114 protein-coding genes (1 of these 114 only partly in view) are annotated in these 112313 nt (G+C 65.0%); 45 read left to right on the top strand and 69 right to left on the bottom strand.

Annotated features, from left to right (window positions below):
* On the top strand, positions 1-636 hold the end of the coding sequence (locus ACW172_RS09305) for a tyrosine-type recombinase/integrase (protein WP_088582489.1). 654 nt of this gene lie to the left of the window's left edge; the window shows 636 of its 1290 coding nt (coding positions 655-1290); its start codon lies off the left edge, out of view; its stop codon occupies positions 634-636.
* A 69-nt stretch (positions 637-705) separates the two neighbouring features.
* Here the strand turns inward: ACW172_RS09305 and merA are convergent, their stop codons facing one another.
* From merA to ACW172_RS09290, 3 genes are all read right to left on the bottom strand, one after another.
* Positions 706-2136, bottom strand: coding sequence for a mercury(II) reductase (gene merA / locus ACW172_RS09300; protein WP_088582490.1), 1431 nt, complete (start codon positions 2134-2136; stop codon positions 706-708).
* Positions 2137-2323: 187 nt separating this feature from the next.
* Positions 2324-2632 carry a heavy-metal-associated domain-containing protein gene (locus ACW172_RS09295; RefSeq protein WP_492034765.1) on the bottom strand — a complete coding sequence of 103 codons (309 nt, stop codon included), beginning with the start codon at positions 2630-2632 and terminating at the stop codon, positions 2324-2326.
* Positions 2633-2654: 22 nt separating this feature from the next.
* A complete protein-coding gene (locus ACW172_RS09290) occupies positions 2655-3056 on the bottom strand; it encodes a mercuric transporter MerT family protein (RefSeq protein WP_205678540.1) in 402 nt (133 codons plus the stop codon).
* A gap of 81 nt (positions 3057-3137) precedes the next feature.
* Between ACW172_RS09290 and ACW172_RS09285 the strand changes: the two genes are divergently transcribed.
* The 5 genes from ACW172_RS09285 (at position 3138) to ACW172_RS09265 (ending at position 6536) form a co-directional block, all read left to right on the top strand.
* Positions 3138-3587, top strand: coding sequence for a MerR family transcriptional regulator (locus ACW172_RS09285; protein ID WP_088582493.1), 450 nt, complete (start codon positions 3138-3140; stop codon positions 3585-3587).
* A gap of 270 nt (positions 3588-3857) precedes the next feature.
* Complete coding sequence (gene merC, locus ACW172_RS09280; RefSeq protein ID WP_287928162.1) at positions 3858-4268, top strand: organomercurial transporter MerC; 411 nt, start codon at positions 3858-3860, stop codon at positions 4266-4268.
* 528 nt (positions 4269-4796) lie between these two features.
* Positions 4797-5387, top strand: a complete 591-nt coding sequence (locus ACW172_RS09275) for an AbiEi antitoxin N-terminal domain-containing protein (RefSeq protein WP_492034764.1) — start codon at positions 4797-4799, stop codon at positions 5385-5387.
* Positions 5300-5626, top strand: coding sequence for a type IV toxin-antitoxin system AbiEi family antitoxin domain-containing protein (locus tag ACW172_RS09270; RefSeq protein ID WP_492034763.1), 327 nt, complete (start codon positions 5300-5302; stop codon positions 5624-5626). The genes ACW172_RS09275 and ACW172_RS09270 overlap by 88 nt, the downstream gene beginning before the upstream one ends.
* 46 nt (positions 5627-5672) lie before the next feature.
* On the top strand, positions 5673-6536 hold the full coding sequence (locus ACW172_RS09265; protein WP_476070165.1) for a nucleotidyl transferase AbiEii/AbiGii toxin family protein: 864 nt from the start codon (positions 5673-5675) through the stop codon (positions 6534-6536).
* Between the two features lie 95 nt (positions 6537-6631).
* Here ACW172_RS09265 and ACW172_RS09260 read toward each other — a convergent pair whose 3' ends face one another.
* Together ACW172_RS09260 and ACW172_RS09255 are read right to left on the bottom strand one after the other, a co-directional pair.
* The gene (locus ACW172_RS09260) at positions 6632-8521 is read right to left on the bottom strand and encodes a UvrD-helicase domain-containing protein (RefSeq protein ID WP_314122443.1); all 1890 of its coding nucleotides are present in this window, start codon (positions 8519-8521) and stop codon (positions 6632-6634) included.
* Positions 8518-10509 carry an ATP-dependent nuclease gene (locus tag ACW172_RS09255; RefSeq protein WP_314122444.1) on the bottom strand — a complete coding sequence of 664 codons (1992 nt, stop codon included), beginning with the start codon at positions 10507-10509 and terminating at the stop codon, positions 8518-8520. Before ACW172_RS09255 ends, ACW172_RS09260 begins: the two co-directional genes overlap by 4 nt.
* 374 nt (positions 10510-10883) lie before the next feature.
* Between ACW172_RS09255 and ACW172_RS09250 the strand changes: the two genes are divergently transcribed.
* Positions 10884-11546 carry a hypothetical protein gene (locus tag ACW172_RS09250; protein ID WP_221205270.1) on the top strand — a complete coding sequence of 221 codons (663 nt, stop codon included), beginning with the start codon at positions 10884-10886 and terminating at the stop codon, positions 11544-11546.
* Positions 11547-11639: 93 nt separating this feature from the next.
* On the opposite strand, the gene ACW172_RS09245 is transcribed toward ACW172_RS09250, so the two are convergent.
* From ACW172_RS09245 to ACW172_RS09235, 3 genes are all read right to left on the bottom strand, one after another.
* A complete protein-coding gene (locus tag ACW172_RS09245) occupies positions 11640-12110 on the bottom strand; it encodes a hypothetical protein (protein ID WP_287928168.1) in 471 nt (156 codons plus the stop codon).
* Between the two features lie 247 nt (positions 12111-12357).
* Entirely contained in the window at positions 12358-12618 is a 261-nt protein-coding gene (locus ACW172_RS09240; protein ID WP_183197753.1) for a hypothetical protein, read from the bottom strand.
* A gap of 57 nt (positions 12619-12675) precedes the next feature.
* Positions 12676-12897, bottom strand: coding sequence for a DUF2188 domain-containing protein (locus ACW172_RS09235; RefSeq protein ID WP_183197751.1), 222 nt, complete (start codon positions 12895-12897; stop codon positions 12676-12678).
* Positions 12898-13019: 122 nt separating this feature from the next.
* On the opposite strand from ACW172_RS09235, the gene ACW172_RS09230 reads away from it, so the two are divergent.
* The 3 genes from ACW172_RS09230 (at position 13020) to ACW172_RS09220 (ending at position 15358) form a co-directional block, all read left to right on the top strand.
* Positions 13020-13331, top strand: a complete 312-nt coding sequence (locus tag ACW172_RS09230; RefSeq protein WP_314527349.1) for a helix-turn-helix domain-containing protein — start codon at positions 13020-13022, stop codon at positions 13329-13331.
* Positions 13328-14197 carry an ImmA/IrrE family metallo-endopeptidase gene (locus ACW172_RS09225; protein WP_287928169.1) on the top strand — a complete coding sequence of 290 codons (870 nt, stop codon included), beginning with the start codon at positions 13328-13330 and terminating at the stop codon, positions 14195-14197. Before ACW172_RS09230 ends, ACW172_RS09225 begins: the two co-directional genes overlap by 4 nt.
* A 294-nt stretch (positions 14198-14491) precedes the next feature.
* Positions 14492-15358 (top strand): hypothetical protein, encoded by an 867-nt coding sequence (locus ACW172_RS09220; protein WP_314527351.1) that lies wholly within the window; start codon positions 14492-14494, stop codon positions 15356-15358.
* A gap of 46 nt (positions 15359-15404) precedes the next feature.
* Here the strand turns inward: ACW172_RS09220 and ACW172_RS09215 are convergent, their stop codons facing one another.
* The 8 genes from ACW172_RS09215 to ACW172_RS09180 form a co-directional block, all read right to left on the bottom strand.
* On the bottom strand, positions 15405-16205 hold the full coding sequence (locus ACW172_RS09215) for a hypothetical protein (protein WP_287928172.1): 801 nt from the start codon (positions 16203-16205) through the stop codon (positions 15405-15407).
* A 107-nt stretch (positions 16206-16312) separates the two neighbouring features.
* On the bottom strand, positions 16313-17833 hold the full coding sequence (locus tag ACW172_RS09210) for an argonaute/piwi family protein (RefSeq protein ID WP_287928173.1): 1521 nt from the start codon (positions 17831-17833) through the stop codon (positions 16313-16315).
* Positions 17826-19352, bottom strand: coding sequence for a TIR domain-containing protein (locus tag ACW172_RS09205; protein WP_183197739.1), 1527 nt, complete (start codon positions 19350-19352; stop codon positions 17826-17828). The genes ACW172_RS09210 and ACW172_RS09205 overlap by 8 nt, the downstream gene beginning before the upstream one ends.
* Positions 19353-19372: 20 nt before the next feature.
* Positions 19373-20131, bottom strand: a complete 759-nt coding sequence (locus ACW172_RS09200; RefSeq protein ID WP_492034762.1) for a hypothetical protein — start codon at positions 20129-20131, stop codon at positions 19373-19375.
* On the bottom strand, positions 20122-21132 hold the full coding sequence (locus ACW172_RS09195) for a hypothetical protein (protein WP_492034761.1): 1011 nt from the start codon (positions 21130-21132) through the stop codon (positions 20122-20124). The genes ACW172_RS09200 and ACW172_RS09195 overlap by 10 nt, the downstream gene beginning before the upstream one ends.
* 115 nt (positions 21133-21247) lie before the next feature.
* Positions 21248-22771, bottom strand: coding sequence for a hypothetical protein (locus ACW172_RS09190; RefSeq protein ID WP_492034760.1), 1524 nt, complete (start codon positions 22769-22771; stop codon positions 21248-21250).
* Positions 22772-22882: 111 nt separating this feature from the next.
* Positions 22883-23314, bottom strand: coding sequence for a hypothetical protein (locus ACW172_RS09185; RefSeq protein WP_183197731.1), 432 nt, complete (start codon positions 23312-23314; stop codon positions 22883-22885).
* A gap of 177 nt (positions 23315-23491) precedes the next feature.
* Complete coding sequence (locus tag ACW172_RS09180) at positions 23492-23872, bottom strand: hypothetical protein (RefSeq protein WP_183197729.1); 381 nt, start codon at positions 23870-23872, stop codon at positions 23492-23494.
* 48 nt (positions 23873-23920) lie between these two features.
* Between ACW172_RS09180 and ACW172_RS09175 the strand changes: the two genes are divergently transcribed.
* Positions 23921-24187, top strand: a complete 267-nt coding sequence (locus tag ACW172_RS09175) for a DUF7662 domain-containing protein (protein WP_183197728.1) — start codon at positions 23921-23923, stop codon at positions 24185-24187.
* Here ACW172_RS09175 and ACW172_RS09170 read toward each other — a convergent pair.
* From ACW172_RS09170 to copM, 16 genes are all read right to left on the bottom strand, one after another.
* Entirely contained in the window at positions 24184-24588 is a 405-nt protein-coding gene (locus tag ACW172_RS09170) for a helix-turn-helix transcriptional regulator (protein WP_291537356.1), read from the bottom strand. The genes ACW172_RS09175 and ACW172_RS09170 overlap by 4 nt on opposite strands.
* The gene (locus ACW172_RS09165) at positions 24576-24782 is read right to left on the bottom strand and encodes a hypothetical protein (RefSeq protein ID WP_106489357.1); all 207 of its coding nucleotides are present in this window, start codon (positions 24780-24782) and stop codon (positions 24576-24578) included. Before ACW172_RS09165 ends, ACW172_RS09170 begins: the two co-directional genes overlap by 13 nt.
* Positions 24775-25056 carry a hypothetical protein gene (locus tag ACW172_RS09160; protein WP_183197724.1) on the bottom strand — a complete coding sequence of 94 codons (282 nt, stop codon included), beginning with the start codon at positions 25054-25056 and terminating at the stop codon, positions 24775-24777. The genes ACW172_RS09165 and ACW172_RS09160 overlap by 8 nt, the downstream gene beginning before the upstream one ends.
* Positions 25053-25643 (bottom strand): lytic transglycosylase domain-containing protein, encoded by a 591-nt coding sequence (locus tag ACW172_RS09155; RefSeq protein ID WP_492034759.1) that lies wholly within the window; start codon positions 25641-25643, stop codon positions 25053-25055. The genes ACW172_RS09160 and ACW172_RS09155 overlap by 4 nt, the downstream gene beginning before the upstream one ends.
* An 8-nt stretch (positions 25644-25651) precedes the next feature.
* Positions 25652-26167, bottom strand: a complete 516-nt coding sequence (locus tag ACW172_RS09150) for a S26 family signal peptidase (protein WP_183197720.1) — start codon at positions 26165-26167, stop codon at positions 25652-25654.
* Entirely contained in the window at positions 26164-27381 is a 1218-nt protein-coding gene (locus ACW172_RS09145; protein ID WP_183197718.1) for a TraB/TrbI/VirB10 family type IV secretion system protein, read from the bottom strand. The genes ACW172_RS09150 and ACW172_RS09145 overlap by 4 nt, the downstream gene beginning before the upstream one ends.
* Complete coding sequence (locus tag ACW172_RS09140) at positions 27378-28406, bottom strand: TrbG/VirB9 family P-type conjugative transfer protein (protein ID WP_246331810.1); 1029 nt, start codon at positions 28404-28406, stop codon at positions 27378-27380. Before ACW172_RS09140 ends, ACW172_RS09145 begins: the two co-directional genes overlap by 4 nt.
* Positions 28385-29068, bottom strand: a complete 684-nt coding sequence (trbF, locus tag ACW172_RS09135) for a conjugal transfer protein TrbF (RefSeq protein ID WP_183197717.1) — start codon at positions 29066-29068, stop codon at positions 28385-28387. The genes ACW172_RS09140 and trbF overlap by 22 nt, the downstream gene beginning before the upstream one ends.
* Before the next feature lie 2 nt (positions 29069-29070).
* Positions 29071-30480 (bottom strand): P-type conjugative transfer protein TrbL, encoded by a 1410-nt coding sequence (gene trbL / locus ACW172_RS09130; protein ID WP_183197716.1) that lies wholly within the window; start codon positions 30478-30480, stop codon positions 29071-29073.
* A gap of 11 nt (positions 30481-30491) precedes the next feature.
* Positions 30492-31241 (bottom strand): TrbJ/VirB5 family protein, encoded by a 750-nt coding sequence (locus ACW172_RS09125; protein ID WP_183197715.1) that lies wholly within the window; start codon positions 31239-31241, stop codon positions 30492-30494.
* Positions 31192-33615, bottom strand: coding sequence for a conjugal transfer protein TrbE (trbE, locus tag ACW172_RS09120; RefSeq protein ID WP_183197714.1), 2424 nt, complete (start codon positions 33613-33615; stop codon positions 31192-31194). The genes ACW172_RS09125 and trbE overlap by 50 nt, the downstream gene beginning before the upstream one ends.
* A gap of 7 nt (positions 33616-33622) precedes the next feature.
* Entirely contained in the window at positions 33623-33901 is a 279-nt protein-coding gene (locus tag ACW172_RS09115; RefSeq protein WP_035306146.1) for a VirB3 family type IV secretion system protein, read from the bottom strand.
* Positions 33901-34221 carry a TrbC/VirB2 family type IV secretion system protein gene (locus ACW172_RS09110; RefSeq protein WP_164952685.1) on the bottom strand — a complete coding sequence of 107 codons (321 nt, stop codon included), beginning with the start codon at positions 34219-34221 and terminating at the stop codon, positions 33901-33903. The genes ACW172_RS09115 and ACW172_RS09110 overlap by 1 nt, the downstream gene beginning before the upstream one ends.
* A 621-nt stretch (positions 34222-34842) precedes the next feature.
* Positions 34843-35511 carry an MBL fold metallo-hydrolase gene (locus tag ACW172_RS09105; protein ID WP_153921737.1) on the bottom strand — a complete coding sequence of 223 codons (669 nt, stop codon included), beginning with the start codon at positions 35509-35511 and terminating at the stop codon, positions 34843-34845.
* 11 nt (positions 35512-35522) lie between these two features.
* The gene (locus ACW172_RS09100; RefSeq protein ID WP_153921745.1) at positions 35523-36962 is read right to left on the bottom strand and encodes a YncE family protein; all 1440 of its coding nucleotides are present in this window, start codon (positions 36960-36962) and stop codon (positions 35523-35525) included.
* Positions 36963-36965: 3 nt separating this feature from the next.
* On the bottom strand, positions 36966-37352 hold the full coding sequence (gene copM, locus ACW172_RS09095; RefSeq protein WP_153921748.1) for a CopM family metallochaperone: 387 nt from the start codon (positions 37350-37352) through the stop codon (positions 36966-36968).
* A 130-nt stretch (positions 37353-37482) separates the two neighbouring features.
* Here copM and ACW172_RS09090 point away from each other — a divergent pair, with 130 nt between their 5' ends.
* The 13 genes from ACW172_RS09090 (at position 37483) to ACW172_RS09030 (ending at position 47552) form a co-directional block, all read left to right on the top strand.
* Positions 37483-38373, top strand: coding sequence for a LysR family transcriptional regulator (locus ACW172_RS09090; protein WP_183197712.1), 891 nt, complete (start codon positions 37483-37485; stop codon positions 38371-38373).
* A 148-nt stretch (positions 38374-38521) separates the two neighbouring features.
* A complete protein-coding gene (locus tag ACW172_RS09085) occupies positions 38522-38950 on the top strand; it encodes a nuclear transport factor 2 family protein (protein WP_183197711.1) in 429 nt (142 codons plus the stop codon).
* Between the two features lie 467 nt (positions 38951-39417).
* A complete protein-coding gene (locus ACW172_RS09080; RefSeq protein ID WP_221205267.1) occupies positions 39418-40587 on the top strand; it encodes a molybdopterin-dependent oxidoreductase in 1170 nt (389 codons plus the stop codon).
* Complete coding sequence (locus ACW172_RS09075) at positions 40584-41081, top strand: c-type cytochrome (RefSeq protein ID WP_183197708.1); 498 nt, start codon at positions 40584-40586, stop codon at positions 41079-41081. The genes ACW172_RS09080 and ACW172_RS09075 overlap by 4 nt, the downstream gene beginning before the upstream one ends.
* A 132-nt stretch (positions 41082-41213) precedes the next feature.
* On the top strand, positions 41214-41756 hold the full coding sequence (locus tag ACW172_RS09070; protein ID WP_183197706.1) for a hypothetical protein: 543 nt from the start codon (positions 41214-41216) through the stop codon (positions 41754-41756).
* 31 nt (positions 41757-41787) lie between these two features.
* Positions 41788-42969 (top strand): TDT family transporter, encoded by a 1182-nt coding sequence (locus tag ACW172_RS09065; RefSeq protein ID WP_183197705.1) that lies wholly within the window; start codon positions 41788-41790, stop codon positions 42967-42969.
* A gap of 31 nt (positions 42970-43000) precedes the next feature.
* A complete protein-coding gene (locus ACW172_RS09060; protein ID WP_291757088.1) occupies positions 43001-43624 on the top strand; it encodes a DsbA family protein in 624 nt (207 codons plus the stop codon).
* A gap of 8 nt (positions 43625-43632) precedes the next feature.
* On the top strand, positions 43633-44619 hold the full coding sequence (locus tag ACW172_RS09055; RefSeq protein ID WP_183197703.1) for a malate dehydrogenase: 987 nt from the start codon (positions 43633-43635) through the stop codon (positions 44617-44619).
* A 58-nt stretch (positions 44620-44677) separates the two neighbouring features.
* Positions 44678-45091, top strand: a complete 414-nt coding sequence (locus ACW172_RS09050; RefSeq protein ID WP_077354154.1) for an OsmC family protein — start codon at positions 44678-44680, stop codon at positions 45089-45091.
* Positions 45092-45575: 484 nt separating this feature from the next.
* The gene (locus tag ACW172_RS09045; protein WP_492034758.1) at positions 45576-45830 is read left to right on the top strand and encodes a hypothetical protein; all 255 of its coding nucleotides are present in this window, start codon (positions 45576-45578) and stop codon (positions 45828-45830) included.
* A complete protein-coding gene (locus ACW172_RS09040; RefSeq protein ID WP_183197701.1) occupies positions 45830-46726 on the top strand; it encodes a hypothetical protein in 897 nt (298 codons plus the stop codon). The genes ACW172_RS09045 and ACW172_RS09040 overlap by 1 nt, the downstream gene beginning before the upstream one ends.
* On the top strand, positions 46723-47121 hold the full coding sequence (locus ACW172_RS09035; RefSeq protein ID WP_183197700.1) for a hypothetical protein: 399 nt from the start codon (positions 46723-46725) through the stop codon (positions 47119-47121). Before ACW172_RS09040 ends, ACW172_RS09035 begins: the two co-directional genes overlap by 4 nt.
* A complete protein-coding gene (locus ACW172_RS09030; RefSeq protein WP_183197699.1) occupies positions 47118-47552 on the top strand; it encodes a hypothetical protein in 435 nt (144 codons plus the stop codon). Before ACW172_RS09035 ends, ACW172_RS09030 begins: the two co-directional genes overlap by 4 nt.
* Before the next feature lie 2 nt (positions 47553-47554).
* Here ACW172_RS09030 and ACW172_RS09025 read toward each other — a convergent pair whose 3' ends face one another.
* The 5 genes from ACW172_RS09025 to ACW172_RS09005 form a co-directional block, all read right to left on the bottom strand.
* Positions 47555-48130 (bottom strand): hypothetical protein, encoded by a 576-nt coding sequence (locus ACW172_RS09025; RefSeq protein WP_183197698.1) that lies wholly within the window; start codon positions 48128-48130, stop codon positions 47555-47557.
* A 139-nt stretch (positions 48131-48269) separates the two neighbouring features.
* On the bottom strand, positions 48270-49226 hold the full coding sequence (trbB, locus tag ACW172_RS09020) for a P-type conjugative transfer ATPase TrbB (RefSeq protein WP_183197696.1): 957 nt from the start codon (positions 49224-49226) through the stop codon (positions 48270-48272).
* Positions 49226-49663 (bottom strand): hypothetical protein, encoded by a 438-nt coding sequence (locus ACW172_RS09015; protein ID WP_183197694.1) that lies wholly within the window; start codon positions 49661-49663, stop codon positions 49226-49228. The genes trbB and ACW172_RS09015 overlap by 1 nt, the downstream gene beginning before the upstream one ends.
* Entirely contained in the window at positions 49656-51551 is a 1896-nt protein-coding gene (locus tag ACW172_RS09010; RefSeq protein ID WP_492034757.1) for a type IV secretory system conjugative DNA transfer family protein, read from the bottom strand. Before ACW172_RS09010 ends, ACW172_RS09015 begins: the two co-directional genes overlap by 8 nt.
* Positions 51529-52149, bottom strand: coding sequence for a hypothetical protein (locus ACW172_RS09005; protein WP_343773283.1), 621 nt, complete (start codon positions 52147-52149; stop codon positions 51529-51531). Before ACW172_RS09005 ends, ACW172_RS09010 begins: the two co-directional genes overlap by 23 nt.
* Before the next feature lie 232 nt (positions 52150-52381).
* Between ACW172_RS09005 and ACW172_RS09000 the strand changes: the two genes are divergently transcribed.
* Positions 52382-52867, top strand: coding sequence for a helix-turn-helix domain-containing protein (locus ACW172_RS09000; protein ID WP_492034756.1), 486 nt, complete (start codon positions 52382-52384; stop codon positions 52865-52867).
* Between the two features lie 54 nt (positions 52868-52921).
* Here the strand turns inward: ACW172_RS09000 and ACW172_RS08995 are convergent.
* Positions 52922-53679, bottom strand: a protein-coding gene (locus ACW172_RS08995; protein ID WP_492034755.1) for an IS5 family transposase whose coding sequence is annotated in 2 segments (ribosomal slippage) — positions 52922-53349 and positions 53349-53679 — 759 coding nt in all. Because the reading frame shifts where the segments join, the coding sequence is not laid out codon by codon here.
* 114 nt (positions 53680-53793) lie between these two features.
* Here ACW172_RS08995 and ACW172_RS08990 point away from each other — a divergent pair.
* From ACW172_RS08990 to ACW172_RS08975, 4 genes are all read left to right on the top strand, one after another.
* Entirely contained in the window at positions 53794-53916 is a 123-nt protein-coding gene (locus tag ACW172_RS08990) for a hypothetical protein (RefSeq protein WP_258522575.1), read from the top strand.
* Positions 53917-54307: 391 nt separating this feature from the next.
* Entirely contained in the window at positions 54308-54430 is a 123-nt protein-coding gene (locus ACW172_RS08985; protein WP_258522574.1) for a hypothetical protein, read from the top strand.
* A 99-nt stretch (positions 54431-54529) separates the two neighbouring features.
* Positions 54530-55174 carry a lasso peptide biosynthesis B2 protein gene (locus ACW172_RS08980; protein WP_492034754.1) on the top strand — a complete coding sequence of 215 codons (645 nt, stop codon included), beginning with the start codon at positions 54530-54532 and terminating at the stop codon, positions 55172-55174.
* Between the two features lie 2 nt (positions 55175-55176).
* On the top strand, positions 55177-56934 hold the full coding sequence (locus ACW172_RS08975; protein WP_492034753.1) for an asparagine synthase-related protein: 1758 nt from the start codon (positions 55177-55179) through the stop codon (positions 56932-56934).
* On the opposite strand, the gene ACW172_RS08970 is transcribed toward ACW172_RS08975, so the two are convergent.
* The 5 genes from ACW172_RS08970 to ACW172_RS08950 form a co-directional block, all read right to left on the bottom strand.
* Entirely contained in the window at positions 56864-59365 is a 2502-nt protein-coding gene (locus ACW172_RS08970) for a S9 family peptidase (protein ID WP_492034752.1), read from the bottom strand. The two genes, ACW172_RS08975 and ACW172_RS08970, sit on opposite strands and share 71 nt — an antisense overlap.
* A gap of 9 nt (positions 59366-59374) precedes the next feature.
* Positions 59375-62305, bottom strand: coding sequence for a TonB-dependent receptor domain-containing protein (locus ACW172_RS08965; protein WP_492034751.1), 2931 nt, complete (start codon positions 62303-62305; stop codon positions 59375-59377).
* 80 nt (positions 62306-62385) lie between these two features.
* Positions 62386-63363, bottom strand: a complete 978-nt coding sequence (locus ACW172_RS08960) for a FecR family protein (RefSeq protein WP_492034750.1) — start codon at positions 63361-63363, stop codon at positions 62386-62388.
* A gap of 15 nt (positions 63364-63378) precedes the next feature.
* Positions 63379-63891, bottom strand: coding sequence for an RNA polymerase sigma factor (locus ACW172_RS08955; protein ID WP_492034749.1), 513 nt, complete (start codon positions 63889-63891; stop codon positions 63379-63381).
* A 414-nt stretch (positions 63892-64305) separates the two neighbouring features.
* Positions 64306-65094, bottom strand: coding sequence for a DUF5677 domain-containing protein (locus ACW172_RS08950; protein ID WP_201098228.1), 789 nt, complete (start codon positions 65092-65094; stop codon positions 64306-64308).
* A 352-nt stretch (positions 65095-65446) separates the two neighbouring features.
* Between ACW172_RS08950 and ACW172_RS08945 the strand changes: the two genes are divergently transcribed.
* Positions 65447-66367: a HEPN domain-containing protein gene (locus ACW172_RS08945; protein WP_077354143.1), complete on the top strand. Its 921-nt coding sequence runs from the start codon at positions 65447-65449 to the stop codon at positions 66365-66367.
* A gap of 196 nt (positions 66368-66563) precedes the next feature.
* Positions 66564-68693, top strand: coding sequence for a CHAT domain-containing protein (locus tag ACW172_RS08940; RefSeq protein WP_492034748.1), 2130 nt, complete (start codon positions 66564-66566; stop codon positions 68691-68693).
* Between the two features lie 56 nt (positions 68694-68749).
* Here the strand turns inward: ACW172_RS08940 and ACW172_RS08935 are convergent, their stop codons facing one another.
* A complete protein-coding gene (locus ACW172_RS08935; RefSeq protein ID WP_492034747.1) occupies positions 68750-69985 on the bottom strand; it encodes a DUF3363 domain-containing protein in 1236 nt (411 codons plus the stop codon).
* A 331-nt stretch (positions 69986-70316) separates the two neighbouring features.
* Positions 70317-71234: a DUF2493 domain-containing protein gene (locus ACW172_RS08930; RefSeq protein ID WP_492034746.1), complete on the bottom strand. Its 918-nt coding sequence runs from the start codon at positions 71232-71234 to the stop codon at positions 70317-70319.
* A 500-nt stretch (positions 71235-71734) separates the two neighbouring features.
* Here ACW172_RS08930 and ACW172_RS08925 point away from each other — a divergent pair, with 500 nt between their 5' ends.
* The gene (locus ACW172_RS08925) at positions 71735-72109 is read left to right on the top strand and encodes a YkvA family protein (protein WP_183197690.1); all 375 of its coding nucleotides are present in this window, start codon (positions 71735-71737) and stop codon (positions 72107-72109) included.
* 174 nt (positions 72110-72283) lie between these two features.
* Here the strand turns inward: ACW172_RS08925 and ACW172_RS08920 are convergent, their stop codons facing one another.
* The 4 genes from ACW172_RS08920 to ACW172_RS08905 form a co-directional block, all read right to left on the bottom strand.
* Positions 72284-72427, bottom strand: a complete 144-nt coding sequence (locus tag ACW172_RS08920) for a hypothetical protein (protein ID WP_183197688.1) — start codon at positions 72425-72427, stop codon at positions 72284-72286.
* 198 nt (positions 72428-72625) lie between these two features.
* A complete protein-coding gene (locus tag ACW172_RS08915; protein ID WP_183197687.1) occupies positions 72626-73090 on the bottom strand; it encodes a GcrA family cell cycle regulator in 465 nt (154 codons plus the stop codon).
* A 119-nt stretch (positions 73091-73209) separates the two neighbouring features.
* The gene (locus ACW172_RS08910) at positions 73210-73638 is read right to left on the bottom strand and encodes a single-stranded DNA-binding protein (protein WP_183197685.1); all 429 of its coding nucleotides are present in this window, start codon (positions 73636-73638) and stop codon (positions 73210-73212) included.
* Positions 73639-73671: 33 nt separating this feature from the next.
* Positions 73672-74028, bottom strand: coding sequence for a single-stranded DNA-binding protein (locus tag ACW172_RS08905; protein WP_183197683.1), 357 nt, complete (start codon positions 74026-74028; stop codon positions 73672-73674).
* A gap of 201 nt (positions 74029-74229) precedes the next feature.
* Here ACW172_RS08905 and ACW172_RS08900 point away from each other — a divergent pair, with 201 nt between their 5' ends.
* Complete coding sequence (locus ACW172_RS08900) at positions 74230-74610, top strand: hypothetical protein (RefSeq protein WP_183197681.1); 381 nt, start codon at positions 74230-74232, stop codon at positions 74608-74610.
* Positions 74611-74617: 7 nt separating this feature from the next.
* Here the strand turns inward: ACW172_RS08900 and ACW172_RS08895 are convergent, their stop codons facing one another.
* The 5 genes from ACW172_RS08895 to radC form a co-directional block, all read right to left on the bottom strand.
* Positions 74618-74842, bottom strand: coding sequence for a hypothetical protein (locus tag ACW172_RS08895; RefSeq protein ID WP_183197679.1), 225 nt, complete (start codon positions 74840-74842; stop codon positions 74618-74620).
* A gap of 68 nt (positions 74843-74910) precedes the next feature.
* Entirely contained in the window at positions 74911-79173 is a 4263-nt protein-coding gene (locus tag ACW172_RS08890) for a strawberry notch-like NTP hydrolase domain-containing protein (protein ID WP_492034745.1), read from the bottom strand.
* Between the two features lie 167 nt (positions 79174-79340).
* A complete protein-coding gene (locus tag ACW172_RS08885) occupies positions 79341-81446 on the bottom strand; it encodes a ParB/RepB/Spo0J family partition protein (protein WP_183197676.1) in 2106 nt (701 codons plus the stop codon).
* A gap of 51 nt (positions 81447-81497) precedes the next feature.
* Complete coding sequence (locus tag ACW172_RS08880; RefSeq protein ID WP_183197674.1) at positions 81498-82403, bottom strand: toprim domain-containing protein; 906 nt, start codon at positions 82401-82403, stop codon at positions 81498-81500.
* Between the two features lie 7 nt (positions 82404-82410).
* A complete protein-coding gene (gene radC, locus ACW172_RS08875; protein WP_183197673.1) occupies positions 82411-83100 on the bottom strand; it encodes a RadC family protein in 690 nt (229 codons plus the stop codon).
* A gap of 107 nt (positions 83101-83207) precedes the next feature.
* On the opposite strand from radC, the gene ACW172_RS08870 reads away from it, so the two are divergent.
* The 5 genes from ACW172_RS08870 to ACW172_RS08850 all read left to right on the top strand — a co-directional run bounded on the left by ACW172_RS08870 (position 83208) and on the right by ACW172_RS08850 (position 86851).
* Positions 83208-83630 (top strand): nuclease, encoded by a 423-nt coding sequence (locus tag ACW172_RS08870; protein WP_444571804.1) that lies wholly within the window; start codon positions 83208-83210, stop codon positions 83628-83630.
* Between the two features lie 391 nt (positions 83631-84021).
* Positions 84022-84456: an SMEK domain-containing protein gene (locus ACW172_RS08865; RefSeq protein ID WP_492034744.1), complete on the top strand. Its 435-nt coding sequence runs from the start codon at positions 84022-84024 to the stop codon at positions 84454-84456.
* Positions 84456-85040, top strand: a complete 585-nt coding sequence (locus ACW172_RS08860; protein ID WP_492034743.1) for a hypothetical protein — start codon at positions 84456-84458, stop codon at positions 85038-85040. The genes ACW172_RS08865 and ACW172_RS08860 overlap by 1 nt, the downstream gene beginning before the upstream one ends.
* A gap of 384 nt (positions 85041-85424) precedes the next feature.
* Complete coding sequence (locus ACW172_RS08855; protein WP_183197669.1) at positions 85425-85793, top strand: PepSY domain-containing protein; 369 nt, start codon at positions 85425-85427, stop codon at positions 85791-85793.
* A gap of 269 nt (positions 85794-86062) precedes the next feature.
* Positions 86063-86851: a COG4705 family protein gene (locus tag ACW172_RS08850; RefSeq protein ID WP_292227051.1), complete on the top strand. Its 789-nt coding sequence runs from the start codon at positions 86063-86065 to the stop codon at positions 86849-86851.
* A 136-nt stretch (positions 86852-86987) separates the two neighbouring features.
* On the opposite strand, the gene ACW172_RS08845 is transcribed toward ACW172_RS08850, so the two are convergent.
* Both ACW172_RS08845 and ACW172_RS08840 read right to left on the bottom strand, forming a co-directional pair.
* The gene (locus ACW172_RS08845) at positions 86988-88379 is read right to left on the bottom strand and encodes a sensor histidine kinase (protein ID WP_492034742.1); all 1392 of its coding nucleotides are present in this window, start codon (positions 88377-88379) and stop codon (positions 86988-86990) included.
* A complete protein-coding gene (locus tag ACW172_RS08840) occupies positions 88357-89034 on the bottom strand; it encodes a winged helix-turn-helix domain-containing protein (RefSeq protein ID WP_183197663.1) in 678 nt (225 codons plus the stop codon). Before ACW172_RS08840 ends, ACW172_RS08845 begins: the two co-directional genes overlap by 23 nt.
* 347 nt (positions 89035-89381) lie before the next feature.
* Here ACW172_RS08840 and ACW172_RS08835 point away from each other — a divergent pair, with 347 nt between their 5' ends.
* Positions 89382-90002 (top strand): DedA family protein, encoded by a 621-nt coding sequence (locus ACW172_RS08835; protein WP_183197662.1) that lies wholly within the window; start codon positions 89382-89384, stop codon positions 90000-90002.
* Positions 90003-90349: 347 nt separating this feature from the next.
* Positions 90350-90973, top strand: coding sequence for a methyltransferase family protein (locus ACW172_RS08830; RefSeq protein WP_183197660.1), 624 nt, complete (start codon positions 90350-90352; stop codon positions 90971-90973).
* Between the two features lie 140 nt (positions 90974-91113).
* Here ACW172_RS08830 and ACW172_RS08825 read toward each other — a convergent pair whose 3' ends face one another.
* The 5 genes from ACW172_RS08825 to ACW172_RS08805 all read right to left on the bottom strand — a co-directional run bounded on the left by ACW172_RS08825 (position 91114) and on the right by ACW172_RS08805 (position 94580).
* Positions 91114-91623 carry an isoprenylcysteine carboxyl methyltransferase family protein gene (locus ACW172_RS08825; protein ID WP_419755900.1) on the bottom strand — a complete coding sequence of 170 codons (510 nt, stop codon included), beginning with the start codon at positions 91621-91623 and terminating at the stop codon, positions 91114-91116.
* Positions 91620-92672: a type III polyketide synthase gene (locus ACW172_RS08820; protein WP_492034741.1), complete on the bottom strand. Its 1053-nt coding sequence runs from the start codon at positions 92670-92672 to the stop codon at positions 91620-91622. Before ACW172_RS08820 ends, ACW172_RS08825 begins: the two co-directional genes overlap by 4 nt.
* A gap of 310 nt (positions 92673-92982) precedes the next feature.
* Complete coding sequence (locus tag ACW172_RS08815) at positions 92983-93177, bottom strand: DUF1289 domain-containing protein (RefSeq protein ID WP_135194134.1); 195 nt, start codon at positions 93175-93177, stop codon at positions 92983-92985.
* Between the two features lie 7 nt (positions 93178-93184).
* Positions 93185-94297 (bottom strand): nickel/cobalt efflux transporter, encoded by a 1113-nt coding sequence (locus ACW172_RS08810; protein WP_135194135.1) that lies wholly within the window; start codon positions 94295-94297, stop codon positions 93185-93187.
* A gap of 7 nt (positions 94298-94304) precedes the next feature.
* Positions 94305-94580, bottom strand: a complete 276-nt coding sequence (locus ACW172_RS08805; RefSeq protein ID WP_088582496.1) for a metal-sensing transcriptional repressor — start codon at positions 94578-94580, stop codon at positions 94305-94307.
* Between the two features lie 67 nt (positions 94581-94647).
* Between ACW172_RS08805 and ACW172_RS08800 the strand changes: the two genes are divergently transcribed.
* Positions 94648-95967: an MFS transporter gene (locus ACW172_RS08800; protein WP_492034740.1), complete on the top strand. Its 1320-nt coding sequence runs from the start codon at positions 94648-94650 to the stop codon at positions 95965-95967.
* Between the two features lie 31 nt (positions 95968-95998).
* Here the strand turns inward: ACW172_RS08800 and ACW172_RS08795 are convergent, their stop codons facing one another.
* The 8 genes from ACW172_RS08795 to ACW172_RS08760 form a co-directional block, all read right to left on the bottom strand.
* Complete coding sequence (locus ACW172_RS08795) at positions 95999-96715, bottom strand: transmembrane anchor protein (protein ID WP_135194137.1); 717 nt, start codon at positions 96713-96715, stop codon at positions 95999-96001.
* A 13-nt stretch (positions 96716-96728) separates the two neighbouring features.
* Positions 96729-97457: a HupE/UreJ family protein gene (locus tag ACW172_RS08790; protein ID WP_035308114.1), complete on the bottom strand. Its 729-nt coding sequence runs from the start codon at positions 97455-97457 to the stop codon at positions 96729-96731.
* Positions 97454-100642: an efflux RND transporter permease subunit gene (locus tag ACW172_RS08785; protein ID WP_135194138.1), complete on the bottom strand. Its 3189-nt coding sequence runs from the start codon at positions 100640-100642 to the stop codon at positions 97454-97456. The genes ACW172_RS08790 and ACW172_RS08785 overlap by 4 nt, the downstream gene beginning before the upstream one ends.
* A 14-nt stretch (positions 100643-100656) precedes the next feature.
* The gene (locus ACW172_RS08780; RefSeq protein WP_035308110.1) at positions 100657-101919 is read right to left on the bottom strand and encodes an efflux RND transporter periplasmic adaptor subunit; all 1263 of its coding nucleotides are present in this window, start codon (positions 101917-101919) and stop codon (positions 100657-100659) included.
* Complete coding sequence (locus ACW172_RS08775; RefSeq protein WP_184279850.1) at positions 101916-103232, bottom strand: TolC family protein; 1317 nt, start codon at positions 103230-103232, stop codon at positions 101916-101918. The genes ACW172_RS08780 and ACW172_RS08775 overlap by 4 nt, the downstream gene beginning before the upstream one ends.
* A 53-nt stretch (positions 103233-103285) precedes the next feature.
* Positions 103286-103732, bottom strand: coding sequence for a hypothetical protein (locus tag ACW172_RS08770; protein WP_088582500.1), 447 nt, complete (start codon positions 103730-103732; stop codon positions 103286-103288).
* A gap of 315 nt (positions 103733-104047) precedes the next feature.
* Positions 104048-105094 carry an acyltransferase family protein gene (locus ACW172_RS08765; protein ID WP_244304231.1) on the bottom strand — a complete coding sequence of 349 codons (1047 nt, stop codon included), beginning with the start codon at positions 105092-105094 and terminating at the stop codon, positions 104048-104050.
* A 957-nt stretch (positions 105095-106051) separates the two neighbouring features.
* Entirely contained in the window at positions 106052-106327 is a 276-nt protein-coding gene (locus ACW172_RS08760; RefSeq protein WP_088582502.1) for a metal-sensitive transcriptional regulator, read from the bottom strand.
* Positions 106328-106434: 107 nt separating this feature from the next.
* Here ACW172_RS08760 and ACW172_RS08755 point away from each other — a divergent pair, with 107 nt between their 5' ends.
* The 4 genes from ACW172_RS08755 (at position 106435) to ACW172_RS08740 (ending at position 112272) form a co-directional block, all read left to right on the top strand.
* A complete protein-coding gene (locus tag ACW172_RS08755; protein WP_135194146.1) occupies positions 106435-108783 on the top strand; it encodes a heavy metal translocating P-type ATPase in 2349 nt (782 codons plus the stop codon).
* 282 nt (positions 108784-109065) lie between these two features.
* A complete protein-coding gene (locus ACW172_RS08750) occupies positions 109066-109746 on the top strand; it encodes a DUF305 domain-containing protein (protein WP_052004990.1) in 681 nt (226 codons plus the stop codon).
* Between the two features lie 55 nt (positions 109747-109801).
* Positions 109802-110272: a DUF305 domain-containing protein gene (locus ACW172_RS08745; RefSeq protein WP_035308099.1), complete on the top strand. Its 471-nt coding sequence runs from the start codon at positions 109802-109804 to the stop codon at positions 110270-110272.
* Between the two features lie 137 nt (positions 110273-110409).
* Complete coding sequence (locus tag ACW172_RS08740) at positions 110410-112272, top strand: copper resistance system multicopper oxidase (protein ID WP_035308097.1); 1863 nt, start codon at positions 110410-110412, stop codon at positions 112270-112272.
* The last annotated feature ends 41 nt before the right edge of the window (positions 112273-112313 follow it).

Genomic DNA, 112313 nt, shown 5'->3' with positions numbered 1-112313 from the left:
GCCGGCCCGAACCCCTGCGCCAAGGTCGAACGAAAGCTCCGACCGGCGGTCGAACGCTTCCTGTCCGAGTCCCAGGCTCAGGATTTGATCGCCGCACTCGACGCCCTGGAGGCGGATGCGACGATCTCCGAACGGCAGGGCGCGGTCTATCGGCTTCTGCTTCTGACAGGCGCGCGCCGCAACGAGATCGCGGGCCTGCGGTGGACGGAGGTCGACTTTGACCGGCGCCGGCTCGTGCTACCGCCGAGCCGCACCAAGGCGGGCGGTCGCACGGGGGATCGTCGGATCTCGCTCAACGACATGGCCTTCGGAATCCTGCAGCGTCTCTACAAGACCCGCGGTCGAAGCCAGTTTGTCTTTCCGGCCACCAAGGGCGACAACGGATATGCGACCTCCGAGTCCAAGATCTGGCGCGACAAGGTGCTCCCGAAAGCCAAGCTGGAAGGCGTCCGCATCCACGACCTGCGCCACAGTTTCGCAAGCTTCGCCCTGGCGGACGGGGCCAGTCTCCCGATGATCGGCAAAGCGCTGGGACACGCCAACAGTCGCGCCACGGAACGGTATGCCCATCTGAGCGACGATCCGGTTCGGGCGCTTGCAGAGCGGATTGGTGAGCGATTCAGTCCCAAGACCTGAAGGAAACATTGGACGACTGGCTTCGCCAACCCGACAAGTGGCGAAGTGGAAAGCATCCGGTCGTGCCCCTCAACCGGCGCAGCAAGAGAGTTTGCTGACGTCCTTGTTGAACGTCAGCGCGGCCAGCTTCAGGCCCTCGACTGTCGTGAGGTAGGGGAAGATCGTGTCGCCCAACTGCTCCACTGTCATTCCGCACTTGATGGCCACCGCCGCCGTCTGGATGCTGTCCGCCCCTTCAGGCGCCAGAATGTGCGCGCCGAGGAGTCGCCGCGTGCCGCGATCAGCCACCAGCTTGATGAGCCCACGCGTGTCCCTGGCCGCGAGCGCGCGAGGAACGTGATGAAGGGTGATCATCGAGGTCTGCACATCGTGACCGGCCGCGCGGGCTGCGGCTTCCGTCAGTCCCACCGTCGCCACCTGCGGATCCGTGAAGACGACCGCCGGCATGGCGCGATTGTCGTAGACTTGGGTGTCGCCGTTCAGGGCGTTCCGGGCAGCCAGTCGCGCGCCGTAGGCGGCCATATAGACGAACTGATCCGTGCCGGTGACATCGCCTGCGGCATAGACGCCCGCGCGCGTCGTGCGCATCCGGTCGTCGATGAAGATGCCTCCCGTTGGCGAGATCTGGATCCCCATCTCGGGAAGCCCCAGCCCATCGGAGTTGGGAACCCGGCCCGTTGTGATCAGAACATGCTCAGCGGTGGTCACCCCGGGGCCACCGGACTGCGTGAAGCTGAGCGCCACGCCCTCGCCGGACGGGTCGATGGACCCGTAGACTGCCCCCGCCACGACTGTGACGCCCTCGTCCATGAGATAGCGTTGCAGCGCCTGGCTGATTTCGGGTTCCCCCTCAGGCAGTAGCCGGGAGCGGCAGGCGATGGTGACGTGGACGCCCGCCCGGCTGAACATCTGGGCCAGTTCCACCCCGATATAGCCGCCGCCGATCACCAGCATCGATCGGGGCAGGGCCTCCAGTTCGAGCGCGGTCGTGCTGGTCAGATAAGGCACGGATTCGATGCCGGGGATCGCTGGAACCCCCGGACGTGAACCGGTCGCGATGATCACCTTGTCCGCAGTCAGCCGGACGCCGCCGACCTCCACGCCGCCCTCGACGAGTCTCGCCGCGCCTTCGTGGTAGGTGATGGCGTCATAACCCTGCAGCACGTCCTCGTACTTTGCCTGGCGAAGGTCGTCGACCAGTCTGTCCTTCTGGCGAACCGTCCCCGACCAGTCAGCGATGGCAGCCGACGCCCGGACGCCGTCGAAGCGGCTCGCGGCCCGGGCCTGGTGCAGGGGTTCGACGGCGCGGATCAGAGCCTTGGACGGCACGCAACCGACGTTGACGCAAGTGCCGCCTATCGTTCCGTCTCCGACGAGCGCGACCCGAGCGCCCTGTTCCGCCGCCGTGATGGCGGCCGAGAACCCGGCCGACCCCGCCCCGACCACGACGAGATCGTAAGTCTTGGCGATATCCCGTGAGGGCGTGCAACAATCACTCATACGGTCCGGATCCTTCTAAATAGACTCTGCCGCGAACAAGGCGACGTCAAACCCGACGTTGCCCGGCTTGCGTCGGATAGCGGCGAGAGCTGGATGTCATCACGAGCGTCTGCTGACGCGGAGACTGGCCGCGCGAAAGTTGGTCGAATATCGGCCTCGAGGCGTCACAACCGGACGCCGGCAGCCTCTATCGGCGCGCCTGAACACGGGCAGGATAGCCGGCCCTGGTCGACGCGAGCGCCAAGGCGGCCGGCGTCACCCGAGCGTCATCGTAGCTCACCACCGCCACGGCCTGTCCAGTCCCGCCCGAGGTCACGGTGACGGTCACCGCTTCAACGCCGGGCAGGCGCGAGATGGTGCGACGGACGATGGGCGCGCACGTCACGCAGGACACATTGCTGACGTCGAGCCTCACCGTGCGTTCGGCGGCTTGGGCGGCATCGGCGGTCATGAGAGCCGCCGCGAAAACGAGGGCGGTGCGGATTGAAAGGCTCATGATCGAAGTCTCCGGGAAATAATCAGGCGCCGATCAGCAGCGGCGCGACATAGGGGAATGCAAGAGCGAGGGCGACAAGCAGGGTCGCCGTCCAGAGCGCGATCTTGACGAGGCGGGTCGAGGCTGGCCGGGTGCAGTTCACGTCTTCGTCGCAGGAGGCCTGCGGCTGACGGTAGACCCGGTAGAAGCCGAGGCTCACCAAGACCACGGCGGCGGCCACGAAATAAAGATGGTAGGGGGCCAGCGCCGTGACATTGCCGATCCACGCCCCGCTGATCCCGAGCGCGAACAAGGCCAAGGGCAATACGCAGCAGGAGGTCGCGCCGATCGCGGCGGCAAGTCCTCCGACAGCAAGCCACCCGCGAGCGTTGGGTTTGTCGGTAAGCGCCGGATGTCCGCCGAGTTCTTGCTTGCCGTCTGCCATTGACACTCCTCACGCCTTCACGGGTCGATACACACAAGGTAGGGTCTGTAGTCACTACAGATACAAGGGGTAAAACGCTTCATGGACAAATCGGCCCTGCGGGATACGGCCCCACAGCTTCCTATCGGCGAGTTGTCCCGGCGGACCGGGGTCAACATCGAAACCGTGCGCTATTACGAGAAGATCGGCCTGATGCCCGCGCCTGCTCGCAGCGAGGGTGGGCATCGCCTCTATGGCCGCGGCCATCTGCTCCGGCTGAATTTCGTGCGCCGGGCGCGGGAGCTTGGGTTCACGCTGAATGAAATAAGGGATTTGCTTGAACTGGCCGAGCAGCGCGATCTTCCGTGCGCGGAGGCACGCGTGGTCGCCGCCGCCCATCTGGGCGATGTCCGTTCAAAGCTGGCTGCCCTGAGGAAGATGGAAAAGGTGCTGGTCGATATGGTCGCTCGCTGCGCCGACGGGGCCACGCCGGATTGCCCGATCCTGGAGGCCCTGTTTGATTCCGAGGCCGCAACCCGGCCGGCGCCGTAACTAGGCCCCTGCCCGCCCGCAGCTTTCAGGTTCGGACCTTTGTATCCCGCCTCATCCAGGGTTCTGGCGGCTGATCTCTGGCGCTGTTCCATGACGGCGAGCCTCGCCTCGCCACGTCACGCAATCGACTCGGCGGATTTTGCAAAGACGAGAACGCTCTTGTATCTGTAGGGACTACAGACCCTACTCGGTTGTCCGAGAGGATCGACACCAGCGCGCTCAACACTTGCTGGGCTCAGATCGCCATATTCCAGCTCACCGAGGAAAAGCATGCCGGACCAAGAACCCATCACCCGCGCGGCTGACAAAGCGGGCGTAGTCGGCGCGATTGTTGCGGCTATGGGCTGCGCGGCGTGCTTTCCGGCACTCGGCAGCTTGGCCGCGGCTTTGGGTCTAGGGTTCTTGAGTCAGTATGAAGGGGTCTTCATCCGCTACCTGCTCCCTCTGTTCGCGGTCATCGCGTTGACGGCCAACGTAGCCGGCGGGATGCGTCATCGGCGATGGTCAAGAATGATCCTCGGCATGGTCGGACCTCTGCTGGTATTGGCGGCCGCCTTGCTGATGGCGAGCTTTGGCTGGCCGACGGCCTGGCTCCTTTACCCAGGTCTCGCATTGATGATCGCCGTGTCGATCGGGGATCTGGTGTCCCCGCCGAAAAGGAGTTTCGGCGGCGTGGCTTGACTTCCCTCTCCCCCGGTAAGACGAGCAGATGGCCTCTGGTCGCAGGATCACACCGCTGCCACCTCATCGTTTGCCACAACAAGATCGGTGGCCGAGGAGATTCAGCGCGCTGAGCCATCCCCGTGAATCTGCAGGATTTACAGACCCTATCTCCGTTCCGACGCGATGCGGCCGACATGGTTACGCGAGCTTAGACCCGGAGAATGGTGTGAGTGATCAAACCCTAGCAGTTTCCGTGGCGTTCTTTTTCCAAGGCTCCTGCCGAACCGAAGGCCACGTCGCTTGGCACGTGTTGGCTATTTGTCGGCCGACTGCGCTGGCATCTGAGCGACGATCCGGTTCGAGCGCCTGCAGAGCGGATTGGTGAGCGTTTCAGTCCCAAGACCTAAGCTCGGGGCGACGCGCCGGTATCAATCCCGCACCAGAGTTTGACTTTGAGCGCACTAAGACACTGATGGTGTTCCAATATGCCGAATGGCAAACCAATATGTTTGACAATCTTCATATTAGGACACTATAAGTGTTCAAATGCTAGGAAAGCTAAACAAGCTCGAACGTATCCTCCCGGAAGGCCTTCTGGTCGATTCCGGCTGGATGAACGAGAACGGCTATCCCAATTCTCTCCGTGCCAAATACGTCGCTTCGGGGCGACTGGAACGGACTGCGCGCCGGGTCTACCGCCGTCCGCGCGGAACCCTCGACTGGCCGACAGCCGTTCTCTCGCTCCAGGCCCTCCTCGACTATTCCATTGTGATCGGAGGCCGCACCGCGCTCGAGTTGCAGGGCTATGCCCACTACCTTCCTGCCGCCCGCAAGGAAGTTCATCTCTATGGCGACGAGACCCCGCCGACCTGGCTCGCCGACCTGCCGCTGGACGTAGAGTTCAAATATCATCCGTCGCAGAAGCTGTTCCGCAGCGCCCGATACTTCGAGGTCGCCCGGCTCGGCGAGGACTCCAGCGAGACCGGCCTCCTGGCGGACTGGGCCCGCGCCGCAGTGGTGGACACCCCCTGGGCCACTGGCAATGGCCCTTGCGCCAGTCGACGCCCGAGCGCGCCATCCTCGAACTTCTGGACGAACTCCCCGATCATGAGAGTTTCGACCAGGCGGACCAGTTGATGGGCGCCCTGGCCACCCTCAGCCCACGACGTCTCCAGCGTCTGCTCGAGGATTGCGTGAGCGTGAAGGTCAAACGCCTTTTCTTCTATTTCGCCGATCGGCACGGTCATGCGTGGCTTAAAGCCCTGGACCGTAACACCATCGATCTGGGCAGCGGCAACCGCGTGCTCGCCAAGAGCGGCAGACTGGACCCGACCTACAAGATCACCGTGCCGAGGTCGCTCGATGCCGGTCAGTGACGTCTACGCCCGGCAGGTCCGCCTCCTCGTCCGAACCCTCCCCCTCGTGTTCCAGGAACCCTGCTTCGCCCTGAAGGGCGGCACGGCGATCAATCTTTTCGTCCGCGATCTCCCACGGCTGTCGGTGGATATCGACCTGACCTATCTGCCGGTCGAGGATCGGGACACATCGCTCGCCGCAATCGACGCGGCCTTGAGGCGGATCGCCGACGCAATCGAACACGCCCTGCCGGGGTCTGTCGTCGTGCGCGGCAAGGGTGGAGCCCAGCCCGTGATCGACAAGCTGCTCGTCCGCGCGGACGGCGCGGTGATCAAGGTGGAGGTGACGCCGGTCCTGCGCGGCGTGGTGTTCGAGCCCGAGGTCCGTCCGGTTTCAGCGGCAGTGGAAGAGCGCTTCGGCTATGCGGAGGCCCGGATGGTTTCCCACGCGGATCTCTACGCCGGCAAGATCATGGCGGCGCTGGATCGCCAGCATCCCCGCGACCTGTTCGATGTCCGCGACCTTCTGGCCAACGAGGGGATCACGCCGGCACTGCGACAGGCGTTCGTGATCTATCTGACCAGCCACCACCGGCCCATGGCCGAGGTGCTCCGCGCCAATCCCAAGGATCTGGCCCAGGAGTTCGAACGCGGCTTCTATGGGATGACCGAAGACCCGGTGGACCTTGAGGACCTCATCGCGGCGCGCACCGCCCTGATCACTGCCGTCGTCGATGACATGCCCGAGGCCCACCGCGCATTCCTGATCGGGTTCAAGGCCGGCGCGCCTGACTGGGACCTCATCGGCCTGCCCGACGCCGCCGACCTCCCCGCCGTGCGTTGGAAGCAGTTGAACCTCGACCGCCTGGAGCCCGACCGACGCGCGGGCATGGTCGAACGGCTTCGACAGACTTGGCCGCAATCAGTCTGACAATACCGCCAGACCGCAGCATGCTCACAGACTCCGAGGTTCGGACGCTATGAGCAACTGACGCAAACGGTCGTTTAGGCGTCTGCGCGTCGGGTCTAGATGGCAATTTCCGGAACGCCAGCCTGCCCTAGGAGCGCGTAGAGTTCGGCTACCTTTGATCGTTGGCCACGTTGTTGGCAGAACGCAAAGATGGCCCGCTGCTTCGCTCGGGAGAGAGCGACGAAAAACGCGGCGAGGCCCTCTTTGTCGCCGGGTTTGTGCGCCCACCAAGCTTGGTCGTCGAGACCCATGAAGACGATCGTGTCGTACTCAAGCCCCTTGCTCTTGTGCACGGTCATCAAAGGTATCTGATCGAGACCTTCGAAGGCATCCAAGCACTCGGACCAGGTCGATACCCCGGTAGCCGATGCCATCAGGTGCTGCAGGAGCCCTTCAACGACGATCTCAAGAAGATTGCCTGCTCCATATTCAACATAGGTTCTTTGAACGGCCGCGGGGTCGAGGAAGGTCAACACGGCCTCTGCGATGTTAACCGCCGCCTCCGCCGAAGGCGCGGTTTCAGTCATGTCTTTCCTAAGCCCGGCCAGAAAACGGGACAGAGCGGCTTCAGCCCGGGCGTCCGCAGCATCGTCGCCGGGCGGGATCGCTCTCAGCGCCGAGACAGCGGCGGATAGATACTGCCAGGCCGCAGGCGAACGCTGGACCGATCCGAGCCTCAGCGCAGCGACGACGAGCCGGCAGAGGCTGTCTGACAGCAGGTCCTGAAGCGGGACTTTGCCGACCAGCGCGCTTTCGTTGCGAATACGCAAGCCGCTCGCGGCCATCGGCGCGCGGAGTTCGGTGTCCACCGCCTCCGCCTTCTGCTTGACGAGGATCGCATAGTCGCGTGGGCGACGTCCTCTCCGCGTCATGTCGCTAGCCAACCACGTCGCGAGATGGCGCGTTTCTTGAGCGCATGTCGGGCTGTTCCAAATCTGGGCCACGTCGCCATCGATAAGTTTGCCTGTCTTGGCCAAGACCTGTGGCGACGATGGGTCGAGGGCGCGTGCGACGACATGCTGGATGGCGACGAGATCCGGTGAAGAACGAAAGTTGAAGAGCAGGGGCACCCGTAGAGCGTGGAAGTCTGCTTCCAATCGGGCGAAGGCGTCTGGTCTCGCGCCGGCCCAGCCCATGATCCTTTGTTTGTCGTCTCCGACACCCGTGATGACGGCGCTGCTGCCCCTGAAGACCGAATAGAGGAAGTCATACTGAGCGAAGGTGGTGTCCTGAAACTCGTCGACGAAGATGAAGGGATAGGTCGCGCGGAGTGCGTTCGCGATCTGAGGATTTGATCTCAGAAGCAACTCGGCCATGCGGTTCAACGTGACGAAAGTCAGGTTGGATGGATCTCCCGCACCCCGTTGCTCTGACCACCACCGTGTCGTCGCAAACTCAGCCCCGGATCGCGGTTCCGGGTGGGGAACGAGCATGCGTCTGGCCCCCACAGTGCGACCCTCGAAACTCGAAGGACCGATCTCCTCGATTTCGGCCTTCCATGACTCCGGCGCCGCAAGCCGTGCTCGAGTGAGCCAATAGTTGGTCGATTTGTAATCCCAGAAGGCAATCTCATAGGGCTTCGTCGGGCGCCATTCTGCGGGAATTGCGGTGTGAAATCTGTCGACCAGGTTCTTGGTGAAGGCGTCGAACGTGATCGACGTGAACCGATCCGAAAACTCCGCAGGGCATCGCTGTTTGACGCGGTCCGCCAGATTGCCGGCGGCATCGCCCTTGAAGGAAATGGCCAGGATCTGGAAAGGCGGGCGGCACAGGCCTGTTTCCAGCAGATAGGTCGCCTTCTGAGCGAGGAACTCTGTCTTGCCCGCGCCAGGGCCTGCAACCACCGAGGTCGATCCCGGGTGGCGGAGCGCGGTCCACGCGGCGGGTTCGAGGGCATCGATTCCGCGCGGCCTCCAGTCGTCTGGCGCGGTGAACCGTAACGTCATGATGTTAGCGATACGGTCAGAGTCCCGGGCGCAGCCGGCGGTGGGGGATCGAGCTGGACCGCGACGGCGCCGAGCAAGGCCTTCAGTTCCTCGGGAGCCGCCGAAGCGAGGGCCGGACTGTCGAGACCGCTCAGAACCCGCACATGCGTGCTTGGCTTGCCTCGCCCCAGAAAGAGATAACGATACCAGCGCAACAGGCCGTCCTGGCTAGAGTCGTAGAGGGCGTGAATGCCGCCGTCGCCCAACACGGCGTCTCGCGGCTCCCCGGCCGGGGACGGTCCGGAACGCCCGGGCTCTGGCGCCGAATAGGCGGCCTGCAATGCCATCAGCATCGAATAATCCAAATCCAGCGGCTCACAGAAGAAGACGTTGAACCTTCGAAGAGATCGCGCCCACGTCTGAATGTCTGTCCAGTTGGCGGCGGCGAAGGTGTCGAAGGCCGCCAGATCGGCCGAAGAGCCCGCCGGGCTCGGGCTTTGGAAAAGTTGGTCAGGCCGAACGCCGTTGTCCATCAGCTGCGCGCAGGCGGTCTTGATGCGCCCCCAGCCCCCGCCCGCACGACCGTAATCCAGATCCAGAAGAGTCGCGTGCGGAATGTCCAGGTCGACAAGCAGCCGCCACAGGTGATTGACGTGGCGGCCCCCAAGGGGAACCACCGCCACGAAAGACCGATCGATGTCCAGGCCAAGGGCCTCGGCGAGGCGCGGGAGCACCACCTCTTCGGAGGCGCCTTCGCCGAGGATCACGAAACGGGCAAAATAGAGCTCGGGGTAGGTACGCACCGCCTCGCGAACGAACTTCGAAGCCTCGTCCGCGATCGGAGGCAATCGGATCCCCCTCACGCGGCAGGCGCGGGTCTTGGAGTCGAGGCGGAAATGACGGACTTGCTCGGGCTTCACCCGCGCCAGAATGCTTGGCGAATGGCTCGAGAGCATGGCTTGAGCCCGTGACCCTGCGGTCAGTTCCTGGATCTGTCGGACGATACGGGAGAGATAGAACGGCGCGAGGTTGTTTTCTGGCTCTTCGACGGCGATCAGGGTCAAGGCGGGAACGCTGATGCCGCCGGGCTGAAATCCATCAGGGCGGGGATCCGTCGCCAGGTTCGACTCTACGTCGAGCGTCGCCGCGGTCATGGCAAGGTGGAACAGAGATCGCTGGCCGTCGCTCAACTCATCGAGACCACGTTCGCGCCCTGCCTCGTCGGGGCGGAACAAAACCTCAGCCTTGCGGATGAATTGTTCGAACCGGAGATCGATAGGCCGAAACACTGGCGTGGTGTCCGTGCCTGCGGTGTGGACCTGCTGCCACCGTTTGGTGACTGCTGCGACCACGGCGTCTACGGCCGGCTCGCCGGAGAACGCGTTATTCAGGGCGGAGCCCGCCGAAGCGAACGTGGTCCGCGTGCCTTCCGACCAGTTGATCGCCCGCCACAACCGTCCACGCAAAAAGGCCGTCACCTGCGAGATCCCGTCCCGCGAGGCCGGTACATAAATGAGCTGGATTCTGGCTCTATCTTTGGGTTTCAGGTCCGAACACTCAGCGTCCGTAAAGGCGCCCATCGTCCGAACGGCGCGATAGGTGTGTTCGATCGCCCCATCGATGGAGCCGTCATCCGTCCAGACCGCCTCCATCCGCAAGCGGCATTTCATCCTTCCGCCGTCATCCGTCGCCATCTGAGAGAAGAACTCAGGAACGACGGACGCGTCCGCGAGCGGATCGTCGAGCTCCGGAAAGGCCAAAACCGCCTCTATGGTGAACCGGCGCTCGTTGGGCGGACTCACTTCCATAGCCGGGATATGGAAGTCTTGTCGCCGAAGCCGCCGCTGGTCCGGCGTAACGCCGAAGAGCCGCTGAAGCGCAAGCATAACAGCGGTCTTTCCCGCACCATTTACACCGACGAAGGCGGTCAAGCCTTGATCGAGAAGGATCGGGATAGGGTTTGGTCCGAAGCATCGGAAGCCGGAAATTTCGAGTCGTTCGATGTGCAAGACGCCACTCCCCTGGACGCGACACGCTGAGATGCCGCAACCTTTGCTTGCGGCCCGTTCTGGCCGCCCTTGCCAGGCTCGACAAGGGGTGATCCTGAGCCATTGGCCTGTGACGTGATGGCGTGGACGACCTCCACCCGACCAGCTTTTCTGGGTGCCCTCACCGGAACCACACGCCAAGCCACGTCGATCAACAAAAAGCCCGCCATCTCTGGCGGGCTTTCCGTATTCCATCGACGATGAGGGGAGGCTTTCGCCCGCGTGTCTCAAAGCCAGTGGCGAACAGATGGGGTTTTAGAGCGAAAGTGTCAACTCGAAAGTGAAAGTCCGTCACTCCGTCGACAACCCCGATCATTGCCGCCTACGTTAGCGTAATGCCTTTCACGCCGCAGGAAATAACTGATCTGCCGGACGTCATATCGGCACCCCGTTTTGCGACCTATCTGCAGGCCAAGCAGGGGCATGTCGACCAGGCGTTGGAACTTTACGCTTGGAATATGGAAGTCTCCGCAGCCTTTATGGTGCCGCTTCACCTGTGCGAGGTGGCCATCCGCAACGCGGCGGGGGACGCCATCGAGGCGGTACATGGCGCCAACTGGCCTTGGGTGAACGGTTTCATCAGGAGCCTCCCCGTTCCTAGGCGGCAGACAGACTACGATCCCCAGCGCAATCTTCGGACGGTCGCCGGGCGTCAGCCAACCGTGGGCAAGGTCGTCTCAGAGCTCAATTTCGCGTTCTGGGAAAAGGTGTTCACTCAGGGGCAGGACAGCCGGATCTGGGACGCGCATCTGCGCACCGTCCTTCCTGGAATCCCTGCGGGTCTGACCGTGGCGCAAGCGCGCGCGCAGATATTCCTCGACCTTGAGAGGATTCGGAAGTTCCGGAACCGGATCGCCCATCATGAGCCGATCTTCGCCCGCAACCTTCCGAACGATTATGCCTCGATCCGGGAACTGGTGGAGTACAGGCGGGCAGAGGCGGCGAACTGGCTGGGCAAGGTGGAGCGGGTCACCGGGCTTATCGCAATACGCCCCTAAACACGCGACACGACTGAAGGATTTGCCGTGCGGGACCCTCCTTGGGGTGCGCCGTTTCTTTAAGCCCGAAAGACCGGAATTACGCACAGGGAGTTATCGGACTGTACGCTTCACAACGACGGTTTGAGCGATGATGCGTCGGTTGATCTTGACCTTCCAGGCCAGTTGCTTCTCCGACAGGATACGCTTGCGTACTGTCTTTTTGAGGAAGGTGTATTCCTTCTCGCCGTAGAGATATCCCATGCGCATCGCATGTTCGATCAGATCGCTGTTCGCATTCGCCGTGGGATCTTTCGCGATCCGCTTCAACCCGTCGAACAGGTTGCCGGTGTCGATCTGGATGAAGCGGTTAATGCAGACATTGCCGACATAGGTCTCGCGGTCGGTCATCCGATTGCGGATGTAGCAATGTTCCTTGATGTCCTGGCCGCACGGACAGTGGTCCCACTCGTCGCTGATCTCCACCGCGACAAGCCCCCACTCTCGCCTCGCAACGTCGAAGTCCTGCGATAGCGACAGAGGCAGGATGTGAGCCCTGAGCCTCTCGAAGTTATGGCCGTCCATTTCGGCTTCTCCATTGGCGGGGCGGTATTCGGCTCCTGCGGCGACGCGTCGGATGCTGGGCCCGCGCCCCTACTTCGACCAATGTCCGAGCACCCACTCCCAGGCGTGACGATCGTAGTCCCAGCGCCAATGGGCGCGGACCCATTTGGTTTTCCCCAAGGGCCGGATCGTTCGCATGTTCTGCACACGATCGACGGGCTTGGGCGGCCGTGGCGGGCGGATTCTACGGAGCTTCATCATGGGGACCTCAGTTCAGAGTGTATTCGCGCCAGGGAATGGCGCTGACGGGGACGCGGGACAGGAAACGCGCGATGTCGGGCCGGCCGAAATAGGTCGCCGCGCCCCGGTGGTTCTGCGCCATCAGCACCACGGGCAGACCGGGAAAGGCGGGCTGGAAGCTGTGCGCCACCCGGGTGGCCTCCGCGTTGTTGTCGAGGATGTGCCGCTTCACCACGACGATGGCGAAGACGATGCCTTGTTCGCGAACGATGGCGCCTTCGAAGCGCATTGGGAGTACTCCTGATGAACGAAAGGCCGCGTCATGGATGACGCGGCCTTTCGAGGTTCAGCCTTTCGGCGGGTAGGGGTCGTTTCCGAAGCTGTCACGCTCGCGGATCTGACCGTTGCGACCGTGGATCAGCAGTTCGCTCTGCTGGTTTTGAGCGATTCCTCGTGCCTGAGAGATCGCTTCAGCCTGTGTCTGATGCACCGTGGTTGCGCGCGCATTGCCCGCACCACGAACGGCCCAGCCATTGGCGTGGGGGACGACATGTTGGTTCTTGCCCATTTCCTTCACCTCCTTTCTCGCTCTCGATGAACGCCTCGTATGATATAGTTTACGACGATACGCTTGTCAACACCGTCTTCCGGCGCGTATGATTTATCTGTACGGCGTTTCCGAGGGACCGAATGTCTTTGGCCACCAAGCTCAAGGACCTGCGGGTCAGACGCGGGCAATCACTCCAGCAGGTCGCTGACGGCGTCGGCGTGTCCAAGGCTCACATCTGGCAGCTTGAACGCGGCGACAGCACCAACCCGAGCCTGGACCTGCTCAGGGGGCTGGCGGACTATTACAAGGTGACTGTGGCGTTCCTGTCTGATGAGAGCGAACCTGCGGACAAGGCACCTGCCCTTCAGTTCTATCGAGAGTTTGACGGTAAGCTGGACGATAAGGCCTGGGCGGCCGTTCGCGCCATGGCTGAGGCCCTGAAGAAGCCGTGAGCGAGCTCCTCATGGATTTGGCGGACTGCGGCTCTCCCGAGCGGCTGATCCAGACCATCCTGAGGCATCACCCTGACTGGACGCCGCCCGTTCCGATCGAGGCGCTCGCGGCGGCCGTGAACATCCTCGAGATCAGGGATTTGGACACGACCTCTTTCGAAGGAGCCTTGCTGACCGACCTGGACAAGAGCCAGGGCATCATTCTGTGCAGGCCGGGCGTGCCAGGCGGCCGTCGACGGTTCACCATCGGCCATGAGCTCGGTCACTTTCTGATCCCCACCCACGTTGGGAATCAGAAGTGCACGCAGGCGCACCTCAGCGAGCGTGGATTCGCGACACCCGCGCAACGGCGCGAAGCCGAAGCCAACCGTTTCGCCGCGGGCATCCTCATGCCGAAGCCTTGGTTCGAACGCGACGCGGACCAACTTGGCCTTCCGGACGTCGGTCATGTCAGAAAGCTGGCGAGATCCTATGATGTCAGCCTGGAAGCGGCTGCGAACCGGTTCGTCGAGCTGACCTCGACACCGTGCGCCATCGTCTTTTCCTACGGTGGAGTGGTCCGTTACGCCCGTTCACACGTGAACTTCCCGCGGCTGGCCGTTGAATGGAAAAGTCGCCTGCCGTCAGATTGCGCCACCAAGGTTAAGCCGAACACTGGCGTTTCAGCGCCATCTGACTGGATCGAGATGGATGGGACGATCTGGCTTCAGCATGATTGGGGTCGTCCGGCGCCACGTGTTCTTGAACAGGTTCTGCGGCAGGCGAACGGGTACGCGGTGACCATGCTCCTGGTGGCCGACGGTCCGACAGACGACGAGGACGAAGAGGAAGACGACCTAGTCGCGCGATGGAGTCCAAGACTCTAGCTCGCGTGCTGAAGGCGTCAGAACACTCATTTTCGGTCAACCGTTGGACAAGGTGCCCATCCCATTTCTCGCATAGGCCGCCGCCAACTGAGAGGACGAGCCAAACGGCATGGTCTGGCGCAACTCCATCCTTCACCATCCCCTAGCAAACGGGGAGACGCTCGTCGTCCGTCCTCGCCATTGGGGTTGTCGGGGTCATCTGCCTGACGGCCGCCATCGGACATCGCGCTCTCTCATGCGGATCGCCTATGCCTTGGGTTAGGTTCGCGAAGCTGGAACGAACGGACCGGAACCATGGTCGAGCAGGAAGAGGCAGACCCTCGCGAGGCGCTGGCCGATGAAGGCCTGCTGTCGCCACAGGTCGAAACTTGGCGACATATCTACATCGACAACTACCGTGACTGGTTCGAGCTCGCGCGCGAGCTGAACCGGTATGCCGTGAGCCTATTCCAGGATCATCAGGACGCCGGCGACGGCGGGCCTGCAAATGCGGCGGCGCCGACCGCCGTCCGCGTCTACGGCCGTGCGCTGAACGCCTACACAGCGAGCATCATGCTTGCCGAGCGCGCCATGACGATAGAGGCCGTGGGAGCGGTGCGCCCCATTCACGAAGCCGGGTTCTGGCTCAGTCTTCTGGCGACCAATCCGGAGAAGGCGCTCGAGGAGCTGGACATCGATCACCACAAGCACGCGGTCGATCGGGAACAGCTCCGGGCGGCCTACCCAGGAAACGCCGAGCTCCATTCCGCGTCGGTGCAAAGAGAAGCGGCTCATGCCGCGCTGCTGGGCAAACGCCGGCCGATCTCCATGAAGGCGTTGGCGGCGAGCCTGCCCGGAGACCCCGGCTACCTCCAGTATCGTCTCGCGAGCGGCTTCTACGAAGCCCGTCGCGACGCGCGCGGGCTTAAGCTGACGGATTTCCGCATCCTACGGTTCGAGGACACGACCCCAAGCAGCTCGCATGCGGAAACGATGCTCACGTTCGAAACCTCAACGGGGCGAAGGGAGATGCAGCTCTCGATCGGGGTCATGCTCGACCTCGGCAAGGACGGCATTCATCTGCGCGGCCCCATGGCGCGGTGGCAAGTCATGGGCCACGCCTTGCAAGAGGCCCGCAGGCGTTTGGGTGAAGCTGGCGACCAAGAATCAGTGATGCCATGATGTGAGATGCCTGGCGCAGCGAAAGACATCTGGGCGTCGGGCGCGATCAGCCCATGGTGATGCTGGCCCGCTGATCCTGGAGGCGATCGAACGCGTTGCGGATCGCCAGGGAGAGATTGATGCGCAGGCGCGTCACCGCATTGTCGCGGCCATCGAGATAGTCTCGTTCAAGGCGGCGTAACTGGTCGGCGGCCCGCGCATCGCTGAAGACGTCGAGACTGTCGAGTTCCTCGTGAACCGCGACGATCTGCGCGGTCGAGCCCCGGCCGACGATGCGGAAGTCGGGGCTCGCGGGCAGTCCGCCGGAGACGGGCGAGAAGACCTTGATCGTTTCCCGCCCCTTGTTCTCCGTGGTGACGAAACTGTGGTCTGCGATGTCGATGATGAAATCGCCGGTCAGCGCCGTCGCAGGCTGATACAGGCCCGACCGGTTCCGGAGCCTTTCATGGAGCCAGTAGTCCTGATCCGTATCGATCGGTGCTTCGCCCGGCTCGTCGTCCCACGGCCTGTAGCCCGACTGCGGATTGAGCGGCGCGTGGATATAGGCCCCAAGGTTTGAGGGGAGCTTGCCGTAGCTCAAGTCGAACTGGTCCGCGAAGGCGGCGGCCAGCCGGCCGGCGACCAGGAGCTCGAGACCGCTGAGGTGGAGCGCTCCGATCAGCGCGGCGTGCGCCAGCCCGACGCCGTCGTAGACCCGCGCGCCCGCCTTGCCCGAAACGCTGTCCCGCGCTCTGGGCGCGAGTCCCTGATCGTGGAGCAGCGCGAAATTGCGCGGCGTAATATCCGCCGCCAACGCCACTTCGCGCGAGGTCAGTAAGTCCTGTGTCGATCTCGAAGGGCGCCCCATGTAAACTCTCACTCTCTGGAAGTTTTAACTTCCACGAAGTGGGTGTTTCCGTCAAGGGCTTGCTCCCACCCCACGTGCGAGGCCAGAGCTGCGGCTGTGCGCAGGGTTCAGATGTAGTGCTTAAAGGGCAAGGGCGGGAGGTTGGCGATTGGCGCGGCGGTCAGGATTTCGCCGACGTCGTCTGCAAACCTCAAGGTCACCGGCGTACCATCTCCGTAGATGCAGGCATTGAAGTTCAACTTGGTGAGACCGAGGACGTCTTGCATGACCTGGGTCAGATCCGCGTCGCCCTTGGTCACTTCGATGGACAGCGGGTTGGGCGCTTCGCGCCCGGGATAGGTCTGGAGATCGGGCACGAAGCCGATGGTCCACAAATAGCCCTTGCGCGGGCTGACCGTCAGAGCCGTTCCGCGCAGGACAGGGCTCCGTCCCTGACGGAAGAGTTTGATCTCGCGCGTCGTCTGAATCCGTACGCCGACGAGCCGTGTGTCAGGTCCCACGGCGCTGGAAAAGCCCCGCCATTCAGCCTCGTTGAAATGCTGCTTGGCGTGAATGAAGAGCTCCTTGGGTGGGCGGCCGTGCTTGGCGATGTAGGCCTCGACCACCAGGCCGGCGATCTCCTTCGCCTTCGCCTCATCGAGGTGAAACTCGGACGTCGTCAGGGAATACCAGGGCCCCACGGCGCCCTTGAACACGACGCCGTCTCCGGATCCGAGAAACATCTGGGCGCCGCAGCAGGCGTTCCCTGGCGATCCGGCGGTATCGGTCTTCTTGAAGACGAGACCGATGTAGCAGACGTCCTCTCTGACACCCGCTAACGCCCAGGGGCGCCCCCCGGCCTTGAAGAAGGCGGTCGTCGACAGGTTCCAGGCGATGTTGGCGGGATCCTGGAGCATCCGCGGCTTGCCGCCGAGCGCATTGACGCCCTCCGGATCGATCGTTGATTCCCGGACGATCTGAAGAACCACCTTCTGATCGAGCAGCCGCGCCTTGAGCTGGTTGTGGAAATCGACCTCGTACCGGTAGGGCTCGGCGGCGGCGTTGTCCTCTGCGAACATCGACGGCGCCTGCACAAAGTTCCTCGCCGTACGAGCAGAGAACCTCTGGCTGGTCCTGGTCCGTTCGGGCAAGGGGACGATCGACTTCGGCCGACAGAAACGGTGGACGTCGTCCGGTATCACGACAAACCAGACCGCCGGAACGCTGTCCTCCTCGCGGAGGAACTTGCGAATGGCCTGGTCGAAGAGATCGACGGTCTTGTACACGCGTTCGTGGCCGTCCGGGATCCGGACTGTGCTCGACAAGGCCGCCGCTGAAATCGAGATGGTCGCGACGGGGTTGGCGGGCCATTTGGTCTTGAAGGCTGCTTCGAAGCCCGGAAACGCCAGGTGATGCTGCTCCGCCTTTGCGGCCGGGATATATCCCGTGATCTGAGCCACCCACTTCTTGTACCGCGCGATCCCTTCGTCCGTGCCGATGACGCCGACTCTCATTTCAGCGGGTTTGGCCTCGTCGATCATGGGGCCGAAAAGGAACAGACCATCCTTAGGGTCGGGCAGCATCTGGCCGTGTCCGAACTGGAGTAGCGGCTCCGTCAGGATCTGCAGGCCCTGGATCGGATCAGTCATCTGCGGACTCCGCGAGGCCCGCGATCTCGAAGGCCTCGTCCGGTTCCACCGGCGCCTCCGGAGGCGTTTCGTCCTCATCGTCCGGGACCACGGCCCGGGATTTCACGGCGGGATCGGCGCAAGAGACCGGCGATTCAAACAGGACTGGCCGCGCATCCACGACCACCTCTGCGAAATCGCCCATCGGCAGCTTCAGATGGCCGTCCTCGTCACCGATCCAAGCCACGTAGGCCAGCATCAGGTCGCGCCATTGTCCGTTCCACCAGTTTCGGCAAAAACCGCGCCGGAGCTTGTGCATCTTCTCCACGCTGTCGAGCGGCGTCTTGCCGTCGTGCGAGAAGATGATGGCCGCCTTCATGACGAAATGGGGCGTGTCCGTCATGACGGGCTTGGCGATGAAGCCGAGGTGCCAATAAACCCCGCGTTTCTGACTACGGCCCACCATGGCCTTGCGCCTGCGTTTGCCGGTGTGATCGACAAAATAGGCGGTGTCCTTTTCGATCAGGTCCTTGGTGAAGAACCATGCGACCGAGTTGTCGGCCATCTCGAACGCGGACAATCCCTTGGCCGCCATGGCGTTGTTCCAGGATTGCCGCAGGAGATTGACGACCATGCGCCGGGCGTCCGCGCGTTTGACGCCGGGCATCGCCGCCGGCATCCCGGCCAACATGTCTTCCAGCGGCAAGGTGTAGCGACGCTCGATGACCTGTTCCGGCAGCGCGAGCTTCAGGTCCACTTCCGTGCCGAACGTCCCCACCAGCCTGAAGTATTTGAACCAGGGGAGACGGGTCTCGGACATGACGCTCGAGACCGCCGTCTCGGCGACGCCGAGCGAGAAGAGGGACACTTGGGGAGGCATCGCGGCAATTGGGAGCCAGTTCGAATAGAGCTGCTCGGGCTCGATCCGGGGCATTTGATCGGCGTCGGACCGTCGGAGGCACCAGGCTGCGACGTCAGCCGGAGCGATTGCGCCCTTCGGCACGCCGTCACGCTCAAGGACCTGAAAGACTCTCGCCAGGGCGGGAGCCCATCCGGCCTTGAAGTCGATGACGTTCTTGCGGGCGATATTGGCTTTGAAGTCGGAAAAGGGGACATCGTCGACCCTGACCGGCAGGAGGAAATTGGCGATCTTGTCGCTGCGCTCCACCGTGACGGCGAGGTGGATTTCGTCTTTCACGCCCTCCTTGTTCAAGGCGGCGGCGGAAACGACGAGGATGAATTTCGCCGTGTGATGGCGAATGGCCTCTTCGATGTCGTCCCAGAACAGCTCCCCGCCGATCAGCTTGGTGACATCCGACCAGACTTCATAGCCTGCGCTGGCGAGTTGAACGCCGAGCCATCGGACGAAATCGTTCTCCTCCGGATTGGCATGGCTGATAAAGACGAGGCGACGGCCGGGTCCGGAGTCCGTTTGAGGCGATGGCGAGGTCACGGATGATGGAATAACTCGGGAACCATAGCGTGATTTCCAATACTCTTCCTGTTTTGTTCCGCCGCGCTGTTTGTTGATCCGTCGCACGCTTCGCCGTCGCGATCTCGCTAGAGGTTGTAGACGGCCTTGAGCCGCGCGACGAGTCGCACCGCGTCAGGCGGCGTGAGTTTCAGCGCCTTCGGATCAAAGGTTTTGTCCGCCTCGACCGCTTCGACAAAGGCCCGCAGATCGGCGGCGATCCCGTCCGGGAGCGCCAGGGTCATCGTCGGCCCCAACAGCTGAAGGAGCTTGAACACATCGTTGCGATGCTTGGTGACATTTCGGCTATCGACCTGCTGGCCGTCCGCCCGGTCGCGCGCCAGGTTGTTGTAGGCGAACGCCTTGAAGGGAATGAGGGTCTGGATGTCGATGACAGGGACGCCGTCCATCTCTGTCGTTCCGTCCTTGAGCAAGGCGTAATAGGCGTCGTCGAGCAGCATGGCTGACAGGCTCTCGACCGTCCCGTCCAGCGGTATGGGCGTGAGGCGCGCGCCCTCCGGCACAGTGATGACATCGGGCAACCGCGAGAACAGCTCGATCATCGCCGGATAGATCTTGTCGGAGGGATGGGTGAACCGGAAGAAATCCCTCGCACCGTCGCTGCGTTCGCGGGTCTGGTAGCCGCCGACGTCGATGAAGGCCCAGAAGGATCGGACGAACTCCGGCTTCAGGGCCTCGAGACAGAGGACCAGGTCGAGGTCCTTGGTCGGTCGGAACGGCAGACCGGCGCCGGTCATATGGATTTCGGCCGCCGCGCCGCCGATCAATGTGTACTGATCTTCAAATCCAACGAAGGCCGCCTTGAACACATCAATGCCTACGACCATCCGAAGGGCTCCATGAGGGTGTCGACGGCCTGATCGAGGCGTTCGTCGTGACGGTCCTCCAGGCTGAGATACAGGGAGAGGCGATCCACGACCGGACCATGATGGCAAAGCAGACGGGGATCGTAGGACCAGGTTTCGATGCGGATGGCTTCCGGGTCCCGATCGTCGGCCGGCTGAAGGTCGTGCTGGTAGACCAGCCCCTTCCACTGACGTGCGGAGACCGCCCGGGTTTCATGAACGGGAGGACCGAGGAGGGTGTAATCCGACAAAGCGGATTCCCCGGCCAGCGGCAACGCACGGACCTCGGGAAACGGCCTGACCAGGCGACGGGCGCGGACGGGCGACTGAAGCAAATCACGGACTGCCCGCCAGAGGTCGTCGCCCTCCTGCTTGAAAGCGATGCGACGCTCCCGGCCGCGAACATCGATGCTGAGAATGCCGTGCCGCTGCAGTTCATCAACCACCCGCCCGGTGCTCATGGCGGAATATTGAAACCGCTCGGCCAGGGACTTGGGCGTCTGGCCATCGAGGTCCTCACGAAGCAACGAGGCCAGGACCACGACCTGGGCGGCCGGCGTCAACTGTTCCACGGCCGGCCGGACCTCGGACCGGAAATACTCGCGCAGATCGGCGCCGAGCTCGGGCAGGAACAGCTGATTGCCGGGAACGATGAAGTTGACGCCCTGCTGGATAAGACGCTGGCGGTTGGCCGAGCTCAGGGCGTCGGTCAGGAAGACAACCACGAACGCGTCCGATGTCGAGCGGGCGGTCTGGATATGTTTGGCGATCGTCGCCGGCGTTTCCGCGTCCTGGCCGGGCGTAGCGAGAATGAGCAGCTTTCGTCCGAATAGGCTCGTTTCGGCGAGACGATAGCGATCCGTCAGGAAGAACGGCAGGAGACCAACGTCGGCGTCTTCGAACGTCAATCGGATGTCGAACAGCTGCGTGACGTAGGCCGCCGCATCGTCGAAAAGACGGCCCAGGGTTCCAAAAGATGTCACGTTCGATAACATTGGACTGCACGATAACACTGGCAATGTTACCATTCAATCTAATGTTATTATTGTTGTCGTGGCGGCGTTTCAGGCACCGGTCCGCGCCTCCAATCCGCTAACGTCAGGCTCGGGGCTCCATTGGAAGAAGGTCCGCATCACGTTCGAGGTCTTCGCGCCTGAGCCGACGCCCCTCCAGGAGCAGCCAGTCGAGTCGTTCCCGGAGTTGATCGTCAGAAAAGCGGGGCGCCCAGGCGAGCGGCGTCAGTTCGATGAGCGCCTCCTCCTGGCCCATCCGGAACTCCCCCGTCAGGGTGGTCAGTTCGATGGTCAGGCTGATGCTCTGGGACCGATGCCGGTTGTAGTCGTCGATCAGCCCCAGATACTCAGAGTTCTCATCTGCGCGCGCTCGCGCAGCCGGGAGGTCGACGTCGTGTTTTCGGTTGGGCGCGATATCGGTCACGAGATCACGAAGATCGGAGACGCTCAGCGCATTCTCCGAATACGAGGCGTCGATCGATCGCAGGTCCGTCACGACCTGGCGGCAGTCCTGACAGATGTACACGACCCGATAGGATCGGAACGCCCCCATCCAGCTCTCGTCCCCGACGCGCCAGAACAAGGCCTGGGGATCGCGCTCGGCCGTGAAAACCATGTGACGATGCAGGCGTCCCGTCCATTTGCCCTTTCCCGAAAGTCGGAGCGCCTCGCTCCGATCGCGCCGGCAGACCTCGCACCGCCAGTCCGGGACGACCCGCCGCCAGGGTGTCTCGACGCCTTGGGAGGTCCTGAAGGCCGCGAGGTCTTCGAGGCTCGGTCTTCGCGAGCCGGTCCGCTTGAGACGGGGCGAAATTCCAAAGCCGTCGTGACGAACCGAGCGCTCCGAAACGATGCCGGGTATCCGATAAAGGCTTTCTGCGTCGTGGCCCTGCTGCGATGCGAGGCGGGGCACGATCGACGTCAGGACGTGTGGGCTCCAGAACTGCGGTGGATTGCCCTGGATGCGATGACCTCCCGCTTTCAGACGCCCCGCAAGGATGTCGAGAAAGGCGAGCCGGTCCGCGACGTCGCTCTCGACCTCGTTCCAGACGTCACGGACCGCCTCATCGTCGATCCCATGCATCCGGTTGGGCTTCACCTGGATGAAGCGCATGATCTCGCGGGGCGAGAAGCTGAAATAGCTGGGGATCAGGTCGCCGAGCCGGCCCTTGGCCTTCCCCTCGGCCGTATTGCAGTCGTTGCAGATCAGGGTGGTGAAGAACCGCATGGTGAGGTCCTTGCAGGCGTCGACGCCGCGCCGAAGGTCCCGGGCTTCCGGGGTCCGGTCCTCGGTGTTCACCAACGAGCCAACCATCTTTTTGGCGTGATCGCGCAGGTGGTCGTGATGCCATTCCAGCTGGCACAGAAGGACACCGTTATCGCTGACCCGCGCGATCTCGGGCTTGCGGCGCTGACAGGCCTTACAGACCCAGTCACGCCGGACCTCGGCCCAGTTGCTGTTCAGATTGAGCTTTTGCGCGCCCAGGCTGAGCATCAGGGCCTTGGTTTGCCGGCTCCAGGCGCCGTCTGCCTGGGGCAGCAGGGACTCAAGGTCCTCGTCGGAAACCGCTCTGAGGTCGGGCATGACGAGAGAGAAGGATGCGGCCATCGAGGAATCCGGATGTTCAGGACGAACTGCCTCGAGTGTGCGCCAGATTCGGACGTCCGCTCGCCTTCAACTCTGGGATTTCCAATTCCGAAGCTCGCGGGTCAGGCGTCGTCAAGCGCGTCCGGCCGGCGCGCCGCCTGACTCCGCCAAGGGCAGCTCCATCGCGTAGCACCAGTAGATCAACAGGGCCTCGGTCAGCGCCTTGTCATCCAGTCCCGAAGGAAAGGTCGTTCCTGCACGCTCGCCAGCGATTTCATTGACCTGGATCACTGAAAGCGCCTGCGTCAGGCGAGAGCCCAACACCCGGCCGGCCTCCGGCGAAACCCGTTTCCAGCGCTTGAGGCGCACGCGATCCTGGATCGCCGCGTCGGCTGCGGGCTCCGATGCCGGTGCATAGGCGACGTCGCGCCAAGGAGCGAAATACTGCGCCTCCGGCCAGAGCAACCGAGACTGGTCGCCCCAAGGGATGACGACCGGCCTGCTCGCTTCCGGCCGCGAAATCGCGTTTTCGCAGAACGTGCTCAGAAGCTCGAACTTGTCCATATCGGTCTCACCAGGCCCTGAAGGACGACGCCGTCATCGCTGTCTGAGGTTCGGCGCCGGAAGGTCGTTGAGCTCACAGATCAGGGCCCGACAGCGATCGAATATGATCGCTGCCAGGTTCGGCGGATAGACGTGCTCGCTCCCGTGGGCGATTTCGTTGCGAATATGGACGAGCAACTAGTGATCGTCGCCCCACTGACTTTTCTGCGGTGGCGACAGAATGTTCCGATCAACCGCATAGCCCAGGCGCCTTGCGAGGCCGGGCATCTTCTTGGCGTCAGCGCCCAGTCGGGTCTTCAGCGCGAACTCGAGACTGGCCAGGGCCTGGCCGGCGGCGACCACCATCAGTTCATAGTCGAGCCAGCCATAGATCAAGGCGTTCAACGCGCGCGCGTAGATCCTGACCACGACGTCCGGCGCGCCCGCAGGTAGCTCCAGATCGGCGACCATGTCGTAGTGGTCGCGGAAGCTCAACGGGCGCAGGCCGTCGACCGGGTCGTCCGTCATCACGATCCGGTATCGGGCGTCAGGCTCCAGGGCCTCCGCGTAGGTTTTCATTCGCGTCTGTCCCTTGGCAATGACGCCGCTGTCCGGTTTTGTGGGTCGATGGGCAAGTATGATCCGCTTCGGGACTATCTTCGCAAGCAGAAGACCGATGAACTCGAGCTCTCCTTCGCCGAAATGGAGCGCAAGATCGGTTATATGCTGCCCAAGAGCGCGAGCCTGCCGCAGTGGTGGGCGAACACGACCGACCCGGCAACAACCCACGTTCAACGCAAGGCCTGGGGCGACGCCGGCTTCGACGCCTTCCTGATCGCCGGCGCCGACCGCGTCCGTTTCAAGCGGGTCCAATCGACCCGGTCCGCCCGCTAGCCTCCGAAGTCGAACGCAGCCTGGTTCTCCGGAACACCAGATTTCCGTTTCCGACGGCTCCTGACGGGCTGATCCGAGCCTGTCGCAGCCTCAGGCGCCGGTGATTGACGAGGCTCTTCCAGGGTTCTCCTGACTGGCTGTTTAACCGGCTCAGGCGCTGCCACTATGGCCCGGGGCTCCGGCAGACGCCTCGGTGTCCTCGCCCGTCGCCACGCCAGAAGCTCGCTCTGCCACCATCCGACCCGGTTTTGCGAGACCTGGACGCAGGCCGGGAAATCTCCGGTCTTCTGCATGCGCCAGACCGTTGTCCGGCTCAGACCGCAGATCACCTTCACCTGCGACCAGGGGAGAATCCGGTCTTCCAAATCGTCGAACGGAGGCGGCTCGCTCACACTGTCCATGACACCGCCTCGTCCGCCCGGCGCTCCAGAACCTCGGCGAGCAAGCGAGCGTCCCGCGCCGCATCGACCGGATCTCGAACCTCCCAGGTGCGAAGAACGTCCTTCAGGGCGAAGCTGACCGCCGGGTCGATCAGCAGGTCCGCCACGCTGGGCGCCCACTCCGTTCTGAACCCTTCCAATCCCGCCTCAGCCATGACGCCGCCCCCTGGCCGCGGGCGGGGCAGACGCGCGAAGGTCGCTGACCTGGTTCAAGGCCCAGGCGCGCAGCACGCCGCGCGGATAGTAGGGCCTGTGCCGAACGTGGAGACAGGGAGGGCCGTTGCCTCCGGTGGACCACAGCCGGGCGAGGGTCTCGGGCTTCATGCGGATGCCGAACTGGACAAGGAAGGCGGACGCTTCCTTGCGGGTCAGCAGATCCTCATCGGCGGCGTCAGTCACCCCCACCACCGGTTCCGTCGCGGGGATCATCGATCAGTCTCCGGCGCCCGGCACTCCCGGGAATTGCGGGCGCCCCTCCCGGCCGAAAGAGCCAGGTAGCAGTCAACGGCCGCGGCGACATAGGCTTGCGTCTCCGCTATGTTCGGTATGCGCCCGAGCCGGGCGACACGATCCGGCCCCGAGTTATATGCCGCGAACGCCAGCCGGACGTCGCCGAAGCGGAGCAGCTGCCGGGCCAGATAGTCCGCCCCGCCGTTGAGGTTCTCGACCGGATCGAAACGGTCTCTGACCGCGAGATCCGCCGCCGTTCCCGGCATCAACTGCGTCAGGCCGCCGGCCCCGACCGGAGACACGGCATCGACCCGGTATGCGGATTCCACGATCACCAGGGCATGAAGCATCTTGGGGTCGATGCCGTGGCGCTCGGCGGCTACCGCGATCGCGTCCATGAACGGCTGGGAAAGGGGCGGAAGTCGGGGCGTGAGGTCATCGACGCCGGCCACGTCCGACACAGGCTGCGCGGCGGGACGGCCGAACAGATCGCCGCCGGCGTCGCGCCAGTCGACCGTTTGGGCGGATGCGTTGCCCGCTGCAAGCGCCAAGGCCAGAGTGGCCAAAAAGGGTCTCACCATGTCAGGGTCTCCCGAAACACCCCCTCCAGGTCTTGGGTCCGGACGGGTCCAAAATAACGACTGTCGAAACTTCCCGGCGTGTCGCCGAGCAGGAAGAGCTCGTCCGGCGCGAGCCGGCGGCACCCAGTCCAGGCGGGCAGAGCCGTGCCACGACGATCACGATCCAGAACCGGGGCCATGCGGCCAGGCATTCGAACCGCAGCTCCCTGCCGGCAGACGGGATCGCCGCCGACGGCGGCGACCCGTTTGATCAGAAGCACTTCCCCCGGCATCCCGAGCGCGCCCAGATAGCGCCGGGCCATCGGCGGCTGGGGCAGAGCGACCATCGCGCCCCTGTCCACCGCGCCGCCAGGCTGTCGCAGATAGAGGCCACGCGGGACGCTGGGGCTCTCGTTGACCAAAGCCAGGGCTGGCGTGTGGTCGGCGATCAGGGAGCCCAGGGTGAGGAAGAAGACAGTGACGCCGAGCACGGCCCAGCGGTTTCCGGTATCGAGAGGGGTCCAGGTCATGGCTGGTAAGGCTCCAGGATCAGGTCGCGGGTGATCATCACGCGGACCGGAGCGCCGGCACGCAGACGGATCGACGGCCGGACGTCCAGCTCCCGGTCCACGAGCCGCCCCCCGACCTGGGAGCCCTCGATGGCGGCAGCGTCACCGGCATCGCCGAGCAGGCCGCCTGAACCCTCGTCATCGCCGTCGCGCGCGATCTGACCGAGGGTGGTGATCGCGCCAGCGAACAGGGTTCCGATCAGGAGGGGGAATAGCCGCCGGTCGACCTGGCCCCGAACCCCGACCGCGCCTTGCGCGTCAACGCCGGGCTCGCCGGTGAGCACCAGGCTCTTGCCGTTGGGCAGGATCAGCCGGTCCCAGGTCAGGAAGGCGCGTCGGTCGCCGTAGGCGCTTTCGCCCTCATGACGGCCGATAAGCCGGGTCCCCTGGGGCAGGACGAGATGGCGGCCGCTGACGGTGTCGTAGACGTTCTGCGAGACCGTCGCGACGACCGGCCCGGCGCGCGCGGTATCCACCCCGGTCAACAGAACCGCAGGAATGATCGCGCCCGCCTTCAGCTCATAGGGCGACAGCGGCGCCGTCAGGGTGTGGCCATTATAGGTGGCGCCGACGTCCGCAGCGTCCGCACGAGCGCCGGCCGTCGCTGGACCCGCCCCGGCATGCGCGGCAGGACCAGCCCCGGTTGACGACCCCTCGAAGAACAAGCCCGATCGTGCCGCCTGTTCGCCCGGACTTGGCCCGGTCGCGCGGGTCGTCCGCGATGGCGCATAACCGGCGCTATACCGGGCCGGCACGGGCGGCGGCGGTGGGACACCAGGCTCAGCCGTCTCGGGCGCGACCGCATTGCGCGGCTCGGGCAGCCGGTCATAGGTCGCGGGCTGGTCGGTGACCGCTTCGGAGGGTCGAACGGAGCCCCGGGCCTGCTCTTCCCGGCCCTCGACGGCGCGGAGCCGGGCGCTGTCGCGCAGTTCCGGCTGGACGACGAAGGCCCAGGCCAGGGAGCCGGAGACGAGGATCACGCCGCCGATCACGATCGTCTGGACGACCGACTTGCGCAGCCGGGTGACCGGCGGACGCGGAGCCCGCATTGACAGGCCAGGCGGCGGCGCCTTGGCCGCGCTGGCCAGCTCGGGTCTGACCTCAGGGCCGACGCCGGACCCTGCCGAAGAAGCGATGTCGTCGGAATCGTGGGGGGTATCCTGGACCGAGGTCATCGGGCGGCTCCCTGGAGACGGCGGATACGAACGATCTGGGGGCGTCGATCACCGAGCCTGAGCTCGGCGCGATCGAAGACGCGATCGACGATGAACAGACCTCCGGCCTGGCGGTAGTTGACCATCTGGCTCTCGCCGTCGGCGGCGATCACGAAGAGGGCCGGCGCCTCGTCGATCTGAAGATCGGGGTCGAAGGCGATGAAGGTGCGCTGCCCGTCGTTGAAGACCGAGGCCGGTGTCCACCGTGCACGGCGCCCCTGCGGCTCTATCCGGTAACGGGCGTCGATCGGCCCCTCCGGCATCGCCACCGGGTCCGACACGCGGATCTCTGCGGCCTCGACGATCGGCGCCCTGGTCGGGGGATCCATCGCCTCGGTGTCCCACGCGATCGCGGCATTGAACCCTGAGGCGTCACCGCTCTTCAGGTCGATGAAATAGACCCGCCGGTTGGTGGTCAGGACCAGGTTGGTCTCAAGTCCTCGTTGCAGCGGCTTGAGCAGGACGTGGGTTCGCTGACCTGCGCCCTCCCCGGACGAGGTCTCCCCGATCTGCCAACGGATGGTGTCCCCCGCCGCCTTGGAGATGAGGGTCTCGCCGGCCCCCAGGGTCAGGATGGTGACCCGCAGAGGCGCCGTCCAGATTTCGAACACCCGACCCGGAGACCAGGCGAACATCTGGACTCCGCCGACAAACGCGTCAGAGCGCGAGGCGGCCCGGGCGTCCAGATTGGCGGCGACGATAGCCCGTCGGCCGGTCATCCCCATCGCTGGCGCCACGGCCGACGGCTGCGCTTCATAAGGCGTGCCGACGGGAACGGCGGGCGCCGGGGTCGCGTCGGCGACCAGCCCGTCATCGACCGGCACCGTCGATTGCGGCAAGGCCCTGGCTTCGGCGATGACGGCAGCCTCGGCCGTGACGACAGGCAGGGGCGCAACCGTCGGCGGCATGGCCGTTCGGCCGAATACGGCGCAGCCGGACAGGGTGAGGCCCAGGCCGGCCAGGATCAGGAAGCGTCGGGGGTCCATGATACGTCCTCGATTTTCAGTCCAAGGGGATTCTTCATCAGCTCGGCCTCGGTGCGGGGCGGCTGGGTCGTTGTGGTGATCAGGGCGCGCCAGCGCTCGACGCCGGCCTGCTGGCCGTTGACGAAGCGAGTCTCGCGCCATTGCAGATCGTAGGTACGCTCGGTGCGCCGCACGACGTTGAGCACCTCGACGTTGACGGCCTCGCGCCCGACCTCGGCGAAGGGGTCGTGCGTCTGGGCCCAGGCGTTGAGGAAGCTCGCCGCCTTGGGCGTCATCAGATCGTAGGCCCGGAGCCAGTTCTGCCGGATCACGATCGGGTCGATCGACTTGGAGCGGACATCGCGCACCCAGCCGGCCAGCGCGTGGCCGATCTGGGCCTCGGTCGGTTCGTAGCGGCCGCCGATCGCCGTGATCCTCTGGGTCTGTCCGAGATCGGAGACCTCGACCACGAAGGGTTTGACGATGGCCCGGTCGGCCTGCACCCACCAGCCCGCGCCGAGGAAACCGGCGAGGACGAGATTGGCCACCGCGATACGGCGCCAGTTCCGGGCATGGGCCAGGGACAGCCCCATCCGGTCGTCCCAGATCTGGCCGGCGCGCTGATAGGGGGTCGTCTCGGGCGCCGAGGCGAGGGCGCGTTTGGGACGAAAGAAGGGGTGCATGGTCAGGACTCCTCGGTTCTCAGATTGGGAGACAGGACGCCGCTGGTCTCACCGGCGGGCATGAGGCCGCGCCCGGCGTTGGCGACGAAGAAGGCTTGCAGGGCCTGGGCGCGCGCAGGCCGTCTCGATCCGCCGGACCCGGTCGATCCTGCGGCCGCCCGATGGAAATCGGACCGGGCGGCCTGGGCCTCCGCCGCGATCTTTTCCGCCGGCCGGCCCGGACGCGCCCCGCCGCCATCGTTGGCCGCGCCGCCGGATCCTGTGGCTTCGCCCGAAGCCGAACCCGATGCCTTGCGAGGCTGCCAAGCCACGGCGGGCTCAGACACGCCGCCAGGGGAAGACGAGGGCGCGGCAGACATCGCCCCGCCGGACGGTCGGCGCGGACCGGACGGCGACGGATTGTCATTGGAGGGTTTGGGAGGCGTCGATGGCGGAGGCGACATCGGCGGGGTCGGAGACCGGCCCGCCCCTGCCCCGGCCGCGGCCCGTGCCGGGCCAGACATCTTCGCCGCGCCGCCTGCGACCGCTGTGCCCGCACCCGCGATCCCGGCTCCGGCCAGGGCGGCGCTGCCGCCGACGGCGATTCCGGCCGTGATGGCGGCCCCGGCGCCGAGGGCCGGCCCGCCCGTCACCAGGGCCGAGGCCAGATTGGGGATGAACATCGCCAGCATGGCCAGAAGGATCGAGGCGACGAGGATGCTCAACGCCTCGTAGATGTCGGGATTGGCCGAGGGCTGGAGCTGGTCGAAGACGGTCCTGGCCCCGGAGATGACGATGGCCAGGGCGAGCACCTTGAGGCCCGACGACACGACGTATCCCAAGGGCCGCTCCGCCAGGAAAGCGGACTTGTTCCAGATGCCGAAGGGCAAAAGGATGAATCCGCCCAGGGTGACGATCTTGAACTCGAGCAGGGCCACGATGATCTGCAGCGCCAGCACGGCGAAGGCCAGCATGATGCCGATCATGGCCAGGCCCAGGATCAGGGCGTCTGCCATGTTGCCGACCACGTCGAGCGGATTGTTGACGGGCGCGGGGGTCTCGCCCAGCGCCTTCACGATCTCCCAGCCCTGAGCCAGGATGGCTCCGGGATTGAGGAAGTCGGCGCGGCTGAGCGATCCGCCGCCGGCCGTCAGCCCCAGTTCAATGAAGCCGGCGTAGATCGTCTCGGACAGCTGTTGCCAGTCGTTGATCAGCCAGGCGAAGGCCCCGATCAGCAGCACCTTTCCAAAGCCGGAGGCCAGGACTTCGCGATTGGACGACATCGCCCACTGGATCCCGGTCAGGGCGACAACCAGGACGATCAGGAGCCCGAAGACGCCGTTGACCGCGCCCTGCAGGGCGTCGAACCCGGCCGAGATGGTGTTGGAGAACACCACCATCAGCTCATTGGGGGTTTCCACTCCGACCGACATCGCTCCGCTCCTCAGTCCCGCGCGTGCGACAGGGGATCGAAAGTCGGTGCGGCGGGCGTTCCGGCCGAGCCCGCCCAGCGACGGCGACGGGCCTCGTCCCCCGAGGCCTGGGTTGCGGCGTCGCGCGCCGTCGCCTCGGCCAGAAGCCGGGACTGGGCCAGCATGATGGTGCGCAACGCCGCCAGATCCTCGGCGAGGACAGCCAGCATCTGGTTGGAGGACTGGATCGCGGCGGTCTGGCCTGAAGCGGCTTCGCTAGCCGAGAGGGCGCCCGTCAGCCGCTGATTGCGGCCCTGTCCAAGACGTTCGAGCTCGGCCGCCGTGCGGGCCACATCCTCGGCCGTGCGCCGGGCGTTGGCGGTCCGGGCCTGACCCTGTTCCAGAAGCCGCAGCATGTCTGAGCCGGACAGGTCATCGGGATAGAGGCTCTGGAACTGCTGTTCCAGGCCGCTGACCGAACTGGCGATCCCGCGCGCCGTGCGGGCCAGTTCGGCCATGTCGCGCAACGACTGGCTGTTGCCGGTCAGGTGGCTGTAGGGCGAGGCCGCAAGGCTCTTGGCCTCATTGGCCAGGCTCTCCAGTTGCCGCGCGGCCTGCAGGGCGTTTTCGATATGGTTTCGAGGGTCGAAGACGACCTGTTGTGCAGGGACGGGCGTCGCAGTCGCCAGTAGGCTGACGGCGACGAGGCCAGCGGCCACGATCTGGACCGGCCTATTCGGCCGCGAGCGGTCGGGCGAAGGCGTCGAAAACAGCATCAACATTGTGCACTCCCTTGGCTGTGAGAAATTCCCGCGCGAATCCGGCCTCTCCGGAGGCTGCGAGGATGTCGTCGATCAGGGTCTGGTCTTCCGGCGCGCTGGCCCCGCACAGGGCGAGGGCCACGCCGGTCAGGCGCAGATCGAACAGGCGTCGGCCGCGCGGCTGGCGCCAGTAGTAGGCCCGTTTGGGCGTGGCGAAGGCGATCAACTCGAGCTGGCGGCGGTTCAGGCCGAACCCCTGATAGAGGCGCGCCGAAGACGGTTCGAGCGCGCGGGGGTTGGGGAGGAAGACCTGAGTCGGGCAGCTCTCGATGAGACTGGTCGCGATCGGCGAGGCGGCGACGTCGTCCAGGCTCTGGGTCGCGAACACGACGGCGACCCGCTTCTTGCGCAGCGTCTTGAGCCATTCCCTGATCTTGGCGGCAAAGGCGGTCTCGCCGAGGAAGAGCCAAGCCTCGTCGAGCACCAGCAGTGTGGGTCGACCGTCGAAGCTGCCTTCGAGATGATGGAAGAGCGCCGAGAGGACCGGCGCCACGGCCGAGGGCGTGGCCATCAGGCTTTCCAGCTCGAAGGTGTCGAACCGACTCGGAACCAGCACCTCGCCCTCTCCGTCGAGCAGGGCGCCGTGCGGACCTTTGAGTGTCAGGGGCTCCAGCGCGGCGGCGACCGCCTTGTCCTGCACCAGGGCGCAGAAGACCGTCAGGGTGCGCTGCGCCACGGGGGCGTCGGCCAGAGCCGCGAGCGCCGCCCAGATCTCTTCACGGATCCTTGGCACAGGCTCCAGCCCCGCGAGCCGGACGGTCTCTGCGATCCATTCCGACGCCCAGGCCCTTTCGATCTCCTGGTTGATGCGCGCCAGAGGCTGCAGTGAGAACCGCGCGCCGGGCTCCAGCGCACGCCAGCAACCGCCGGCCGCCAGGGTCGCCGCCCGCGCCGATCGACCCTTGTCGAAGAAGACCACGCGGGCGTCCGGGTAGCGGAACCACTGCAGGGCCAAAAACGAGAGTAGCGCGCTCTTGCCCGAGCCCGTTGGTCCGACCACCATGGCATGGCCGACATCGCCGACGTGGAGCACCAGCCGGAAAGGTGTGGACCCCGTCGTCCGGGCCGTCGCCAGCGGTGGGCCGTCCAGATTGAGGTCCACGGACGGGCCGGCCCAGACCGCCGAAACCGGCAGCAGATCGGCCAGATTCAGGGTCGAGACGAGCGGTCGGCGGACGTCGGCATAGGGCTCGCCCGGCAGGGAGCCAAGCCAGGCCTCCACGGCATTGAGGTCCTCGATCCGGGCCAGCAGCCCCTGAGCGTTCAACGCGGCCTCGATGGCCCGCGCCTTGGCGGCGGCGCCGGCCTCCGTCGCGTCAAGCACGGTCACCGTCAGGGTCAGATAGCCGAAGGCGCAGGCCTCGGCACCGAGGGCGGCCAGCGCCCCATCGCACTCCTCGGTCTTGGAGGCCGCGTCGGTATCGAGGAGCGGCACCTCCTCCTTGGTGATGGCTTCACGCAGGAGAACACCGACACCCTTGCGTTTGGCGAACCAGCGCTTCCTCAGCTTGACGATCTCGCGCTCGGCCTCCGGCTTGTCGAGACCGATCCAGCGCGCCGCCCAGCGGTAGGGAAAAGGAAGGGCGCCCAGCGCGTCGAGCAGCCCGGGCCGGGTCACCGACGGCAGGCCGCGCACCGACACGACCTTAAGCCAGCGGTCGCCGAGGCGTGGGGCGATCCCGCCCGAGAGGTCGGCGTCCGCCAGCCAGGCGTCCAGATACATCGGAGACTCAGGCGCGGCGACCGGGAAGCTCCTCGGCGAAACGCAGTCGTGCAACCAGGTCAGCAGGTCGGTGTCGTCGAGCGGAGCGATCTCGGGCAGGGCGTCCGACAGGAGGTCGAGCGTCGTCGCCGCCTCCCGGGTGAAGACCGCCAGGGCCTGGCGCCAGTCCGCGCCGCCCTTGGCCAGGCCGTCGAACAGCCAGCGCTCCATTCTCCGCGTCTCGTCGGCCGGCGGCAGCCAGGTCAGGGCCAGGCGAAAATCCGTCTCGAAGGCCGGGTCGCCAGCCTCGAAGCGGCTCCGACGTTCCTCGTCGAGAAGCCAGGCGACATCCAGGTCGAACGCGCTCTCCGGATAGGGGGCGGCCTCACGGCGGCGCGCCTCCATATGCAGGCACCAGCCTGTTCCGAGACGCTTCAGCGCATTGTTCAGACGCGCCCGGACGGCCATCAGCTCGTCCTCGGTCGAGGATTCCAGGTCTGGCCCCCGGAACCTGAAGCCGGTCGTGAAGGAGCCGTCCTTGTTGAGGACCACGCCTTGGGCGACCAGGGCGGCCCAGGGCAGATGGTCGGCCAGAGCCGCCGGGCGTCTGCGATGTTCTTCGAGAAAGCGCATCCCACCCTCACGCGTCCAGATGGCCAGGCAGGGCGAGGTGGCGCCGAAGCACATCGAAGAACCGGCGGTCCGCTCTGGCTGCCCACAAGCCGATCGCGTGGGCAACGGCCCACCACAGAAGGCCGAGCCACCAGATCCGCAGAGCCAGGCCAAGCACCACCGCGATCGTGCCCATGGCGATGGCGTAGTCCCGAGGCATCCCGGCCATGAGGACAGGCTCGGTCAGGGCCTGGGCGACCGGAAGATCCCAGCCCTCCGGTCGGCCGTCTTGGAGGGAGCCGGCCATCATCCGATCTCCGCACCGCCGGCGAAGCCGAAGAAGTCGAGGAAGAAGGTCGAGGCCGCGAAGGCAATGCAAAGGCCGAACATGATGCCCAGACCGCGCCGCATCGAGGATCCGTTCTCGCTCATCGCGATCCCGGCGCCGAAAACGACCACCGCAACGACCGCTGCGGCCTGGACCACGGGCCCGGTGATGGACTGGACCACCTGCTGGAGCGGCCCTTCCCAAGGCATCCCTGAACCTCCGGCCAAGGCCGGCCCGGCCATCATCAGGCCGCACGTCATCATCGCGCCGAACAGGCGGCGCCCAAGTCTTCCACGCATGTCTTGCTTCCTGTGTTCAGCGCGTCTCAGCGCGATGCACCACATTGCAAGCAAATATATCCACAGGTTGTCAACTATGTGGATTGATTATTTTACGCGACTTGCAAACGACTGTCAGACAACTCGCAAAGACTCAAAATACGACTTGTGATGACTTGCAGTCCGAAAGTCGCCCCGACTTCGATGGCGACTTCCCACGACTTGGGTTTCGTGCCCGACAGCGCTCGTTGCCAAACGACGCCGCCTTAGTTTCAGGTGAAAGATTGGCCTTAGGCCGGGATGCTTATCGTGTAGCCGTCGTCGCCCAACGGCTCGACACAGAGCACAGCCTGGACCTTCCATCCGGTGGCGGTCCGCCAGATTTGGACATCCAATCGATGCCTGGATGATCGTGCGGCGAGGTATCCAGGTGAAAACATTGGACGACTGGCTCCCCCAACTACCCTTTCAAGGTGAGATAGCGGGAGCCTACATATTGAGTTCTGAGGCGCGCCTTGGGTCTGAAATGCGCCAGAAGCGGAAGTTGAACTCGCGCCAGGAAGGCGACATCCCATGTGCAACTGACCAAGATAAATCTGCGTGGTCAGGCGAAGCCGATGGAGACTCAGGCTGCGTCAATCGTCATTGGTCGGCGACCTCAAACCCGTCTCCGGGCGTCATCGGCCGGTGCAGCTTAATCCCGACTTTGTCCAGATAGGGCTCGTAGACGTCGTAACGCTGCTTGAGGAAATAGTCGCGCGCGTAGCCGTCATGGACCGGCACGACAGATTTCGGCTTCATCCGCTTGGCGAAGGCATGGGCGGTGAGCTCGGTCAGAAAGGGCGCCATCACCGGAAGGGCCAGCACCTCCACGCCGACGAATCGATCCAGACGGCTGTCGAAACTGTCGCCCGGGTTGAGGAAAACGTCGTTGACAAGGAAGGCGGTCAGTTGCGTGCTCTCGTCCGACAGGATGGGCTCATGCGCGACCGCCTGAGCCTGCAGTCGGAACGCGCCGAAGATCCGTTCACCCTCTTCGAAGACCGTGACCGACAGGCCCTTCTCGCTGAGCTTGTTGGCGACCTCGCCGTTGCCGACGAGCGTTGCGCCACTCGCATGCACGATCCTGCCCAACGCATCAGGGTCGATGTGATCCGGATGGCCGTGCGTCAGGACGATCGTCGAGACGTCCGAAAAGACAGCGGGATCGACCCGTCCGTCGACGAACGAGAACTTGCCCGGATCGAAGAGCAGTCGCTCCTGGCCGATCGTCAGGCGCAGGCAGCTATGCACGAACTTGTCGATACGCATGGCGGCCGGTCCTATTCCGACTGTCTCTGGACGACCGGGCCGATCGCCTCGGGCGTTCCCGAGGCGATGACCAGCCAACGGCGGGGTGCGCCGGCGTCGGCGGCGACCACCTGACGGATCGGGCCCACGGCATTGACGACCGCGGACCCGGCCGGATTGGTCATAAACTTCGCCAGAGGCTGCAGCGTCCCCGATCCGTCCGCCGTCTCGGCGAAGGCGAGGACATAGGGCTTGCCGGGTTCGAGGCCTGCGGCGGCGATCTGCAGCATCTGCACCTGCCCCTGCTCGAACAGGGTCGCCTGCGACCGGGCGTCGTCCTCGCCTGTCAGAACGAGTTGATGCGAGGCGCGAGCGGTGCCCAGGGGCATGAGGTTGGCCCTGCCGTCACCCTCGGTGACCGCACGCGGCACATAGGTGACGCCCTGCGGTCCCTGACCTACCGGCACGGTGGCGATCACGCGATTGGCCAGGGTGTCGATGACCGCCACGCCGTCGCCATTCTCCAGTCCGACGTAGATCCGCGAGCCGTCGCCGGAGGGCCACAGACCGTGCGGCAGGGACCCCACCGCGATCGCGGTCACGGGGTCGAAGGTGTCGGTGCGGAAAACCTTGACAACGTTCTCGGTCCCCACCGTGACATAGGCGAACTGACCATCCCGATTTCGCACGATGTTGACGTGATTGGTCAGCGGGCCGGTGTCGAGCGTCTGAAGCACGGCGAACGGCGGACGGGCGTCGAACACCATCGTCTTGCCCACGTCCTTCAGCGTCATCCAGACCTGGTTCCCATCGGGCGTGGCGGCGATGTCTGGGCAGAACGGACTGGCCTGGGCCACCCGACCGACGATCTGACGGGTCGCGGTCTCGACCACGACTGTCTCGGGGCTGAAGCTGGAGCAGATGTAGGCGTAACGGCCGTCCGGCGAGAAGATGGTCATGCCTGGCCCGTTGGGCGTCTCGACCCGGGCGGTTTCCTGATAGGTCGCGGCGTCCAGCACCGAAATATAGGCCTCGCCCCGCACCGTGACCCAGACCTCTTTGCCGTCAGGCGTGAAGAAGGCCTCGTGCGGAGAGCGTCCGACATAGGTGGTGTGTTTGACGACGTTGGTGGCCGTGTCGATGAAGCTGACCGAGTTCGACCCGATCGAGACCACGGCGATCGTCTTGCCGTCCGGCGCCGCGCCGATGCCGTGGACCAGCAGCTGACCCCTGTAGAGCGGGCTGAGGTTGGCCGGGGTCGGCTCGCCGAGGGAGATCACGCCCAGAAGGCTGTTGGTCGAGGGATCGACCACCGAGACGGTGTTGGAGAACTGGTCGGCCGAATAGAACCGATCCTGGCCGCTGATCGGGATGGCGGGCGCCGCCGCCGCGCCGGGAACCTGATCGGCCAAGACCGGGGATGCCATCAGGGCAAGCGCCAGGACGAAGGGCGTCTTCGAAACGAAAGTCATGGGTCAGTGTCCGGTATGAGGTGCGGCGGGCGCGTTGGACGTCGGGCGGGTGGCCGAGCGGTCGAGGAAGGCTTGCATCAAGGCGATCTCCTGGGTCTGTTCGACGATGATCCCCTGGGCCAGACGGCGCATCGGCTCGTCCTTGCCGTAGGCGAGTTCGATCCGCGCCATGTCGACCGCGCCCTGATGGTGAGGGATCATCATGGCGGCGAAGTCGCGGTCAGGATCGCCGGTCGGCGCGATCGTCATGGCGGTGTGCATGCGCGACATGGCCTCGGCCATTTCCGTATCGAAGGGGGAGCGTGGCGTCTGGGCGAAGGCCATAAGTCCTGCGCCAAAGAGGGCGGCGACAGCCAACAGGCCGGTCAGTTTCAAGGAGGAGGTCATCATCGGGACTTTCGGTTCATCGCCATCCTGACGGTTGGACAATCGACCATCCAACGGAGATTGTTGCTGAGAACGTTCGCGACCGCCGAACGATCCATCTGTTTTTCCGGCGCGAGCGGGCTAGGTTGCGCCCATGACCCTGGATCAACTCCGCATCTTCGTCGCCGTCGCCGAGCGTGAGCACGTCACACGTGCTGCCGAGGCCCTGAACCTGACCCAGTCTGCCGTCAGTTCTGCGGTCACCACGCTGGAGGCACGTCACGGTGTTGCGCTGTTCGATCGTGTGGGGCGAAGCATCGTGCTGAATGCGGCTGGACAGGTGTTCCTGATCGAGGCCCGCGCCGTCCTGGCTCGCGCGGCGGCGGCACAGGAGGCACTCAATGACCTCGGTGACCTGAAGCGCGGCAGGTTGTCGATCCAAGCCAGCCAGACGATCGCAGGATGGTGGCTACCGTCTCGTCTGGCGGCGTTTCATGCCTGCCACGCTGGCATCCAGATCGATGTCACCATCGGCAACACCCGAGACGTGGCCCGAGCTGTGATCGAGGGCGAGGCCGAAGTGGGTCTGGTCGAGGGCGAATTGGACGAGCCCGTCCTCAGCCGCACGGTGCTGGATCACGACGAATTGGTGCTGGTCGTCGCTGCAGGACATCCGCAGGCCCAGGACGGGGCGGCCCGACCGGACCTGAAGGCCATGACCTGGGTCTTGCGCGAGCCCGGCTCCGGCACGCGCTCAGCCTTCGAGGCCGCGCTGGCGGCACACAGTCTGAGCGTCAACGATCTGGATGTGGCGATGAGCCTGCCGGGCAATGAGGCGGTGGCGGGTGCGGTCGAGGCGGGGGCTGGGGCCGCCGTCGTCTCGCGAAACGTCGTCGCCGCGCGTCTGAAGGCCGGTATCCTTACGACCCTGCCATTCGACCTTCCGGCCCGACCGTTCTGGCTGCTGCTTCACAAACAGCGATATCGGTCAAAGGCTGGGGACGCATTTGTCAGCCTGCTTGCGTCAAGGTCTCCGATGGCTTGACGGAAAAACCATCAACGAAGACGGACATCTGCTCGGATGATCGGTTCAACCGAATGATCAGTTCGATACATCGCATTGGACCTTCTGGGCGTCGATCCTTGAAGATGAGCAACGATCCAGCCCGGATTGATCTTTCAAGGATATCGCGATGCGACTTCATGCTCTTTCGGCCTTCGTCCTGACGTCAGCCGTGCTGATGACGGGGGCTCCCGCCTTCGCCCAGTCCCACGAGGCTCTGGCCCGAACCCGGATCGCAGCGATCGCCGCAGGGTCGGTCAATACGGTTCTGTCGGCCTATGCACCAGACGCCGACTTGCAGTGGGTCGGCGGACCGCTAGACGGGCATTATGACGACCCGGTCGAACTGCGCGACGTCTGGTCACGATTCGCCGGCCTGGGTCCGCTCAGCGCCAACATCGCCGCCATGACGATCGCCGAAAACCCGGCCGGCGCGACCGTCACCGTCGATGTGACCTTCGAGGGCAAGCAAGCGATCCCGGTCCGCTATGTCCTCTTGTATCGGGCGGGTCTGCTGGTTGATGAAATCTGGCAGGTCAATCCGCCTCATGCCCACTGATAGGCAATATGGTCGCGGCGGCCCAGGTTCTCTTTCGGATCTGGCCGTCGGAGTCAGTCGCGCCCGGCCTGCTTCTGACATCCGTTCGCCGCTGTTCAGGGAGGGAGTTGCATTGGTCCGCGCGGTCAAAACCGCGTATGCAGCAACGCCGTTTCAATCCTCTGAACGATGGGGAAAGGACGGAGGCTCTGATCCTTTTGGAGAAGCCTGGACCTGGACCCGTTCAGGTCCCTTCGGGCTCGCCGGAAAATCCGAACCGCACGGCGCGTGATCTCCGACAGCCGTGCATTGGGCGGAGATCAACACCAGGAGACTGGCACCCCGGAACTGCGATCCTCGGGACAACCCGCTTGCCAATAGAGCTGAAACATCGCCTGATGTGTGCGACGGTTAAGGATATCGACATGGCTTCAGCCAACGACCCCATATCTCACGCCGTTGGACGCCGCTTCGTTATTGGAGGGGGTGTGGCGGCAGCCGCCTGGTCGGCCCCCGCCTGGGGGCAACAGGCGGTGGACCTGGCTCTACCGGGTGGACCCTCGTCGCGCCCACTGACCTCCAGCTTTCCGGGCAAGGGATCGATGATCCTGCAACGCAGCCGACCGCCGCTGCTTGAGACGCCGATGTCGGTGTTCGACCAGAGCGTCTTCACACCCAACGACCAGTTCTTCGTGCGCTGGCACTGGGCCGATATCCCGACCTCGGTCGATGCCACGACCTTCCGGATCAATGTGCACGGCCATGTGGTGCGCCCGTTGTCGGTGTCGCTGACCGAGCTTCTGGCCATGCCGCGCGTGCAGATGGCAGCGGTGAACCAGTGTTCCGGAAACTCGCGCGGCCTGTTCCAGCCCCGCGTGCCGGGCGCGCAATGGGCGCATGGGGCGATGGGCAATGCCATGTGGATGGGCGTCAGTCTGAGGCACCTTCTGGATGTCGCAGGGGTCAGACCCGGAGCCCTGGCCGTCCGCTTCGGCGCGCTGGACCAGCCCGTCGTGGCGGGTGCGCCGGACTTCTCAAAGTCGCTGGCCCTGGATCATGCGCGCGACGGCGAGGTGATGGTGGCCTTCGCCATGAACGGCGAACAACTGCCTCTGCTGAATGGATTTCCCGTCAGGTTGATCGTGCCGGGCTGGTTCTCGACCTACTGGGTCAAGATGTTGAACGATATCGAGGTGCTGGACAAACCCGACGACGGGTACTGGATGGCAAAGGCCTACAAGATTCCCGACACCCCGATGGCCAATGTCTCCCCGACCGACAAGGACTATCCCACCGTGCCGATCAACCGGATGGTCCCTCGGTCGTGGATCACGAGCATCGCGGGCGATCACCCCGTGGCCTGGCAGCCCACCCTGCCGATCGGCGGCATCGCCATGGGCGGGGACACCGGAGTGTCGAGGGTGGACCTGTCGTCCGACGGCGGGCGAACCTGGCGACCCGCGCAGCTGGGACCGGACCAGGGCCCCTACAGTTTTCGACGCTTCGACGGGGTGGTGCCGATCCGTGGCCGAGGGGCCATTCCCCTAATGACGCGCTGCACCAGCACTGCGGGCGTCGTTCAGCCGATGACGCCGAACTGGAATCCGGGCGGCTTCATGCGTGGATGTGTCGAGACCACCACGGTGACTTTCGGATGAGCAAGTCCAGAACACCGTTGTCGACCGGGATGTCGATCCTGCTGGCCGGCGGGCTTACGAGCGTGATCCTGATCGGAGCCATCGCGGGCGGCAATGCGCCCCGGGGACGGAAGATGGTCGTACCTCCTGTGGTCCCTGCGGCCCCGGTCGCGCCGCCGCCGTCATTCGTGTCGGCAAGCGGCTTCACCCTGACCTCGGCCAGTATCGAACTGCCGGACGAGGCCTCGTCATTCCCCGACGGCCCTGGCGCCGATGTCGTCAATGCCAACTGCACATCCTGTCATTCGGCTAGCATGGCCCTGACCCAGCCCCGGCTGACTGAGGCCCAGTGGCATTCTACCGTCGTCAAGATGCGGGAAACCTATGGCGCCCCGATCGCGGTCGGCGACATCGACGCCATCGTCGATTATCTCAGGGCCATGCCGAGCCAGGCGACACCTGCGGGCGCTGCTGCGGGACTGGCTGTGAACGAGGGCGACGGCGCGACGGGCTGATCAGCATTTCATTCGCCTCAATCGATTAAATAGTTCGCATCATTGCGTTGGATGGAACGAATCCTCGCGATCAATATCGGCGTCGAGGAGCGCGCCGACTGTCTGCCTCCACTCCATTAAAGGAGACCGATCATGACCCCCGCCTGCACGTTCGATACACCGGCACGCATCGTCCAGCCACAACCCCGTCGAGCCGTTCGTGACCTGCGGGTGCCGGTAAAACCTCTACCGCCCACTATGGTGACCGCCGTCGAATCCGAGACGGCCCACATCCCCGATGTCGGCGACGGCAAGACGCTTCACCGCATCCAGCTTGATGTCGGTCAGACCGGTATCCACCCGATCATTATCAAGGCCGTCGCCGGCCTTTATGCCAGCATGGTCCTGGTGTTCTGGATCACTTTCGGGCGGGGTGAGGCCACCCTCGCACTCGGCTTTATCAGCCTGCTCGGTGCGATGTATTTCGGCCTGCTGACCGGTGGCACCCTGGTGTCGGATACGCCAGACGCGGGTAATGGTGTACGCAGCTTCAGCCAGTTCCTGAATGGTCGCGTCGTGACCTACACCGGCTGGATCACGGGACGCGAGGCCACACTTCAAATCCTTACCCTGCCGGCTCTTCTGGTCGTGACGGCCGTCGTGCTGGGCGTGATCTGTCGCCTCAACGCCCATTAGTTTCATTCCAGCATTGTTCAGGACACTTCAGATGGCGCATGACCTTCACCTTCGCGACGTCGCCTTCGGCCTGCGGCCTCTGGCCAAACTCCAGCGGCCCAGCGAGGTCGTTCGCCAGTTCACCCCGAACTGGTTCGCCGCCACCATGGGCACAGGCATCCTGGCCATCGCCCTGAACCAGATTCCGATCGACATCCCTGGCGTGAAGCTGGTCGCCGAAGGTCTGTGGGTTTTCAACATCGGCCTCTTCGCCCTGTTCACCGTCCTCTACGCCGCGCGGTGGATCTTCTTCTTCGACGGCGCGCGCCGCATCTTCGGCCATTCGGTCGTCTCGATGTTCTTCGGCTGCATACCGATGGGACTGGCGACGATCATCAACGGCCTGATGGCCTTCGGCCTGGCGCGGTGGGGCGACGGCATCGTCCCTCTCGCCGAGACACTGTGGTGGATCGACGTGGCGATGGCGGTCGCCTGCGGCGTCGGCATCCCCTTCATGATGTTCACACGCCAGGAGCATTCCATCGACCAGATGACGGCGGTCTGGCTGTTGCCCGTCGTGGCCGCGGAGGTCGCGGCCGTCACCGGCGGGCTGATCGCGCCCCACCTGACCGACCCGAACGCGGCCTTGTCCGTGCTGGTGGTCAGCTACTCTCTTTGGGCGCTGTCGGTGCCTCTGGCGCTAAGCATCCTCGTCATCCTGGTTCTGCGCATGGCGATCCACAAACTGCCGCACGCCGGCATGGCGGCGTCCAGCTGGCTGTCGCTGGGTCCGATCGGGACCGGCGCTCTGGGGATGCTGGTGCTGGGTCAGGCCGCGCCGGCGATCTTCACCGCCTCCGGGCTGGGTCAATACGGTGACGCGGCAGGAGGCATCGGACTGATCGGCGGCCTTTTGCTGTGGGCCTATGGCCTTTGGTGGGCAGCCATGGCTGCATTGATCACTCTGCGTTACCTTCGTCAGGGCCTGCCCTTCAACCTCGGCTGGTGGGGCTACACCTTCCCGATCGGCGTCTTCTCGGTCGCGACCCTGAAGCTGGGGACCTTGCTGCCGATCCCAGCCTTCAACATCTTCGGCGTGGCCCTGATCGCCGGCCTTGCAATCCTCTGGCTCATCGTCGGCGCCCGCACGATCCGCGGCGCTTGGCGCGGAGACCTGTTCGTCGCCCCCTGCCTTACGGACGCGGCCAAGCGCGACATTCCCTGCGCGCGCTGAGTCGCTCGTCAGTTTCCTGCCCGGAGGCCTCATGAATCCCGATATCCTTCTTCCCACTCGTCGCTCGATCATCGCTGTGGGAGCCGGCGCCCTGATCACGGCATGCGCGCCCCAAGCGGCGGAAGCCGATGACATGGTTCTGGGCCGTCAGGACGCCCCGGTAACCCTGATCGAATACGCTTCGAGCACCTGCGGCCCCTGCGCCCGGTTCGCGATCGAGGTGCTGCCCGAACTGCGCCGTCGCTATATGGATACCGGCCAGGTCAAGCTGATCTATCGGGAGTTCATTACCGGCCCTGCGAATCTTTCCGCCGCCGGCGTTCTTCTGGCGCGCTGTGCGGGGTCTCAGCGGTATTTCGAGGTGATTGACGCCCTGATGCACGGCCAGTCTGAATGGACCGGTGGACAGAGCCCGCGGGCTCATCTGGTGCGGGTCGCGGGTCGTTTCGGGATCGACGAGGCCCGACTGAAAGCCTGCATCGCCGACCCTGACGCCATGGCCGCGTTGGAACGGCGTGTTCGCCGGGCGCAGGATGCGGGCGTCACCGGCACGCCGACTCTATTCGTTCAGGGCCGCCGGGTGGATGGCCCGCTGACTCTCGACAGCGTGGTCATCGCTATCGACACAGCTCTTTCCCAATCTTCCAAGCCCTGAGGTCCACAATGCCCAATACTCCCATCAAGGTCGCCGTGTCCGGTGCGGCCGGCCAGATCGCCTACGCCCTGCTGTTCCGTCTAGCGCAAGGCGACGTCTTCGGCCCCGAGACGCCGATCGACCTTCGCCTGCTCGATCTTCCCCAAGCTCTGTCGGCCCTCAAGGGCGTGACGATGGAGTTGGACGACTGCGCCTTCCCGCTCCTGACCACGATCCGGACGACGGACGATCCGAGGGTCGCGTTCGACGACATCGACGCCGCCTTCCTGGTTGGCTCGCGTCCCCGATCCAAGGGCATGGAGCGCCGTGACCTGCTGGCCGCCAATGCCGCCATCTTCAAGACCCAAGGCGCCGCGCTCGACGCCGTCGCCAAGCGGAGCGTGAAGGTCCTCGTGGTGGGCAATCCCGCCAACACGAACGCCTGGGTGGCGATCCAGTCCGCGCCGAACCTGCCCGAGGGCGCCATCACCTCCATGATCCGGCTGGATCACAATCGCGCCGCCGCGCAACTGGCGCGAAAGGCAGGCGTGTCGGTCGATGCGATCGATCACCTCGCGGTCTGGGGCAATCACTCGCCCACCATGTTCACCGATTGGAGCCACGCCTCGGTGAGCGGCGAACGACTGGCCGCGCGCATCGGCGATGACGGCTGGTATCGCGACACCCTGATCCCGGAGGTGGCGCGGCGCGGTACGGCGGTCCTGGAGGCCCGCGGCGCATCGTCCGCCGCTTCCGCCGCCAATGCTGCCGTCGATCACATGCGTGACTGGGTCCAGGGCTCGGACGGTCGCTGGGTGTCGATGGGCATCCCCGCCACAGGAGAATACGGTATTCCCGCAGGCTTGGTCTGCGGCGTACCGGCGGTCTGCCGCGATGGGCGCTATGCGCCTGTGAACAGTCTGGACCTCGACGCCTTCGCCCGCGCCGGTCTGGCGGCGTCGGTTCAGGAACTCATCGGCGAACGCGACGCTGCGCTTTCGATCGTCTCCACCTGAGGCGCGTCGATCGCGCGACAATCACCGAACAACCCCTACTCATTCAGCAAGGCGCCCCATGACGGCTTCCACACCCCGATCTTCCTTCGCCGACGATGCGGGCCACGGCGGCCTGCAACTCGTGGTCCGCGCCGGCCCTGCCAGCTTCGTCGTCGATGAGCCTGTCGAACTGGGTGGGCTGGATCTCGGGCCGACCCCGCATGAACTGGTGCAGGCCGCTCTAGCCTCCTGCACCGCCCAGACCCTGCGCCTCTACGCGAACCGCAAGGGCTGGGCGATCGGCCCCTTGTCCGTCGAGGTTGTTCTGGTCCGACAGCCGGAAGCGACGCCCTCCGACCACTTCGTGCGGACCATCAGCCTGCCGGCAGACCTCCCACAGGAGCAGCGCGACCGACTTCTTGAAATCGCCGACCGATGCCCGATCCACCGCATGCTCGTTGGGGCCGTCTCGATTGAAACCGAGGTCGGTTGATCTTAGCGAATTGTGTCGCCCGCCGCCGCTAAGCAGACATTCCAAACCGCCGCTAAGAGTCAAAAGCTGCGGTTGATAGCGGATGTCTGAGAAGCGCCATGAGCGGAAGTTGGCCCTCGATCCGAAACCAGACGTTGCCTTGTTTATTCCCCTTCCCGATGCCGCGGTTGCGGCTTTGGCCGGTTGCGCGCCCGAACGGATTTGAAGTTTAGCGGAGGCTCCGCAGACGGATTCGATGCTGTCGAGGCGCGCGTTACGGGCGGCGACGCTGAGTTGTAATGCTATTGGACTCCTGAGTTATTGATGCTCTCAGGAGTTAGTTATCCAGGGCTCCTGACCTTCCGGCGGTTGTGATAAAGCTGGGTAAGGGGAGGATTTCTGAGTGGTGTTAATCGGACTTCTGGCCGCGTTGGCGGCTCCGTCAGAGACGTGGTTTTGCACGCTTAATGGTGACGGTGACGGTGAGGGCTATCAGTCTACCTACGTGGTCAGCAATGATCGCGTCATCGAGACCGGCCTGATGGCCTACGGCTATGAGATACTCGAAGACAATCCGGATCACCTGACGTTCGCGCGGTCCCAGTATAACGCCATGCTCAACGCGGGCTTCCGGCTCGATCAGGTGGCCGTCGTGGTGACCATCGACCGCTCGACGAACGGCGTGAAGAAAATCTTCCTCCAGGATCACGGCGAGAGGACTTCGATCCAGCATGGGACATGTCAGCCGATCGAAGTCTGATGACAGATGCTCTCGCTCAGCGGATGGCTGACCGTCTCAAGGCCCTGACCGAGGAGGAGCGGATCGCGCTCAATGAGGGTCAGATCGCGGAATCCGAACGCCAACACGCGGCATTCACCGCCGCTTTCGCTGAGGGTCGTTGCTCAGTCTGTGGCGACGGCCTCGACGTCTTCGATGAGAAGACACCCTGTCTCCATTGGTTTCTTAGACCGGCGGGCGTGAAGAAAAAGCACTATCCGGCAGTCGCCCAGGCTTTCGGGATGATGTCGATCCAAAGTTGGATGCGATGGGTGGCAAATGAGGGCGGCTGGGCGAAGAACATCGCTGACACCGCTGATGACGATCACGTGGTCCAGGTCACCGCCCGCTATGGCGATTACGCGTGGTCGATCTCATGCGGGAATTCGGACTTCGCCGGTCATTCCGGAAAAAACAGCAGCTTCCCCCACTACCATGTCCAGATGTCGATCAAGGATCGGCCTTTCATCAGCTACAGCGACTTCCATTTCCGCATCCACGACGACGAATTGACGATCCTCAAGGCCATCGCGGCGAGCGGGGTGAAGTCGAAGTTCATCCACGGTGAGAGCTTCGACGACCTCATGGCGGCGGTGGAGCCCGAATGGGTCGTCAACCTTCCGGTCGATCGGAGCGGCGATCAGTCAGGCGCGCCGTTCAAGATGGACACCATCATGATCGCCGATGATGGGACGACCATGTCGGGTGACGACATCTACAACCTCTTTGAGCGAGCCAAACGGGAGGGCGTGACGATGGCCAGTCTTGCTCACACCATTCCCAATGTTTCGGTCCAGACGCTGGTCAGCGAAGGTCCAGGCGTGATCGACCCCGCCCCGCGCGCGGGTGGTCGAGGCGGCAAAAGGAAAGAGCAATGATCGCTATCATCGCAGCCGCCCTGTTGATCCAGGCCGCGCCTCGGGAAGACCCAGGTTTCACGGACATCTGGAATGAGTATGGGTCAGCCATGGAAGCGGAAGGGATCACCCGTCGCATGGCGGCTCAGGCTTACACCTGGACCGAAGGCCAATATCACCTTGGCCTTTGCCGCCGGTATCTCGACCAGGATGACGTCACGTTCTGGCGAGAATGGTGGAAGAATACCCCGCTGGAGCAATCGGTCATGGGACGTCGCCTCCTGGAAGTCGGATCGACAAACTACACCGAAGGTCTTGAGGCAGCGGTGACCGAACCGATCACGTCGGCGCATTGTCAGCGGATCGCCGACAGTTGGTTTGCGGATATGAAACGCCTGACGGAGGAGCCGCAATGAGGATCGCCATCATCGCCGCAATGGGGCTCACCCTCGCGTCATGCACCCAAGGGCCGGACTCCAGCGTTTGCACCCCCATCATCGAACCGACACCGCCTAGCGATCCTGTCGCGGGCGTGGCTCAACGCGACACGCTCGAATGGTCGATGGGGAACGCTGAGCGGTGTCTTCACCGGAACGCCTATCGGCTCCACACTACGACCGATGAGGCCGACATCGTCGCTCGCGCCGTCGTCCAGGCTTGTGAGAGCGCGGTCGAGCGGGCGGTCAGCTATCGTCGAGCCCAAGCCTTCCAGGGCGAACCTCAGGGGACCCCGCTGGATGAGCGGTTCAAGGTCGGGGATGAGGCTGCGGCGGCGGCTCGCCGATCCTGGTTGGAGTTTGCTCTGATGAAGGTCGTCGAAGGTCGGGCTGGGCGGTGTAAGCCTTAATCCTACCGCGATGCGGTTTTGGCCGGGCCTTCGATAAGGGGTTTCGTGACCGTCTGAGCGGCGAAATTCAGATAAGCCAGCGCAGCCACGATCAAGGCGAGGATGGCACCTGAGAGGATCACCCAGGTCATCGGGTTTAGCTCATGCCACTTTTTCTGAGGCTTGAGCGCAAGGCGGTTTTGACCGTCATCGAAACGGGCTTCGAGCCGTTCCCTGACTTTGTCCAACTCCTCATCCATGTAGCGGTTGGTCGTGCGATGGCCATGAAATGCGGGGGGAATGCGCCGCCACGTCTTCGCATCTACGATGAAGCCTTCGATGAGATCGTGCGCCGATTTCCTGAGGTTGAGCTTGCTGAATTTCTGATCGGTCGCCTCTCCGCAAGCTATCAGCCAGTCATCAACCATCGCGTCGCCCGTCTTCTCGATAGCGGCGCAAATCTGGATGAAGTCGCGGTCCACATAACCGCCCGAGGCGATCTCGCCTCTTACGCGGTTGATGTCGATCTTGCCGTCACGGATAGCCGTTGTTTTGCGATGGCGGAAAATGTCGGTGAGCGTGTTGAGAGTCGAGGCCATCCCCGATCTGAGCCTTGAGTCGGTCCTTAGTCCAGCCGTGGCCTCAGGAACTAGGACACGAACCTAGAATGACAGTACCAAGGCGACATTTCGAACCGCCGCTTTGAGTCAAACTCGGTCTTCTCTGGTTCAGATCACATCAGGCGAGCGACGTGATCGCATAGCCATCGTCGCCCGACGGCTCGACACCGAGCACAGCTTGGACCTGCCGTCCGGCGGCAGTCCGCCGAATGTGGACAATGCGATCGACGGCCTGAGCGATCGCCCGACGCGGCGTTCGCGACGAAACCTCGGCGATCAGATCCTCCATGCGACGCAAGACATCGTCGGCCGAGTTGGCGTGGAGGGTCGAAAGTCCTCCGGGATGGCCCGTGTTCCAGCTCTTGAGCGTCTCCAAGGCCGCCGCCCCGTCGCGCATTTCGCCGACGACGATCCGATCGGGTCGCATCCGCAGCGCGTCACGAACCAGATCGACCACACCGATCGGGATCGGCTGGCGGCGCGTCAGGACCGACACGGTGTCCCAAGCTGAACACTGAAGCTCTGGCGTATCCTCAACGAGGAAGACCCGATCCTGGGCGAAGGCCGGTTCCGCAAGAACGGCGTTGGCAAGGGTGGTCTTGCCCGATCCGGTGCCTCCCGAGATGAGGATGTTGAGTCGCTGCTCCGCAGCGCCACGCAACACGGCTGCCTGTTGGTGGGTCATGGCTCCGTCGCGGACATAGTCCTCCAGACTCCAGATCACCGAGGGCCGTTTGCGGATCGAGAACGCAGGTGCGCTGGTGACGGGAGGCAGCATTCCTTGAAACCGCTCACCTGTGCCGGGCAGGACACCAGAGAGCCGGGGGTCATCGCGTGTGACGGTCTCGCCGACATAGTCGGCGATCAACCGGATCACCCGCTCCCGCGACTCGGCCGACAGGATCGCGCCCGTATCCATCCGCCCCTCGCCGCTGCGGTCGAGGATCAGACGGCCATCGGGATTAGCGAGGATCTCGACGACCGCCGGCTCGACCAGGGCCGCCAGAATGGTGTCGCCCAATGCATGGCGCAGCGCCTCGAGCTTGCGTTCGGCGATGATCGGATGGATCGCCATCAGTTGGTCTGGCCGAACGACCGCTCCTCATCAGGCACAGGACGTTCCCTCCGGCCGGCGACAATGCGGGCGGCCGTAGCGTCCAACAGGCGTTCGATCCGCCGATCGACGGCCGCCTGGACTGTGGGGTCTTCATCGACGATCGCGTCGGGGAGCCGGACGAAGAAGGCTCTGGCCACCTCGATCAACAGCTCCTGCACGATCTGCATGTCGCGGGCCGTGGATCGCATATGGTCGCGAAGGGACCGTTCAAGCTGCAGCAGGCGATCCTCGGGATCAGCCTGGGGACTCTTCTGCAGGCCACGGGCGATGGCCCGGCCCGCCGCCTGACTGAGCGGCATCTTGCCGCTGCGCGCCTCCCGATTGAGACCGGACACGACCTTGGGATCGGTCAGATAAACCTGCACGCGGGCGCTCGCCGCTTCTTTCCTAGCCATCGCCTAGACCTCGCAAATGATCGAGCGCCGCATCCTGCGCGGCCATCTCCTGCGCCACCCGCCCGTAGATATCGGCCACACGCGCGGCGACCTTCTTGTCGTCCATCGCTGCGGCCACTTCCTTGAACAGCGGCAGAGACGCCTCTGCGTCCTCGCCCAGACTGCGGCGACCGGCCCACGGGTGCGGAGCTCCGGGCGGCGCATCCAGCCGCTCTTCCTGGTCAGGCGCGTGGTCGCGCGCCCGCGTCCGAAACGGTTCGCGGACGTCATAGAGGAGCTTGGTCGTCCGCAGCGGTCGGGCGCCGGCGGCGAACACCAACTGGATGTCGTCCGGAAGGGCGCGGATCTCGCCCGGCTCCAGCAGCGGCCGCTCGATCTGGGACCGGGACACCGAGCTGCGCCCAGCTGCCAGCGCCGCCGGTGAACTGCGGCTGGTCCGGGTCTCCAGCACGGACCCCGTCAGCTTCGACACCTTGTCCTGCGTCAGAGGATCGAGCGCGCTGAAGGCGGTATAGATATGCAGGTTGTCGAGAATGGTGTTGTTGGCGCCGTAGGTCTCGACGATATCGTTGAGAGACTGGGCGACGAACATCACCTTCACCCCGTAGCCGCTGAGCAGACGCAGCGACTTCTCGAAAAAACTGACCCGCCCGAGCAACGGAAACTCATCCATCAGCATGAGAAGGTTATGGCGCTTGAGCCGCCCATCGGCGGCTTCGGTCTCCCGAACCGTCAGGGACTGGGCTGCGGCGTAGAAGAAAAGACGCACCAAGGGCCTCAGCGCTGCGCTGTCAGCCGGCGCGACCTGAACGTAGAGAGACAGGGGCGCTTCGGCGCACATCAGATCCCCCATGGAGAAATCCGATCGGGACAGCGAACGCTCGATGTCCTCGCCTGCGAGCCATTTGAGGTAGGACCGGGCCGTCCCCTGGACCGAAGTCCGGAAGCGGTCGTGCATCGCCGCATAGCCCTTGACCGCCGTGGCGATGAACGGGTGGGTCTCCGGTTCGCCGCTTGGACCCGGACGGTGCAAAGTCTTGGTCATGACGTCGGCGGCGCTGTCGAGGTCGGCGAGCATTTCGCGGACCTTGAGCAGGGTCTTTTCGGCGTCGTCGGCGGTGTAGAGGACATGCAGGATCACGGCCTCGAGGATTTCCGACGCCGCCTTGTCCCAGATCGCCTCGTCGTCACGGGCGCCGCCGGGATCGGACAGGATCGAGACCAGGCGTTGAACGTGGGCGAGCTCTCCAGGTCCTGGCAGGATTTCAGCAAGAGGGTTCCAGCACGCCGAGGCCGGGTCGCGCGGATCGAAATACAGGGCATGGCTGAACCGGGCCCGCCAGCCACTGCTCAATCGCCAGAGTTCGCGCTTGGGATCATGCACGAGGACGCTGGCGTTCCATGACAGCAGCGTCGGCATGACGTGGCCGCGCCCCTTGCCCGACCGGGTGCCGCCAGTCACGAGACTGGGACGGAGGTCGGTCGTTGCGAGAACGCGTCGTCCGAGAACGCCGAGGATGCATCCGCCGAGGGCTGTCAGCCCGGCGCCTTTGGCGTCTTTTAGCGCTCCCCAGCCCCGGATCCGTCGATGGGTCTTATCGCCCGCAAGCGTCCCCAACCCCAACCCGCCGACGCCGCCGACCATGATCAACGGTGCGCACCGCGACATGACGGCCTGCGCCTCAGCACCGAAAGCAGACCGCCATTGCAGGATGGCCCAGGGCGGATAGACGGCAAGGTCGGGGGCGATGCGCCATGTGGGTCCCAGAGCGTCGGCCCACTGGTAAGTCCAGGCGAACATCTCCGTCGCGGCCTGGGCGCCCACGGCGAGGCCGAGCCCCAATCCTGTCAGCTTGGCCCACACCTCAGGAGTCCGGAGGCCGGACATCCCGGCCAGCCTCAGCTTCGAGGATCAACGAAGGAGCGGCGTCCATTCGACGGTGGTGATAGGCGGTCAAGGCGTCGACCAAATCTGTTCCCGACGACCGTTTGAACAGACCCACCAGCGCCGCCGCCTCATGGTCGAAATCCTCGAACAGCCGACGTTCCGCCTCGGCCAGTTGCAACAGCGTGCTGTTCATCCGTTCGTAGGCGTCCACCAAGGCCGCATTGCCTGTGGTTCTAACCGCCCTGAGCATGTGATCGGAAAGGCTGCGGCATGTCCTTTGTCCACCGCCGCGCACGACCGACCGCGACGCCGGATCACCGCCCCTCAGGCTGGTCGTGAGGCAGAGAAGGCGGAAAGAGAACCGGTCGCGGACAAGCGCAGCATCAAGTCGGGGAGCCAGAAAACCTCCCAAAGGCGCGCGTTCGATGAGGCCGAACCCGCAGAGCCAGCCGAGGGCCTCACGAACCGGCGTCGCGGACAGTTTCAGACGGCGCGCCTCCTCGATGATCACCACCGGAGCGCCCGGGGTAAAGGAGCCCTGTTCGGCCCGGGCGCGCAGGCTCTCCAGGGCTAGGGTGAATGGATCATGCTTGCGCATTAAGGCGGCCTCCGAGGGCAAACGCCCACTATGGCGCCTGCCCACGCCTCGCCAATGAGTTGCAGCCCCAACCGATCCGGCTCGGTCGCAAATCGTCCGAGCCTCGGTCAGAACGCGCCGCAAAACATGCCGCTTTGTGGCCGATTGTCCTGTTTTCTTTCCCAGCTACACACGTGATCGTTGATCAGAAGCCGGACTGATTCTACTTCGGAAGACGGAAGGGTATGCGCGGATGAGTCGAGACGACCCGGAACTTCCAGACGATGGCGCGCTGCTTTCGGCGACTCTCAAATCCTTGCGCCGCTACCGCAAGATGACCAAAGCCGAGACGGCTGCGGCCATGCGGATCGCCATCCGGACCTATGCCCGCTTTGAGGCCGGAGAAACCCGTCTCAACCTCGACTACATCCACCGCTTCGCCGCCGCGACGCAAAGCGACGCCCAAGCGATCCTGATGGCGGTGGCGATTGGATCGCCTGAGCACGCCAGACGGTGCGCAGAGAACCAGATGGGCTCCATCTACACCATCGGGCTCGAACAGTTCGACCACCTTCTTGGCGATGACATCCGCAACCTCGACAGCCGGAGCATCATCGCCGCCATCGTGCGAATGTTCGAGGAGCTCGCCAAGGCGCTGCGCGAAGGAGATCCGGCCCGGGATTGGATCGAGAAAGGCTCGGCCAATCTGCGCGCCAAGCGACCCAAACCAGGGCGTTGAGCTCAAATATACTCCAGATATAGCTTTGCCGCTGACCGATCCTAGGCTCAGGACTCATAGCCAGAAGAGCACGGTCGCCGCGAGTGCGATGGCGGAGAGGAAGACGGTCGGGCAGCGATCGTATCGGGTGGCGACGCGCCGCCAGTCTTTGAGCCTGCCGAACATGATCTCGATGCGGTTGCGGCTTTTGTACCGGCGCTTGTCGTATTTGACGGTTTCGGTGCGGGATTTCCGGCCGGGAATGCAGGGTGTGATGCCCTTGGCCTGCAAGGCCTCCCTGAACCAGTCCGCGTCATAGCCCCGGTCGCCCAACAGCCATTGCGCTCTGGGCAGGCTGTCCAGCAAGGCCGCGGCGCCGATGTAATCGCTGACCTGGCCTGCCGTCATGAACAGGCTGATCGGGCGTCCGTTTGCGTCGGTCACAGCGTGCAGCTTGGTGTTCATGCCGCCCTTGGTGCGTCCGATCAGCCGCCCGAGACCCCTTTTTTTACACCCAGGCTCGAAGCCGTGCGGTGCGCTTTGAGATAGGTCGCGTCGATCATCACCGTGCGGCGCTCGGCCTTGCCACCTGACAGGCCCTGCATCATCCGGATGAAGACGCCCGCCTCACTCCACCGCTTCCAGCGATTGTACAGGGTCTTGTGGGGCCCGTAGGCCGCAGGCGCGTCACGCCATCGAAGACCGTTACGATTGACGAAGATGATCCCGCTCAGCACCCGGCGATCATCCACCCTGGGCTTGCCGTGGCTCTTGGGGAAGTGCGGCCGCAGCCGCTCCATCTGATCGTCCGTCAGCCAATAAAGGTCGCTCATATCCAGTCTCCTTGCAGAGGCTGAATCAGATCGAGCGCATCACATCAATGGGTCCTGAGCCTAGCGCTCCTTTGGCGAGCCACATCCGTGGCGATCAACCAAGGAGAGACTGGAATGAAGACGACCAAACTGCGCATCGTTCGCTTCGGCAGCGCCAAGGCCCTGACCCGCGACGGCATGGGCAATATCTTCGAGGAAGCCGGCGTCAAGAACGGTCAATATCCGACCGAGGGCTGAGCGAAGGGCGGACGACGGCTACAACAGGCGGTCGTCCGCTTGTCTCCATCGGATCGTTCGAAGTCCACGCCTCGTCACCACAAACGAGGCCGGCGCGACCTGGGCGCATCGGAAACGATCCCGCCAAGCAGGGCTCCAAAACCAAAATAGCGGGGTCTCCAGCATCGGGCTGAAGCCGCCGGTCTGCGTCTGACGTCGAATGTGGCCTGCAGCAGTCGGACCTCCGCGACGATCGTGCGAAACGCGTCGGGCCGCCGGCAAAGAGGACCGAAACAGCGAACCCGCCAACCCGAACCGTTTCAAATATACTCCAGATATAGCTTTGCAGCCGGCTGATCTGCGCGCTCACTGGTTGCGCCACATCCGTGGCGATCAACCAAAGGAGACTGAGATGAAGACGACCAAACTGCGCCTCGTCCGCTTCGGCAGCGCCAAGGCCCTCACCCGTGACGGGCTGGGGACCGTGTTCGAGGAAGCCGGCATCAAGAACGGCCTTCGCCCGACCGAGGGCTGAGCGTACGGCGGACGACCGCATACACGCGGTCGTCCGCTAGCCGCCGCCTTGACGTTCACCGCCCCGCTTGAACAACCAAGAAGCCCTGTTGCAAACGCCATGACAACTGACCTCTGGTGTCATCCCAACATCTATTTGACCGTGGTGGACGAAGATGTAGTCGTCCTCGATGTGGCGGGCGATCGCTACGAGTGCCTGCTGGGCGCTGCATCACTCCTCCAGCCAGAAGCAGACGGACGGATCGGGCTTGCGGACGTCTCGATCATGGACGAGTTGCGCACCGCCGGGCTGGCCGGCGACCTTGCCCCAAACCCGGTACGCAGGCCCATTGTCCCTCCGACGCGTGAACTCACGCCAGCGTCGCGCCCGCCTCGCTCCGAGATGGTTCGCGCCGCCTTCGCCTGGATCGTCGCGACCCTCATCTTCCGGGGAAAGCCGATATCCGTCCTTGTGGACTACCATAAGGCGCTGCGCGGTCGGGCGGAGGAACAGGACGAAGCGTGGCTCGCGGATTTGGCGGGAGCCGCCCGGCGAGTGCGGCCCTGGATACCGTTCGAGGGCGAATGTCTGCAGCGTTCATTTCAGCTCCGGTGCTACCTCGCATCAAGAGGCGTGGCAGCGGACTGGATTTTCGGCGTCCGGACCTGGCCCTTCAGCGCTCATTGCTGGCTGCAGATCGGCGACCTTGTTGTCGGCGATCGTCTTGAACGCGTGCGACGGTACGCACCGATCCTGCGGGCCTGAAGGTGAGAGAGTTTCTGCTCGTTTGCCGCGCTGCCGATGACCTCCCTTCCCAAGCGCTGTCGGAAGACCTTGCCAAGAAGGCGTCAGCGCAAGGACTTGTAGTCTCTGCACTCAACCCACGCGCCTGGCTTGCGGTCCCCAGTTCGTCGCCTGCCACGCCGGTCCGGGTCGGTGGCTGGACGCTTATCGGGGACGTTTTCGATCGTCGCTCACCCGTCATTCCCTATGCGCATCCCGACGATCCCTGGGGGTACGAACGGAAGTTAGTGGCAAGGTTCTGGGGCCGCTATGTTGGCGTTCTCTTCGGCGCGGGAGATCAGCTATCCGCTCTCCTTCGCGACCCTTCCGGCGCTCTGGAATGCGTGGCCTGGTCCGAAAAGGGGCTGACCATCGTCGCCTCGACGGCCTTCGAGTGGTTGATCAAAGCGCTACGTCCTGCGTGGCGCATCAACAGCGCTCGACTGGCTCAGGAGCTTCACGCCGTCGTTACGGGGACGGGCGCGCTTCTCATCGACGGCCCCACCGCGCTCGAGCCGGGGACCGTTCAACCGCTCCCGCTTGAGCGGCAGGCCCTGGCCGTGTGGACTCCAGCTGACATCGCTCGCCGTAGCCTCTGGACCTCACCCGATCCGCACTCGGCCATGGAAGCTATTCGCTCGTCGATCGATGAGGCCGTGTCTGGATTTGCAAGCCTGCCCGGTGCCTTGGCCGCCGAAGTCTCGGGAGGGCTGGATTCCAGCATCATCGCCTCGAGTCTCGTGCGACAGAAGCCTGACGGTCAGCGGCTCTGGATCAACGCCTACGGCTCCACGCCGGAGTCCGATGAGCGCGCCTACGTCGCCATTCTGGGCCAGTCGCTCGGCTTCAAGCCTCTTTCGGTTCCGCACGTGACCGGAAGGATGACACCGGACTGGCTCGCGGCGATGGCCGGAGATTTCCGTCCGGGACTGAACGGGCTCGATCACCCCCAAGATGTCGCCTGGGCGCGCCACGTCGTCGATGGGGGCGCAAGCGCTCTGATGACCGGCAAGGGGGGCGACAGCATCCTCTTCCAGGCGGCCACCACCGATGTCTTTACGGATCTGTGGAAGTCGCGGGGCTGGCGAGCACTGGGACATCCGGACCTCGCAGAACTCGCGGCGGGCAACGAGATTTCGATCTGGTCGATGATCCGGACGGCGGTGCGATACTCGGCAGCAGGTCAAACGCCTCCGCGCAGAGCTCACCCAATCCTGTCCCCGCTCACCGAGCCTTTCGTCGGCCATCCCTGGCTTCAGGATCTCGACGTCTTTGGGCCCAGCAAGGCCTTTCACATCGCCGGGGTCGCCGACAGCGTGTCCCACCATGGGCCGTCTGTCCTCTCCCGAGCCGTCGATGTCCGACATCCGCTTTGCAGCCAACCTGTGGTGGAGGCCTGCCTCGCCCTTCCCACCGCGTTGTTGACGGCGGGAGGACGAGATCGCGGACTGGCGCGGCAAGTCTTCAGAGAGGGGATTCCGGACACAATCGTCAACCGGCGATCCAAGGGAGAGATGACCCGGATTTATGGGCGCTTGATCGTCGACAATCTGGACATTCTCAGGCCCTGGCTGATCGACGGCCGCCTCGCCGCCCTCGGTCTAATCGATCGCGCGACCGCAGAGACCGAACTGACACCGGAAGCGCTGATCTGGCGTGGCCAGCATTCTGTCATCCTGGGGATCGCGGCGCTGGAGGGATGGACACGTCTTTGGGAAGATCGCCTGGGGCGTGCCGCGTGAACCGATCCGGGTCCGAAAGGGTTCGGTCGAGCCAGTCGAAGATCTGCGCGTAGTAGTCGCGAATGTTGGCGGGGCTCCAGATCACATGTTTCTCGCCCCAGTAGGTCACCATCCGGGCGTCGCCACCGTTCCTCAGAACAGCGCTGAACATCCGCTCCGATTGGCTCATGGGCGCGAAGTCCATATCGGCGGTCAGGAACAGAATTGGCCTCTTGATCCGGTCGGCGCGCAGGAACGGGCTTGAGGACATATAGGGGTCCGGATCGCTCCACGGGGGGGCCGCCAATCCGCCCTGTCCGACCTCCGTCCAGCCTTGGTTGAAGCGAAAGAAAATGCCGTTTTCCGGCTGGATTCGACCCTGGCTGTCAAACTCGCCCCATACACCCGGCATGTCGCTGTATCCGGCGGAGGCGATGTAAGACCGGTAGCGATCCGAACGGGTGGCGATCTCCAATGTCGCATAGCCGCCGAAGCTATGACCCCACAGAACCATGCGGTCGAAGGGAGCCTCGGGGAAAGCAGCACGCGCGGCATCGACGGCGAGGTCGGCGCTCCGGACGTAGGCGTCCCCGCGATCCCGGACGGAAAGGTCGCCCGGGATCGATGGACTCAAAACAGCATAGCCTGCGGAGACGAACACCTCGGGTCGAGTGCTGTAGGTCATGGCCAACGGATCGACGCGGGCGAGGTTGTCGGCCCAGCCGGGATAGACCTTGACGATCACACCCCGGATGTCACGGGCCGCGCCCCTGGGCAGGAACAGCCAGCTGGTGGTCTGTCGCCCGTTGATATCCAGATGTACGATCGGCTGAGCCTCGGTCAGAACGACATCCGAAAGACTTTGATTAATATTGTCGAGGTTCCGGGTGGGAGCGAGGCTTCTCCGGATCAGGGTCTCCGACAAACCCTCAGACCGCAGCATAAGAAGCCCTTCGGCGGACACGGCGACGACCCTGTCATCCTTACTTGCCACCCCCCCGAAGGAGGTCGCGCCATTCTCGCCCACGATAAGGCTCTCGCCATCTGCTGCGATCGCGGGTGACCAGTTCCGCCGGGGCGCCTCATTGCCCTTCAGTCGGCGGCCGAGGATCGGATCGAACACAAGCGCCTCGCGGACGTTGGCTCCTGTCTCCATGAGCCTTCGCACGCCTGAGCCTGTCAGCGCCCAATAGGCGCCGTCCGCGAACGCATAGAGGACGTCAGGCCCGGCGGCCGCGATACGCGTCGGCGCCGTGGCCAGCCCTTCCGTCAAGGCCCGAGGCGGTCCGTCTGGCGACAGCAGATGCCAGTCGCGGCGTCCGGTTTCATCATCCTTGGCGTAGACAACGGGCGATGCGCCGATCCAGTCCGCCTTTACGCCGTTGAGCGCCACCTCGGCCGACGTGCCGACATCCAGCTTGTCTCGCACGAACCAGTCCACGCCATCGACCGAGACCCGGCCCAGCCGGCCCTCGGCCCAGCGTTCGCCATCCTGGCGGGCCCACACCAGCACGCCTCGGGAATCGGGAGACCACCTGAGGAGATGGAAGGCGACGTCCAGATCGTCGGGGGACGCCACAACTCGTCCGCTTTCAAGATCGATGATCGCCACCCGATGCCGGCGGTCATCCTCCATATGCAGAAGCTCCGGCCGACCCAACGGCATTTGCTCGGCACGCCTGATCACGACGGCCTTGGTCCCGTCAGGCGATAGGGCGAAGTCACCGATCCGGGCCTCCAATAGTATTTTGGCCTCGCCCGTCACGGTGTCGTACCGGACCAAACGCTGGATCGGCTCCGGCGTCTCCGTCGACACCACGCCCCCGTGGGCTTCGATCACGGTTCTCGAAGGCTCATGGGCCCCCGCTGTCCGCTCCCAGGCTTCGGCGCGCCGCGTCGTCGCGGCGCCGTCATAACCCAACACCAATGGCAGGCTGCCATCCGGCCGAACGACGAAGACGAGGACGGAGCTGGACGCCCAGAACGCGCCTGCGCCATTCAGCGGAAGATCGGGCGTCAACCCTGTCCAAGTCACGGCTCCGTCCGATATCGTGACGACCCCGTACTCGAAGGTCTGGCCGCGCAGGCGGGTAACAAGAAGGCGTTTGCTGTCAGGGGACCAGGCGATGCGTTGCAGTCCAAGTCCTTCAGCGGGAACAAGGCGTCGCGGTGGCGTGGCGGGCTCCTTCAGGTCCGCGAGCCAAAGGTCCATGATCGTCCAGGTCGACCGCCCGCCAAGGCGGACCTCCGTCATGGTGTTGTAGCCGGCGCGTTTCTCGTAGACCGCCCAACGGCCGTCCGGCGAGATGTCTGCGCGTCCGAATGCCTCCAGTCCGAGCAGGTCTTCCACCGTCAGCCTGCGATCTGGATCCCCAGAGCTGGCCATGGCGCCTGTTGCAAGCCAGGCAACCGCCATCATCGCGCCGGCGAGGCGTTGAATAAATCTCCGCATGGTTCGAACTCACCAACGACGCGTGAGCTGGAGCGAAACCACCCGGCCCAGTGGGCTGGCCTGGCCCGGGTCGAAGCCCAGACCTGTCGACGCATTGTAGAAGGGCGGGTCCTGGTCCAGGAGGTTCTGGACGGCCAACTGGATCTGCAAGCCGCTCTGCCGGTCTGGCGACCACGCGACGCGGGTGTCGACTGTGTTCCAGGCGTCGATTTGTGCGCCAAGTCGGTCCTTATAGTCCGCGACGTGGTTCCAGTAGCCGCCCACCTCGAGATCGCCCTGGAACCAGGTCAGCCCGGTTCGCGCGCGCAACTCTGACGGATAGCCGATGAGACCAGCGACCTTTTCGGCCGGCGCGGTCGGGGTTGTCCGGTTTTCGTAGTCCAGGATCCAGGAGGCGTTGGCGTCGAGCACCAATCGGCCGTCGCCCACAGACCATTCATGGCGACCGGTGACATCCAAGCCGTTGACCCGAACAGCGCCTGTGTTGACCCAACGGGTGTCGACTATGGCGCCGTAGGCGGTGACCGGGAACGAAGTGGAGAAGCCGGGAACCGCGGCATACGACTCGATGAGTGCGCGATCGGCCGGCCGATTCACCGGATCAACAAAGGTCACGAACGGGCTCAAAGTCGGATCGATCAAGGCGCCGCTGAAGTTCGCGTTCACAGGCTGGGCGATCCGGTCTTCAAACCGGGTATCGAAGTAGTTGAAGCTGAACGAAGGCCCGCCTTTCGGCCGATAGTCGAAGCCGGCGGTGAAGGTCTCGGAGGTTTCAGGTCTCAGGTCCGCGTTGCCGCCGTAAACCATGAGAATCAAGGTTTGAACCCCGCCCGCCCGGTTAAGAAAGGTTGGAGACACCCCGGGCGCATCGAACAGCTGGGACAGAGCCCCCGCGCGGAAGGAGGTCCCCCAGGACGATCGCACGACCCAGGCCTCTGCCGGCGACCAGACCAGCCCGATCTTGGGATTCGTGGTCGTCCCGAAATCGTCGTAGTCCTCAAGTCGGCCCGCTATCGACAGGTCAAGGCGACGGATCCCGGGCCTGGCGTTATCGGGACCCACAATCGGGATGCGGGTCTCTGCAAAGATCGCTGCGATCGAACGCTCGGCTGTCGGGCTTGAGAATGACAAGGGAGCGGCCGCGGACAGGAAGGTCGCGCCCCGGGTGTCGAAGGTCTCGTCGCGAACCTGTGCGCCGAGGGCGATCGACAGATCGCCGCCCGGAAGGCGCATCATCGGCCCCTGGACAAGGAGGTTGGCCGAGCGCGTGCGGCTTCGATTATGGACTTCGCCATAGCCGCTGCCGATGAAATCAAGCACGGCGGAGCTGTTGACGGTCCCGCCTCCGAAGAAATTGAAATATCCATCCACCGCGGCCCGATACGCCGTGTTTGGGTCGTCTGGAATCGTACCGAGCGCCTCGGCCAGATATCGGGTGTTGACCCGATTGCTGTTGCCGAAATCTGCGCGCTCGGTCGCCTGGGCGAAGTAGCCCTCGACCGACCAGTCCGCCGAGAGATCGAAGCGTGCTCCAAGCGTTACGCCGAGGCTTTCGGACTGCGTATGGCTGCGTGCAGGACCGATGTCGCGGACGAAGGAATAGGCGACCTGATGAGACGCGGCGCCGGTGGGTGAGACGAACCATGGATTGGCGCGCGTGACTGTGAATATCCCCGCCGATGGAGCGGTGTTCAGGTCCGTCGTGCGGTAGCTGTAGCGCACGTCGCCCGTCACCTCGAGCCGGCCGCCGAAAGACTGACTGACCCGCCCATAGGCGCTGTGGCGCTGGACTTCCGGCAGCAGGTCTACCCCCAGGAGGCCGGACTGCAGGTTGGTCTGACCGGCCGCAAAATCCGCCGGACCCTGCGCGGATCCGCTGGCATTCGGTCGGATGGCGTACTGGACCCCGAACGTCGACGTCGCCGGATTGACCGCGACGATATTGCCGGGGGCACTGTAGAAGCCGCGATGGTCGGTGCCGCCGAAGGGACGGAGGTCACCGTCTCGTGTATAAGGGCGGTCAGAAGTGCTGAATGCGTTTCCGGTTTGATATTCGTAGGACAGATAGGCCGCGCCGGAGGACCAGCTACGGCCAGCCAGATGCGAGAGCTGTATCTCCTCAGCGCCGCCTTTCGCAGCGGAGGCTCGGAAACGGGACTCCTGCCCGTCGAATGCCCGGCGCATGATCACATTGACCACTCCGGCGACCGCGTCCGCGCCATACAAGGCCGAAGCCCCGTCCAACAGCACGTCCACACGCTCCACGGCGGCGGACGGCAGGGCGGAGATGTCTGCAAACTCGGCCCGCGACCCGGTACCCGCCAGGCGACGGCCGTTGACGAGAACCAGCGTGGACGCTGCCCCGAGGCCACGCAGATTGATGCCGGTCGCGAAAACATTGTTGGATCCGCCAGCATCGGACAGAGCGGCCTGGCTGATCGGCGTAGACGTGCCAGCGTAATTTTGCGGCAGGGAGATGAGCGCCTCAGCCACTGTGGCGGCGGCGCGGCGATCGAGGTCGTCGCGGTTCAGGGTCACAACCGGGGACGCCAGATTCCCCGACCCCCTCAACAGGGTTCCGGTGACAACGACATCGTCAAGCGCCGTCACGACCTCGGTGTTGGCAAGGACTTCACCACGGCGCAAGAAAATGACGCCCGGCCGTCCTTGCGACCAGACGATTCCTGATCCCGCCAGCAGCCGATCCAGCGCATCCCGTGGCGCAAATCGTCCCACCAGCCCCGGCGTCGTCCGGCCCGCGACCAAGTCCCCGGCGAAAAGAATCTGCTGGTCGGCCTGGGTCGCGAAAAGATTCAGTCCATCCCGCAGCGGACCCGCCGGAATGTTGAACTCACGCGCATCCTGAGCGCAGGCCGTCGCGCTGATGGATACGGCGCAGGCGACGATCGCGCTGCAGGACAATAGACTCAAGCGACTCATATTCAGGGCTCCCCTCGACGCCACGCGACGTCGAAGAGGAGGTGATCGAGGCCCCGGGGGACCCCGGAGCCTCGACGGATTTATTTTCCGCGTTCCGACAATCGGATCGAGCCGTCCGGCCCGGCCGACGGCTCCAGACCGAAAACGCCCGACGCCGCTGCGACAAAGGCGTCACGATCCCCCGTCTTGAACACGCCGTTGACCGGCACTGTCGCAAGATCCTTCGCCTCCAGAACAACCTTTGCAGTGAGGTACCGGTTCACCTCGGCAACCGCTTCGTTCATCGGCGTGTCTCGGAACACGATCCGTCCCTCGGTCCAACTGGTGGCCGTGGGCACATCAACCGAGCGACTGGCTGTGCCGGCCGGGGTCACTCGCGCCTCTTGGCCCGCCGCAAGTCGCAACGGCCTTTCCGGCCCGGACAAACGGGTCACATCCACCGCGCCGCTGACCAGAGTGACGCTGACGCCGGCGCCTTGCCGCTGGACGTCGAACACCGTCCCTATGGCCGTCACGCGCGCGTCGCCCGCCGCGACGACAAATGGTCGCTGACCGTCATGGGCCACGGAAAACATCGCCTGTCCGCGTTCAAGATCGACGAGACGCTGGCCTTCGCTGAACCTGACCCTCATCCGGGAATCTGTGTCGAGGCGAACCGACGACCCGTCCGCCAACTGTACGACCCATTGCTCGCCCACGCCGGTCGTGAAGGTGGATCGCCCCTGCCACCACGTCCATCCGCCGATCACGAGTGCCGCAGCTGCGCCGATGGCGGCCAAGCCCAGCAGTCTTCTGGTCGATCGATCCTCTGACGTCGTGCGGAGTCGACGCGACATGGCGTCGTTGAGCGCCTCGTTAATCTCCGGCCGGCCGGCGAGCTTCCGGCTTTCCGTCCAGATCAGCTCGACCCGACGATACGCGTCCGCGTTGGCCGGAGATTTCCGCCAGTCGAAAAACTCACGGATCGTCTCTGTCGTGACGCTGCGCGCGCCGAGGCGTTCGTGCCACTCGGCCGCTTCCCGGTCCGCGGTTTCAACCCGTGCTTTCGGGTTGCCCATGATACGCCCCATTCCCTAGCGCCGAAGCTCTGCGGCGCATTGAGCCAAGGCCTTGGTCATGCGCCATTCGACGGTCTTCGGACTGATGTCCAGTTGCTCGGCGATCTGGTTGTTCGTCAAACCGCCAAATCTGGATAACACAAAGACATCCCGGAGAGGTTGTGGCAAGGCGAGCACGATTTCCTGAATCTGCACCGCCGCGTTCTGGGTCGGCTCCAGGGCCATTGTTCCCAACGGAGCGGCGCTGTCGAGTATCTGCCGCCGGCGCCGATGCTGACGATCCCCGCTGAGACCGATGTTGAAGGCGACCTTCAACAGGAATGCCCGGGGGTGACGGATGTCCAGATCCGCCTCGATCGCTGCCACTCGTAGCCAGATTTCCTGGACCAGATCCTCAGTGTCCGAACCGAACCGACCACGCAGTCGCGCCGTCAGCCATTGGGAATAGCGACGATAGAAGGCTTCCAGTCGGGCGTGCCGGCGGGACCGGCCGCTGTTCTCGTCTCCCACGGTCTTGGCTTCCGACACGCAACCGCCTCCATCCAGATGAAGGGGCGCTGAGAGTCGCACATGGAAATACCTGCGCCCGTGAGGGGTCGTCGGACGACGTTATCTACGCGTCCGGACAGGACGGCGGACAGCTCGAAACCGTCGTCGTCATGATCAGCTAGAATGTCGCAGGGGATTCCACGCCCCTATCGGCCAAGGCCGACCCCGGAATCGTGGCTGATTTGATTTGGGTCCGCAAGACCCGGAAAGGTGGAAAGGGGCGGGCGTTGGAACCTTGCGACACAAGGCCCGGAAATTTGAGAGAGAGTCCGGCCGCTACTGGCTCGCGCCAGCCCCTGCGGCCATTGGACATGCGCCTATAGACCGGCACGCGCCTCCAATCGTATCGCAACGGCACGAGATTTGAAACTCGAGGTCCGGCAGGTTTCCGGATCACCCGAAAACTTCACACGCTGCATCCGCCTCCCGCATGCCGGCCGTGACAGCCGACAGCGTAGGGTGACCGCTGTAATCGAAATCGCCCAGATGAAGGAGCGACAGACGTCTCAGTGCAGCGGCGGCGGTCGCGATACCGACGGAGGCGATCTGCTTTTGCGCGTCATTGGGATAGAAGTAGTCCACCCGATGATCGTCCATGCGGAAGAAGCTCATCGGGGCCGCGTGGAGGTGGGCTGAGAAGTACCCGTAGAGCGCAGTGAAAACATCAGGATTCCAGCCCGCAAGGGCTGCAGACTTGCGCATGCCGCCGATGAAGATCGTTTCGCCGGACACGAGGCGTTTCTGTTGTTCACCATCGAAGCCCGCGAAAGCCGGATGTGACCTAATTTCCATAATCAGGTCTTCACGACCCGCCTTCAGGTCGGCGGTGCCTGCGCATGCGGGCCAGGCGCGAAGCAGCTTGATCCTGGAGACCGTGTCGTGAAGTCGCAGCACGGCGTACCGGAAGGCCCAGTCCTCCTCGGTCACCTGTTCGACCAGGTAGGCGTACGTCGAGAGGCATTCGATGATCATGCGCGCCAATCCCAGAATGGCGGAATGATCGAACATGTTGGAGCGGCAGACGAACCCGATCGACCGACCGTGGGCGCAGGCTTTGGCATGCACCATAGACGCCAATTCGCGGGCGCGGTCCGTCGCCGACCCACTCAAGGCCATGGAGACATCGTTCGAAAACCCGCTGACGTGGATGAGCTCTTCCAGCGCCTCATCCACGGGCGTCACGGGCGCGGATACCCCATCGCGGGCTCCGAGGGCCCGTCGCCGCCGGCGCAGTTTCCTGTTGGGGTTCACCGGCGGGCGCCCGGCTTTGCTCGCAACCTCGTCGCAGCTCCCGCAAGCGGGGAATGGGGCGCGGGCATTGGAATCCTCCGACAAAGAGGCGCGCTGATTGAAGGGCGGCCGCATCCTAACGCCTGCCGAAGCACGCGTTCCCCGGACCGAAGACCGACCTCTATTCACGTCTACCCGCTGAGCTTCACTCTGGCAGATTCCCCGTCCCGCGAAAACGTCCAAGACAACACGCAAGCCGTGCTTTTCCTTGCCGACTGCCCGCCAATCAGAGAGACTCTGACTGATGAAGAAACCTCTGAGGTCATTGACGCCTGCGAAACGCCGGGAGCTGGACCACGCCGTGGCCATCCTGCGGGAAGAGTTCGCTGTCGCGACCTCGACGCGCAAGGCGCCGCGCCTGCGCGACGGACGCATCCTCAAGATCATCCTGTTCGGCAGCTACGCGCGCGGCGACTGGGTTCATGACCCCGTCGGCAGATACTTCTCGGATTTCGATTTGCTGGTCGTCGTCGATCACGAGGACCTGACGGACTTCGAATTCTGGGAGAAGGCCGAAAAGCGGCTGCTGGCCGACGTCACCTCGGGGCAAATGCTGCGAACGCCAGTCAGCGTCATCGTCCACAGTCTGGATGATGTGAACTACAAGCTGGAACACGGCCGGTCTTTCTTCATCGACATCGTACGGGACGGCGTGACCCTGCTGAACACGCCGTCTGTCAGCTTCATCGAGCCTACCCCGCTCTCGCCTGAAACGGCTCTGCAGGAGGCGGAAGACACCTACGCGGAAGCGACCGAAAGCGCCGACGAGTTCATTGAGACAGCAGCTTTCACTCGCGGCCGGGGATTCACTCGTAAGACTGCCTTTCTCCTGCACCAGGCGACCGAGACTCTTTACGCCGGACTACTACTTGTCCTGACCGGCTACTCCCCGAAATCCCACAAACTGACGAACCTGCGTCGGCTAACGGAGCCGCTTGTGGCTGGCTTGGCGGACGCCTGGCCCCACGAAACTAAGCTTCAGCGGCGCAGCTTCGAACTCCTTCGCGCCGCCTATGTGAAGGGTCGATATTCGAAGCATTTCAAGATCACCGACGAAGAGCTGGCATATCTTGTTGAACGGATCGGGATTCTGCGAGGCCTGATCGATGCGGCGTGCCAGAAACGGCTAGCCGACCTGCGTGATCAGGCCGGTCAATCCGTCTGACCAAACAGCCCACCGGGTGCGGGCATTCACCGCAATCCGGTCAACCATAAATGCCTCGCCTCCCATGCGGCGCATGCAACGCGCTAATCAACCAGACACGGGGCTGCCTATGTTCTCGTCCGTCGCAACCGGTGAGAGTGAACCCATCACGCCGTCAGCGAGCGGGTGGTGACGCCCAACGAACCGAGGGAAACCAATGACCTTGCGCGATAGCTTTCCGACGACCTCAGCGGCTTATCCGGGTCTCGCCAACTGGGATGCCGAGTTCGAGTGGAAAGGCGTGGCACCGGTGGCGGTAGCTGGCTTTTTCCGGGACGCTATCGAACAAGCTCAAGGAGCCGATCGACAACCGTTCTTCGACCTGGCCGAAACCATCCGCGGCGATCTGACCGCCGAGACCCGACGCATCGGCGACGACGAGGGCGCTGTCTGGTTGGACGCCATGCGGTTCATAATTTCGATCCCCGCCATCATGACGACGGTCGCGATGGGAGCGCATGGCGATTGCTACAACTGGCTCCACTGGTCCGCCAGCCGAACCCACAACGTCAACCTGCGGGCCAACAAAGGCAACTATCGCCTGCCGCCGTATGACGGCGTCGCCAGGCCAATGAATGCCGCCTGTCTTCGTAACCTGACCGACTGGATCACTGCCGCCTTCATGATCGCCAGAAAATTCGGCGGCATGGACGACTGGTGCGACCAGATCGCCGATTACTGCATCGCTCACGTCTTGGACGAGATCGTGGCCGGAGATGTCGTGCGAGGCGTTCCTGCGATCGTCACTATCGCCAACTGGGCGACCAATCGCGGGCACAAATGCGCAGAGCCCTTGGTCAGCAGCATGGCGGAAATCTATGGCCGTCCCGGCATAGACGACCGCTCCAAGGCCACGATGGCCGTGTTGTTCACGACGGCTGCCGCTCAATGGACGCCTCAAACGCATCAGGAGTGGGCCAAGGAAGCACTCCGCGACCTGCGCCATGTCCTCGTCGAACACGAGGTCGTCCAACTTTTGGCGGTCACCATCGATGACTACGAGGATTGGACCGCCGCTCGGGTCCAGATACTCGGTGAAGTCCGGAAACTTGCGGACGATTACAGGGCGCTTGAGAGCGGCCCTGTGGCAATCCTTGCCCTGGAAGCTCGCGTCGCCATTATCCACCCGTTGATCTTCAGTCTGACCGATTTCGGGACGGTCGCGGACATCATGGATTTGTTGTGGGCCTGGTACGGGGTCGACGGGATGGAGCAGGCCAGTGCCGATGTCCTTTACATCGGCTCAGCACACAAGAACGGCGTTGCTTATCTCTGGCCTGGCGGCCGGCATCTGATTGAAGGGGATGAAGGCGGCGAGAGCCTGGAAGGCCTCCTAGCGGGCCTATCGACTGCCCTGAATGAATATTTCCGCGGCCCGGCGGGTGACCGCGCGCTGCTTCTGGACGAGCGTATGCTCGGCGCGCCGGCTCATGACAAAGCGCCGGAGCTCACGGCAGCGATCGCGCGCCATTATCGCTTCGACGAGCTGGCGCCTCATCTGCCTGAACGATGGCGCCCGCGATCGGTGGTCGTCATGCCCGCTCATCGTGACCCGGTACAGGCGACGCTTTCGAATATTCTCGGCTGGCTGGCACCCATGGAAGCGAGCCTTGCCGCTCCGCTTCAGGACAGGACCACCCGATGCGTCAGTATCTGGCCGGGCGAAACCCAGACAACGGAGGCCGAGGTTAGTTTCATCCGGGCTGTGGGTCTGCACGCCGGCTGGGAGATCAAGGTTGTCGGAGCGCCCTTGGACCAGCGTGCGTTCCAGGCATTCTATGAAGATCCAGATGCCGACCTCCTGTGGATCATCGGACACGGCGAACAGTCACCCTTCCGGCAAAGTGAAAGTGGACTGGTGCTGGCTGACGGAACTGTGCTGACATCAACCGAGATCGCGGCTTACGCGCGTCCTGAAACCGGCCGGCGTCTTCTGGTGCTGAATATCTGCAGCGCAACGGCGACCCAGAACCGGGGCGGACTAGCTCGCATCGGCTTTGGACACGAGCTTACCACCGCGGATCAGAGCGTCATCGGGCATCTCTGGCCGATCGACTACTATGCCGCGCTTGCCTTCGGCTGTTCACTGTCTCTCGATCTCGCGGGATCCTCCGTCGCCGAAGCCTTGGCCTCAACGATGGCGCGGATGCAGCAGCCCGAGCGATTGATCCGGGACTTCGAAACGGTTGATGCGACGCAGGAAGCGATCAGTCGCCTTCGGAGCGAACGTGCTGCCGAGCAGATCAGCAATCTTTTGTCTTGGGGTAGCCCTGTCCTTTTGACCTAAACGGTCAGTGAAGGGGTGGAGCCTCCCGACGCTCTGAACTCCCGAGGCGCCAGGCCTCAGCGGCTAAGATCTTCGCCTCGCCCCTTTGCGATCTGCGCCAGTCCGTTGCCGACGGGCTCGAGTGATACTGTTTTTCCGACCTCAGTGGGCTTGCCTGGCCGGAGCCGTGCGTAATGCTCGATGCCCGATCCGTCGCGCACGACCGCCCAGGGCGAAGCCCCTGCCTCATCATGAAACCCGGTCTCCACAACCACCCCTCGTACACTGTCCTTACCGAGAACCCGTACATCCCTCGCGCCCTCTAGCCGACGCTGATTGAGGGTGCGGATGATGTCGCGCCGCACCTGCAGTGTGCGCAGCTTCTTCTCCATCTCGCCGTCGAGCCGATACCGCCGCCCGGACCGCGTCGCGAGCCCAAGCTGTTCCAGATGTCTCAGCCGGCCCCGTGTCAGCGCCGCCCAAGCGTCGGTCGATCCGACCCCGTCATAGACCATCCCGTGCTTGTCCGTCTCGGCGATCAGCCGCCGGTCGAAACCGGTGAAGCGATCCGCCTCCGTCTCCTTCCAGATGCGTCGTTCGGCATCGACCCGTGACAGATCGCCAAGCCGCTCCTGCGCCACTTCCTGCGCCCGCGCGCGGAATCCATAACCAATGTAATCGCGGGGAATGACGAGATCCCGGCCATCTTCGCGGCGGCCCCGAACGAGCACATGGGCATGGGGTTGATCGGTGTCGAAATGGCAGGTCGCCACCCACTTCAGATTGGGTTCTCCGAGGTCCGCGGAGACGCGTCCCATGACCTCGCGGACATAGGATTTCATGTCGAGCCGTTCGCCGTGCTCAGGCGAGATGATGAAGCGGAAATGATGCCTGTCCTGGCTCCAGCCATCGGTCTCGACGCCGGGCTGAACGCCATCGGCACTGCGATCGAAAAACTCCGGCCGCTCACCCTCGACGCCGGCGCCCGGCCGTCCGAGATAAGACACATGTTTGGCCAGTGCGGCGGCCCGGTCGGCGCCCTTGCCCATGTGTCGAGAGACCAGCGCCTTGACGATCACCTTCTGGCGAACGTCCAGCCTGAAGGCGCGGCCTGACCGGTTCTGCGCCGCCTTGAGCACCCCTGAACGATTGCCCAAAGCGAAGGCTTTGGAACTCGCCAGACGCTTGAGCATGCCGTTCTTGACGTTCATCCGCTCGGTCTTGAGGGACAACGGAAGGCCGAGGCGCACGGCGTCGGCGGTCCGGCCGGAGCCGGTGGAAACTCTGCCGTCTATCTCGTCGCGGATCAGCATTCGCAGTCCTCCAGAGCATGCAACGAAGGCTCGAAGGACGACAACTCAAGGCAAGTCGTCAATCGCACTCCAGCACGCGGCTAACTGTCGGACAGAATAAAAGAAACCGGAGCAGCCAAAAATACCCTTTTATCTTGCCCTCCGACCCTTTTTGCAGATTGTCATCCATCGAAATCACATTCCGACATATCCTATCAACAGTCATCATAGTGGGTGATCGGAAGCGAGATACACACGCTGCACAGGCCGTCGATCGGATCGAGCCGCCGGATGACAAACAAAAACCCGCCCGGCCGAAGCCGAGCGGGTCGTTGATTTCAGGCGCAGTCTCTCAGGCAGCGCGGGCCTTGATGGGCACATGCCTCAACCCGGACTCCATCGCCTTCTGTCCGAGGTTGAGCGCTGGTCCGAATGGCCGGTGATCCTCCCTCACCCCCGCCACCGAATGGACCAGGGTGAGGCAGACCTCCGGCTCGAGCGCGATAAGTTCATCGTTCGCCCGGAAGGGAGCCGCCTTGCCGTGGGTGTCGAAATCCGCGCGGGCGAGGATCAGCTTCACCCCCTTCTGCTGGGCCCATTTGATCGCGAGTTTCTCGGAGCCCTTCGCCCCGGTCGTCGCCAGAGCCATGTCCGGCCATTCCTGCTTCGCCCAGTTCAGGGCGTCGAAGATCCGACCGGCATCCTCCGCGCTGTCCGCCGTCGGCGCGCCCCGGAAAGCGACCACCGGACCGCCCGGATCCGCCTCTCCCGACTTCCGGTTCCGGATCGCACGGATCGCCTGTTTGGCTTCGAGCTGGGCGGCCGTCAGATGCGTGCCGCGCCGCGATCCCCGCCAGGCCGTCCAGACCTCCCCGGTCGCGACCGTCCAGGTTTCGGAGGCCGCGTCCCGGATCAGTTCGCAGGCCTGCGTCGCCGCATCGCCTGCTCGAGCCTTCGCCGTGGCTTCCTGGAGTTCGACGTCCGCAGCCTCCGATCCGTCGAAGTCCCGGTCGAGCGATCGCATCGTATCGCGCGCCCGGTCCGCATCGCGTTCGATCCGCCCTGCCGCCGAATGGAAGGCGCCGATCAGGGCCTCTCCCAGGATGGTCTGGAAATCCTCCAGCGCCGTGTCGGAGATGACGTCGATCAGCTCGGTCATGAGTGCGCGCCCGAGCTGTACCAGGGCGTCTTCCGTCGGAAGCGAACCGCTCTCATCCAGAGAGGCGGACAGGTTGGCCAAGGCGGAGGAGGCAGTGTTGAAGTGGGTCATTTGATCATTCCTTGAGATGAAGAAATGTCGAGCGCCCCATGCGCAACGACCCCGGTTTTCGCCACAGCGGGGTCCCCGGCAGTCACCGGAGCGGAGGGCCGCTTCCCCTCCGCGGAGGGGATAAGGCGAAGCCGTTGACTTCCGGGGTGCTGTGACAAAATCGGAGGGCGTTGTGTGGGGGCAAGTCGTCGTCGCCCCTTCGCGACGACGACACCATTCGGCGCCGCCGCGCCGATTCGGACGAACGGACATCGATCTTCCTGTCCGTCGACGTCGGCGGGCCGACGGCGCCGTCCCGCTCACGGATGCCTGCGGGCGCCGCAGGCAGTAGGTCAAACTGAGCTCCCAAGGGCCAGCTTTATTGCCCAACGCTCATGCGCAAGGTCGGAGATCAAGGCGACGTCTGCCCAACGCAATAACGAGCTCTGCTCCTGGCGCATGAGCCAACGACCGACTTCGACCCGTTGCATGCATCCGATAGTCCCGGCACAACCCAAGGCATGCTGACGCGGATCAAGTCATGGGCCAGAGACTTGAAGCGCGATGTTGTTGCTCTCTGGATCGCTGCGCGAAGTCCGCGCACGCCGATGGCTGCGAAGCTGGTGGCCGGCGCGGTCGCTGCCTACGCTTTGAGCCCTATTGACCTGATCCCTGACTTTATCCCGGTGCTCGGTTATCTCGACGACCTTTTGATTGTGCCGTTGGGGATTGCGCTCGCGGTTCGATTGATACCCGCCGCCTTGATGGTCGAGTTTCGGGCGGAAGCGGTTGCACTGGCAAAGCCGATCAACCGGCCCATGGCTATGGCGATAGTCGTCCTGTGGATCGTCGCGTGTCTAACCGCTGCGGCTTGGTGCTGGAGCAAGTTGCGCTAAACACTCCTTGGCGACTTCAAGAATGTCCACTTACGGATCCGTCGAAACAACGCTGATCACGATCGCTTGCAGAGCCCAAAAATCTGATCTCCCTAACCACCTGCGCCAGAACCTAGGGCGAAGAGATGCCGACACGGGTGGTGACAAGAAGATTTAGCCTATTACTGGTTCACTTCAGCCAGTCAGCCGCCAGCCACTCAGAAACGCCTCCATGGCGACCTGAACGGGACTGCTGATGTCGCGATTGCCGGCCTTCATTTCGGCCATGCGGGCCTCAAGCTTGTTCGGCGTGCCGCCCAGCCGAAGCGCGCGCGCCATGGTCAGCGGATCCCAGCCCAGAATTTGACGGCGACTTTCAACTCAGCGGCCGGAGCATCCATCGAGACCTCGTGCTGCCAGAGGCCGAACAGCGGGCGGCTCGATCTTGGCGGCCCGGAGAAAAGAGAAACGGCGACCTTGCGGAGGCCGCCGTTCAGATCGTCATGTCTCAAGACTGCAGCAAGGAGGTGGCGGGTCTCAGTTCAGCCGCGCCAGCCGATCGATGGTGCGGGGAGTGTCCGCCGCCGGCCGATAGGCGATGGCGGCATGCAAGGCACAAAAGGCTCCGCGCGTGACCGGCTGACCGCACAGACTGAAGTCAGCGGCTCCGGGCTCACCGAAAGGCCAACGGCACTGGCAGCGACGCACCGAGAGGACTGTGACCAGGCCATGCTCAGTCGCGGCTACGGGGCGAGCGTCGATCGGCCGGGCCGCCAGGGACCCGGTTGGTGCGAGGCGTGGCGGCTTCGGACCGGTGCCAGGGCGTTTGGGTGGGCGGCCGGGACGGCCCGCCGACAGACCCATGCGATGGACCTTGCCGAGCACGGCGCTGCGCGTGATGCCATTGGCGAGATCGAGGGCGATCTGTTCGGCGGTCTGGCCCGCGAGCCAGAGTGTCTTCAGACGACCGATGCGTTCATCGGTCCAGGCAGAGGCGGTCATGGGAAGCTCCGAGGCTGACGAGCCCGATCGGCTCGCCTTGCGCCGCCCTGCCTTTTCCTCCCGCCACAAAAGGAAAGCGGCCCGACGCTCGCGCATCGGACCGCCCTCATTTCCCGCCCCTAGAACGGGATATCGTCGTTCAGGTCGTAGCCGCTGGCCGGCTCGTGGACCTGGCGGCCTGAGGCGCCCTCGTCCTCGACGGCGGGCTCGGAAGCTTCGCGCCGGTTCTTCAGGCGGATATCCCCGACGATCACTCGCATGTCGTAGTGTTCGACACCGTCCTTGCCGGTCCAGGTGTCGTTTTCAACGTGACCCTGGATCACTACGCGGCTGCCCTTTCTGGCGAACGGGCCGATGTATTTCTCGGCCGTCGCCTCGTTGAAGCAGATGCAGTTGAAGCCGGTAGTGCGCTCTCCAGGCGTCCCGTCGGCCTTGCGGAAGCGGGTTGTCTCGAGCACTCGGAAGCTCGCCCGCTTCTTGCCCGTGCCTTGCGCGGCGAGGACGGAAGGGTTGGCGGTCAGATAGCCTTCGATGATCACGGTTTGCATGTCAGTCTCCTGAGAATTGAATGTTGAGATGGATCAGGCAGCGGCGCGGTCGGCGCTGGTGTCCTGGGTGTCGCGGTCTTCGGCCCAGTCGAGGACGGTGAGCCGGTTGACGACCAATTCCTTGGCCGTCCGCTCGGTCCCATTTTTGGCCGCGTAGGCGGTGTCGATGAAGGCGCCGATGACGACGGCCTCACATCCCTGCGCGAGGCCCCGGGCGATGACCTTTTCGTTCAGACCCTTCGACCAGCTCACGCAGTTGACGCCGACCAGCCGGTCCTTGCCGGCGGCGTCGACGCCGCGGCTCTCAAGCAGGCGAAACACCGCCTTGCCGAAGTCGTCGGTGATCTGGGGGTCGGCCGCCAGTCGGCCGGTGAACATCACGTTTTGCATGTCAGTCTCCTTGATACCGAAGCCGCCTAGGGAGCCGATCTCCCCAATCCCGCTTCGCCCGGAAACTCCCTTCCTCCCGCCCCCTCCTCCGACCGGGCCTCCGCCCGGCCGGGGCTGTCGAGGACCGACGGATGTCTGAGCATGGAGACGCCGTGTTAGACTGGTCGCCGCTTCATCGCGGACGATCCAGGGAAAGACGACATGGACGAGCAGACTCTGTCGGCGAAGGACACACGCGATCTCGAACGGATGACCAAATCCATCGTCGAGATCTGCGTGCGCAATACGGGTCTGGAGGACCTGCACGCGGGACGGTTCCCGGTGTCACACACCGGCGACTTCAGCGACGTCACCGTGCGGACGCCGGACGGCGACATCCCCTGGACCGAACTCAGCCGGATTTCCGATCCCGAAATGAAGGCGCTCATGATCGAGGTCGTCGATCGCGTCTTCACCTACATGCGCTACTCCGAGGCGCTCGCCGCGATCCCGGGTGGGCGCACGTGGGACCGACCCAAGCTGGATGAAAACCTGATGAAGACCGTGCGTCGCCGACAGGCCCAGCGCGCCGAAGAGGCGTAGGCCCGACCTAGATCCCCGCCGGAACGGAGGCGAGCCATTGCCGGAAGGCGGTAGCGTCGGCCGCAGACCCGAAATGGTAGTTGTCGCCACTGCCGTAGAACCAGCCGGGGCCGGCCCTGGCCTCGAGCCAGGCGACCATCCGCTGAGGATCGCCCGCGCCCCGGCTCGCCAGACTCAGCTGCGAGATCGGTTCCTTGGCGCGAGCCCATTCCATCGGCGTCAGTCTGTTCATCGCCAAGGCCAGGACGACTGTTCGGCGGCGCTGTCGATCCGACAGCGCCGGGTCTCCACATGAACCTGTCAGGCTGCGGCGCCGTCGAGGACCGCGCCGACGGGATGGCGACGCAACACCGCCTCGATGACTTTCGGCTGGTCGACCGGTGCGAACACCCGAGGGGTGAAGGCGATGATCTCCACGAAACAGCCCAGGGCGACCAGAGCGTCACGATCCGTCCGACCCCCGACCACCTCGATGCGCCAGCGATCCATGACCCGGGACCGCTTCAGCCACAGCCCGCCCTCCAGCGACAGCTGGACGTTGCGGTCCAGGATCGTCGCGGCTGTTCTGGCGCCATCCGCCCAGACTTCGGCGACATCGGTCAGGCCCAGGCTCGTCTTGAGGGCGCGGGCCTGGACGGCGTCCAGCACCCGACCGAGCCAACGGCGCCCGTCGGGCGCCCGCACGCGGCGGACCGAGCAGCCTCGCGCCGGCAACCGGCCCCAGATCGGCAGCAACAACCCGGTCGCGAGGGTGAGTTCGCGCGTTCGCCATGGATCGGTTCCGGCGACCTCCTCGTCCCAGACCCGACGCCAGGCCGAGCGTTCCGCAGGCTTCCACGCGGACTCCTCGAACGTCTTCTCGGCCATCGTCTGGCGGTCGTCGGGACGAACCAGCCGCACGGCGGTGATCAGCCGGTTCTCGTCCGTCGAGGTGGTCAGGCCCAGTTCAGCGATCGCGGCGCGGCCCGACTTCTCGTTTATAACCAGCCGGTGGGCGACGTCCTCCGCCCAGGTCAGGGCATCGTCCGAGACAAGGAGCTCTCGTCGGACCTTGAGCGAAAAGGTCATCAGAGCCGTCTCGGCGCCGGTGGAGACATCGGTCCGGATGACCTCCTGATCCGTGACCTCCAGTTCCTCGGCCTCGATGTCTTCCAGACCGCGATCCAGATCACCAGAAGCTGCGGCGCGCTCGAGGATGCCGGACAGGATCCGGTCGAAGTCCGCGAACAGAGCGTTCTGGTCGGCGATGCGCAGCGCCAGCAACCGGTTGAGGAAGGTGTGGATGGGCGGCAGGTTGTCGGAGGGTTTCAGGCCGCCGTCGTCATCGAGCAGCTTCAGGCTCGTCCTGGCCATGAAGGTCTCCAGCGTCATCGACGACAATTCGTCGAAGGCCAGCGCGCCGTAGAAGACCAGCAGAGCCCGGCGCGCCCAGGGGCTCTCCAGATTGTCCTCGGCCCGGAACAGCCCGGCCCCGGCGGTTCGGCGCTCGCCTCTGGTCAGGGCGCCGAGTGAGTCCAGCCGACGGGCGATCGTCGAGGTGAACCGCTTCTCGCCCTGGATGTCGGTGGTCACCGGCCGGAACAGGGGCGCGGAGGCCTGGTGGGTGCGGTGGCTACGGCCCAGACCCTGGATGGCGGCGTCGGCGCGCCAACCCGGCTCGACCAGATAGTGGACCCGCCGCTGCCGGTTCGGAACCGAGAGGTCCGAATGATAACTGCGCCCCGTTCCACCGGCGTCGGAAAAGATCAGCACCCGTTTGCGCCCCGACATGAAGGCGTCGGTCTCGGCCCGCGCCGCCGAAGCGCCGCGCCGCTCGACGACGCGACGACCGTCGCGCACCACCACCCGGCGCGACCGGCCGGTGATCTCGGCGACGGCGTCCGTGCCAAAGGCCTCAAGAAGGGCGTCGAGGACTCCGGGAACTGCGGGCAGACAAGCCATCTTCCCGATCAAGGCTTCGCGCAAGACGAGCGCCTCCTGACTGACGGCGGGCCGTCCTTCGTCCATGACCGGGACCATGGTGACAATGCCGTCGTCATCCTCGATCGCCTCCATCAGGTGGATGGGGAAGGCCTCACGGAGGTAGTCGAGGACGTATTCGCGCGGTGTCAGGTCGATCGAGAGATTGTTCCACTCCTCGGGCGGGATGGACGACAGCCTCCGCTCCATCACCGCCTCATTGGTCGAGACGATCTGGACCACGGCCGATCGGTCCGAGGCGAGGTCGTCGCGGATGGACGCAATCAGGCTGGGCGCCTTCAGCCCGGCCAAGAGGTGACCGAAGAACCGCAGCTTGGCGCCCTCGAATGCGGAGTGGACCGCAGAAGCCGCCTGGCCGCTCTTCGCCTTGCCATCATCGTCATTGAGGCCGGTCGCCTTGAGCTCCTCGGCCAGGTTGGCGTGGATCAACTGGAAAGCGTCGGCCCAGGCGTCCCAGATGCCGATGTCGTCCGGCGTCAGCGGATGAACCAGCGGGTCGTATTCGACGCCCTCGAACGACAGGCTCCGCGCCACATAGAGCCCGAGCGCCTTGAGCTCGCGCGCGACCAGTTCCATGGCCGCGACCCCGCCCCGGTCCATGGCGTCGAGGAAGTCGGCGCGGGACATGAAGGGCGCTTCCGGCCCGCCCCATAGACCCAGCCGGGCGGCATAGGCGAGGTTCTCCGCCGTGGTCGCGCCGGTCGCCGAGACATAGAGGATCCGGGCATTCGGCAGCCGGTTCTGCAGGGCCAGCCCGGCCATGCCCTGAAGCGAGGCCTTCTTCGTTCCCCGCGCGCCCTTGCCGCCCCCGGCCGCATTGGCCATGGCGTGGGCCTCGTCGAAGGCGATGACGCCGTCGAAGTCCTCCCCGAGCCAGGTGACGATCTGGTCGAGACGGGACTGCCGCCCGCCACGCGCCGGCTGGCGCATGGTCGCATAGGTCGTGAACAGGATCCCGCGATCCAGCCGGACGCCGTCGCCCTGCTTCCAGCTCGACAGCGGCACGACGTCGTGGGCGCCGCCGCCGATCGCGCCCCAGTCGCGGCGGGCGTCCTCCAGTAGGGCGTCGTTGCGCGACAGCCAGAGCGCCCTCACCCGACCCTGGCTCATGTTGTCGGCGACGATCGCCGCGATCTGGCGGCCCTTGCCGCAGCCGGTGCCGTCGCCGAGGAAGAAGCCGCGCCTAAGTTGGATCACGTCCTCCTGATCGTCGCGAACGAGGATGACCTCATGGGCGGCCTCGCCGAGACGGAACCGGCCGGGCAGGAAGGCCGCGTGGGCCTCGCCGGCGTAGATCACCGTCTCCGTCTGGGCGTCGGAAATCCGGCCCGCGTCGCGCAAGCTGGGCGGCAACACCGGCCGATACGTCGGCGCAGGTGGAGCGACGGAAGCCATTGGGCCTGACTCGACCAGGGGCGAAGGATGGGGCCGGGGATCAGGAAGGACCATCCGCGCCAGAGCATGGGCCTGATAAAGGCCAACGTCGCGGCCTTCCCCTGCCCAGGGCCGCACCTCGTAGGCCAAGGGCGTTGAGCTGGCGAGGAACGCCAGTCGGCCTGCGGGAAGCGCGAGACCTCGCTCGCGCGGGGCCAGGAAGGCTGCGGCGTCCAGCGTCAACCGTGCTCGCGGACGGGCGGTGGCGCGATCCGGGAGGCGCGCCAGGACCCGGGCGGTCGCCTCCAGATCTTCGGGCTGATGAAGAAGGCCGTCCCAGATCCCTGTCCCCCCCCGATCCATGACCAGAAGGCCGGTTTCCACCGACGTACCGTGCTTGGCGAAGGCCCGCGCCGGAAAGGCCACGGCGGCGACCATAGCGCCGTGCCGTTCCAGAGCCCGTCTCAGATCGGTGTCGGCGAGGGCGGTGAGCGGCACGATCGCCGCCATCCGTCCGCCATCGGCCAAGACCTTCAGCGACGAGATGAGATGAGCCTGAAGATCCGAGAAGGGCGGATTGCAGACCACGACGTCGAACGATCCGGCGTCCGTCAGGAGATCGGGCAAATGGCGGCCGTCGTGCCGCCGGCGCGTCGCATTGGGGAACAGCCCGTCGAGCAGCGAGGCGCGCGTGGGCGCAAACTCATTCAGCGTCAGGCTCCCTCCGCACGCTTCCGCGACTACAGCCAGCAATCCGGTCCCGGCCGAGGGCTCCAGCACGAGGTCGGCCGGCCGAACCTGCGCCGCCAGCACCGCGAGCGCTGCGAGCTGGGGTGGGGTGGAGAACTGGTCCAACGCCACCTGTTCCTCGCTGCGCCGGCTGTGGGTCAGGCCGAGCGCGGAGACTCCGGCGAGCAGCGCGGCGATCTCGGCTGGCGCATCCTCGAGCCGCGCAATCTGGGGCGCGAGACGGCGGATCTGAAGCACGGTCGCCGCCTCGATGGCGTCATAGGCGTCGCGCCAGGTCCAGCCGCCCTCGGCGTCCGACGCCCCGAAGGCGGTGGTCATGACGTCGGCCACGAGGCGTCGATCCAGCGGGCGGGAACGGGCGAGGTGGATGGCCAGGGCGCGGGCGGCCGCCAGGATGTTGGCCGTGGCGTCCCCGATCGTGGCGTCGGCGAACAGGGACAGGTTGCGGGTCTTGGACATGGGAAGGCTCCGAGCGCCTGGAGCGGAGGGCTCCTCCCTCTCGGTCCTCCAGGCTCGCTTCGCCTCGCCCTTCCTCCGTCTCCCGGCAGTTGGACCCGCGCTGATGGCGACAACAGAAAAACACCGCCCCGGCAGATCGCCGGAGCGGTGTTTGCGTAGACGCACGATCAGGCGGCGGCAGAGTCCAGAGCCGCCTCGCCCGCCGGTGTGACGGCGAAGGCGCCAGCCCCTTCGTCGTCCTCATCGACCTCACCCCCATCTTCGCCGGATGCGGGGACGACGTCCTCGTCCGCGATGTCCGGGCCGTCCGGGTCGCTATCGGCATCGACCGGAGCGGCCCAGGACAGGGCGGCCGGGGCCCATGTCCGGTTCGCGGCCTGTTCGGCGACCCAGTCGACCAGCTCGGTCTTGCGGAGCGTCTTCGCCCGCTCGTCCTCGGCCCCCATGGTCTCGAGCATCCCCGTCAGCAGGCCCTTGGAATGGGGCTGCAGGAAGGGGGCGTCGGGCGTCCAGTGCAGGGTGATGTCCGCGTGGCACAGCGCCGCCAGTTCCGCCGCCTCGGCCCGGGCGCTGCGCCGGATCGAGAAGGTCTTTTCCTCGCGAACATCGAGGCTGATGGCGGTCAGTTCCGCCAGCAGTCCCATCTTCTCGCCGTGAGCAAGCCCATGCACCCAGCTGATCACCGTCTTGCCGGACGCTTCCCAGGCCGTACGGCGATCTTCGAGCCGGCGACGCACGTCCCCGTCGAGGGTCTCAATGACCCGGCCATTGGCCGGATTGAACCCACAGGCCGTGATGGCCAGGGCTGAGTCCACGCGCCCGATGTGGGCGCGCCGGACGAGGACGGTGAACAGCCGGGCGATCAAGGCCGTCAGCGCCGCCCCGGGATCGTCGGCCAAGGCGCGGATCAGGCCGCGCGTCGCTACATCGGTCCGCACGGCGTGAAGGGCGTGGTTGACGCCATCGGTCTCCGGCTCCGGAGCCTCGACTTCCGGCGGGACATAGGCCAGTGGCGCCGAGGTCCGACGCGCGGCCTCCGGCGCGGCGTCCTCATCCTCTTCGTCGATCTCGGGTTCCTCGAGCGTGTAGCAGCGGACTTCGACGCCTGCCTCCGCGGCCGGCCACAGGACCAGCGTCGTCACGACCCGGCCCCCGCATCCAGTCTGGTCTGATGCGATCTTGGCGTGGATCATATCGACGATCGCCAGATCGGCGACGTCGGGGTGCTCGACGTCCGCCAGGGCGATTCGCGCCTTCTCTGTCCGATCGTTGAACACCTCCCGCTGCGCCCGGTAGCGCGCCATCTCTTCGGCGGGGAGTGAACCGCCATACACATAACCGAGCGCCTCAAGATCATCGGGAAGCTCTGGCTCCGGGCCAGCGGTCACGTGAACCGAGATCCCTTCGGCCTCGAACACGGCCGCGATCCCGCGTGCGCGACGGGTCCACACGGCGGTCAGAATGTCCGGGTCGAGCAGAACAGGCGGCAGTTCGCCGAACAGGTCGGTCTCGGTGCGGCCTCCGGCGTCGGCATAGGCCCGAGGATCGACCAGGGCGCAGCGGCGATCGCGCGTGGTGACCCGGCTGTCGTCGAGACGTTCGCTGACCCGCCATTCCTGGAACCCATGGCCGTCCAAGGTCATCTGGGCGAGATCCTCCTGCTCTTGGCGATCCGGCAGCCGTGCCAGCAACCGGGTCTGGCGAAGGGTGATGCGGCCCGCCTTCAGCGCCACCAGAGCGGCGGGCGCGACGCCGGACAGGACCGCCAATCGCTTGATCTCGATCTCGTCGTAACCGAGTGCCCGCGCCATGGCCGTGATCGTCAGCTTCGACTTCAGCATCCGGCCGATGGCCGCGATGACATCGGCCACGTGGACCGGAACGGCGGTGTTGGTCAGCAGCACCGCCGCCGCCTGGCGAGCCGGATCGGTCTCGACATACGTGCGGACCGGATAGTCCTCGTCGATGTCGCCGGCCTCGAGCAGGATCGCCAGGGCCAGGCGGCGCCGGCGGCCGTCGAGGGCCATGAAGGCCTGCTCCTTCTTGCCGCGGCCCGGGCGAACGGTGACGGGCTGAAGCTGTCCGGCCGCCTTCAGGGTGGCGGCCAGGGTCGGAATGTCCTCGTCCGGCGGTTCGCCATAGCGCAGGTTCTCTCGCGCGATGCCGAGATCGCCGAGACGGACGATGCGCTCCACGGGCGTGAAGATGACGGCCGGGGTCGTGGTTTCTGGAGCCGGGGTTGTGGGGGTGATGGCGGGAACGAGGGCGGTCATGAGGTCTCTCCTGCCGGGCGACGGAGTCCATCCCCGCCGCTCCGGCGCCCCTCAGCCCCCTCGCTCCTTCCTTTGCGATGCCGCCGCGACCGCGACCTCGTTCCAGTCGCCGAACGGCGGCTCGGGCCATGACACCTCTACCTCAAGACCGTCATGGACCAGGCGGCGGCGCAGCCGGGCCGCCGCAGCCTCACCGGCCTCCCCCCGGTCGGCGGCGATCAGGACCCTGCGCACGCAGGCGGGCGGGCACCAGACGGCGAGGTTGTTGGCGGCCATGAGGGCCCAGCCGGGAAGACCGAACCGGTCCATGGCCGATAGGGTCGTGACCACGCCTTCGCCGACCAGCATGTATTCGGCGGCAGGCGAGAGGCGAACGGCTGCGCCGGGGGGCACCTGACCCACGGTCTTACGAGCCAGGCGCAAGCCGGCAGCGAGCAGCCCATTGGTCTCGAGATAGGTCAGTTCGACGGCCGTCAGACGATCGTCGGCGTCGCTGATCCGGGCGATCAGAGCCGGACGCATGCGTCCGCCGGTCCGATAGACCGACAGTGGCGCGGAGGAATGTAGGCGGAGATTGGAAGCGGCGGCTCCGGCCGAGACCACGCGGCGCCGCAGATAGAGACCCGCCGGACCATGGGGGGGTCGCTCTGTCGTCGCGGTCCACAGACGCGATGCAGTCTCGATACGAAGGCGACGATCCGGCCTGGGCGCAGAGGACCGCCCACGCCCGCCGCCGGTGAGCCGGCCGGCGTCGTCGATGAAGCCTCGAACGCGAAGGTCATCCCGGGCGGCTCGCCAGTCGGCGCCGCCAAACCCGTGGACGATGACCCGATCATCGGCCAGCATCAGCGAAACCGATCGGTCCGCCGCGCTATGGCCGGGCGCGGGGATGCTGGCGCGGGAGCCCCCGGCGTAAAGGTCGCCGCCCAGGGCGGCGACGATGGCGTGAAGGGTCATGGCTACCTCAGATCAGCCCGAGCTGTTTGAAGCTCGTGGTGCCTTGGCGGCCGATGACGAGATGGTCGTGAACCTGCAGGCCGAAGACGCGTGCCGCCTCGACGATCTGCCGGGTCATTTCGATGTCGGCGCGCGAGGGCGTCGGATCGCCGGACGGATGGTTGTGGACCAGAATGAGCGCGGAGGCCGAGACCTCGAGCGCGCGCCGGATGACTTCCCTGGGGTAGACCGGCGCGTGGTCAACGGTCCCTTCTGCGAGGAATTCGTCCCGAAGGAGGACGTTCTTTCGATCCAGGTAAAGGGCGCGGAACTGCTCCCGGGGCGCGTGGGCCAACGCTGAGCGGACATAGTCCAGAAGGGATGACCAGGACGACACGACGGGACGTCGGCAAGCCTCCGACCGGGCCAGGCGAACACTCAACCGCTGCAATAATTTGAGGTCGGTGATCGTGGTCGCATTTAGTGAAGCGGCCCGGGCGAGTTCCGGCGGGTCGGCAGCGACAACGGCTGCGACCGAGCCGAAGACCTCCAGCAAAGTCTCAACGGTCCGGGGAATGTCACGCTGTGGCAAGGTGCGTGTCATCAGCAGGGAGAGTAGGGACGCGTCGTCCAGCTCCGGCTGAAGGTCTGTCGGCAGCTCAAGCGACGCCGAGAGACGATCGTAAGGCTGGGGCGTCGATGAGGGCAAGCGTCGCATCACGGGCTCCTGGACTGTTCCACCCCCGCTCGGGGCGGCCGCCTCCGCCCTTCCTTTTTCTCCGATTCACTGTTGTCGAGGTACGGCGCGGGCTTCAGGTTGGGCTCATGAAATGGCCCTTCATGCTCGCCGGCCTGCTCCTTGTCGGCCTGGTCCTCGCTCCGGCTGTCGCCCTTGCCGATCCTTGTGAAGGGCGATTGCCGGCCCGCGCCGGTGAGCCTTTCGCGGGCGTGGTCCGCTACGTCGGAGACGGCGACAGCCTTTGCCTTGGCGCAACCAATGACCCCGCGACCTGGATCGAGGTCCGGCTCTCGGACTTCGACGCTTCCGAGCTTCACAGCCCGACCGGCACGGTCGATCGCGACCGGCTCTCCAACCTCGTTCGTGGACGCAATCTGGATTGTGTGGCCGTGCGGGGCCGCAATGGTAGGGTCGTCGTCTACGATCGGGTGATAGGCGCGTGCCGGCTGAATGGCCGCCGCGTTGGAAATCTTTTGCGACAGGCTGGCGGCCGCGAAGGCGGCAACTAAGTCCCAGAAGGCAGTACGACAAGCGGATCCGCTCCGCTTGCGCGAGACGAGCGGGCGCGGAAGACGTGGTGTGGCGCTCTCTCCCCTGGGCAAGCCGGGCTGCCGATGACGCATCGGACGATGGCGTCGATCGTCGAACGGTCAGACGTAGCGCCGGGCGTCCCGCATCCGGGGGCGCTCGCTGAGATCAGGCCATCAGGCGCGATCGGTCCCGTCAGCGCCGTCACCATCAGCCCCGGCGCATGCACGTCGGCGCCACGCTTGAGCTTGGGACTCGAAGAACAGGTCAGAGCGGACCCGCGAAATTTGGTGGGGATTGGCGACAGCTTGGTCGCTGCCTACAAATCGAATTGCCGGAGCAACCCGGTCGATGGCGGCCCGGAGAAGACGAATGCTGACGCGTGGCTACCTGATCGGTCAAATCGTCGACGATCTGGCCGGCATCGCCGCCCAGGCGAGGCAGCGGGGCCGCCTGCATCTTTTCGACCTTCACATCCACGTTGAGGACTTCGCCAAGGAAGTCCTCAACCGGGTTCTCGGTCTGCACCTGACAAACCTCAACGCCGAGCGCTCCAACAACCCGGGTCTCGATCTGGGGGACCCGGCCGGCAAGTGGGCATTCCAGGTGACTGCGGATAAAACCACCGCCAAGGTCAAGGCGACACTGGAGAAGATGGACGCACTACAGCGGCTCAAATACCCCAACGTCCGGATCCTCGTCATCGGCGAGAAGCAGGGCTCCTACGAATTCACCGGCGAGCCCTTCGCAAGCGCAGGCTTCACCGCGACATGGTCTGGGACTTCAACGACGTCTGCGGGCGCTTGATGTCACTGCCGATCGACACCCTCGTCGATCTGCAGAGCTACGTCTCGAAGGAGACCCGAAGGGTCCGGATCGAACTGGAAATCCCTGATGAAGACGGGCGTTTCCCGACAGGGATCGACAACCTGGTGGAGGCTTTGCCGACGCCCCGGCTGTCAGACGCCGCCAAATTCGTAGCCTACTACGAGGCCAAGGACACGCCGATCGAGCGGGAGGAGGCGGAAGCCGTCATCGCGGAACTGAGCAAGAGGCTTGCCGTCTTGCCCCGTCTGACCCGCGAGGTCTTCAAATTCCTGGTGGAGCGACGCGATGCGAGTAAGGCTGGCTTCCACGAAGACTTCAGGATGAGCGATCCCAAGCTTCGACGCATCTACCGGGGGGACGATCTCGACGGCGATCTGGCGCTATTGTCCGAGGCACGTTTGATCGACCTGAACGATCCCGACAATCACGGTGAAGCCTATTATTGGAGCATCCGCTTCCCTGGCCGGACCCACGGGTACCACGACCTCATCGTGGACTATCTAACGGATCTCGGTATCGATCTGCGAAAGCCGTTCATCACGCTCGACTTCTCCGATTTCTAAAATCCCTGTCGCGTGGTGGAGCCGGACACCTTCCAAGGCGTCGCGCCTAGGGCTTGGAGCGACAGATGCGGGCGGCGCAACGGCGCGACCCTTGAGCTTGGTGAGGATAGCGCGGGATAGCCGAAGTCGATGACCGAGGTCGGAAAGCGCTCTCGCCAAAGAGACCCGCCGAGATACTCGCGATACAATCGATTTTCAGTTCATGGACTGGCTAGCATGCGGCTCGCCTTCCAAGCCGACTTGTTTCGAGCGGCTGCTGATCCAACTCGCCGAGGCCATCTTCCACGTCGGCGGCGCCGACAAATACAATGAAGCAGTCATCTTCCCCGAATGTTGGGCCTGTCACGGTGGCTGTGAGGCATACCGCCTCGCATCGGAGCTTCTATGAAACGGATCATCCTGACGATCGCCGTCGCCTCCCTCGCGATCGGCGGCATCGCCGTCGCCCAGACCCGCGCACCGGCCCATCACCAAGCCCGGGCTGAAGCGGAGGAAGGCGATGAGGCCGACGAAGCCGAAGACAATGCGGCCCTTGCAGCTCGCGCGAAGCTCACGCTCGTCCAAGCCCAGGACATTGCTCTGCGGGCTCGCGCGGGAGAGGTGAAAGACCATGAGTTGGAGGCCGAACGTGGCGGCAGCGGCCTTCGCTATTCTTTCGACATCCTGAGCGGCGGCAAAACCTTCGAGGTCGGTGTCGACGCCGAGACGGGCGCAGTCCTCGAGAACGCCGAAGAAGGACCCAATCCGGACTGATACAGCTGCGTGTCGCAATGTCTCGTCGCGGTCTCAATAGCGGTTGGCGTCTCCTCCGAGACGCCAACCGGTCGATCCAGTCATTGGACCCCGACCCCGCCTGAAGCGTAAGCTGAGGCGAGGTGTTTCCACCCGGTCTAGCCCTGCCGGCAGCGGTCCAAGCGGAGCGTTAAAAGCCGCCTAGGGCTTTGATCGAGAGCACCGGGGGGGGGGGGGGCGGATGCCGGGTCTAAACGCCCTGCCGACCAAGCCACTCATGAAGGCCGATAATGCAGAATCTCGACAGCAAATCAGCGATCAGCAAGGTCCCAGCCGTCACGGCCGGGTTCTGGCTGATCAAAATCCTGGCCACGACCCTGGGCGAGACCGGCGGCGACACCGTCAGCATGTCCATGAAGCTTGGATATCTTGCCGGCACCGGGATTTTTCTCACGGTGCTGGTCGCCCTGGTCTGGGCTCAGGTCAGAGCCAAACGCTTCCACCCGTTCCTCTACTGGGCGACGATCATCGCCTCCACGACGGCAGGGACGACCCTGGCGGACTTCGCCACACGGTCGCTGGGGATCGGCTACACGGGCGGTTCGGCCCTGTTACTGGCCGCTGTCCTGACTTCGCTGGCGCTCTGGCGGCTTTCGTTGGGTTCGATTTCGTCTGATCACATCGCGACCCCCAAGGCCGAGCTCTTCTACTGGATCACGATCACCCTGTCCCAGACGTTGGGCACGGCGCTCGGCGACTGGACAGCCGATACGGGCGGCCTCGGCTATGTCGGGGCGGCGGGTGTTTTCGGCGCCCTGCTGGTACTGGTCGCTGGGCTGGCCTTGTGGACCCGCGTCAATCGCGTCCTGCTCTTCTGGGCCGCCTTTATCCTCACCCGGCCGCTCGGCGCGGTGGTCGGAGATTTTCTAGACAAGCCTCTGGATCACGGTGGATTGGCATTCAGCCGCCCGTTGGCGTCAGCGGTTCTGACCGTCGCCATCCTCGCCCTCATCCTCCTCCTCCCTCAAAAGGCTGGTCGACATCCTGGGAGCGATCAGGGGCCATCGCCCCGCGCATAAATGCGCTCGCTTCGTTGCTGACGAACGTCCCGGTCGGCGTTCGCTGTCACTAAGCATGTCCTCGTGCGACGGTCGCGGAGCGGCGGCGACTGGTACGATGGCCGTCAGAAAATCGACCGCGGCCCTAGTGCTCGTCTCACGACGGCGAGAGAGGAATCCGCAAGGCGACGGCAAGGCCGGGGAGGCGGTTGGTGATGGACAGCGTACCGCCATGCAAGGATGCGATGGCGGCGACCATGGACAGCCCCAGGCCAGATCCATCGGTATGGCGGCTGCGGTCAAGCCTGTAAAAGCGTCGGGTCAGGTGCTTCAACTCTTCGGCTGGTGCACCCGGGCCATCGTCTTCGACCGAGAGCTCGGCGTCAGCACCTGCCCGTGCGACCAGGACCCGTAGCGTCTGTCCCGGCGCGCCATGGGTCAGCGCGTTGTCGACGAGACTGGCGATCACCTGGGCGAGCATGGTCGGATCGCCATTCACGCGGACGTCTTGACTGACGATCAGGGTCAGGCTCCAGCCCGCCTGATCCGCCGCCGGAAGGTAGGCGTCGACCACATCGGCGGCCACGGCGGCAAGATCGACGTCGGTGAACTGCCGACTAGCGCCGCCCTCGATTTGGGCCAGTCTCAGCAGGGCTCCGAAGATCTCAAGCAATCGGTCGGTCTCCAGAACCGCCTCTGTAATCAGTTCGTCGCGCTCTGTTTCCTCCGCGCTTTGGGCGTCCTCGAGCGTGTTGCGCAGCCTGGTCAGCGGGGTGCGCAGATCGTGGGCGACATCCGAGGAAACCTGCCTCAACGCTTCCATGGCGGCCTCGAGCCGTTCGAGCATCGCGTTCAAGGTGTCGGCGAGATCGTCGAACTCGAGCCCGATGCCCAGTGACGGCAGACGCTCGGAGAGGTCGCCGCTCATCACCCGTTCGGCGGCTTCTGTGACGCTCTTCAAGCGCCGCAAGAGCACGGCGCCGGCGGCGATGCCGCACAACAAGGCCAGAAGCACGAGAGCGACCCCGCCCCAGAGCGCCAGGCGATGCAGCCACTGGCGCAGTTCGGCCAGGGCGTAGGTATCGCGTCCCACGGCGATGAAGGTGCCGTCCCGCGCGCGCGCGGTCAGCACGATGACTTCGATCCGGTCACTTTCGACGTCGTCTTCCTTGGCGTCCACAGGCAGATGGATGCTCGCTACGCCTTTGATGCGTTCGACCGCGTCCGGAAGTCCGGCGCTCAGCCGATCGCCGCCGGGGGTGACGACCAGATAGCTGAACCGTTCGGGCTGGCCGCCCGAGACATGTTCGCGAAGCGACGCCACGAGGGCTGCGCCGCCCTCGGCATTGGCATCCGCGATCAGCACAGAGACCTGGTCGCGCAGCGCATCGCGGGCTGTCTCCTCGGCGAAGCGACCGACAGCGATATCGAGCACCAACAACAGCAGTCCGGTCCCGAGACCGAAAACAAGCGCGAAGAGAAGGGCCAGACGAACGCTGGTGGTCTGCCACAGACCGGCCGGGCCCCTACTCCGGTTCGTCAAGGACATAGCCAACGCCGCGCAACGTCCGGATCAACTCCACGTCGAAGCCTCGATCGACCTTGGAGCGCAAGCGGCTGACATGGGCATCGACGATATTGGTTCGGGGATCAAAATGGAATCCCCACAGGCTCTCCAGCAGCATGGTCCGGGTGACGGTCTCGCCGATGCGCCGCGCTAGGAACTCCAGCAACTTGTATTCCTGCGGGGTAAGTTCGATCCGTTTGCCAGCGCGGATCACCCGGCGGCGACGGGTGTCGATGACCAGATCTGCGAGGGCGATCGTCTCGCTCAGCCCGGACAACGGTGGCCGACGCACCAGGGCATTCAGGCGCGCGAGCAACTCGCTGAAGGCGAACGGTTTGACCAGATAGTCGTCGGCCCCGCCTTCGAGACCTGCGACACGGTCCTCGACCGAGCCGAGAGCGGTCAGGACGAGGACCGGGGCAGCGACCCCTTCGCTGCGCAAAAGGGCAATGGCGTCGAGCCCGTTCAACCCCGGCAACATCCGATCCATGACGAGAACATCGTAGGCCCCGGCCATGCCCATCTGGACGCCCTCATTGCCCGAGCGGGCGACGTCGACCGTGTGGCCGGTCTCGGCCAGGCCCCGGGCGATGAAGCCCGCCGTGCGTTCGTCGTCCTCAACGACCAGCACCTTCATGACACGACGCCAGGGTTCATGTCGGCCACATGATCACGATGCAGGGTCGGTCGCCAGTCCGACGCCGCTATTGCCGTCCCGAATTAACCCGCCCGTCAGACTAAGCGTAAACTGCGCGACCTAGAACGGTGGCAGACCACGAGAGAATGCCGCTTGCCCTTCGGCGCCACTACGATTGCCCCCAACGCCGTGCTTGTTTGCAGGCGCGACGATCCGTCGATCGGCGACGCATCCACATCGGCGCAGATCCATGGATTCGCGCCCGCTTGGGTCAGACGGGTTCTGTCCTGGGTCTGGCTCTGTCGGTACAGGATTCCACCCCCAAAACTCGTGATAGATGCAGCCAGATGTTCGATCTGATCGTCGGCATCATCGCCGCCACCGGTGTTTTGGGCGTCGCCGTCCTGATGTTCGCGGAGAACATCTTCCCTCCGTTGCCGTCCGAGGTGATCATGCCGCTCGCCGGGTTCGCCGCCGCGCGAGGCGACATCGACTTCGTTTTTCTGGTCATCGCCGGGACCGCCGGAGCGGTTCTCGGCGCCTGGGTTTGGTACGAGATCGGGCGTCGGGTCGGCCTGGAACGGCTGCGACGCTGGTCTGCGTCGCACGGCCGTTGGTTGACGCTGGCGCCGGACGAGGTCGATCGGATGGCCGGTCTGTTCACGCGGTTTGGGGCTCTGACGGTGTTCCTCGGCCGCCTCCTGCCCACGGTTCGCACCTTCATCTCGATACCGGCGGGCGTGACCCGGATGCCGCTTGCCGACTTTCTGGTCTGGACCTCGGCCGGCACCGCCCTCTTCACCTTCACCCTTGCGTATGCGGGTTATCGGCTTGAAGCCCACTACGATCGCGTGGAGGCTTGGTTGAACCCTTTGACCACTGGGGTTCTGGCCTTCGCTGTGCTGGGCTATCTCTATCGGCTTGTGACCTTTAGGCCGCGCCCTGGCGCAGGGGTGCACGATGGTTGAGCTCTCCTCTTTCTGCGAGGGTAGGGTGCGAGCTGAACCGATTGGTGGTCGTCCGTCCGGATCGCCGGCCACGGAGAGAGACGGGGGTGCACCTCGGCCTCATCCCCTCTTCGACCGCGTCGTGGCGCGTTGTGGCGGTGGGTGCAGGAGCCGCCCCCACCACGGTGACAGGTCGACACCGACGGCGTCCTTCAAACGCAATCTCAACGAAAGCCTCGCTGGACTGTCTCTTCCCGAGGCGGCAGGCCGACCCACGAAGCCCTTGCAAACATGCCGACGCCATTGACTCGCCCTTTCACCACTATCCGGCGTCTGATTGATGTGCGCCGACTGCCCGGAATCTGACCATGTCGGAAGACAAGAACGCCGCCATTCAGCGCATGCAGTTGATCCGCAAGGTCGTGCTTTTCGTTCTGATCATCGCCGTGGTCATCCTGGCTGCCTTCAGCCGGACCCTGAGGGGTGAGACGCCGTTTCACGAGGGCCTGGAGACTGTCGGCCTGATCCTGATCGGCGTCGCCATCGTCGGGCGGGGCTGGTGCTCTCTCTATATCGGAGGGCGCAAGAAGGCCGAGATCGTGGATCGTGGACCCTATTCCATCACCCGAAATCCCCTCTATGTCTTCAGTTTCGTCGGCGCCTTTGGGATCGGCGCCCAGACGGGCAGCATCGTTTTGGCCGTTCTGTTTCTGCTGATCGCCGTCGCGGTCTTCTGGGCGACCGTGAAGAGCGAGGAGGCCTGGCTGCTCGACGCCTTCGGAGCGCCCTATGCGGCCTACCTCGATCGCACGCCTCGTTTCTGGCCAGACGTCTCGAAGTGGCGGGACGCCGAGACCCTCGAAGTCCGCCCCATCTTTTTTCTGGTCACCCTCAGGGATGGCCTGGTCTTTCTGTTAGCGATCCCGATCTTCGAGCTGATCGAACACGCCCAGACGAGCGGCTGGATCCAGACGGTGTTCACACTGCCCTGAGCCAGGCGCCGCGAACTCGCTGGACCGCCTAGAACCAAAAAGCCGCTTGGCTGGTGGACGGGGGCGTCGCACCAGAGTTGCCGAGCTCACCGAGCAGGACCCGCGCCTGCTGACACGACAGGAAGGCCCCGAGCGGTCTCCTATCCCGGCTGCGCTCCGGCGGTTGCCGCCGAAAGAGCGCGGGCTTCGCTGCGTATGCGCACCCACATCATCGCTGCGTTGAGAAGGCTGAACACGATCGCATAGCCGACCAGTCCGAAGGCCACCGGCAGGACCGCGATCTCGAGGGCGACCACGACATAGTTGGGATGGGAGACGAAGCGATAAGGCCCCCGAGTGACCAGCGGCGCGCCTGGCAAAGTGATGATCCGGGTCGTCCAGCGGGACCCGAGGGTGGCGATCACCCAGACCCGGCCTGCCTGGAGCAGAACGAAGACGGCGAGCAGGGCAAGGTTGACCGGCCTGTCCCACGCGAACGCCCACAGCCCCAGGAGCCAGGCCCCGTGCAGGAGGACGATGAAGACGTAGTGGTCCGCGCCCGTCTCGACGGCGCCCTGGGCGCGCAGACGGCGAGTGTTATACTCGGCCAGAACCAGTTCACCGAGCCGCTGCGCAGTCACCAGGGCGAGGACGACGATGGACAGCATCATGCCGCCGACCTCAGAGTTACGGTGCTCAGGGTGAAACCTGGCCCCAGGGCGGTCACGACCGACCGGTTCGGCAGACCCTGCCGTCTCGCGCGGTCGAGGACATAGAGGACAGTGGGCGCGGACATGTTGCCGTGGTCGGCCAAAACCTCCCGTTCGTGATCCAGACTGCCCTGATCGAGGGACAGGGATCTCTCCAGGGCGTCGATGACCTTCATTCCGCCCGGGTGACAGATGAAACGATCAACATCCTCAAGCTCCAGGCCCTGGCGTTCGAGCATCCCGACCATCGCCGGTCGAAGGTTTTCGCGGGCGAACGGAGGAATGGCGCGGTCGAAGATCACGCCCAGACCGGTCGGGCCGACGCGCCAGCCCATGACGTCCAGACTTCCAGGCCAGGTGTGTTCGCCCGCCGCCTCGATCGAGGCGAAGCCCGCCTCGCCGCAGCGAACCACACAAGCGGCCGACCCGTCGCCGAACAGCGCCGTCGCAACGATGTCCGCCTTGGTCAGATCCTCCATCCGGAATGAAAGGGTGCAGAGCTCGACCACGACCACAAGGATCACGGCCCCCGGCGAGGCCTGGGCCAGCCTTCCCGCAAGGGCGAGGCCCGTCGCTCCGCCGGCGCAGCCGAGGCCGAAGACCGGGACCCGCGCTGCATCGGAGCGAAATCCCATCCGGGCCATGGCGCGGGCCTCAAGGCTGGGCGTGGCGATGCCCGTCGACGAGACCGTGATGATCACGTCAACATCGCACCCCTTCAGGCCTGCTTGATCGAGAGCCGCTTCGGCGGCGCGGGCGAACATGCCGACCGCGATGTCGAGATAGGCCTGGGTCCGTTCCGGCCAACTCCGTGGAGTGAGATACCAATCCAGGGGCATGGCCGATTGCCGCGTCCTGATCCCCGCAGTGTCGAACACGGGCAGCATCCGGTCGATTCCGGGAAACCGGTCTCTAAACAGCGCCTGAGCGACCCGGACCACGTCCGTCTGGGTCATGACATTCGGCGCGTTTGCGGTCGCGATGGAGAGAAGTTTGGCGGAAGCCGGCATCGAGGTTCGCTCCGGTCGGCATCGGTTGCGACCCGAACGCTAATCGCGCGAAAGCTTCAAGGTTCCAAAAAGGCTTACAGTACAGCTAGATAAGAACCGGCATCACTCGCAAAAGCACCCAGAAGCGGAAGCATAGCGTTCGAGGATGAAGCACGAAACAGCTCCCGAGATGGGCGGTCGGCGTGCCTCTCGACCAGTTCATTCTCGACCGCTATCTCGCCAGCGCCGGTCAGAATGAGACGTCGTCGGGTCTCAAACGCCGTAACCCGCAAGGTGGACCGGAGCGATGGCCACGGCCTCACGTCTCTTTTCACACCGTCGGTTTCGGTGTGAGGTTGGCTGAAAGCCTGGCGAGACGACGCGGCAGATCCCGTTCGATGGTTCTCTTCTGATAGGGACTAAGCTTGCGCCAGCCCGCTATCTCCGGGCGCGTTCGACCACAGCCTTCGCACTGACCCGAGCGGCCGTCGAAGGTGCAGATATCGATACAGGGCGTGCCGGTCATGAAGGAACTACCCGGCCAGGGCCACGACGGCCTGCCAGGTGAGAACCAGGCCGACGATGGCGATCAGCCCGCCTGAAAAATAGGGCGCTTTCCGCGCAAAAGCCGCGAAACCTCCCGACCAGCGCTTCTCCGCATGCCGCATCCCGATCGCCGCTGCGACACCGACGGTGACCATGGTCGCCGCCAATCCGATCGAAAAGCACAGGACGAGGGTCGCACCCAAGGCCACCTGCTTCAGCTGCAGGCAGAGCAGCAGGACGGTGATCGAGGCCGGGCACGGGATCAGGCCGCCTGTCAGGCCGAAGAGCATGATCTGCCAGGTGGTCACCTTGCGGTTGGCGAACCGTTTCTTGATGTCGTTGGCGTGGGCGCGTTCATGGGCGTCCTGGTGGCCGGGGTTTGAGACATCCAGGCCGCCGTGGTCATGACCATGCTCGTGATCGTGTTCGGCGAACTCGACGTCGAAGTCATGGGTGTGATTGCCGTGGCCCAGAACCAGCCGCGCCGTGAAGGCGTGGGGTTCGGGAATGACGTCAGCCGATTCGAGATAGCCGTCGCGTGTCTCGAAGTGGAATGTCTGGACGGAGCCGTCCGCGCGCGTGGTGGCGACCTTGATGTCGCCGGCCCTCGGGACAGGACCGTGATCGGGGGCAAACCGGAAGCGCGGCGGAATACCGTCCTCGAAGATACTCAGGCTGACGACGCCATGGCCCGTGTCGATCCAGCGCGTCTCGTCGTGGGTGTGGTCATGATCATGCTCGTTATGGACGGCGTTCTGCTCGCGCCATGTGGCCAACAGCATCCATGCGGCGACACCGAGGATGATCACGGCCGAGGCCAGTTGGAACCAGCCCTCCGAGGCTTCGATGTCGAAGAACTGACCGAAGTAAAGACCGGTCAGGGCGATCGCCCAGACGATGGCCGTGTGCGACAAGGTCGCCGAAAGCCCGAGCAATACCGCCTGCCAGACCGTCCCGCGCACGGCGACGATGAAGGCCGCCATCATGGTCTTGGAATGCCCCGGCTCAAGACCGTGAAGCGCCCCGAGAAGGAGGGCCGAGGGAATGAACAGCCAGGCATGGGCCGAGCCCTGCGCGAGCAGGTCCGCAAACGGAGTCATCGGCGTCTCACAGGTATTTGGTGATGTCTTTGAACTCGGCCATGGCCTGCCGCGCCTCAGCCGGATCGCCCTCCGCCGCATGGGCGAGGCAATGGTCGATGTGATCGTGGATCAGGGCCTTCTTGGCCGCCGCCACGGCCTTCTCGATTGCGTGAAGCTGCTGGGCGAGGTCGAGGCAGGTGCGGCCGCCCTCGATCATGGCGATGGTTTTCCGCAGATGTCCCTCGGCGCGTTTGAGCCGATTGACGATCTCGGGATGGGATTTATGGACGACGTGGGCCATAGCAAGATGCTATCCCCCCGGAGGGGATAAGGCTAGCCCCCTGGCTCGACCCGCAGGATGATCTTCGATGTTTTCCCCGCTCCGACATGCCGGTTATCGGCACCTGTTTACGGCTCAGGTCGCGGCCCTGCTCGGCACGGGCATGGCGACGGTGGCGCTGGGTCTGCTGGCGCATGATCTGGCCGGGGCCAATGCCGGCGAAGTCTTGGGGATGGCCCTGGCCATCAAGATGATCTCCTATATCGGCGTCGCGCCCTTCGCGAACGCCCTGGCGGCCAGGCTTCCCCGCAAGGCCCTGCTGGTCTCGCTGGATGTCGTCCGGGCCTGTGTCGCCGGCGCCTTGCCGTTCGTTGGCGAGGCCTGGGAGGTCTATGCCCTGATGACGGTGCTGTACGTCGCCTCGGCGGCCTTCACCCCGGCGTTCCAGGCGATGATCCCCGACCTGCTGCCTGACGAGGCGGAATACACCAAGGCCCTGTCGCTCTCGCGCCTCGCGGCCGATCTCGAGAGCGTGGCCAGTCCCGTGCTGGCGGCCGTGCTCCTCGCCTTCATGAGCTACAACAATCTGTTCGCCGGGACGTCCCTCGGCTTCGTTATCTCGGCCCTTTTCGTCGTCACGGCTGCACTGCCGGTACTGACGCAGACGGCTCAGAAACCCTTCATCCAGCGGCTCACGGGCGGGGTTCGCCTGTTCGCTTTGACGCCACGTCTGCGCGGTCTGATCGCCATCAGCATCGCCGCGGCCGCCGGCGGGGCCATGGTGTTCGTCAACACGGTCGTCCTGGTGCAGTCCCGCTTCGCCATGTCCGGCCAAGCCGCCGCCTGGGCGCTAGCGGCTTTCGGGGCGGGGTCGATGGCGGCGGCGATCGCCCTGCCTCGCCTGCTGGACCGGGTCGCAGACCGGACCGCCATGTTGTGGGGCGCCGCGATCATGACCCTGGTGCTGCTTGGGGGATCGGTGCTGGCGACCACCTATGTCGCCCTGCTCATCCTCTGGGCCGTCATGGGCGTCGGCTATTCGCTGACCCTCACACCGGCGGGTCGCGCCTTGCGTCGGTCTTCCAACGCACAGGATCGTCCGGCCCTGTTCGCGGCGCAGTTCGCCCTGTCCCACGCCGCCTGGCTGATCGCCTATCCGGTCGCCGGTCTGGTCAGCGCGGCTGCGGACCCCAGCGCGGCCTTTCTGGTGCTGGCCGCCCTGTGCGCGTTCGGAACGGTCCTAGGATTTGTAGTCTGGCCTGCGAACGACCCGACGGACCTGCCGCATCGGCATGACGCACCGGCCGAAGACGATCCGCATCTGGACGGTCAATCCGGAGAGGCGTTGCACAGCCATCCCTTCGTCATCGACGAGCGCCACCCGCGATGGCCGACGACGAAGGAGTGAGCCCAAGGCGGGAGACATCCGACCGTAAGCCTCAGTCGACGAAATCGACGCTCTCGTAGTCGCCCGAGGTTTGAAGCGTGATGGTGACACGCTCGCCGCTGCGGTTACGCCAGAACCAGCCGTGATGACCCGCGAAAGCGGCCGTTAGCACCCCCGTCTCGCGGGCGGAGGTTCCCTTGCTATAGCCGTGATAGGTGATCCCTTGGCCGTCACCATGGGTGTCATAGTTCACCGCCGGGCCACTGGTGGACCAGGTGAAGTTCGCCTTCGCGCCGTCCCCCATGGCCATTTTGATCTCGGCCCCCTCGTCAGGCTCAAGGGTCAGGGACGTGCGATGGCTGCGACCCGCCGATGCGCCATTGGTTGTCGTAGCTGCGGCTGCCGTCTGGGTCGTGACCGCTGGCGGGACGGCTTCGGTCTTGCCAGACCTGGCCGGCTCCTGAGTTGCGGTGTCTGGTGAGCCCACTGGTGCGGCTGCCGGCAAGGCAGGCGCGGTCCTCGTGGATGTAATGACCGCCGCCGTTGAGGCCGCTTCAGCCGCAGCTTCAACGGCGAGTTGGCGCTTGATCCGGCCCATCTCGGTCAGCCCGAAGACCGAGCCGATGCGGGTAGGATCGACGCCGTACTCGGCTGGAAGGACCACGGTGACCAGCAGGGCCGAGGCGATGACGACGGCGACGCCGGTAGACTTGAGCAGCTTGGCCGTCGACGGCAGTTCGGCGGGATCGGGTTGATTGAGATTTTGCATGGAAGGTCTCCCGTCAGGCGACGAAGAAGCCGACGAGCTGATAGCCCGTCAGGATGAAACCGAGGATCATGAGGATGACGTTGGCCAGATAGGCGTGGCGCCCGAAGCTGGCGGTCCGGCGCCAGAATCCCATGGCGATCAGGATGGCTCCGAGCGCCAGAAGCTGGCCGATCTCCACGCCGATGTTGAAGGCGATCAGGTTGACCAAGAGGCCGTCTGAAGACAGCTGGAAGTCCTGCAGTTTGGTCGCCAGACCCAGGCCGTGGAACAGACCGAACGCCAGGGTCGCGGCCCTGGCGTCCGGCTGGACACCGAACCAGCGTCGGTAGGCCCCCATGTTGTCGAGCGCCTTGTAGACGACGGACAGGCCGATGATGGCGTCGATCAGATAACTGGAGACGTTGACGTTCAGCATCACGCCCAGCAGCAGGGTCGTCGAATGCCCGACGGCGAACATGGTGACGTAGAGGCTGATATCCTTGAGGCGGTAGAGGTAGAAGATCACCCCGAACAGGAACAGCAGATGGTCGTAACCGGTGACCATGTGCTTGGCCCCCAGATAGACGAAGGGCCAGAAGACGATGCCGGACGTCTCCTGGATGTAGCCCTTGTCCCCTGCCGCCACCCCGTGCGCCAGGGTGGCGGTGAACAGGCCGTTGAGGAAGAGCACCAACAGGCCTGCGCTCAGCAGGCCGATGGGCGTTCGCAACCAGGCGGTCGCGCGCTGGAGACGCGGGTTCATGAAGTCCTCCGGGAGTATGCGAAGGGAAGCCGCTCACGCCACGACCGTCTGACGCCGTTCGGCGAAGACGGGCGGCCGTGGACGAGGCTGTAGAGGGCGGGGAGCACGAGCAGGGTCAGCAGGGTCGAGGAGATGATCCCGCCGATGACGACCGTGGCCAGCGGGCGCTGGACCTCGGCGCCGGCTCCGACGTTCAAGGCCATGGGCACGAAGCCGAGGCTGGCGACGAGCGCCGTCATCAGCACCGGGCGAAGACGGGTCAGCGCCCCCTCCCGGATTGCCTCGCCAAGAGGCTTCCCTTCGGCGATCAGGCTGCGGATGAAGGTGACCATGACGACACCGTTGAGCACGGCGACCCCGGACAGGGCGATGAATCCGACCCCCGCCGAGATCGACAGAGGCAGCCCACGCAGCATCAGGGCGGCCACCCCTCCGGTCAGGGCCAGAGGCACGCCGGAGAAAACGATGGCCGAGTCCTTGACCGAGCGGAACAAGGCGAACAGCAGGCCGAAGATCAGCAGCAACACCGCGGGAACCACGAGTTGCAATCGTTTGGCGGCCGAGATCAACTGCTCGAACGTTCCGCCATAGGTGACCCAATAGCCGGCCGGTATGGCGACCTCAGCATCGACCCGGTCCTGAACCTCGCGGATGAACGAACCCAGGTCGCGGTCGCGGACATTGGCCGTGGTCACGATGCGGCGTTTGCCGTTCTCTCGGCTGATCTGGTTCGGACCCTTTGTGAGTTCGATCGTGGCGACCTCATTCAGGGGCACGAACTGACGCGGCTGTCCTTCGCCCGCCGGGAGCGGGACCTGGAGACGACCGATGGCGTTGGTGTCGGCGCGCAGACGCTCGGGCAGGCGGACAACGACGTCGAAACGACGGTCACCCTCGAAGATTTGCCCGGCGGTCGTGCCGCCCATCGAGGTGGAGATAACCGACTGGACGTCTTCGATGCTCAGGCCAAGGCGCGCCATGGCGGGTCGGTTGGGTGTGATCTGGAGCACCGGCAGGCCGGTGATCTGTTCGGTCTGGGGATCGGCGGCCCCGTCCACCGAGGCCACGATGGCTTCGATCTCGGCGCCGAGGCGCAGCAGTTCGTCGAGATCGTCGCCATAGACCTTGATGGCGACGTCGGCCCGCACCCCGCTCAGCAGTTCGTTGAACCGCATCTGGATCGGCTGGGTGAACTCGTATTTGCTGCCGGGAATCTCATTCACGGCCTCTTCCATCTCGGCGACGAGGTCGCCGCGAGACTTGCGAGGGTTCGGCCAATCCTTCCTGTCCTTCAGCATGATGAAGGTGTCGGCGACCGAGGGCGGCACCGGATCGGTGGCGACCTCGGCGGTGCCGATCTTGGCCACGACCCGCTCCACCTCGGGGAAGCGGGCGATGCGGGCTTCCAACGCAGTCTGCATCTGCACGGCCTGGGTCAGGCTGGTGCCCGGGATGCGCAGGGCGTGCATGGCGATGTCGCCTTCGTCGAGATTGGGCACGAACTCCGAGCCCATCCGCGACGCCCCGAACCCGGCGAGCAGCACCAGCACGACCGCAATGCCGATCATCAGGCTGCGGGTCCTGAGCGCGAAGTCGAGCGCCGGCTGATAACCCACCCGGGCCCAGCGCATCAGGAAGCTGTCCTTCTCCTCGACCTTGCCGGTGACGAACATGGCGACGGCGGCGGGTACGAAGGTCAGGGACAGCAGGAGCGCTGCCGTCAGGGCGATGACGACGGTGATCGCCATCGGGTGGAAGGTCTTCCCCTCCACCCCGGTCAGGGCGAAGATGGGGACATAGACCAGGGTGATGATCATGACCCCGAATAGCGAGGGCCGGATTACCTCGCTGGAGGCGGTCGCCGCCAGATCGAACCGTTCCTCGCGGGTCAGGATACGACCCAGGCGATGCTGGGCCTCGCCGTAGCGCCTGAGGCAGTTCTCGACGATGATGACGGCGCCGTCCACGATCAGGCCGAAGTCGAGCGCGCCGAGGCTCATCAGATTGCCGGAGGTTCCGGTCCGCACCATGCCGGTGATGGTCATCAGCATGGTGACGGGAATGACCGCCGCCGTGATCAGGGCCGCGCGGATGTTGCCGAGCAGCAGGAACAGCACGACGATGACCAGCAGGGCGCCCTCGACGAGGTTCTTTTCGACGGTGTGGATGGCGCGTTCCACCAGTTCGGTGCGGTCGTAGACCGGCGTGGCGACGACACCGGGCGGCAGGGCCTTGGCGGCTTCATGCAGGCTGGCGGCGGCGGCCTGGGCGACGATACGGCTGTTCTCGCCAGCCAGCATTAGAACCGTCGCAAGGACCGTCTCCTTGCCGTTCTCGGTCGCGGCGCCGGTGCGAAGTTCCTGGCCCATTCCGATGTCGGCGAAGTCCAGGATGCGGATCGGAATGCCCCCACGCGTGGCGATCACGATGTTGCCCAGGTCTTCACTCGTCGAAGCCTGCCCCGGCACCCGGATCAGATACTGTTCGCCGAAGCGCTCGACATAGCCCGCGCCGACGTTGGCGTTGTTGTTGTCCAGCGCTTCGACCACCTCGGCCATGGTCACCCCGTAGGCCGCCAGCCGCTGCGGATCGGGTGTGACGTGATACTGACGCTCGTAGCCGCCGACGGTGTTGACCTCGGTGACACCGCGCGTGTTGCGAAGCTGGGGCCGGATGACCCAGTCCTGAAGCGTGCGCAGGTCTTCGGTCGTATAGGGCTGGCCGTCGGGACGTCGTGCACCCGGCTCGGCCTCGACCGTATACATGAAGATCTCCCCGAGGCCGGTGGCGATAGGGCCAAGTTCAGGGGTGACGCCGGGGGGAAGCTGACCGAGGGCGCTTTGGAGGCGCTCATTCACCAGTTGGCGTGCGAAATAGATGTCGGTGCCGTCGTCGAAGATGACGGTCACCTGGCTCAACCCGTATCGCGAAACCGAGCGGGTGTATTGAAGGCCCGGAACGCCTGCGACGGCGGTCTCGACGGGGAAGGTGATGCGCTGTTCGGCCTCCAGCGGCGAATAGCCGGGGGCTTCGGTGTTGATCTGAATCTGGACGTTGGTGATGTCCGGAGTGGCGTCGATCGGCAGGCGCTGGAAGCTCCAGACGCCGATGGCGCAGGCCAGGAGGACGAGCCCCATGACCGCCCATCGGAAGCGGATCGACAGGGCGATGATGCGTGCAAGCATGGTTCTCGCGCCCCCTAGTGATCATGGCTCGCGCCGGACTTTTCGATGTCCGCGCGAATGAGGAAGGCGCCGTCCACGACGTATTCGGTTCGGGGTTCGAGCCCGCCAAGCACCTCGGTCCACTCGTCGGTCCTTCGGCCCAGTTCGAGCATCCGCACCTCATAGGTGTTGCCGACCTTGGCGTAGACGACCTGGAAATCGCGGAACGGCTGGATGGCCTTGGTCTGGACGGCGAGAGGCACTGCACCCTCACCGACCTGAACGGTGCCCTGTACTCCCAGGCCCGGCCGCCAGACGCCGCCCTGATAGGCCAGTTCGACATGGGCGATCAGGGTCTGGCTCATCGGATCAGAGCCGGGCAGGATGGTTTCGATGACGCCATTGAAACGGTGGTCACCTGCCAGACTGGTGACCTCGACCCGCTGGCCCCGGCGGACACGTTCTGCATCGCGCGGATAGAGGGCGAACTCGGCATGGAGGCGGGTTGGGTCGCCGATCACCAGCATCGGCTCGCCGCCCGCGCCGGTGATGGCCCCGGCGTTGACGTTCTTGGCCATGATGACGCCGGAGATCGGCGCGGTGACGGAATAGGTCTGGAGGCTCTCGCTGGACTCGACCCGCGCCACAACCTGGCCTCGCGATACGCGCTGGCCCAGTTCGACGTTCAACGCCATCACCCGACCCGGATAGCGGGCGAAGACATCGCTCTGGCCCTCAGGCGTGATCTCGACCCGACCGCTCAACGGCAGAGACTCGCCCAGGACTGCGGAACCGGCGCGCTGCGTGGTGACGCCACCGGCGCGGGCGGCGTCGGCTGAGATGACGGTGCGACCCTCATAGGACTGGTAGGCCCAGGTCGATCGCTTGCCGTTCTGGGTCGCCGCGACCGCCACGTCGAAGGAGTGCGGCTCGGAGACGACACCGGGGCTGGCGAGATAGTCCTCGGTCGGGATGAAGGTGAACCGATCGACCTTCGGCCCGAGACGGGTCAGGGCCATGGTCGCCTGGACCTGACGTGGATCGAGCGGCTTGTCCTTCAGATAGGGATAGAGCCGGAACAGGGGCTCTGGTCCTTCCTCGAAGATGGTGATCTCAAGGGCGAAGTCTCCGTCGCGGAGCATCCGGCCTCGGTGAGGGCCACGCTCATAGTCGGCGGCGGCAGCCTCGCCGTTTTCGCCTGCCTTTTCGGCGGGCTTGTCTCCGCAAGCGGCGGCGGCGAAGGCGAGGACGATCGCAGACGCAACGAGCCAGCGCCGCGAAGGTGTCAGGCGGATCATGGTTGAGTCTCCAGGGCGAGGATCAGGTCGCCGTGCGCGCCGGTCAGTCTGTCGAGGCGGGCGCGATCGATATGGAATTGCTTGAGCACCGCGACGCGGCGGGCGCGGGTCTGCAGCAGGGCGGTCTGGGCGGAGATGACGTCGTTGTAGGTGAAGCCGCCCCTGTTGAAGCCGTCGCGCACCAGAACGACGGCGCGCTCGGCCTGGGGAAGGGTTTCCTGCCCGATCCTGCGAGCTTCGCTGGCTCGGGCCATGACCTGAACCTGCAGGCGCGCGATCTCACGTTCACGGTCGATGCGGGCGGCGGCGAGATCACCCTCGGCGGCCAGCCCCTCCGCTCGGGCGCGGTCGATGGCCCCGAGGTTCTGGTCGTAGCGACCAAGGGGAATCGACGCGCCGACGACAAAGCCGAGGTCGTTGCCGTCCCCGAAGTGACGGACGCCGGCGCTGACCGTGGCGTCCGACCGGGCGCGGGCCGTCTCCACCGCCACCCGGGCGACGGCGATGTCGCGCTGTGCGACGAAGATGTCCAGGTCCGCCTGGGCGACCCCATCCGTGACGTCGAGCGCCGACCGGGTGTCGGCGAAGGTCTCGGCGCCAAGGGTGAAGTCCGATGACCCATCCCAGAACCGGGCCAGCGAAATGTTGGCGACCCGGACGGTAATCCCGGCCTGATCGAAGTCGATCTGGGCCTGAGCCAGTTCGGCCTCGGCGCGCGCCCCGGCGAACAGAGGATCGCGCGCCATGTCCACGCGGCGACCGACCTCGGTCTGGAACCGTTCGGCGAGGTCAAGGCGCTCGCGGGCGATCTCCAACTCGGCCTGAGCCGCCAGAGCTTCCGCCCAGGCGCGCTGCACCTGTTCGAGCCGGTCCAACTGGCGAATGCGCGCGGTGGCGTCGACCAGCAGCCCTTCGGCTTCGGCGAGAGAGACACGGGCGGACCTGTCACCGCCCCGCTCGAACCGTTGCTCGACTGTGAGCGTGGTCTCGGTCCGACGGAACAGGTCGCCTCCGCCGATGGTCGGAAAGTTCTCGACCATCACCCCAAGCGTGGGGTTGGGACGAACGTCCGCCTGACGCACGGCTGCCCGCGACGCCTGTCGCCGGGCCTGGGTCGGTGCCAGTGAGGGATCGACCAGGGCGGCTCGACGCAGCGCCTCGTCCAGCGACAGTACAGGCGCGGTGGACGTGGCCGCCGCATCCTGTGCGACAGCAAGGGTCGGCGGCAGCGAGGCCGCCAGAATGAGCGCGAGGGCCGACACGGCCGTCAGTCGCGCCCACGGCCCGGCAATGCCGGACGATGGGGTCTTCAAGGGATTCTCTCCGGGAAACGGGGGTGCACGCGCGACCGATTGGCCGCGTCGGATCAGATGATCGTGCGCGTCCGTCTGGGAGGGTATTCAGGCCCGTCGCCGTCGTGGGCCGGACGTGCGCCATCGCCCGCCGGCTGGATCAGCACGGCGTTCATGGCGACGAGGGGGCTCAGATCGCGGTTGAGGATCGGGATGGCGGTGTGGCTGTCGCCGCTCGTATGGTGGTGATGGCTTGCTGGACGCCCGGCCTCGCCCTCGTCTTCGCCGTCTTCGGCTTGATCCAGTGGATCCTCGGCCGGCGCGTCGGGGGCGATATGGACGTGCAGCGAGCCATGATCGACGTCCGCGATCTCTGCGTGATCACCGTGGCCGATCGCGACTGCCGGCCAATCCGACGCATGGGCAATCTGGTGCCGCCCTTCCTGAACCCCATGCAGGCTCAACGTCGCCACGAGGGCGGCGCACAGGCTGACGCAAATGGTGCGAAACAGGCGAGACAAGATTGAACGGCTCCTTCATCCGCCATAGTGCGACCCGATCCCAATGGCAACGGTCGAGGTTGCCGCATCACGATATGGCTAGGATTCGTCCTTCAGGTGGATACGTGATGGCGGAGGTCGGGAGCTCCGTTGACGGCTGCGACGATGCGAACATTGATCGATCCGCCAGTCGTGGTAAGGGGCGGCATGGGAGTGACTCACTATCATTCTCAAAATGTTTTCTTGGTGGGCTGCGGGTCGCTGCGGCGCCAGTGCGGCGCCGACCGGTCGGGATTGACCGACGCCGAGGCAGTACCCACGTCTCGTGGCCCGGGGTCAGGCCGGCGCTGCGGGCCGGGCTCGCCGGCTTTCGAACCGGCGTCGGATCCAGGTTCGCCCAGGTTTCTCAACGAGCAGATGCAGGGCCGCCGCGATCAGCGCCGTGACGACGAACAACCCTGCCAGTTCGACTGGCGTGATGCGGAAGGCGCTGTCGATGCCGCGCAGTTCGGCGACCACGCCCTTGAAGGCGACGAGGACGGGCATGTGCACGAGATAGAGGGCGAAGGAGGCTTCACCGGCGAAAACCAGCGCAGGGGCGGCGAGAGGCCCCTCGCAGTCCGCGCGTGCGAGCAGGGACCAGGTCAGGATAACGGGGGCTGAGAGGGCGACGATGATCCGGTCGTCCAACGACAGCTGCATAGCGCCGAGCAACACGAGGGTAGCAGCCAGGGCGGCGGCGATGGCGACGGGCCGGCTCCAGCGCCAGCGATGGCCCAAGCCGTAGAGCGCCATGCCGATCAGAAAGGCCGGCGCTATGCGCAAGATGCCCATGTCGTCCTCGGCCCGAGGCAGAACCTTGCCGAAGGTTGAGACGTAGGCCGCGTCGATGACAACATAGCTGACGATGCCCAAGCCGAGCAGGAACCAAGGACGATGTCTCATCCGGATGGAGAGAAGGGCGTAGGCCGGGAACAGCAGATAGGCGAACCATTCCGCCGAGAGCGACCAGGACGGGCCGCTCCAATTGTATCCGATTTCGCTTGGAAACCACGCCTGTACCAGGAACAGGGTCTTGAAGAAGCCCTCTGTCGTGTAGGTCGAGAGATCGAACGGAACGCCAGAGATTGAAGCTCCGAGCACCATGATCAGAACACCGCCTAAAATCGCCAGATGGAGGGGATAGAGCCGAGCCAAGCGGGCCACGAGGAAGCGCCTGTAGCTGAACGTTCCTGCGGCGAAAGCGGGGCCGTAGACGTGGGCCAGAATGAAGCCCGACAGCATGAAGAAGGCGTCGACCCCCAGCCGGCTTCGCTCGATGATCGGGCTGTAGCCCAGGGCCGGATCCCACTGAAGCTGGTAGTGGAACAGCACCACGCCCATGGCCAGGAAGGCCCGCAGGCTGGTCAGGGCCCTCAGATCAGCCGGGTAGCCTTCGTGAGTCGGAGAAACGGACGTCATGAACGATGGCCCCCACGGCGGGCGGCACAGGACGGACCGCTTAATTGGTCTACGCATCGGTCGCCGCCATCCCTCATCCTCTCGCATCCGGGGGTCAGGCCTGCCGCGCTGGAGAAAAGGCCATGATCTGATCCTGCGCCGCTCGCGGGCTCATGGCGGTCGGCTTGCAGGTTTCATCGGAAGGCGGGATGACGCGTGCCACCGGCTCAGCCCACAGTTCAGCGCGGGCCGTGGTGAACGATGGCCTGGATCTCATCGAGCGCGGTTTTCTCCATGGGCGATGGATGGGCCGTCTATGCGGGCGCGCACGAAGACCACGTCGCCCACCCATGTCGCAATCCAGCTGACCGTGGCTCGCGCGGGCTCGGTCCGCGTGGTTCTGGACGACCGTCCGCCCTGAGCCGTCAGGCGATCGTCATCGGGCCTTCTGGCGCTGATCGGCCGGCCCTCGCCTCGTCATTCCGCCCTCTCCGACGGCCCTGTCGAGCCCTGAGGCCCAGCCGGACCGCATCGTGGCGGGCTTCAAAGAACAGCTCGGCGTCAAGGTATGTAAGCTGGATGCACGCCTTGAAGGGGCGCTCCTCAAGCCGTCTGAGGACCCGGCGCCCGGAGCCGTCGCCCGGGAGCCTGGGCGGTCGGCGCCTCAAGGTCCTGGCCTAGGCGCAGATGCAGGCTCCACGTCTTTGCTACGCTCCCGTGATTTTCCGTGGGTTTTTCGGCCTGTTCACCAGCCTGTGGGATCATCTCTTGGGCAAGTTTCCGGTCCGGGGTCCACACGCCCCGGGCAGGCCAGATCGGCGGTCGGCCCGACTACCCGAGAGGATATTTTAAGACGCTCGCCGAACCAATCCGACGGGATGTCTAGGGAAATGTCCTGCGCTAGCGCGAGGCGCGTCCGAGAAGGTCGATCAGTTCTGTGGCCTTGGCCTTGCGATCGGAGAGATCGTCGCCGGTCATCGCCCCCATGACGCAGTGGTCAAGGTGGTCTCTGAGCACCTCGCTCTCGACGCGCAGCAGGGCCGCCCGTACGGCCTGGAGCTGGGTGAGGACCTCCACGCAGTAGCGGTCCTCCTCGACCATCCGGGCGATGCCGCGCACCTGGCCCTCGATCCGGTTCAGGCGGTTCAACACCTTGGGTTTTGTTTCCGTCTGCATCCAATTCCTCGCTCTGACCGTTCGACCCTACCCCAGGACAGCGCCTTGCGCGATACCCCCTTAGGGTATATATGGCGTCCAGCTGTTTCAAGGAGCCCGCCATGTCCATGCCCTCCCCTTCGCATCCGCCCGACCACAGCTGCTGTTCGGCCAAATCGGCGGACAGCGGCGCGAAGGCGGTCGATCCGGTCTGCGGCATGACCGTCGATCCGGCGACCACAGCGCATCGGGCGGCCCACGACGATAAGGACTATTTCTTCTGTTCGGCGGGCTGCCGGACCAAATTCATCGCCGATCCGGACCGCTATCTCGGCGAGGCCCGGCAACCGGCGCCTGTCATCCCGGGCGCCATCTACACCTGCCCGATGCATCCGGAGGTGCGCCAGGAGGGCCCGGGCTCCTGCCCGATCTGCGGCATGGCGCTGGAGCCGGAGACCGTCACCGCCGAGGCGCCGGTCAATCACGAACTGATCGACTTCACCCGCCGCCTCTGGGTTGCCGCGGTCCTGACCCTGCCCGTCTTCGCGCTCGAGATGGGCGGCCATCTGACCGGACTGGCGATGCGGATTTCGGGCCAAACCTCCAACTGGATCCAGTTCGCGCTGGCGACGCCCGTGGTGCTGTGGGCTGGCTGGCCGTTCTTCCAGCGGGGCTGGGCTTCCCTCCGCAACCGCAGCCTCAACATGTTCACCCTGATCGCCATCGGCGTCGGCGCGGCCTGGATCTACAGCGTGGTCGCGGTGCTGGCGCCGGCTCTGTTCCCGGCGGCGGTCCGCCGGATGGACGGCAGCGCGCCGGTCTATTTCGAGGCAGCGGCCATCATCACCGTCCTGGTTCTGGTGGGCCAGATTCTTGAGCTGCGCGCCCGCGAACAGACGTCCGGCGCCATCCGGGCGCTGCTTGATTTGGCGCCCAAGACCGCGCGGCGGCTCCGTGACGACGGCGGCGACGAGGACGTCACGCTCGACATGGTCGCCGTCGGGGACCGACTGCGCGTCCGCCCCGGCGAGAAGGTGGCGGTCGATGGCGAGATTCTGGACGGTCGCGTAACCATCGACGAGTCCCTGGTCACGGGTGAATCCATGCCGGTGACCAAGGGCGTCGGGGACAAGGTCGTCGCCGGTTCCCTCAACAAGACCGGCTCGTTCGTGATGCGGGCTGACAAGGTCGGCGCCGACACCCTGCTGGCGCAGATCGTCCAGATGGTGGCCCAGGCCCAGCGCAGCCGCGCGCCGATCCAGCGGCTGGCCGACAAGGTGTCCGGCTGGTTCGTGCCGGCAGTGATCGGCATCGCGGTTCTCGCCGCCCTCGTCTGGGGCCTGGTCGGTCCCGAACCGCGCCTGTCCTACGCGCTGGTCGCCGCGGTCTCGGTGCTGATCATCGCCTGTCCCTGCGCCCTGGGCCTGGCGACGCCGATCTCCATCATGGTCGGGGTGGGGCGCGGCGCCCACGCCGGCGTGCTGATCAAGAACGCCGAGGCGCTGGAGCGTTTCGAAAAGGTCGACACCTTGGTGCTCGACAAGACCGGTACCCTGACGGAGGGGCGACCGTCGGTGACGGCCATCCGGCCCGCCGCCGGGTTCGACGAGGCCGAGCTTTTGAGACTCTCCGCCAGTCTGGAGCGGGGCAGCGAGCACCCGCTGGCCGACGCCGTCGTCCGCGCCGCGGCGGATCGCAAGCTCGTGCTGTCGGAGGCGTCGGAGTTCGACAGCCCGGTCGGGCGCGGCGTCACCGGGGTGGTCGATGGCCGCCGCGTGGCGCTCGGCAACGGCCGCTACCTCAAGGAGATCGGCGTCGAGGTCGCGGCGCTCGAGGCCGAGGCCGAGGCGCTACGCCAGAACGGCGCCACCGCGATCTTCGTGGCCGTTGACGGGGTGGCGGCCGGAGTCCTCGGCATCGCCGACCCGGTCAAAGCGACGACCGCCGAGGCCATTCGCGCTCTGAAGGCCGCGGGCCTGCGCCTGGTGATGATGACCGGGGACAACCGGACCACGGCCGAGGCGGTGGCGCGCCGGCTCGGCATAGACGATGTCCAGGCCGAGGTCCTGCCGCAGGACAAGGCGGCGGTCGTCGAGCGTCTGCGGGCCGAGGGCCGCATCGTGGCCATGGCCGGCGACGGGGTCAATGACGCCCCGGCCCTGGCCGCCGCCGATGTCGGGGTCGCCATGGGCGCCGGGTCGGACGTGGCCATCGAGAGCGCCGGCGTCACCCTGCTGGGGGGCGATCTCCAGGGCATTGTCCGGGCGCGCAAGCTGTCGAAGGCGGTGATGAGCAACATCCGCCAGAATCTCGTCTTCGCCTTCGGGTACAACGCCCTGGGCATCCCGGTCGCGGCGGGGCTGCTGTACCCGATCTTTGGCCTCCTGCTGTCGCCGGCTCTGGCGGCGTTGGCGATGGCCCTGTCCTCCGTGAGCGTCATCGGCAATGCGCTGCGGCTTCGTGCGGTCAGACTTTAACGGGGGCGGCATGGGGGACCGGGGCCAGGAGAAGGCGACGACCGGCGTTTGCGCCATTACGCACTCCGGCAGCCGATCCCTCGCCTGATCCAACAGCGTTCGGGTATATTTGATCAAGGCGGAACCGTGTCGGAGGACCCGGATTTAACTGGCGTTCATGTCCGGTTGCGCATCGGCGCCGAGATCCCGGTTCAAGTCCGCGTCCCGCCGCCGCCTCGCCGGCGCCCTCTTCAACTAGCCGCCGGCCGATTCGCCGGCGCCGCCCCACGCCGGAGACACCCGATGTTCAACCTGACCTTCACACGCTCGTCCGTTCTGCTCGCCGGCTGTTCCGCTCTCCTCGTGGCGGCGTGCAGCCCGGCCGCCGAGCCGCCGGCGGCCTCCAAGGCCGACGAGTCGGCGCAGACTCCGGAGCCCATGGCGATGGCGCAGACGCCCTTCTCCGCCGCCGAGGCGAGGATGCACGAGGCCATGAGGTCGGCGACGGGAGCCAGCGCCGGAGAGGCATGGGCCCGCAAGATGATCCCCCATCACCAAGGCGCCCTCGATATGTCCCAGATCGTGCTGCGCGACACGCGGGATGCCGACATTCGCCGGATGGCGCAGAAGACCGTCGAGATGCAGACCGGGGACATCGCCGAGCTCCAGCGTTGGCTCGAAACAAACGTGGGGGCCGCAGCCGGTGCGGCAGCGCCGGGCGGAGGCGGTGAGCCGCCGTTCGCGCCGGCCGAAGCGAAAATGATGGAGGCCATGATGGCCGCGACCGGGGTCGACACGGACCAGACCTGGGCTCGCAAGATGATCGCGCATCACCAGGGCGCCCTCGACATGGCCCAGGTGGTGCTGCGCGAAAGCCAGGACGCCGACATCCGGCGCATGGCGCAGAAGACGATCGAGATGCAGACCGCGGACATCGCGGAGCTGCGCGCCTGGCTGGAGGCTCATCCCGCCAGCGCAGGATGATCCGGCGTCGGCGAGAAGTCCCGTTGCAGATTTGCGAGTAGAGGAAGAACAATCGATGGAAAACATGAAGACCATGCACGCCATGAAGGGGAGCTATCGGTCGTTCGCGATCGAGCTCGTCCTGGATTTCATCATCATGTACCTCGTGATGTACACGATGATCGCGTCCCTCAATCATTTCTACTTCAACCTCAACAACGTCTACATGACCCTCATGATGGTCTCGCCTATGGCGATCCTCATGCTGGTGTTCATGCGGTCGATGTATCCGTCGAAACGGACGAATCTGCTGATCGGCGGGGCTGCCGCCCTGGTGTTTGCGGTCAGCTTCTGGGGTATGCGGACCCAGGCGGCGGTGGGAGACACGGAGTTCCTGCGTTCGATGATCCCGCACCACTCCGGCGCCATCCTGATGTGCCAGCAAGCCTCGCTGACGGATCCGGAAGTGCTCGGTCTGTGCGAGGAAATCGTCCGCTCCCAGGAACAGGAGATCGCCCAGATGAAGGCTCTCCTGGCGCGGCGGTAATTCGGCGGGCGGCCGCGAGGGCCGCCGGCGCGGTCGGCTCTGCGGCAGCGTGTCGCGAGGGCCGACCGCGTCGCCTGCGTAAATCCCTATAGATCGTCGCCGTACGGAGGCGCGGTCATGACTTTCAGGAGTATCCCATGAAGCTGGATCGTCGACTACTGCTGCGCGGCGCTGTCGCCGGAGGCGGTCTCGCGGCCCTGCAGGGCTTGATGCCCGCCTGGGCCCAGACAGGTTCGCCGGGGTTGCGGGCGGACCTGCCGACCCTCACCGGCCCGAACATCGACCTGACGATCGGTCAGTCGCCGTTCACCGTGAACGGGCGCACCGCCACGGCCACAACGATCAACGGCGTGCTTCCCGCGCCGGTGCTCCGTTTGCGCGAAGGCCAGAACGTCCGCCTCGCGGTGACGAACCAGCTTGATGAGGACACATCCATCCACTGGCACGGCATCCTGCTGCCGTTCCAGATGGACGGTGTGCCGGGCGTCAGCTTCCCCGGCATCCGCCCGCGCGAGACCTTCGTTTACGAATTCCCGGTCCGGCAGTCCGGCACCTTCTGGTACCACAGCCACTCAGGACTGCAGGAGGCGCTCGGCCATTACGGGCCCATCGTCATCGACCCGGCGGGCGCCGACCCGGTCGCCTACGACCGCGAACATGTGCTGGTCCTGTCGGACTGGAGCTTCATGCACCCGCACGAAATCTTCGACAAGCTCAAGAAGAGCCCCGGTTACTTCAACCGCCAGCGCACCACCCTGGCCGGCCTGCTGGACGGCAGCGACCGGATGAGCCTGGAAGAGCGCCGGATGTGGGGCGAGATGCGCATGGATCCGCGCGACATCCTCGACGTCAACGGCTCGACCTACACCTATCTGATCAACGGCCACGGGCCGCGGGAGAACTGGACCGGTCTGTTCCGGCCCGGCGAGCGGGTGCGGTTGCGCATCATCAACGCCTCGGCCATGTCGATCTTCAACGTGCGAATTCCCGGACTGCCGATGACCGTGGTTCAGGCCGACGGCGAGAATGTGCGCCCGATCGAGACCGACGAGTTCCAGATTTCTGTGGCCGAGACCTATGACGTCATCGTCCAGCCGACCGAGGACCGCGCCTACACCATCGTCTCCGAAGCCATCGACCGATCGGGCATGGGGCGGGCGACCCTGGCGCCGCGTCTTGGAATGACCGCCGAGGTTCCGCCGCTGCGGGAGGTTCCCAACCTGACCATGAAGGACATGGGCATGGGGGACATGGGCGGCATGGGCGGAATGGATCACGGGTCCATGGGAGCCCAGCCGGGCGGAGCCATGGCCGGGATGGACCACGGGGCCATGACCGGAGCCTCCGGCGGAGCCATGGCGGGCATGGATCACGGCGCCGTGCCTGCCCAGCCTGCCGGGGCGATGCCTGGAATGGATCACGGCTCCATGGCCGGAATGAACATGCGCGATCCCGAGAATGCGCCGCCCGACATGGCGGTCGGTGTGGGCGTCGATGCCATCGCGATGGCGCCGGCCAACCGCATGGGCGAGCGTCCGATCGGGCTTCAGGATGTTCCGCATCGCGTCCTCGTCTACACCGACCTCGTCTCGCTCCAGCCCAACAAGGATCAGCGTCCCCCGTCCCGGACGATGGAAATCCATCTGACCGGCAATATGGAGCGGTTCATGTGGGGCTTTGACGGCCGAAAATTCAGCGAGCTGGTCGAGCCGATCCGGTTCGAGCGGGACGAGCGGGTGCGCGTGACCCTGGTCAACGATTCCATGATGGCGCACCCGATCCATCTGCACGGCCATTTCTTCGAACTGGTCACCGGGGGCCCTGCCGGGCACCAGCCGCTCAAACACACTGTCAACGTTCCGCCGGGCGGCAAGGTCAGTTTCGACCTGACCGCCGACAACCCCGGCGACTGGGCCTTCCACTGTCACCTATTGCTGCACATGCATGCCGGGATGTTCAATGTGGTCACGGTCCGTCCGATGGAAGGAGCTGCATCGTGAAGACGTCGGTCGCCGTCCTTCCCCTGATCCTCGCCGCGGCC

Source organism: Brevundimonas sp. ALps5 (assembly GCF_058681645.1).
This window is presented reverse-complemented; position numbering and strand designations above follow the sequence as displayed.

Excerpts from the sequence above, each read along its gene's own strand:
- ACW172_RS08945 (WP_077354143.1), top strand. The coding sequence starts at position 65,447 with ATGAAGAAACCTCTGAGGTCATTGACGCCTGCGAAACGCCGGGAGCTG.
- ACW172_RS09170 (WP_291537356.1), bottom strand. The coding sequence starts at position 24,588 with ATGGACAGTGTGAGCGAGCCGCCTCCGTTCGACGATTTGGAAGACCGG.
- ACW172_RS09215 (WP_287928172.1), bottom strand. The coding sequence starts at position 16,205 with ATGGGGCGCCCTTCGAGATCGACACAGGACTTACTGACCTCGCGCGAA.
- ACW172_RS08765 (WP_244304231.1), bottom strand. The coding sequence starts at position 105,094 with ATGGGCGTGGTGCTGTTCCACTACCAGCTTCAGTGGGATCCGGCCCTG.
- ACW172_RS09285 (WP_088582493.1), top strand. The coding sequence starts at position 3,138 with ATGGACAAATCGGCCCTGCGGGATACGGCCCCACAGCTTCCTATCGGC.
- ACW172_RS09240 (WP_183197753.1), bottom strand. The coding sequence starts at position 12,618 with ATGCGCTTCGAAGGCGCCATCGTTCGCGAACAAGGCATCGTCTTCGCC.
- ACW172_RS08825 (WP_419755900.1), bottom strand. The coding sequence starts at position 91,623 with ATGATGCTGTCCATCGTCGTCCTCGCCCTGGTGACTGCGCAGCGGCTC.
- ACW172_RS09015 (WP_183197694.1), bottom strand. The coding sequence starts at position 49,663 with ATGGCTAGGAAAGAAGCGGCGAGCGCCCGCGTGCAGGTTTATCTGACC.
- ACW172_RS09110 (WP_164952685.1), bottom strand. The coding sequence starts at position 34,221 with ATGCGTGGAAGACTTGGGCGCCGCCTGTTCGGCGCGATGATGACGTGC.
- merA (WP_088582490.1), bottom strand. The coding sequence starts at position 2,136 with ATGAGTGATTGTTGCACGCCCTCACGGGATATCGCCAAGACTTACGAT.
- ACW172_RS08755 (WP_135194146.1), top strand. The coding sequence starts at position 106,435 with ATGCCCTCCCCTTCGCATCCGCCCGACCACAGCTGCTGTTCGGCCAAA.
- ACW172_RS08810 (WP_135194135.1), bottom strand. The coding sequence starts at position 94,297 with ATGACTCCGTTTGCGGACCTGCTCGCGCAGGGCTCGGCCCATGCCTGG.
- ACW172_RS09035 (WP_183197700.1), top strand. The coding sequence starts at position 46,723 with ATGATCGCTATCATCGCAGCCGCCCTGTTGATCCAGGCCGCGCCTCGG.
- ACW172_RS08740 (WP_035308097.1), top strand. The coding sequence starts at position 110,410 with ATGAAGCTGGATCGTCGACTACTGCTGCGCGGCGCTGTCGCCGGAGGC.
- ACW172_RS09040 (WP_183197701.1), top strand. The coding sequence starts at position 45,830 with ATGACAGATGCTCTCGCTCAGCGGATGGCTGACCGTCTCAAGGCCCTG.
- ACW172_RS08915 (WP_183197687.1), bottom strand. The coding sequence starts at position 73,090 with ATGACCGCCTCTGCCTGGACCGATGAACGCATCGGTCGTCTGAAGACA.
- ACW172_RS08820 (WP_492034741.1), bottom strand. The coding sequence starts at position 92,672 with ATGCCGGCTTCCGCCAAACTTCTCTCCATCGCGACCGCAAACGCGCCG.
- ACW172_RS09245 (WP_287928168.1), bottom strand. The coding sequence starts at position 12,110 with ATGGACGGCCATAACTTCGAGAGGCTCAGGGCTCACATCCTGCCTCTG.
- ACW172_RS09200 (WP_492034762.1), bottom strand. The coding sequence starts at position 20,131 with ATGGTCGTAGGCATTGATGTGTTCAAGGCGGCCTTCGTTGGATTTGAA.
- ACW172_RS09180 (WP_183197729.1), bottom strand. The coding sequence starts at position 23,872 with ATGAAAACCTACGCGGAGGCCCTGGAGCCTGACGCCCGATACCGGATC.
- ACW172_RS08830 (WP_183197660.1), top strand. The coding sequence starts at position 90,350 with ATGTCGGAAGACAAGAACGCCGCCATTCAGCGCATGCAGTTGATCCGC.
- trbF (WP_183197717.1), bottom strand. The coding sequence starts at position 29,068 with ATGCACCCCTTCTTTCGTCCCAAACGCGCCCTCGCCTCGGCGCCCGAG.
- ACW172_RS08800 (WP_492034740.1), top strand. The coding sequence starts at position 94,648 with ATGTTTTCCCCGCTCCGACATGCCGGTTATCGGCACCTGTTTACGGCT.
- ACW172_RS09075 (WP_183197708.1), top strand. The coding sequence starts at position 40,584 with ATGAGCAAGTCCAGAACACCGTTGTCGACCGGGATGTCGATCCTGCTG.
- ACW172_RS08900 (WP_183197681.1), top strand. The coding sequence starts at position 74,230 with ATGGACGAGCAGACTCTGTCGGCGAAGGACACACGCGATCTCGAACGG.
- ACW172_RS08990 (WP_258522575.1), top strand. The coding sequence starts at position 53,794 with ATGAAGACGACCAAACTGCGCATCGTTCGCTTCGGCAGCGCCAAGGCC.
- trbE (WP_183197714.1), bottom strand. The coding sequence starts at position 33,615 with ATGCGCTTTCTCGAAGAACATCGCAGACGCCCGGCGGCTCTGGCCGAC.
- merC (WP_287928162.1), top strand. The coding sequence starts at position 3,858 with ATGCCGGACCAAGAACCCATCACCCGCGCGGCTGACAAAGCGGGCGTA.
- ACW172_RS08910 (WP_183197685.1), bottom strand. The coding sequence starts at position 73,638 with ATGCAAACCGTGATCATCGAAGGCTATCTGACCGCCAACCCTTCCGTC.
- ACW172_RS09050 (WP_077354154.1), top strand. The coding sequence starts at position 44,678 with ATGACGGCTTCCACACCCCGATCTTCCTTCGCCGACGATGCGGGCCAC.
- ACW172_RS08940 (WP_492034748.1), top strand. The coding sequence starts at position 66,564 with ATGACCTTGCGCGATAGCTTTCCGACGACCTCAGCGGCTTATCCGGGT.
- ACW172_RS08860 (WP_492034743.1), top strand. The coding sequence starts at position 84,456 with ATGTCACTGCCGATCGACACCCTCGTCGATCTGCAGAGCTACGTCTCG.
- ACW172_RS09140 (WP_246331810.1), bottom strand. The coding sequence starts at position 28,406 with ATGGACCCCCGACGCTTCCTGATCCTGGCCGGCCTGGGCCTCACCCTG.
- radC (WP_183197673.1), bottom strand. The coding sequence starts at position 83,100 with ATGCGACGCTTGCCCTCATCGACGCCCCAGCCTTACGATCGTCTCTCG.
- ACW172_RS09150 (WP_183197720.1), bottom strand. The coding sequence starts at position 26,167 with ATGACCTGGACCCCTCTCGATACCGGAAACCGCTGGGCCGTGCTCGGC.
- ACW172_RS09250 (WP_221205270.1), top strand. The coding sequence starts at position 10,884 with ATGCCTTTCACGCCGCAGGAAATAACTGATCTGCCGGACGTCATATCG.
- ACW172_RS08935 (WP_492034747.1), bottom strand. The coding sequence starts at position 69,985 with ATGCTGATCCGCGACGAGATAGACGGCAGAGTTTCCACCGGCTCCGGC.
- ACW172_RS09025 (WP_183197698.1), bottom strand. The coding sequence starts at position 48,130 with ATGGCCTCGACTCTCAACACGCTCACCGACATTTTCCGCCATCGCAAA.
- ACW172_RS09000 (WP_492034756.1), top strand. The coding sequence starts at position 52,382 with ATGAGTCGAGACGACCCGGAACTTCCAGACGATGGCGCGCTGCTTTCG.
- ACW172_RS08885 (WP_183197676.1), bottom strand. The coding sequence starts at position 81,446 with ATGACCGCCCTCGTTCCCGCCATCACCCCCACAACCCCGGCTCCAGAA.
- ACW172_RS09190 (WP_492034760.1), bottom strand. The coding sequence starts at position 22,771 with ATGGCCGCATCCTTCTCTCTCGTCATGCCCGACCTCAGAGCGGTTTCC.
- ACW172_RS08930 (WP_492034746.1), bottom strand. The coding sequence starts at position 71,234 with ATGACCCACTTCAACACTGCCTCCTCCGCCTTGGCCAACCTGTCCGCC.
- ACW172_RS08865 (WP_492034744.1), top strand. The coding sequence starts at position 84,022 with ATGCTGACGCGTGGCTACCTGATCGGTCAAATCGTCGACGATCTGGCC.
- ACW172_RS08845 (WP_492034742.1), bottom strand. The coding sequence starts at position 88,379 with ATGTCCTTGACGAACCGGAGTAGGGGCCCGGCCGGTCTGTGGCAGACC.
- ACW172_RS09105 (WP_153921737.1), bottom strand. The coding sequence starts at position 35,511 with ATGCGTATCGACAAGTTCGTGCATAGCTGCCTGCGCCTGACGATCGGC.
- ACW172_RS08870 (WP_444571804.1), top strand. The coding sequence starts at position 83,208 with ATGAAATGGCCCTTCATGCTCGCCGGCCTGCTCCTTGTCGGCCTGGTC.
- ACW172_RS09090 (WP_183197712.1), top strand. The coding sequence starts at position 37,483 with ATGACCCTGGATCAACTCCGCATCTTCGTCGCCGTCGCCGAGCGTGAG.
- ACW172_RS08855 (WP_183197669.1), top strand. The coding sequence starts at position 85,425 with ATGAAACGGATCATCCTGACGATCGCCGTCGCCTCCCTCGCGATCGGC.
- ACW172_RS08840 (WP_183197663.1), bottom strand. The coding sequence starts at position 89,034 with ATGAAGGTGCTGGTCGTTGAGGACGACGAACGCACGGCGGGCTTCATC.
- ACW172_RS09165 (WP_106489357.1), bottom strand. The coding sequence starts at position 24,782 with ATGGCTGAGGCGGGATTGGAAGGGTTCAGAACGGAGTGGGCGCCCAGC.
- ACW172_RS09185 (WP_183197731.1), bottom strand. The coding sequence starts at position 23,314 with ATGGACAAGTTCGAGCTTCTGAGCACGTTCTGCGAAAACGCGATTTCG.
- ACW172_RS08960 (WP_492034750.1), bottom strand. The coding sequence starts at position 63,363 with ATGGGCAACCCGAAAGCACGGGTTGAAACCGCGGACCGGGAAGCGGCC.
- ACW172_RS08835 (WP_183197662.1), top strand. The coding sequence starts at position 89,382 with ATGTTCGATCTGATCGTCGGCATCATCGCCGCCACCGGTGTTTTGGGC.
- ACW172_RS09235 (WP_183197751.1), bottom strand. The coding sequence starts at position 12,897 with ATGGGCAAGAACCAACATGTCGTCCCCCACGCCAATGGCTGGGCCGTT.
- ACW172_RS08920 (WP_183197688.1), bottom strand. The coding sequence starts at position 72,427 with ATGGCGCGCGCGCTTCGGCTGGGCGGCACGCCGAACAAGCTTGAGGCC.
- ACW172_RS09210 (WP_287928173.1), bottom strand. The coding sequence starts at position 17,833 with ATGACTGATCCGATCCAGGGCCTGCAGATCCTGACGGAGCCGCTACTC.
- ACW172_RS08970 (WP_492034752.1), bottom strand. The coding sequence starts at position 59,365 with ATGCGGAGATTTATTCAACGCCTCGCCGGCGCGATGATGGCGGTTGCC.
- ACW172_RS08880 (WP_183197674.1), bottom strand. The coding sequence starts at position 82,403 with ATGACCCTTCACGCCATCGTCGCCGCCCTGGGCGGCGACCTTTACGCC.
- ACW172_RS08895 (WP_183197679.1), bottom strand. The coding sequence starts at position 74,842 with ATGAACAGACTGACGCCGATGGAATGGGCTCGCGCCAAGGAACCGATC.
- ACW172_RS09230 (WP_314527349.1), top strand. The coding sequence starts at position 13,020 with ATGTCTTTGGCCACCAAGCTCAAGGACCTGCGGGTCAGACGCGGGCAA.
- ACW172_RS09030 (WP_183197699.1), top strand. The coding sequence starts at position 47,118 with ATGAGGATCGCCATCATCGCCGCAATGGGGCTCACCCTCGCGTCATGC.
- copM (WP_153921748.1), bottom strand. The coding sequence starts at position 37,352 with ATGATGACCTCCTCCTTGAAACTGACCGGCCTGTTGGCTGTCGCCGCC.
- ACW172_RS09005 (WP_343773283.1), bottom strand. The coding sequence starts at position 52,149 with ATGCGCAAGCATGATCCATTCACCCTAGCCCTGGAGAGCCTGCGCGCC.
- ACW172_RS09070 (WP_183197706.1), top strand. The coding sequence starts at position 41,214 with ATGACCCCCGCCTGCACGTTCGATACACCGGCACGCATCGTCCAGCCA.
- ACW172_RS09220 (WP_314527351.1), top strand. The coding sequence starts at position 14,492 with ATGGTCGAGCAGGAAGAGGCAGACCCTCGCGAGGCGCTGGCCGATGAA.
- ACW172_RS09065 (WP_183197705.1), top strand. The coding sequence starts at position 41,788 with ATGGCGCATGACCTTCACCTTCGCGACGTCGCCTTCGGCCTGCGGCCT.
- ACW172_RS08815 (WP_135194134.1), bottom strand. The coding sequence starts at position 93,177 with ATGACCGGCACGCCCTGTATCGATATCTGCACCTTCGACGGCCGCTCG.
- ACW172_RS08985 (WP_258522574.1), top strand. The coding sequence starts at position 54,308 with ATGAAGACGACCAAACTGCGCCTCGTCCGCTTCGGCAGCGCCAAGGCC.
- ACW172_RS08850 (WP_292227051.1), top strand. The coding sequence starts at position 86,063 with ATGCAGAATCTCGACAGCAAATCAGCGATCAGCAAGGTCCCAGCCGTC.
- ACW172_RS08980 (WP_492034754.1), top strand. The coding sequence starts at position 54,530 with ATGACAACTGACCTCTGGTGTCATCCCAACATCTATTTGACCGTGGTG.
- ACW172_RS08750 (WP_052004990.1), top strand. The coding sequence starts at position 109,066 with ATGTTCAACCTGACCTTCACACGCTCGTCCGTTCTGCTCGCCGGCTGT.
- ACW172_RS09260 (WP_314122443.1), bottom strand. The coding sequence starts at position 8,521 with ATGACGTTACGGTTCACCGCGCCAGACGACTGGAGGCCGCGCGGAATC.
- ACW172_RS09275 (WP_492034764.1), top strand. The coding sequence starts at position 4,797 with ATGCTAGGAAAGCTAAACAAGCTCGAACGTATCCTCCCGGAAGGCCTT.
- ACW172_RS08805 (WP_088582496.1), bottom strand. The coding sequence starts at position 94,580 with ATGGCCCACGTCGTCCATAAATCCCATCCCGAGATCGTCAATCGGCTC.
- ACW172_RS09100 (WP_153921745.1), bottom strand. The coding sequence starts at position 36,962 with ATGACTTTCGTTTCGAAGACGCCCTTCGTCCTGGCGCTTGCCCTGATG.
- ACW172_RS08780 (WP_035308110.1), bottom strand. The coding sequence starts at position 101,919 with ATGATCCGCCTGACACCTTCGCGGCGCTGGCTCGTTGCGTCTGCGATC.
- ACW172_RS08965 (WP_492034751.1), bottom strand. The coding sequence starts at position 62,305 with ATGAGTCGCTTGAGTCTATTGTCCTGCAGCGCGATCGTCGCCTGCGCC.
- ACW172_RS08785 (WP_135194138.1), bottom strand. The coding sequence starts at position 100,642 with ATGCTTGCACGCATCATCGCCCTGTCGATCCGCTTCCGATGGGCGGTC.
- ACW172_RS08745 (WP_035308099.1), top strand. The coding sequence starts at position 109,802 with ATGGAAAACATGAAGACCATGCACGCCATGAAGGGGAGCTATCGGTCG.
- ACW172_RS09145 (WP_183197718.1), bottom strand. The coding sequence starts at position 27,381 with ATGACCTCGGTCCAGGATACCCCCCACGATTCCGACGACATCGCTTCT.
- ACW172_RS08890 (WP_492034745.1), bottom strand. The coding sequence starts at position 79,173 with ATGTCCAAGACCCGCAACCTGTCCCTGTTCGCCGACGCCACGATCGGG.
- ACW172_RS09175 (WP_183197728.1), top strand. The coding sequence starts at position 23,921 with ATGGGCAAGTATGATCCGCTTCGGGACTATCTTCGCAAGCAGAAGACC.
- ACW172_RS09060 (WP_291757088.1), top strand. The coding sequence starts at position 43,001 with ATGAATCCCGATATCCTTCTTCCCACTCGTCGCTCGATCATCGCTGTG.
- trbL (WP_183197716.1), bottom strand. The coding sequence starts at position 30,480 with ATGTCGGTCGGAGTGGAAACCCCCAATGAGCTGATGGTGGTGTTCTCC.
- ACW172_RS09010 (WP_492034757.1), bottom strand. The coding sequence starts at position 51,551 with ATGTCCGGCCTCCGGACTCCTGAGGTGTGGGCCAAGCTGACAGGATTG.
- ACW172_RS08790 (WP_035308114.1), bottom strand. The coding sequence starts at position 97,457 with ATGAACCCGCGTCTCCAGCGCGCGACCGCCTGGTTGCGAACGCCCATC.
- ACW172_RS08760 (WP_088582502.1), bottom strand. The coding sequence starts at position 106,327 with ATGCAGACGGAAACAAAACCCAAGGTGTTGAACCGCCTGAACCGGATC.
- ACW172_RS08925 (WP_183197690.1), top strand. The coding sequence starts at position 71,735 with ATGCTGACGCGGATCAAGTCATGGGCCAGAGACTTGAAGCGCGATGTT.
- ACW172_RS09115 (WP_035306146.1), bottom strand. The coding sequence starts at position 33,901 with ATGGCCGGCTCCCTCCAAGACGGCCGACCGGAGGGCTGGGATCTTCCG.
- ACW172_RS09125 (WP_183197715.1), bottom strand. The coding sequence starts at position 31,241 with ATGTTGATGCTGTTTTCGACGCCTTCGCCCGACCGCTCGCGGCCGAAT.
- ACW172_RS09295 (WP_492034765.1), bottom strand. The coding sequence starts at position 2,632 with ATGAGCCTTTCAATCCGCACCGCCCTCGTTTTCGCGGCGGCTCTCATG.
- ACW172_RS09055 (WP_183197703.1), top strand. The coding sequence starts at position 43,633 with ATGCCCAATACTCCCATCAAGGTCGCCGTGTCCGGTGCGGCCGGCCAG.
- ACW172_RS08795 (WP_135194137.1), bottom strand. The coding sequence starts at position 96,715 with ATGCAAAATCTCAATCAACCCGATCCCGCCGAACTGCCGTCGACGGCC.
- ACW172_RS09290 (WP_205678540.1), bottom strand. The coding sequence starts at position 3,056 with ATGGCAGACGGCAAGCAAGAACTCGGCGGACATCCGGCGCTTACCGAC.
- trbB (WP_183197696.1), bottom strand. The coding sequence starts at position 49,226 with ATGGCGATCCATCCGATCATCGCCGAACGCAAGCTCGAGGCGCTGCGC.
- ACW172_RS09160 (WP_183197724.1), bottom strand. The coding sequence starts at position 25,056 with ATGATCCCCGCGACGGAACCGGTGGTGGGGGTGACTGACGCCGCCGAT.
- ACW172_RS08905 (WP_183197683.1), bottom strand. The coding sequence starts at position 74,028 with ATGCAAAACGTGATGTTCACCGGCCGACTGGCGGCCGACCCCCAGATC.
- ACW172_RS09085 (WP_183197711.1), top strand. The coding sequence starts at position 38,522 with ATGCGACTTCATGCTCTTTCGGCCTTCGTCCTGACGTCAGCCGTGCTG.